101 protein-coding genes (1 of these 101 running past the window's edge) are annotated in these 115343 nt (G+C 45.7%); 46 read left to right on the top strand and 55 right to left on the bottom strand.

Annotation, left to right across the window (positions count from 1 at the left end):
• Positions 1 to 21: 21 nt before the first annotated feature.
• The 4 genes from LX69_RS01080 to sucC all read right to left on the bottom strand — a co-directional run bounded on the left by LX69_RS01080 (position 22) and on the right by sucC (position 3625).
• Complete coding sequence (locus LX69_RS01080; protein ID WP_170124178.1) at positions 22 to 558, bottom strand: 5-formyltetrahydrofolate cyclo-ligase; 537 nt, start codon at positions 556 to 558, stop codon at positions 22 to 24.
• Between the two features lie 2 nt (positions 559 to 560).
• A complete protein-coding gene (locus tag LX69_RS01075) occupies positions 561 to 1352 on the bottom strand; it encodes a nitrilase-related carbon-nitrogen hydrolase (protein ID WP_111443939.1) in 792 nt (263 codons plus the stop codon).
• Position 1353: 1 nt separating this feature from the next.
• Complete coding sequence (locus tag LX69_RS01070) at positions 1354 to 2355, bottom strand: gliding motility protein GldB-related protein (protein ID WP_111443938.1); 1002 nt, start codon at positions 2353 to 2355, stop codon at positions 1354 to 1356.
• Between the two features lie 70 nt (positions 2356 to 2425).
• On the bottom strand, positions 2426 to 3625 hold the full coding sequence (sucC, locus tag LX69_RS01065; protein WP_111443937.1) for an ADP-forming succinate--CoA ligase subunit beta: 1200 nt from the start codon (positions 3623 to 3625) through the stop codon (positions 2426 to 2428).
• 84 nt (positions 3626 to 3709) lie between these two features.
• Between sucC and LX69_RS01060 the strand changes: the two genes are divergently transcribed.
• Positions 3710 to 4237, top strand: coding sequence for an RNA methyltransferase (locus tag LX69_RS01060; RefSeq protein WP_111443936.1), 528 nt, complete (start codon positions 3710 to 3712; stop codon positions 4235 to 4237).
• Positions 4238 to 4330: 93 nt separating this feature from the next.
• Here the strand turns inward: LX69_RS01060 and LX69_RS01055 are convergent, their stop codons facing one another.
• From LX69_RS01055 to LX69_RS01005, 11 genes are all read right to left on the bottom strand, one after another.
• Positions 4331 to 6049 carry a tetratricopeptide repeat protein gene (locus tag LX69_RS01055; protein ID WP_111443935.1) on the bottom strand — a complete coding sequence of 573 codons (1719 nt, stop codon included), beginning with the start codon at positions 6047 to 6049 and terminating at the stop codon, positions 4331 to 4333.
• Positions 6050 to 6375: 326 nt separating this feature from the next.
• Positions 6376 to 8412, bottom strand: a complete 2037-nt coding sequence (locus LX69_RS01050) for a prolyl oligopeptidase family serine peptidase (protein WP_245934907.1) — start codon at positions 8410 to 8412, stop codon at positions 6376 to 6378.
• Positions 8413 to 8523: 111 nt separating this feature from the next.
• Positions 8524 to 9042: a hypothetical protein gene (locus LX69_RS01045; protein WP_111443933.1), complete on the bottom strand. Its 519-nt coding sequence runs from the start codon at positions 9040 to 9042 to the stop codon at positions 8524 to 8526.
• A gap of 120 nt (positions 9043 to 9162) precedes the next feature.
• Positions 9163 to 11289, bottom strand: coding sequence for a polyribonucleotide nucleotidyltransferase (gene pnp, locus LX69_RS01040; protein ID WP_111443932.1), 2127 nt, complete (start codon positions 11287 to 11289; stop codon positions 9163 to 9165).
• A gap of 146 nt (positions 11290 to 11435) precedes the next feature.
• Positions 11436 to 11705 (bottom strand): 30S ribosomal protein S15, encoded by a 270-nt coding sequence (gene rpsO, locus LX69_RS01035; protein WP_111443931.1) that lies wholly within the window; start codon positions 11703 to 11705, stop codon positions 11436 to 11438.
• Positions 11706 to 11780: 75 nt separating this feature from the next.
• Complete coding sequence (locus LX69_RS01030) at positions 11781 to 12365, bottom strand: hypothetical protein (protein ID WP_245934906.1); 585 nt, start codon at positions 12363 to 12365, stop codon at positions 11781 to 11783.
• A 171-nt stretch (positions 12366 to 12536) separates the two neighbouring features.
• Positions 12537 to 13826: a DUF2851 family protein gene (locus LX69_RS01025; protein WP_111443929.1), complete on the bottom strand. Its 1290-nt coding sequence runs from the start codon at positions 13824 to 13826 to the stop codon at positions 12537 to 12539.
• A 69-nt stretch (positions 13827 to 13895) separates the two neighbouring features.
• Entirely contained in the window at positions 13896 to 14591 is a 696-nt protein-coding gene (locus tag LX69_RS01020; RefSeq protein ID WP_111443993.1) for a YjjG family noncanonical pyrimidine nucleotidase, read from the bottom strand.
• Between the two features lie 58 nt (positions 14592 to 14649).
• Positions 14650 to 15519 carry a Cbp1 family collagen-binding glycoprotein adhesin gene (locus LX69_RS01015; RefSeq protein ID WP_111443928.1) on the bottom strand — a complete coding sequence of 290 codons (870 nt, stop codon included), beginning with the start codon at positions 15517 to 15519 and terminating at the stop codon, positions 14650 to 14652.
• Between the two features lie 26 nt (positions 15520 to 15545).
• The gene (rsmI, locus tag LX69_RS01010) at positions 15546 to 16229 is read right to left on the bottom strand and encodes a 16S rRNA (cytidine(1402)-2'-O)-methyltransferase (RefSeq protein ID WP_111443927.1); all 684 of its coding nucleotides are present in this window, start codon (positions 16227 to 16229) and stop codon (positions 15546 to 15548) included.
• Between the two features lie 18 nt (positions 16230 to 16247).
• A complete protein-coding gene (locus LX69_RS01005) occupies positions 16248 to 17090 on the bottom strand; it encodes a hypothetical protein (protein ID WP_111443926.1) in 843 nt (280 codons plus the stop codon).
• Between the two features lie 76 nt (positions 17091 to 17166).
• Here LX69_RS01005 and LX69_RS01000 point away from each other — a divergent pair, with 76 nt between their 5' ends.
• Together LX69_RS01000 and LX69_RS00995 are read left to right on the top strand one after the other, a co-directional pair.
• Positions 17167 to 17757 carry a thymidine kinase gene (locus tag LX69_RS01000; protein ID WP_111443925.1) on the top strand — a complete coding sequence of 197 codons (591 nt, stop codon included), beginning with the start codon at positions 17167 to 17169 and terminating at the stop codon, positions 17755 to 17757.
• A 31-nt stretch (positions 17758 to 17788) separates the two neighbouring features.
• A complete protein-coding gene (locus LX69_RS00995) occupies positions 17789 to 20251 on the top strand; it encodes a bifunctional UDP-N-acetylmuramoyl-tripeptide:D-alanyl-D-alanine ligase/alanine racemase (protein WP_111443924.1) in 2463 nt (820 codons plus the stop codon).
• Here the strand turns inward: LX69_RS00995 and LX69_RS00990 are convergent, their stop codons facing one another.
• The 12 genes from LX69_RS00990 to LX69_RS00935 all read right to left on the bottom strand — a co-directional run bounded on the left by LX69_RS00990 (position 20252) and on the right by LX69_RS00935 (position 31955).
• Positions 20252 to 20956, bottom strand: coding sequence for a Crp/Fnr family transcriptional regulator (locus LX69_RS00990; RefSeq protein WP_111443923.1), 705 nt, complete (start codon positions 20954 to 20956; stop codon positions 20252 to 20254).
• Positions 20957 to 21102: 146 nt separating this feature from the next.
• Complete coding sequence (locus LX69_RS00985) at positions 21103 to 21753, bottom strand: porin family protein (protein WP_111443922.1); 651 nt, start codon at positions 21751 to 21753, stop codon at positions 21103 to 21105.
• Between the two features lie 66 nt (positions 21754 to 21819).
• The gene (gene pyrF, locus LX69_RS00980) at positions 21820 to 22647 is read right to left on the bottom strand and encodes an orotidine-5'-phosphate decarboxylase (RefSeq protein WP_111443921.1); all 828 of its coding nucleotides are present in this window, start codon (positions 22645 to 22647) and stop codon (positions 21820 to 21822) included.
• 34 nt (positions 22648 to 22681) lie between these two features.
• Entirely contained in the window at positions 22682 to 23770 is a 1089-nt protein-coding gene (gene prfA / locus LX69_RS00975) for a peptide chain release factor 1 (RefSeq protein WP_111443920.1), read from the bottom strand.
• A gap of 6 nt (positions 23771 to 23776) precedes the next feature.
• The gene (locus LX69_RS00970; RefSeq protein WP_111443992.1) at positions 23777 to 24946 is read right to left on the bottom strand and encodes an AIR synthase related protein; all 1170 of its coding nucleotides are present in this window, start codon (positions 24944 to 24946) and stop codon (positions 23777 to 23779) included.
• Positions 24947 to 25117: 171 nt separating this feature from the next.
• Positions 25118 to 26908, bottom strand: a complete 1791-nt coding sequence (locus LX69_RS00965) for a methyl-accepting chemotaxis protein (RefSeq protein WP_111443919.1) — start codon at positions 26906 to 26908, stop codon at positions 25118 to 25120.
• Between the two features lie 138 nt (positions 26909 to 27046).
• A complete protein-coding gene (locus tag LX69_RS00960; RefSeq protein WP_111443918.1) occupies positions 27047 to 28111 on the bottom strand; it encodes an RluA family pseudouridine synthase in 1065 nt (354 codons plus the stop codon).
• Positions 28112 to 28130: 19 nt separating this feature from the next.
• Entirely contained in the window at positions 28131 to 28964 is an 834-nt protein-coding gene (locus LX69_RS00955; RefSeq protein WP_170124177.1) for a PASTA domain-containing protein, read from the bottom strand.
• A 321-nt stretch (positions 28965 to 29285) separates the two neighbouring features.
• Entirely contained in the window at positions 29286 to 29444 is a 159-nt protein-coding gene (rpmH, locus tag LX69_RS00950) for a 50S ribosomal protein L34 (protein ID WP_111443916.1), read from the bottom strand.
• A 126-nt stretch (positions 29445 to 29570) separates the two neighbouring features.
• Positions 29571 to 30221, bottom strand: a complete 651-nt coding sequence (gene rsmG, locus LX69_RS00945; protein WP_245934905.1) for a 16S rRNA (guanine(527)-N(7))-methyltransferase RsmG — start codon at positions 30219 to 30221, stop codon at positions 29571 to 29573.
• Positions 30214 to 30822: an RNA polymerase sigma factor gene (locus LX69_RS00940; RefSeq protein ID WP_111443915.1), complete on the bottom strand. Its 609-nt coding sequence runs from the start codon at positions 30820 to 30822 to the stop codon at positions 30214 to 30216. The genes rsmG and LX69_RS00940 overlap by 8 nt, the downstream gene beginning before the upstream one ends.
• Complete coding sequence (locus tag LX69_RS00935; protein ID WP_111443914.1) at positions 30813 to 31955, bottom strand: glycosyltransferase; 1143 nt, start codon at positions 31953 to 31955, stop codon at positions 30813 to 30815. Before LX69_RS00935 ends, LX69_RS00940 begins: the two co-directional genes overlap by 10 nt.
• Before the next feature lie 147 nt (positions 31956 to 32102).
• Between LX69_RS00935 and tgt the strand changes: the two genes are divergently transcribed.
• Positions 32103 to 33233: a tRNA guanosine(34) transglycosylase Tgt gene (gene tgt / locus LX69_RS00930; protein ID WP_111443913.1), complete on the top strand. Its 1131-nt coding sequence runs from the start codon at positions 32103 to 32105 to the stop codon at positions 33231 to 33233.
• A gap of 46 nt (positions 33234 to 33279) precedes the next feature.
• A complete protein-coding gene (locus LX69_RS00925; protein ID WP_317046389.1) occupies positions 33280 to 34389 on the top strand; it encodes an LptF/LptG family permease in 1110 nt (369 codons plus the stop codon).
• 8 nt (positions 34390 to 34397) lie between these two features.
• On the opposite strand, the gene LX69_RS00920 is transcribed toward LX69_RS00925, so the two are convergent.
• From LX69_RS00920 to LX69_RS00905, 4 genes are all read right to left on the bottom strand, one after another.
• Entirely contained in the window at positions 34398 to 35828 is a 1431-nt protein-coding gene (locus LX69_RS00920; RefSeq protein ID WP_111443912.1) for an exopolysaccharide biosynthesis polyprenyl glycosylphosphotransferase, read from the bottom strand.
• A gap of 131 nt (positions 35829 to 35959) precedes the next feature.
• Complete coding sequence (locus LX69_RS00915) at positions 35960 to 36736, bottom strand: TPM domain-containing protein (RefSeq protein ID WP_111443911.1); 777 nt, start codon at positions 36734 to 36736, stop codon at positions 35960 to 35962.
• 39 nt (positions 36737 to 36775) lie between these two features.
• Positions 36776 to 37213, bottom strand: a complete 438-nt coding sequence (locus tag LX69_RS00910; RefSeq protein ID WP_111443910.1) for a TPM domain-containing protein — start codon at positions 37211 to 37213, stop codon at positions 36776 to 36778.
• 26 nt (positions 37214 to 37239) lie between these two features.
• Positions 37240 to 37818: a LemA family protein gene (locus LX69_RS00905; RefSeq protein WP_111443909.1), complete on the bottom strand. Its 579-nt coding sequence runs from the start codon at positions 37816 to 37818 to the stop codon at positions 37240 to 37242.
• 375 nt (positions 37819 to 38193) lie between these two features.
• Here LX69_RS00905 and nfo point away from each other — a divergent pair, with 375 nt between their 5' ends.
• On the top strand, positions 38194 to 39042 hold the full coding sequence (gene nfo, locus LX69_RS00900) for a deoxyribonuclease IV (protein WP_111443908.1): 849 nt from the start codon (positions 38194 to 38196) through the stop codon (positions 39040 to 39042).
• Between the two features lie 54 nt (positions 39043 to 39096).
• On the opposite strand, the gene LX69_RS00895 is transcribed toward nfo, so the two are convergent.
• Positions 39097 to 40071 (bottom strand): M23 family metallopeptidase, encoded by a 975-nt coding sequence (locus LX69_RS00895; protein WP_111443907.1) that lies wholly within the window; start codon positions 40069 to 40071, stop codon positions 39097 to 39099.
• Between the two features lie 275 nt (positions 40072 to 40346).
• Between LX69_RS00895 and alaS the strand changes: the two genes are divergently transcribed.
• The 3 genes from alaS to LX69_RS00880 all read left to right on the top strand — a co-directional run bounded on the left by alaS (position 40347) and on the right by LX69_RS00880 (position 44666).
• Complete coding sequence (gene alaS / locus LX69_RS00890) at positions 40347 to 42974, top strand: alanine--tRNA ligase (RefSeq protein ID WP_111443906.1); 2628 nt, start codon at positions 40347 to 40349, stop codon at positions 42972 to 42974.
• Between the two features lie 156 nt (positions 42975 to 43130).
• Positions 43131 to 43784: a protein-L-isoaspartate(D-aspartate) O-methyltransferase gene (locus LX69_RS00885; RefSeq protein ID WP_111443905.1), complete on the top strand. Its 654-nt coding sequence runs from the start codon at positions 43131 to 43133 to the stop codon at positions 43782 to 43784.
• 243 nt (positions 43785 to 44027) lie between these two features.
• Positions 44028 to 44666 (top strand): MBL fold metallo-hydrolase, encoded by a 639-nt coding sequence (locus tag LX69_RS00880; RefSeq protein WP_111443904.1) that lies wholly within the window; start codon positions 44028 to 44030, stop codon positions 44664 to 44666.
• Between the two features lie 437 nt (positions 44667 to 45103).
• Here LX69_RS00880 and LX69_RS00875 read toward each other — a convergent pair whose 3' ends face one another.
• The gene (locus tag LX69_RS00875; protein WP_146260592.1) at positions 45104 to 45313 is read right to left on the bottom strand and encodes a hypothetical protein; all 210 of its coding nucleotides are present in this window, start codon (positions 45311 to 45313) and stop codon (positions 45104 to 45106) included.
• Positions 45314 to 45526: 213 nt separating this feature from the next.
• On the opposite strand from LX69_RS00875, the gene gpmI reads away from it, so the two are divergent.
• The 4 genes from gpmI (at position 45527) to LX69_RS00855 (ending at position 51472) form a co-directional block, all read left to right on the top strand.
• Positions 45527 to 47053 (top strand): 2,3-bisphosphoglycerate-independent phosphoglycerate mutase, encoded by a 1527-nt coding sequence (gene gpmI, locus LX69_RS00870; RefSeq protein ID WP_111443902.1) that lies wholly within the window; start codon positions 45527 to 45529, stop codon positions 47051 to 47053.
• A gap of 97 nt (positions 47054 to 47150) precedes the next feature.
• Entirely contained in the window at positions 47151 to 47735 is a 585-nt protein-coding gene (locus LX69_RS00865; protein WP_111443901.1) for a DUF3109 family protein, read from the top strand.
• A 407-nt stretch (positions 47736 to 48142) separates the two neighbouring features.
• A complete protein-coding gene (locus LX69_RS00860; RefSeq protein WP_111443900.1) occupies positions 48143 to 50332 on the top strand; it encodes a glutamine synthetase III family protein in 2190 nt (729 codons plus the stop codon).
• A gap of 168 nt (positions 50333 to 50500) precedes the next feature.
• On the top strand, positions 50501 to 51472 hold the full coding sequence (locus tag LX69_RS00855; RefSeq protein WP_111443989.1) for a D-alanine--D-alanine ligase: 972 nt from the start codon (positions 50501 to 50503) through the stop codon (positions 51470 to 51472).
• Positions 51473 to 51604: 132 nt separating this feature from the next.
• Here LX69_RS00855 and LX69_RS00850 read toward each other — a convergent pair whose 3' ends face one another.
• The 3 genes from LX69_RS00850 to dnaB form a co-directional block, all read right to left on the bottom strand.
• Complete coding sequence (locus LX69_RS00850; RefSeq protein ID WP_111443899.1) at positions 51605 to 51889, bottom strand: DUF2442 domain-containing protein; 285 nt, start codon at positions 51887 to 51889, stop codon at positions 51605 to 51607.
• 5 nt (positions 51890 to 51894) lie between these two features.
• Positions 51895 to 52152: a DUF4160 domain-containing protein gene (locus LX69_RS00845; RefSeq protein WP_111443898.1), complete on the bottom strand. Its 258-nt coding sequence runs from the start codon at positions 52150 to 52152 to the stop codon at positions 51895 to 51897.
• Between the two features lie 135 nt (positions 52153 to 52287).
• Positions 52288 to 53823, bottom strand: coding sequence for a replicative DNA helicase (gene dnaB / locus LX69_RS00840; RefSeq protein WP_111443897.1), 1536 nt, complete (start codon positions 53821 to 53823; stop codon positions 52288 to 52290).
• A 152-nt stretch (positions 53824 to 53975) separates the two neighbouring features.
• Here dnaB and ispE point away from each other — a divergent pair, with 152 nt between their 5' ends.
• A complete protein-coding gene (gene ispE / locus LX69_RS00835) occupies positions 53976 to 54794 on the top strand; it encodes a 4-(cytidine 5'-diphospho)-2-C-methyl-D-erythritol kinase (protein WP_111443896.1) in 819 nt (272 codons plus the stop codon).
• Positions 54795 to 54864: 70 nt separating this feature from the next.
• On the opposite strand, the gene LX69_RS00830 is transcribed toward ispE, so the two are convergent.
• The 6 genes from LX69_RS00830 to LX69_RS00805 form a co-directional block, all read right to left on the bottom strand.
• Positions 54865 to 55185, bottom strand: coding sequence for a biotin/lipoyl-containing protein (locus LX69_RS00830; protein WP_111443988.1), 321 nt, complete (start codon positions 55183 to 55185; stop codon positions 54865 to 54867).
• Between the two features lie 11 nt (positions 55186 to 55196).
• Complete coding sequence (locus LX69_RS00825; RefSeq protein WP_111443895.1) at positions 55197 to 56741, bottom strand: acyl-CoA carboxylase subunit beta; 1545 nt, start codon at positions 56739 to 56741, stop codon at positions 55197 to 55199.
• Positions 56742 to 57026: 285 nt separating this feature from the next.
• Positions 57027 to 59789: an alpha-amylase family glycosyl hydrolase gene (locus LX69_RS00820; protein ID WP_170124176.1), complete on the bottom strand. Its 2763-nt coding sequence runs from the start codon at positions 59787 to 59789 to the stop codon at positions 57027 to 57029.
• A gap of 86 nt (positions 59790 to 59875) precedes the next feature.
• Complete coding sequence (locus tag LX69_RS00815; protein ID WP_170124175.1) at positions 59876 to 61651, bottom strand: SusF/SusE family outer membrane protein; 1776 nt, start codon at positions 61649 to 61651, stop codon at positions 59876 to 59878.
• An 18-nt stretch (positions 61652 to 61669) separates the two neighbouring features.
• Positions 61670 to 63298 (bottom strand): RagB/SusD family nutrient uptake outer membrane protein, encoded by a 1629-nt coding sequence (locus tag LX69_RS00810; RefSeq protein ID WP_111443892.1) that lies wholly within the window; start codon positions 63296 to 63298, stop codon positions 61670 to 61672.
• Positions 63299 to 63310: 12 nt separating this feature from the next.
• On the bottom strand, positions 63311 to 66316 hold the full coding sequence (locus LX69_RS00805) for a SusC/RagA family TonB-linked outer membrane protein (RefSeq protein ID WP_111443891.1): 3006 nt from the start codon (positions 66314 to 66316) through the stop codon (positions 63311 to 63313).
• Positions 66317 to 67161: 845 nt separating this feature from the next.
• Here LX69_RS00805 and LX69_RS00800 point away from each other — a divergent pair.
• From LX69_RS00800 to elbB, 11 genes are all read left to right on the top strand, one after another.
• On the top strand, positions 67162 to 68178 hold the full coding sequence (locus tag LX69_RS00800; RefSeq protein ID WP_111443890.1) for a LacI family DNA-binding transcriptional regulator: 1017 nt from the start codon (positions 67162 to 67164) through the stop codon (positions 68176 to 68178).
• Positions 68179 to 68215: 37 nt separating this feature from the next.
• Entirely contained in the window at positions 68216 to 68584 is a 369-nt protein-coding gene (locus tag LX69_RS00795) for a hypothetical protein (protein WP_111443889.1), read from the top strand.
• A gap of 381 nt (positions 68585 to 68965) precedes the next feature.
• On the top strand, positions 68966 to 70297 hold the full coding sequence (locus LX69_RS00790; RefSeq protein ID WP_111443888.1) for an SLC45 family MFS transporter: 1332 nt from the start codon (positions 68966 to 68968) through the stop codon (positions 70295 to 70297).
• Between the two features lie 33 nt (positions 70298 to 70330).
• Positions 70331 to 70993: a beta-phosphoglucomutase gene (pgmB, locus tag LX69_RS00785; protein ID WP_111443887.1), complete on the top strand. Its 663-nt coding sequence runs from the start codon at positions 70331 to 70333 to the stop codon at positions 70991 to 70993.
• Positions 70994 to 71032: 39 nt separating this feature from the next.
• On the top strand, positions 71033 to 73339 hold the full coding sequence (locus LX69_RS00780; RefSeq protein WP_111443886.1) for a family 65 glycosyl hydrolase domain-containing protein: 2307 nt from the start codon (positions 71033 to 71035) through the stop codon (positions 73337 to 73339).
• A 143-nt stretch (positions 73340 to 73482) separates the two neighbouring features.
• The gene (locus LX69_RS00775) at positions 73483 to 75345 is read left to right on the top strand and encodes a glycoside hydrolase family 13 protein (protein ID WP_111443885.1); all 1863 of its coding nucleotides are present in this window, start codon (positions 73483 to 73485) and stop codon (positions 75343 to 75345) included.
• 349 nt (positions 75346 to 75694) lie between these two features.
• A complete protein-coding gene (locus tag LX69_RS00770) occupies positions 75695 to 77074 on the top strand; it encodes an alpha-amylase family glycosyl hydrolase (protein ID WP_111443884.1) in 1380 nt (459 codons plus the stop codon).
• Positions 77075 to 77195: 121 nt separating this feature from the next.
• Positions 77196 to 78122 (top strand): hypothetical protein, encoded by a 927-nt coding sequence (locus tag LX69_RS00765; protein WP_111443883.1) that lies wholly within the window; start codon positions 77196 to 77198, stop codon positions 78120 to 78122.
• Between the two features lie 120 nt (positions 78123 to 78242).
• Positions 78243 to 79265, top strand: a complete 1023-nt coding sequence (locus LX69_RS00760; RefSeq protein WP_111443882.1) for a hypothetical protein — start codon at positions 78243 to 78245, stop codon at positions 79263 to 79265.
• Positions 79266 to 79357: 92 nt separating this feature from the next.
• Complete coding sequence (locus LX69_RS00755; RefSeq protein ID WP_111443881.1) at positions 79358 to 81202, top strand: cyclomaltodextrinase N-terminal domain-containing protein; 1845 nt, start codon at positions 79358 to 79360, stop codon at positions 81200 to 81202.
• Between the two features lie 136 nt (positions 81203 to 81338).
• Entirely contained in the window at positions 81339 to 81998 is a 660-nt protein-coding gene (elbB, locus tag LX69_RS00750) for an isoprenoid biosynthesis glyoxalase ElbB (protein ID WP_111443880.1), read from the top strand.
• 124 nt (positions 81999 to 82122) lie between these two features.
• Here elbB and LX69_RS00745 read toward each other — a convergent pair whose 3' ends face one another.
• From LX69_RS00745 to LX69_RS00730, 4 genes are all read right to left on the bottom strand, one after another.
• Positions 82123 to 83187 (bottom strand): family 43 glycosylhydrolase, encoded by a 1065-nt coding sequence (locus LX69_RS00745; protein ID WP_221621232.1) that lies wholly within the window; start codon positions 83185 to 83187, stop codon positions 82123 to 82125.
• A 108-nt stretch (positions 83188 to 83295) separates the two neighbouring features.
• The gene (locus LX69_RS00740; protein WP_111443879.1) at positions 83296 to 84057 is read right to left on the bottom strand and encodes a zinc ribbon domain-containing protein; all 762 of its coding nucleotides are present in this window, start codon (positions 84055 to 84057) and stop codon (positions 83296 to 83298) included.
• Between the two features lie 3 nt (positions 84058 to 84060).
• Positions 84061 to 85197 (bottom strand): Nif3-like dinuclear metal center hexameric protein, encoded by a 1137-nt coding sequence (locus LX69_RS00735; RefSeq protein ID WP_245934903.1) that lies wholly within the window; start codon positions 85195 to 85197, stop codon positions 84061 to 84063.
• Positions 85197 to 85532: a MerR family transcriptional regulator gene (locus LX69_RS00730; protein WP_111443878.1), complete on the bottom strand. Its 336-nt coding sequence runs from the start codon at positions 85530 to 85532 to the stop codon at positions 85197 to 85199. The genes LX69_RS00735 and LX69_RS00730 overlap by 1 nt, the downstream gene beginning before the upstream one ends.
• A 230-nt stretch (positions 85533 to 85762) precedes the next feature.
• Here LX69_RS00730 and LX69_RS00725 point away from each other — a divergent pair, with 230 nt between their 5' ends.
• Complete coding sequence (locus LX69_RS00725) at positions 85763 to 86356, top strand: DUF4294 domain-containing protein (RefSeq protein ID WP_111443877.1); 594 nt, start codon at positions 85763 to 85765, stop codon at positions 86354 to 86356.
• A gap of 179 nt (positions 86357 to 86535) precedes the next feature.
• Here the strand turns inward: LX69_RS00725 and LX69_RS17470 are convergent, their stop codons facing one another.
• Complete coding sequence (locus LX69_RS17470) at positions 86536 to 89148, bottom strand: DUF5916 domain-containing protein (protein WP_146260590.1); 2613 nt, start codon at positions 89146 to 89148, stop codon at positions 86536 to 86538.
• Positions 89149 to 89285: 137 nt separating this feature from the next.
• A complete protein-coding gene (locus LX69_RS00715) occupies positions 89286 to 89513 on the bottom strand; it encodes an AbrB/MazE/SpoVT family DNA-binding domain-containing protein (RefSeq protein ID WP_146260589.1) in 228 nt (75 codons plus the stop codon).
• A 426-nt stretch (positions 89514 to 89939) separates the two neighbouring features.
• On the opposite strand from LX69_RS00715, the gene LX69_RS00710 reads away from it, so the two are divergent.
• Positions 89940 to 91652: a glycoside hydrolase family 28 protein gene (locus tag LX69_RS00710; protein ID WP_245934902.1), complete on the top strand. Its 1713-nt coding sequence runs from the start codon at positions 89940 to 89942 to the stop codon at positions 91650 to 91652.
• 122 nt (positions 91653 to 91774) lie between these two features.
• Positions 91775 to 92647 (top strand): DUF4861 family protein, encoded by an 873-nt coding sequence (locus LX69_RS00705; protein ID WP_221621231.1) that lies wholly within the window; start codon positions 91775 to 91777, stop codon positions 92645 to 92647.
• A gap of 78 nt (positions 92648 to 92725) precedes the next feature.
• On the opposite strand, the gene LX69_RS00700 is transcribed toward LX69_RS00705, so the two are convergent.
• From LX69_RS00700 to LX69_RS18315, 3 genes are all read right to left on the bottom strand, one after another.
• Positions 92726 to 93070 (bottom strand): hypothetical protein, encoded by a 345-nt coding sequence (locus LX69_RS00700; RefSeq protein WP_111443875.1) that lies wholly within the window; start codon positions 93068 to 93070, stop codon positions 92726 to 92728.
• Positions 93060 to 93362 (bottom strand): FtsB family cell division protein, encoded by a 303-nt coding sequence (locus LX69_RS00695; protein ID WP_111443982.1) that lies wholly within the window; start codon positions 93360 to 93362, stop codon positions 93060 to 93062. Before LX69_RS00695 ends, LX69_RS00700 begins: the two co-directional genes overlap by 11 nt.
• A 303-nt stretch (positions 93363 to 93665) precedes the next feature.
• Positions 93666 to 93734 (bottom strand): hypothetical protein, encoded by a 69-nt coding sequence (locus tag LX69_RS18315; RefSeq protein ID WP_111443981.1) that lies wholly within the window; start codon positions 93732 to 93734, stop codon positions 93666 to 93668.
• 190 nt (positions 93735 to 93924) lie between these two features.
• On the opposite strand from LX69_RS18315, the gene LX69_RS00685 reads away from it, so the two are divergent.
• The 3 genes from LX69_RS00685 (at position 93925) to LX69_RS00675 (ending at position 96874) form a co-directional block, all read left to right on the top strand.
• Positions 93925 to 94599, top strand: a complete 675-nt coding sequence (locus LX69_RS00685) for a response regulator transcription factor (RefSeq protein ID WP_111443874.1) — start codon at positions 93925 to 93927, stop codon at positions 94597 to 94599.
• Between the two features lie 4 nt (positions 94600 to 94603).
• Entirely contained in the window at positions 94604 to 95977 is a 1374-nt protein-coding gene (locus LX69_RS00680; RefSeq protein ID WP_111443873.1) for a sensor histidine kinase, read from the top strand.
• Between the two features lie 93 nt (positions 95978 to 96070).
• On the top strand, positions 96071 to 96874 hold the full coding sequence (locus LX69_RS00675) for a hypothetical protein (RefSeq protein ID WP_146260588.1): 804 nt from the start codon (positions 96071 to 96073) through the stop codon (positions 96872 to 96874).
• Here the strand turns inward: LX69_RS00675 and LX69_RS00670 are convergent, their stop codons facing one another.
• Positions 96875 to 98137, bottom strand: coding sequence for a type IX secretion system plug protein (locus LX69_RS00670; protein WP_170124174.1), 1263 nt, complete (start codon positions 98135 to 98137; stop codon positions 96875 to 96877).
• A 193-nt stretch (positions 98138 to 98330) separates the two neighbouring features.
• Between LX69_RS00670 and LX69_RS00665 the strand changes: the two genes are divergently transcribed.
• The 8 genes from LX69_RS00665 to LX69_RS00630 all read left to right on the top strand — a co-directional run bounded on the left by LX69_RS00665 (position 98331) and on the right by LX69_RS00630 (position 106895).
• Positions 98331 to 99677: a Na(+)-translocating NADH-quinone reductase subunit A gene (locus LX69_RS00665; protein ID WP_111443871.1), complete on the top strand. Its 1347-nt coding sequence runs from the start codon at positions 98331 to 98333 to the stop codon at positions 99675 to 99677.
• Positions 99678 to 99720: 43 nt separating this feature from the next.
• Entirely contained in the window at positions 99721 to 100878 is a 1158-nt protein-coding gene (locus tag LX69_RS00660) for an NADH:ubiquinone reductase (Na(+)-transporting) subunit B (RefSeq protein ID WP_111443870.1), read from the top strand.
• Between the two features lie 12 nt (positions 100879 to 100890).
• Positions 100891 to 101586, top strand: a complete 696-nt coding sequence (nqrC, locus tag LX69_RS00655; protein ID WP_111443869.1) for an NADH:ubiquinone reductase (Na(+)-transporting) subunit C — start codon at positions 100891 to 100893, stop codon at positions 101584 to 101586.
• Positions 101587 to 101599: 13 nt separating this feature from the next.
• Positions 101600 to 102259 carry an NADH:ubiquinone reductase (Na(+)-transporting) subunit D gene (locus LX69_RS00650; protein WP_111443868.1) on the top strand — a complete coding sequence of 220 codons (660 nt, stop codon included), beginning with the start codon at positions 101600 to 101602 and terminating at the stop codon, positions 102257 to 102259.
• Positions 102260 to 102279: 20 nt separating this feature from the next.
• The gene (gene nqrE, locus LX69_RS00645) at positions 102280 to 102894 is read left to right on the top strand and encodes an NADH:ubiquinone reductase (Na(+)-transporting) subunit E (RefSeq protein WP_111443867.1); all 615 of its coding nucleotides are present in this window, start codon (positions 102280 to 102282) and stop codon (positions 102892 to 102894) included.
• A gap of 25 nt (positions 102895 to 102919) precedes the next feature.
• The gene (gene nqrF, locus LX69_RS00640; protein WP_111443866.1) at positions 102920 to 104185 is read left to right on the top strand and encodes an NADH:ubiquinone reductase (Na(+)-transporting) subunit F; all 1266 of its coding nucleotides are present in this window, start codon (positions 102920 to 102922) and stop codon (positions 104183 to 104185) included.
• Positions 104186 to 104482: 297 nt separating this feature from the next.
• The gene (locus LX69_RS00635; RefSeq protein WP_111443865.1) at positions 104483 to 106387 is read left to right on the top strand and encodes a PD40 domain-containing protein; all 1905 of its coding nucleotides are present in this window, start codon (positions 104483 to 104485) and stop codon (positions 106385 to 106387) included.
• Positions 106371 to 106895, top strand: coding sequence for a GNAT family N-acetyltransferase (locus tag LX69_RS00630; protein WP_111443864.1), 525 nt, complete (start codon positions 106371 to 106373; stop codon positions 106893 to 106895). The genes LX69_RS00635 and LX69_RS00630 overlap by 17 nt, the downstream gene beginning before the upstream one ends.
• A gap of 12 nt (positions 106896 to 106907) precedes the next feature.
• Here LX69_RS00630 and LX69_RS00625 read toward each other — a convergent pair whose 3' ends face one another.
• Positions 106908 to 107366: a type I restriction enzyme HsdR N-terminal domain-containing protein gene (locus tag LX69_RS00625; protein WP_111443863.1), complete on the bottom strand. Its 459-nt coding sequence runs from the start codon at positions 107364 to 107366 to the stop codon at positions 106908 to 106910.
• Positions 107367 to 107531: 165 nt separating this feature from the next.
• Between LX69_RS00625 and LX69_RS00620 the strand changes: the two genes are divergently transcribed.
• Genes LX69_RS00620 through LX69_RS00595 form a run of 6 tightly spaced genes read left to right on the top strand, consistent with a single transcriptional unit; the run spans position 107532 to position 111890 of the window.
• Positions 107532 to 108308, top strand: coding sequence for an AMP nucleosidase (locus LX69_RS00620; protein ID WP_111443862.1), 777 nt, complete (start codon positions 107532 to 107534; stop codon positions 108306 to 108308).
• Positions 108309 to 108367: 59 nt separating this feature from the next.
• The gene (holA, locus tag LX69_RS00615) at positions 108368 to 109369 is read left to right on the top strand and encodes a DNA polymerase III subunit delta (RefSeq protein WP_111443861.1); all 1002 of its coding nucleotides are present in this window, start codon (positions 108368 to 108370) and stop codon (positions 109367 to 109369) included.
• A 37-nt stretch (positions 109370 to 109406) separates the two neighbouring features.
• Complete coding sequence (locus tag LX69_RS00610; RefSeq protein WP_111443860.1) at positions 109407 to 110021, top strand: rhomboid family intramembrane serine protease; 615 nt, start codon at positions 109407 to 109409, stop codon at positions 110019 to 110021.
• A gap of 12 nt (positions 110022 to 110033) precedes the next feature.
• Positions 110034 to 110486, top strand: a complete 453-nt coding sequence (locus LX69_RS00605; RefSeq protein ID WP_111443859.1) for a UPF0158 family protein — start codon at positions 110034 to 110036, stop codon at positions 110484 to 110486.
• Positions 110487 to 110532: 46 nt separating this feature from the next.
• Entirely contained in the window at positions 110533 to 111036 is a 504-nt protein-coding gene (locus LX69_RS00600) for a D-glycero-alpha-D-manno-heptose-1,7-bisphosphate 7-phosphatase (RefSeq protein ID WP_111443979.1), read from the top strand.
• Positions 111033 to 111890 (top strand): aminotransferase class IV, encoded by an 858-nt coding sequence (locus tag LX69_RS00595; protein WP_111443858.1) that lies wholly within the window; start codon positions 111033 to 111035, stop codon positions 111888 to 111890. Before LX69_RS00600 ends, LX69_RS00595 begins: the two co-directional genes overlap by 4 nt.
• Here the strand turns inward: LX69_RS00595 and LX69_RS00590 are convergent.
• Together LX69_RS00590 and LX69_RS00585 are read right to left on the bottom strand one after the other, a co-directional pair.
• On the bottom strand, positions 111883 to 112479 hold the full coding sequence (locus LX69_RS00590; RefSeq protein WP_111443857.1) for a YqgE/AlgH family protein: 597 nt from the start codon (positions 112477 to 112479) through the stop codon (positions 111883 to 111885). The genes LX69_RS00595 and LX69_RS00590 overlap by 8 nt on opposite strands.
• A 200-nt stretch (positions 112480 to 112679) precedes the next feature.
• Positions 112680 to 115106 carry an alpha-ketoacid dehydrogenase subunit alpha/beta gene (locus LX69_RS00585; RefSeq protein ID WP_111443856.1) on the bottom strand — a complete coding sequence of 809 codons (2427 nt, stop codon included), beginning with the start codon at positions 115104 to 115106 and terminating at the stop codon, positions 112680 to 112682.
• A 193-nt stretch (positions 115107 to 115299) separates the two neighbouring features.
• Between LX69_RS00585 and LX69_RS00580 the strand changes: the two genes are divergently transcribed.
• Positions 115300 to 115343: the 5' portion of a hypothetical protein gene (locus LX69_RS00580; protein ID WP_185741692.1), read on the top strand. Its footprint extends 205 nt past the window's final position; only the first 44 of its 249 coding nucleotides appear in the window; it begins with the start codon at positions 115300 to 115302; its stop codon lies beyond the right edge, outside the window.

Raw genomic sequence — 115343 nt, 5'->3', positions numbered from 1 at the left:
CCATTGGGGTTGCCTCTTTTTTTACGATGAAATCACCCTATCCATCAGCACATCATGATCGTCAACCGGAATTGAATCATAAAGTTGCTCTTTAAAACATATTCCGATCTTACGGGCATTCACCAAGCGCGCCAATAAACGGTCGTAATACCCCTTCCCCCGCCCCAAACGATTCCCTTTACCATCAAAAGCTCTTCCCGGAACTACCACCAAATCAATCAATTCATCATCTGGAACAAAACCATTTGTGGGCTCTCCCACTCCAAAACGGGCATCAGGTCGCAAATCGTCATCTAAATGATATTGCCTTATTTGCAAGTCATCCCCAACCATAACGGGTAAATATACAGTTTTATACAGCGCCCATTTCTGAACTAACGGATGCGTCATCACTTCGTCGGGCAGTGCCCAATACAACAAAACATGCCTTGCGTTTCTAAAATCATCAGATTGCTCTAACGTCTCAAAAATTGCCTGACTTTTCCTAAGTCGGTCATCCTTAGAAATCAATTGAAGTCTCTCTCGAACCTCTTTACGGACTGAGTATTTATCTGGCATCATCATTCAAAATTACCGTACACATCCGTTCGACGATCATCAAGGGCATGATTTCGAGGCGTTACCTGTTTATCATCTGACAAACTTGGAGATATACCGGCAAATAAAACATGCTCCTGATCAGAACTTCCCGACACCATCACACTGCCTATGGGCGAACAAATAAGTGAACCACCGGTAAACAACAAATCGCGTTCCTTACCAATGCGATTGGCAGTCACCACGTAATAACGGTTTACCAAAGCATACGAGGGAACGACAGACTGACATGATGGCAACACCAAATTGGATGGATGACAAACGACCTGACCACCTTTCAAAGCCATCATGCGCCACACTTCGGGAAACATCCAATCAAAACAAATCAACATCCCCACGCGCCCTACCGGCGTGTCAAACACGTTAACGCCAAGATTACCCGGAGTAAATATGTCTTTCTCATCCCAAAAGAGATGCAATTTACGGTATAGATGAATCACGCCATCGGGCTGAACCAAAATAGACGAATTGAACAAATCATCACCATACCGCTCATTAAAACCACTGACAATGCAACAACCGTTAGTTTCGGCCTGCTGCTTTAGGAATTCGACAAAAGCACTGTCTTGCAATGTTCCAGCACAAGCCATCGCTTCATCGCGACACGAAAAACGGTAACCCGAAGAGGCCAACTCGGGCAATACCACCAAATCACTTTCCCATGCCGATTGAAAACGTTGACTCAGCAACTGAATATTGGCAGCCACATCCCCCAGAATGGGTGCAAACTGAACAATGCAAACTGTTTTATCCATGCTAAGGCCTATAAGCAGAGCGTGATAAAATCAATCGGGCATCCGACTGGCTCATCAATTCACGAAGTGTCAAGTGCTTATGTTGCGACACAAACGATTGAATGAGGCGATACCCTATAAAAATGGCAGCATGACCGGGAGAGTCCTGGCCAAAATGAGCCGTAAAAGGTGCATCACCGGTATATTTTTGGATCAACATGCGGTCAGTACTGAACAAGTGCTTATTCTCCACCATTGTCGACCACATTTGCGATTCATGGTCATTGCACCACTCCAATTCATATTCAGAATAATCAAACAACAATGAATCATGTATTTCAGGCACCATTTGCTGAACAAACCAAGCCACTTTTCCTTGATAAACCATGTGATTCAGCACATCGTCAACAGAATCGTTATAAGGAAATTCAGTCATGGCAATGGCTTTCATCAAATCGGGAACTAACTTTTGAGGAACCATCTTTCGGCGAAGATACACCGGATAAGAAAGCCACTCATAAAACACACAAGATTCTCCTAAGTACTTCTCAATGCTTACCCCCACAAATCCGGAATCAACCACCATTGACTGGTTAAAACCCGACAGATGCAAATAAACATCGGGAATGATTGCATCTTCAAAATAGTAACGATAATGACGAAAAGCATCATGCATCTGTGCCTGCAAAGAGGTCAAATCAGCAAACGCGACCTTGCAGGTATCATACACTTCCTTATTGGGTGGATAGTCCAGAAAACTCTTTAAATTCAATGCAAAGTCGGGCGCATCTACATCCCCGACCCGAATCACGCCCATACAATAAGCATCAAAAAATCGACCATAGGTTTGTCGCAACATGGGCAAACGAGCTTCAATACTATCGAGGGGAGTGCCATGAAGTGATTCGTAGAAAGGAATCAAACGAAAATCGACTGTAACGCTGCTGACATCCGGCCCTTTACGGCAGGAATACCATCCACCGGCAAACGTGACAATTAAAAGAAAAATCTTAATGTGTTTCATCCTTCATCCTTTTTAATGGTGAACCACAAATTTAAAAGGAGTTTGCCAACAACCTGCTTATAGAATGAATTTAATCTGACTGTCCTACCAAATCATTCACCAAATGCGCTGCTTCATCAAGGGTTATGGCCGAAAACACTTTTAGCCCCGATTGATCAATAATCTCTTTGCCTTCGCGTGCATTGGTCCCCTGCAGACGAACAATAATGGGAACAGGAATTGCACCCAATTGCCTGCATGCTTCCACAATTCCAGCTGCCACACGGTCACATCGTACAATGCCCCCAAAAATATTCACCAACACCGCTTTCACACGCTCATCGCTTAAAATAATGCGTAATCCGGCCTGTACAGTGGCAGCACTGGCGCCACCTCCCACATCCAAAAAATTGGCAGGACGACCGCCGGCCAACTGTATCATATCCATCGTGGCCATAGCCAAACCGGCACCATTGACCATACATCCCACATTACCATTTAGCTTTACAAAATTCAAATGATGACGAGATGCTTCCACCTCCGCCGGATCTTCTTCTGTCAAGTCTCGCAAATGATCATAATCAGTATGTCGAAAAAGGGCATTGTCATCAACGGTCATCTTAGCATCGACTGCCAAAATATGGTCATCAACAGTTTTTACAACCGGATTAATTTCGATCAATGACGCATCCGATTGCTCATAGGCAATCACTAATTTTTTTACAAAAACAACCATATTGCTAAAAGCCAAACCGGACAAACCCATGCGGAATGCTATTTTGCGAGCTTGAAAATCGAGCAATCCCATTCCGGGATATATGATTTCACGGAATAACTGGTCGGGCTCACTTACAGCAACAGCCTCAATATCTACCCCCCCGCGAGGCGAATAAACCAACATATTCTGCCCTGTTGTGCGATTTAACAACACACTCATATAAAATTCACGAATAGCAGAAATATTGTCACCATACACATCCGGCGCAATCAAAACCTTCAATACAGTCTTTCCATGAACACCGGTTTGTGGCGTTACTAAATTCATGCCCAGCATTGAACGAACAAGCTCAGCGATATGATGCTCAGAAGTTGCCAATTTCACACCTCCTCCTTTCCCCCTTCCGCCTGCATGAATCTGAGCCTTTACCACCCAACGCTCACATCCGGTCATGCTTTTAACCATACGCGCTGCATCGATGGCCGAATCTTCCGAATCGGCAACAATTCCACCTGGAACCGCTACCCCATATTGCTTAAGAATTTCTTTTGCCTGATATTCGTGTAGGTTCATCTTTCAAATATTTTGCATTCAACAACACAACCAAATTGTAAACTGAACGATTACTTTTGTGTCAACAAACAGAGAGACACCAAAATGAGAAAATTACACCTTACAGAATTAAACAGATTATCGTTAAAAGAGTTTAAAGAATCGGAGAAATTCCCCATTGTGGTCATTCTCGACAACATACGCAGCTTACACAATGTCGGCAGCATCTTTAGAACATGTGATGCACTCAGGCTCGAAAAAGTATTTTTGTGCGGTATCACGGCCACCCCACCACACAACGAAATCCACAAATCAGCTCTGGGTGCCGAAGATGCCATGGACTGGGAATACGTTGAAAAAACCGAAGACGCTGTGACCCGGCTAAGAGAGCAAGGATACATCATTTGCAGCGTCGAACAAGTCGAAAACAGTACCATGCTCACCGATATCAATGCTTTTCCCAATAAAAAATATGCATTTATCATGGGTAACGAAGTCAAAGGCATTCAACAACATGTCATCAACATGAGCGACTACTGCATTGAAATTCCTCAATACGGAACTAAACATTCCTTTAATGTATCGGTAAGTGCAGGAATTGTTTTATGGGAAATTTTTAAACAAATACATTAAAGGCGAATTACATTGCAATCAAAAATATACAAAAGCAAAAAAAAGAGGATGATCAACGACCATCCTCTTTTTTATTTTTAACCTGCTATCTAATTACTGAATCGCAGCTTTAAAGTTGGCATCTTCGAAGAATTTACCAAACTCCATGTCTTTTTTAGCATAGTTTTTCAAAGCAGCATCCAATTCACATGCTTTTTGCAAGTTTTGGAACATCATATCTTTTTGAGCAGTTCTTGCACCTACAATGGCTTTGAGGTAATATTTCAGACCTACTTCAGCAGTATTGGCATTCAATGTTGACAAAGCAGCATCGTATTTTCCAGCCAAAATTTTAGCTAACCCGGCATTGCAGCTGGTGCTGTTACCGAAGTAACGAATGGCACCTTCATAGTCACCTTTCAAAATGGCAATCACACCCAGGTTGTTATCCAAAGCTTCACCGGCACCGGCAGCCTGTCCGAACAATTCTTCGGCTTTAGCGAGGTCACCTTTAGCAAAAGCAATCACACCCAAGTTGTTCAACACTTCAGGAACGTTGGCTTTAACAGCGTTGGCAGCGTTGAACGATGCAGCAGCACCATCAACATCACCTTTCTCAAACAATTCGCAACCTACGTTATTCAAAGTTCTCCAATCGTTAGGATATTGAGTCGCTGCAGCTTTATAAGCTTTCAACTGATCGTCACCTTCAACCAAAGTAGCTACAAACAAAAGTTCTTCAACATTCAAGCTATCAGGATTTGAAGCCAAGAGTGCTTTCATTTCTTCGTCAGTCTTACCTTTCATTTCAGCGTTCACGATCAATTTAGAACGACGCAATTTGGGAAGAATGTCCTGAGCAATTACTTTGAAAGTTTCAGACATGTTCTTGATTTCTTTTTCACGAACCTCAGGATCTGAATACATGCTCAACACACGCAAAATCAATTCTTTATCCTGAACATCTGAAGCTTCCATCAATTTTTTGAAACCTTCCCAGTCTTCAGGAGTGCTGTTCAAGGTAAAGAAACCTTCTGCTTTGCTGTCAACTTTAGCTTTTTTCAATTCTTTGTCCAAATAATCTTTGGCCACTTTTTCTCGTTGACTAGCCAAACGAGTGTTCAAGTCTTGAGCACCATCGGGAGAAGCATAAGCGGATACTTCAATGTTTTTGATGGTTTTGTTAGCAACAGACTGAGATGCAACAATATAATCTTTCAGGTTTTTAATTTCATCTTTCTTCAATTCGCTATCGCGTAACTGAGCTTGTTGAATCAAGAAGAAGATGTCAGCCAATTGTTGCTCAGTAATATCACGACGATACTGATTAGCACCAATTGCAGTGGCAGCACCTTTTTCCTGTACCAAAGCATAAGTAGCGATCACACCATCAGCGATTTTTACAGGATCAAAATCAGCAGTTTGATTGCCTTTAGTTCCTTTAATACGAACCACTAGGTCAGACACTCGCATGTTTGAGTTGTAAGGTACCGATCCGGTATAAGTGAAAGAACCACCATTAAGGTAAGAAATCACTTTTTCGTTACCCTGAATAGACTCACCTTGCAATACATAAGGAGCAAAAGCAGTTTCACCTCCTTCATAAACCAATACGGGAGTTGCTTCAAGAACAACTTTTTTGTCGAAGAATTTTTCGGGAATTTGCACTTTAATGCTTACATCCACTTTGCCGCCATGAGCTTCTAACACCTCTGGTGTTACAGAATACTTCACATTTTTGGCAGCTTCTTTCATTTTGTCGATTCCGGCACAGCTGGCCAAAGCCAAACCAAGTGCCATCGTAGCAAAGAGATTAAATGTTGTTTTTTTCATAATGTTTACTCGATTATTTGTTTTCAACTTGTTTTCAAGAAACTACAAATTTATTAATGATTTCAAGAATTAAAAGTTTTCTTTTCAATTAATTCAAAAATAATGAAACCTCTCAAACCCTTTCATGGCTTAAGAAAGTTATATCCAGATTTTTCACATCAATTAAAATTATCTGAAATGACAATAATTTTAAAAACCAACCTCTGTCATTCCATCAAAGGGCTGTAAAATTTGCATGAATTTACACATTAACTAATATAATCGCAATGATTCCTTTAAAAATAAAGGAAAAAGAGTCATTATTCATCCTTCAAAAACAAAAATCGTCACTTATAGCAAGGTTGAATATTGAACGCTTTAAAAACAAAGGAATAAATATCAGTCCATTCATCAATGGTTTTAGCAACAGGCTTGCCGGCACCATGCCCGGCATTAACATCCACACGAATTAGAATCGGATTCGAACCGATATAATTTGCCTGCAGGGTGGCTACATATTTAAAGGAATGAGCCGGCACCACCCGATCATCGTGATTAGCTGTGGTCACCAATATAGGCGGATAAGCCACCCCTGAGCACACGTTATGAATGGGTGAATAACTCATTAAATAGGTAAACATCTCCTCACTATCTTCACTAATACCGTAATCAACAGCCCAATAACGTCCGATGGTAAACTTATGATACCGCAACATATCAAGCACCCCAACCTGCGGTATCATTGCTCCGAATAAATCGGGTCGCTGATTGGCAACAGCAGCCACCAACAATCCACCATTACTTCCGCCTTGAGCAACAATCCGTCCTGCAGATGTATAATCATTTGAAATTAAATATTCAGCCGCAGCAATATAATCATCAAAAACGTTTTGCTTTTGCAGCAAAGTCCCCGATTGGTGCCACTTTTCACCATATTCACCACCACCTCTGAGATTTGGAACCGCAAGGATTCCCCCATTTTCGAGCCACAACAACCGCTTGACATCGAACCAAGGGGTCAAACTAATATTGAAACCGCCATAACCATACAACCAAACAGGGTGTGTGCCGTTGGGCACTAATCCTTTTTGATGAACCAAAAACATGGGAATGGTGGTTCCGTCAGCACTTTTATAAAACACTTGACGGGTTTCATATTGATCAAACGGGAAATCCAGTGACGTTTGATAAAAAATTGCTGATTGATTCTCTTGCAAATTATATTGACAAATGACTGCCGGATGGGTAAAGGACGAGAAAGAAAAAAAAGGATGGGCATCGTCGGGTTCCCCCACAAAGCCCTCAACCGTACCCGGTCCAGGCAATTGAACAGGAAACAACAATTCACCATTCAAAGCGTACACATCCACACGCGAACACGCATCATGCTCATAACGAGCCACCAAACGCCCCCCAACATAACTCACATCACGCATTACATCAACAGGATGCTGGGATATAATTTCCGTCCAATCAGCCTCCTGACATTGCTTAGGATCGATGGCCACCAAGCGATAACGAGGTGCTTGATAATTGGTTAAAAACATCAATCGTCCCTCAGCATGCCCTACGAAAATAAAATCAGAATCAAACTTATTGATGGCTCTAATCATCAGAGCATCAGAACTCATCAAGTCTTTCCAATAAACCCCATTCCCGGATGTACTTTCAGACACCGAAACCACCAAATATTGTTCGTTGTGAGTCGTTTGCGCAAAAAAACCTCGCGCGGGAGCATCGGCATCTTCAAAAACCAACTCGTCGGCAGCCTGCGCAGTTCCCAAACGATGGTAATACAACCGACAATTTAAATTTTCCCCAGTCAACGCCTGTCCATGAACAGGTTCAGGATAACGGCTGTAATAAAACCCATTTCCCCGCCAGGCAATGTCAGAAAATTTAACCCACAAAAGGTGATCATCCAATTGCTTGCCAGTCTCTATCTCTTTCACGAATATCTCATTCCAATCACTACCACCATGCGAAACAGCATATGCCACATACCGACCATCGCTCGATACTGACAATTGAGTTAAAGCAGTGGTTCCTTCGGAAGACAATTTATTAGGATCAATTAACTCCTTAATAACACCTTGTTTTTCAACAAACCAAACATTTTGATTTTGAAGTCCATTATTACGACTATAAAAACGCATCCCGGCCTTGTGAAACGGAACACCCATACGTGGATAATTCCAGACCTCGGTTAAACGCTGAGAAATCTTAGTTCGATAAGGAAAGGAGGATAAATAATGTTGAGTCACTTTATTTTGAGCGTCCACCCACTCCCGGGTTGCTTCACTGTGATCATCCTCGAGCCAACGGTATGGATCGGGCACCTGCACCCCAAAATAATTATCCACCGTATCAACCTTTGCCGTCATGGGGTAACGTAAGCGCTCCCCATTCTTTGTATCACATCCGCTAACAATCATTACAACCAACAATAAAATACAAACAAATAACCACTTTACACATTGCATTATCCAACCGTTTTAAAACAACCTGTTTTGACGAATCATCTTCATTTCGGTGATGCGTCCGGCAACATAACCACTCATCATTCCACACAACCATCCTGCCAGCAGCAAACCCATTAACGACTTATCATTCATAAACAACCACACAAAGGCTGAAGTTGCCACTCCCAACGCCATGCCCCACAGAACCATTCGCGAAAAAACCTTTCCTTTGGGTTGCATCGAGTGTTCAGTTTTTAAATGCAATAATATCTCCATGGTCAATTGCTCAAACTTCTTTTGCATGGTTTTGTTATCGGGGTTAACCAACTCGGGCAATTGCTCTACACACACCTGCAATTCACGCTCGTAGTGCTTACACTCAGCACATTGCCCCGACATACTGCCAAGGCAAACCAGCAATCGAGGCAACACATCCAATCCCATTAAACGAGCTTCGACACGCGAGGAGCCCGCCAAACGCATGCCCAATTCGTCGCCCAATGCATGTACTTGCCGCCAATAATCTTCAGACTGATAAAGAGGAACTGCCATAACCCTTCGTGATTTATTTGACACCGAAGATACACCATCTGACGGGATGTGCCAGCAAGCCATAAAAAAAAAGAGCCACCCTTGCAGGCAGCCCTTTAATTATTATTGATAGAAAACAAATCAGTTTTTCTCGGGACGAGGCATCAACACTTTACGAGAAAGTTTGAGTTTACCGGACTTCGCATCAACTTCCAAAAGCTTCACTTCCACTTCCTGACCTTCTTGCAATGCATCTTCCACTTTTTCGAGACGTCGCCATTCAATTTCAGAGATGTGCAACAACCCCTCTTTACCGGGCATAATTTCGATGAATGCACCAAATGGCACAATCGACTTCACTTTACCTCGATAAATCTCACCCACTTCGGGTACAGCAACAATGGCTTTGATACGAGCCATGGCACGGTCGATAGAATCTTTGTTATCAGCGGCCACATCCACAATTCCGAAGTTTCCTTCCTCCTGAATCACGATAATAGTGCCTGTTGAAGCCTGAATTTCCTGAATGATTTTACCACCAGGGCCTATAACCGAACCAATCATATCCTTAGGAATACGAATGGTCACGATACGAGGCGCGTGAGGCTTATAATCTTCACGTGGCGCTGGCATGGTTTCGAGAATTTTTCCCAAAATGTGCATACGACCTTCTTTGGCTTGATTCAACGCCTGCTCCAACACTTCGTATGAAAGGCCATCAATTTTGATGTCCATTTGGGTTGCAGTAATCCCTTTTTCGGTACCGGTGACTTTAAAGTCCATGTCACCCAGGTGATCTTCATCTCCCAAGATGTCAGACAACACTGCAAACTTACCTGATTTATCGGTAATCAAGCCCATGGCAATCCCCGAAACAGGACGACGCATTTGCACACCGGCATCCATCAAAGCCAACGTACCGGCACACACAGTAGCCATTGATGATGAACCGTTTGACTCAAGAATATCAGATACAATACGAACCACATAAGGGAAATCGGAAGGAACCATGCGCTTAAGAGCACGTAAAGCCAAATTACCGTGCCCAACCTCACGACGTCCTACTCCACGATAAGGCTTAGCTTCGCCGGTTGAGAACGGAGGAAAGTTGTAATGCAACATAAAACGGTCAGTACCTTGCTGCAACACTTCGTCAATCAAACGCTCTGATTGCTTCGTCGCCAATGTAACAGTGGTTAACGACTGAGTTTCACCACGTGTGAAAATTGAAGAACCGTGAGGTCCCGGCAAATAACCAACTTCACTCCAGATTGGACGAATTTCGTGTGTTTTACGACCATCAAGACGCACTTTATCGTCAAGAATCATGCGGCGCATGGCCTCTTTTTCCACATCGTGGTAATATTTTTTGATAAGGCCTGTTGGAATCTCTGCGGCTTCAACACCTTCGTAGTTTGCAGCAATAAAGTCACTTAGAATCGTGGCGAAATTTTCGATGCGTTTGTGCTTATCAGCAGTGCTCGATTTGGCTGCTTCATAAACCTTTTGATAGGTTTCGTCCCACACTTTCTTACGCAAATCTTCATCGTTCACCTCATGGCAATACTCGCGCTTAGCGGTTTTACCAACCATCTCGGCCAACTCCATTTGAGCTTTACATTGTACCTTAATGGCATCGTGAGCCATTTTCATAGCCTCTAGCAATTCGGCCTCAGATACCTCATCCATCTCGCCTTCCACCATCAAAATATTATCATAGGTAGCACCCACAATAATATCAATATCAGAAGCTTTCACCTCAGAAAGAGGAGGATTCACCTTTAACTGTCCATTTACACGAGCCACACGCACCTCTGAAATAGGTCCGTTAAACGGAATATCAGAAACAGCCAACGCTGCCGAAGCAGCCAAGCCTACCAATGCATCGGGAGTACTTTCTTTGTCAGCCGAAATGAGGTTAATGGTCACAAAAGTATCTGCATGGTAATCGTCGGGAAACAAAGGACGCAAAGCCCTGTCAACCAAACGAGACACCAGAATTTCATAATCAGAGGCACGCGCCTCACGACGAGTAAAACTACCGGGAATACGACCGGCAGATGCAAATTTCTCCTTATACTCAACAGTCAACGGCATAAAATCAACATCAGGCTTTGCCTCCTGAGCCGACACCACGGTTGCCAAAATATAAGTATTTCCTTGCCGTACCACCACAGCCCCATCGGCTTGTTTGGCCAGCTTTCCGGTTTCGATGGTGATGGACCGTCCATCACCCAGGTCGATGACCTTTTCAATTGCTTTAATCATATTTCTTAATCATTTCTATAAAATCGCACCAAAGATAATAGAATATCGAAAGAGAGAACCGTAAAAATCGGATATTTTCATGATGGCGAAGCAAAACAAAAAAGGCAACCCAATGGATTGCCTTTTTTTTGTCTTTCAACATCAAATTACTTACGGATATTCAGTTCTTTGATGATGCTACGGTAACGCTCAATGTCGTTAGCTTTTAAATAATCGAGCAAGCTACGACGCTTACCAACTAATTTTACGAGCGCATGCTCAGTGCTATAATCCTTCTTATTTGACTTGAGGTGCTCAGTCAAATGCGAAATACGATGGGAAAACAAAGCAATCTGGCCCTCGGGAGAACCAGTATCAGTGTTAGACTTTCCGTGTTTCGCGAAGATTTCTTGTTTAACTTCTTTTGTCAAATACATATCTTTCGTATCTAAAAAATTGAGAGTGCAAAGATATGATTTTTTAAATACCCCAAACAGATTTATTGTTTTTTTTTAATAACCACGCTCTTTCGCCATTTTTTCCATCTCCTGATCAAAGATTTCTTCAAATTTCTTCTTGTCATAATCGACCTGAAGCTTCTGATCACGAGTGACACGTCGTTCAATACCATTTAAAACATCCTCGCGACTCACTTCGATGGCTACAAAAGCACGATATTTTTTATCGTCAAGCACACTGGCCTTTTCACAAGTCACCACAATGTTCGAGAGGGTTTCGTCGGCCACCTCGCGGGTCAGGTTTTCAAATTTTTGCTCAAATTCTGACGCTTCGCCAAATTCACGTTCATTCACATAGCGATCGGTCACCGATTTGGTATTGGAATTGATGAGGGTCACCAAACGTTGCTTGGCCAGCAAAAGAGCTTTTTCCTTGGCTAACTGCAAATCGGAACTTGTGGCCAAAGAACTGGCGCGAAAAAATTTCTTATCCGATCGACCGGCACTTTCGCAAGGAACATCATCCAACACTTTTCCGATTTCACTCTTAGCACTGACAGTTTTTTTTGATTTACAACCAACAAATGCTAAAGAAACAAGCATCGTCAGCATCATCAATGAGTAACACATTTTTCTCATAAAGAACAATTTAGGTGGGATTATTTAACGTTATAAAAAACTACAACAATATGTAAATATAACAAACTAACACAAAGCAATCACTGAATTGAGATGATAAAATATGAGTATCACAAGCATTAACAACAAAATAGGTGTGATAATTACAAATATCGAACCAAAAAGGAGCAACTATGACTGAAACGAACAAGCACTTTGCAAATATCCCATTCCCACCCGACATTGCAAACATTTACGGGGCAAACAATAGTGATTATACTGGTAAATTAAAGCTTGAGACTGAGCCGCATTACAGGCAACTATCCCACCACGTGCTTCCCAATCATGCACAATATGATTGCGTTCGGGAGGCAACTGAGCCATCATATCAATGGCCAAATCCATCCCATGCGAATCACCTCGATGACGAGCATAAGCAAACAAGAAAGGAATAATGCCATTAATAAGCAACAAATTTTGAGACGAAACACCCAACGTTTTCTCATGCGGTACATCTCGATCCCCAAAACGATAACGAGTCAACCATGGTTCAGAAGCCACAATTTGAAAACGAGCACGCAAATCATCAACACGTTGAACCCCTAAAATTGCTCCGGTCACTTGCGGATGTCGATGTACCCATTGAGCCAATTGAGCTAACCGTACTGTGGGGAAATTCTTGGGGCGCAGACGAAGAAACTTCCAACGATGACTGCCCATGGTTTTTAATGAATATTTTTCCTTGAAAAAAAGATATTCAGAACTCAACCGATCCTGATAGTCGTCACCAACACGCTCGTCCAAAAAACCTGCCTGTCCCATCAACATCGCCTCCAATTGCTCAATTTGATCGGCGTGCTGCATCAAACGCCTGACAGGCGTCAGGAGTGCCAAGGCCTCAAAAGCATCGGAATTCACCCCAAAGCCAAAAGCTCTGGCAAGCATCACAAAAAAAACCTGATCCCAGTCGCCATGAAAATACGTCAACAATTGTTGAATTTTAGAACAACGATCTTCTAATCGACCAATGAGCAAGGATTCCAACCAAACTGACAATTCAACCTCAGGTAAAGTAAATCGACTGCCAGAGCATAAAAGCCATTGGCTTTGATCCATCATCTCGCGATAACGGTTTTCAAGCTCAGGCATCACCGGCATCACCATTACTGGAACAACACGGCCGTTTTCAGTCACTACGCAGTCATCATGTTCCATCACCACGTGCAAAATCACATTATTATAAGCTTTGTCGAGATGATGGCGATGATCGTTCCACTGAGATGTTTTGTGATGAATTTCAACATTTCCGGCCCACATCGTGTCCCCAATTTTTACCTTGGCATTAAAAAAATCAGGACCGGCATCAAAATTTTGAAAACCCGGATGAATAATCTCCACGGTTTCCCCATCGGAAGTACGCACAACAGGATGTGCAAACAATCTAAACTTCCACAAAAACTGCAACAACATCTCTGTCAACATAGTAGACTGGGTTAAGTTAGGAACGGACAAATTACCTAAATCTGAAACCAACCACAAGAGTCAACAAGACTAAAGCAGAAGTTTCAGATCAAGAAGTGACGAAATTTCATTCATCACCTCATGCGCATGAGAATGACAATGAGGATTATAAAAAACATGGTCAAGATTAAAATTTTTGGCTCCCTGAATGTCGGCATCCAGGTTATCGCCAATCACCAGACTCTCAACTTTGCGTGCATTGGCACTCTTGACGGCGTATTGAAAAAATACCTTGCTGGGTTTTTGAGCTCCAACCACTTCGGAAATAAACACCTTTGTAAAATAAGGAGCTAATCCACTCTTTTCCATTTTTTGATACTGAACTTCCTTAAAACCATTCGTGATGATGTGCATCTGATAAAAAGGCTTCAAATAATCGAGCACATCAATGGCATGTGGCATCAAAGCCGTTTTCAGCGCACACTCGGCAAGAAAATCGGAACCAAAACGCTCTGCCATAGCCCTATCCTCACATCCAAACATTCGAAAAGGAGCCGCAAAACGTTCGACATAAAGAAACGATTTCTTGATTAGCCCCTGGTGGTACTGAGCCCACAAATCGGCATTTACAGGTTGATAAGCCTCAAAAAACTGCTCATAAGAATCGAAGAATCGCTCCAATTGATAACGCACGAATAACTCGCGAAGCGTCAGAGAGGCATTGGTATCAAAATCCCACAGTGTGTGGTCGAGGTCGAAAAAAAGATGCTTATAGCGACGTGACATAGCAAACATGTAAAAAAAAAGCCCGCAACAGCAGGCTTTTTATGAGAAACAAAGATAATTAATTCACCTGAATAACCAGATATTTAGAAACACTCCAAAACTCATTTTTATTGAGGATAACCAGAGTAAGATTTTCATCATCACCAACTTTTAATTCATAACTGCTTTGAGGATGATTGGTGAGCACTTTCACTTTTTTCTTGTACAATACAACTTCATCGGTTTGACGAATGTCAACCTCTGTAAAATATTGGGCATCAAAATCTTTTTTTAACACTGCAGTTTTGGTGTTTAAGAAACCTTCTTTGTTGATGATATTTCTTGAAGCCAACTCCTTAGATGTACCAATCACATAATAAGCAGTATACAATTCATCGGTTGTTTGAGTCAACTTATCAGCGGTTTCGCGACTAACGGTAGACACCGAATCCAAACTGGTTCGAATATTGCCCAAGGTGAGATTCAACGACTCAATTTCAATATTCTTCTCTTTCAACTGATCGTTCAATCGCATGATTTCTTCAGTTTTCTCACGAATTTGCTCATTCAAACTGGCGATGAGCTTTTTCATGTTGGCATTGTCCACATTGGTTGATTTCAGTTGTTTCTCCAATTTGGCAATTTTCTCCTGGTTTTGAACCATTAAATCGTAAATCAACTTTATATCCTTGTTGATTCGCTCTTTGATATCCGGATTAGTTCCGGCTTCAGCCGCATTCAAAGTGATGATGTTCTCCTTTTCTTTAATTTGTGAAAGGTTCTCATCAATTTCGACCAACGAATTCACCAAATCATTTTGAGCGCGATCTTTTGCGGCCATCACTAAAATGAGGGAGTCGTTTTTTTGTTTCAATTCACTAGAACTGGGGCCTGAACATGAGGCCAATACACCCAGCAACACAGTTGCTAATAAGAATAAGTTCTTCATTTTAAAAAAGTGGTTTTATGGATTAATTAATGTTTGCCATCAACAACAATGACAATTTCACCTTTAACGGTTTTTGAATTAAAATATTGCACCAATTCAGCCAAGGTACCTGTTTTATTTTCTTCGTGCAATTTACTGATTTCACGCGACACAGAAGCCTTTCGGTCATCACCACAAACCAAAGCTAACTGCTCAAGTGTCTTGACCAACCGAAAAGGGGATTCATAGAAAATCATGGTTCGAGATTCTTCTCGAAGAAGCTCGAAACGGGTTTGACGACCTTTTTTTTGAGGCAAAAAACCTTCGAAACAAAACCGATCGTTGGGGAGACCCGACGTGACCAAGGCCGGCACAAAAGCAGTGGCACCCGGCAAACACTCCACTTCAAGACCCGCTTCGAGACAGGCACGGACAATTAAGAAACCGGGATCGGAAATCGCGGGCGTTCCGGCATCGGAAATCAAAGCAGCACGCTCACCGGCTTCCAGTCTCCGAATAATGACATTCAAAGATGCGTGCTCATTGAATTTGTGATGAGAAAACATCTTGGTTTCAACTCCAAAATGCTTCAATAACACCCCGCTGGTACGAGTGTCCTCTGCCAAAATAAAATCGACTTCTTTCAGAATCCGAACAGCCCGAAAAGTCATATCCTCAAGGTTTCCAATGGGAGTAGGAACCAAAAACAAGCGCGGTTGCCGTGCTGACATAGAAAAAAAATTAACACATTAAATAAAACGCCGCTTCACGACATTCATAAACGCCATCACTGTACTGTCGCTACTTTGCCAGTTAAAATTGGCAATCAGAAATTGCATGGCCTCATCGTAGGTTTTAAAACCATTGATTTGTAAAATTGTCTGCTCCATCAAACTATTATTGCTACCAAACAACTCGCGGGAGAACAAAAAGCGATCGTTAATCCCAATGGCCTTACGAATGTCATCAACACGGGCTCCCTGTGTGGCTGAACCGGCACTATCACGTCCTGACGCCATTTTATCGATCAACGACGTCTTATCACCACCTAAGGTATCACCCAAAGAAGTGTGTTTGGATTTGACTGAAGGCTCCTGATGATAAGATGGCTTCTCAATTATAGGCTTGGGTGCAGAAGGTTCGACCGTTGGAGTATCATCAACAGGCACCGAAGGTATCGTCGGCGCCATGATTTCGGGCTTATCAATTTCGATATGAATGGAAGGTGCATCAATAATCTTAGTCTCAGCAACTGGTTCTTCAGAAACCACTTCAAGAAGCATTTCGGAACGATGAGGAGTCGATGCTGATACAGTCACATTGGGCACTTCAGCAGTTATTTCGGCTACAGCACCTTCCGATACGACCGGCACAGCTGGAGTATGAACCACATCGGGCATATTTACCGGCTGAGATGATATCGCATTCAGTTGTTCAAAAAGTTCGATTTCCTGACGAATATTATCAAGTTTGGTAAGGGTGACTTTTACGAAAGCGGGAATCACCAACTCCTTCCCTTTAAAGGAATCCACCATCATCTCAACCTCCTTGAGATTGCTTATGATGACAGACAACAACACATCTTTTTCCATAATGACAATTTTCGACCCTCAGTTTTTATACTTTTGCAAAGTTAACGATAGTCATTAAAAAACAATCTGTCAGCCCATGTTTCTCGAAAAGACCTCCCCGCGCGATCGCCGCAAAGGATGGATTGAAGTCATCTGCGGCTCCATGTTTTCGGGCAAAACAGAGGAACTGCTCAGGCGTCTTAAGCGGGCGCGTATTGCCGGTTTGACCGTCGAAATTTTCAAACCCAACATCGACATCCGATACAGCCAAACCCATGTGGTATCGCACGATGCCAACAGCATTGCCTCCACGCCGGTTGACGCATCGGGCAACATTCCCTTGTTGTGTGGAAACATTGACGTAGTGGGCATTGACGAAGCTCAGTTTTTCGACCCCAATCTTCCGGAAGTATGCAACCTGTTGGCACATCAGGGCATTCGCGTCATTGTTGCCGGTCTTGACATGGATTTTAAAGGGCAACCATTTGGCCCCATGCCGGCTTTAATGGCCATGGCTGAATACGTCACCAAGGTTCACGCCATTTGCATGCACTGCGGCGACTTGGCTCATTACTCGCACCGACTCACCAATAACGACCAATTACTACTTTTGGGAGAAACATCTACCTACGAACCCCTTTGCAGGACTTGTTACCACAAAGCCATTCAGTCAAATAAACCATCCTAACGCTTTTGCGTATTTCAACGACAATACATACATGTCATACACCATCTCACAAATAGCCGACTTTGCACACGGTCGCATTGTTGGCACTCCACAATCGGTCATCACGCGCCTTTCCATCGACAGTCGCAAACCCATTACATCACCCGAAACCCTTTTCATTGCCATCAGAGGCGAGCGCCACGATGGACATCAATACATCAACGACCTCATTGCACAAGGGATCACCCATTTTGTCGTCAACAACGACTTCGACACCAACGAATGGGCTGAAAATATCTGCTTCATCAAAGTTAACAACACACTAACGGCCCTGCAAAACATAGCCAAAGCGCATCGTCAGCAAATGCCATACCCCATCATGGCCATCACTGGCAGCAACGGCAAAACCATTGTCAAAGAATGGATTGCACAGCTAATTGGCGACGACATGCCCATCTCGCGTTCGCCACGCAGCTTCAACAGCCAGGTTGGGGTGCCATTGTCGTTATGGTTGCTTGAAAACAGTTCACAACTGGGCATCATTGAAGCAGGGATTTCGTTCCAAAACGAGATGATTCGCCTGCAAAAAATGATACAGCCCGGGTATGGACTCATTACTAACATTGGGCAAGCACATCAGGAAAACTTCCAATCGATTGAAGAAAAGCTGGACGAAAAACTAAAGCTATTTGTCGATTGCAACACCTTATTTTACTGTCGCGATCACGCCCCCATCCACCAAGCCATAGTCAATCATTTTCATGACAAAAAACTAATTAGCTGGGGCACTGCCTCCGAAGCCTGGTTAAGAATTCAATCAAAAAAAATCACACCATCGGGCACCGAAATCAACATAGAAATACCAGAAGGACAAGCAACACTAACCATCCCCTATACCGATGCCGCATCGTATGAAAACGCCATGCATGCGGTTACCTTTGTGCTACATCAGGGCATCGACCTTCAAACGCTTACCAAGCGTGTGGCACGCCTCAAACCCGTAGCCATGCGATTGGAACAAATAGAGGGTCGAAACGGCTGTCTTCTCATTAACGACACCTATAATTCGGACTTCACCTCGCTGGAAATCGCCCTTGACTTCCTCAATCAGCAAGCCAGACAAAAGGAGATGCCGCGAACATTAATCCTGTCGGACATTCGCCAAAGCGGGTTACCACAAACGGAACTCTACAAGCGAGTGGCAGAATTTGTTGCAAAGAAAGGCGTGACCCGATTCATTGGCATCGGTCATGAACTATCAGCCTGCTCGCATCTTTTCACCGGCAATACATCGTTTTTTCATTCTACCGACGATTTTTTAGGCTCAAAACTTTGTGAAAAAATCAATCGGGAAGTGATACTAATTAAAGGATCGCGGGAATTCACGTTCGAACGCATCACCGAGCATCTTGAACAAAGGCTTCATCAGACCGTAATGGAAATCAACCTGGATGCACTTGCATCGAACCTTAATTATTACAGATCGTGCCTCAAACCCGGCACCCGCACACTGGCAATGGTCAAGGCCTTTTCGTACGGGAGCGGCTCGTATGAAATTGCAGGTCTGCTGCAACACCAAAAGGTTGATTACCTGGGCGTGGCTTTTGCCGATGAAGGCATCGAACTGCGCCGTGCAGGCATCACCTTGCCCATCATCGTAATGAATCCAGAGAAACGCAGCTTCCCCATAATGGTGCAATACGACCTGGAGCCGGAAGTATATAGCTTTAAACTACTCTCAGAATTTGCCCAGTGCATCGAAAACGAAGGCATTGACGAATATCCCATTCATTTAAAAATAGATACAGGAATGTATCGATTGGGTTTTTTGCCCACTGAGATACCTCAACTTACGGAACAATTAAAACATCATCCGCGATTAAAAATCAAAACCGCTTTCTCGCACCTGGTCGGAAGCGAAGCCCCCGAACATGATGCATTTACCCAACAACAAATAGAACGATTTGAACAAGCCACCAGCCTTATCGAACAGGCCGTTGGTTACCATTTTTGGCGTCACATCCTCAACTCGTCGGGTATCGAACGATTCCCCCAGGCTCAGTACGACATGGTGCGTTTGGGCATCGGATTGTATGGCATCAGCGCCGTCAACCATCGGGGCATGCGTAATGTGGCCACGCTTAAATCGTACATATCACAAATCAAAGAGGTTAATTCCGACGAAACCATCGGCTACGGGCGACGCGGCAAACTGCCCTCGAAAGGCACCATTGCCGTAGTTCCCATTGGGTATGCCGACGGACTGGATAGACGATTGAGTAACGGCGTAGGAAAGATGATGATTAATGGGCAGGAAGCTCCCATTGTGGGGAATGTTTGCATGGACATTTGCATGTTGGATATCACCAACATCAAAGCAAGGGAGGGTGACGAAGTGATTATATTTGGCGACCAAAACCCGCTTTGGGAGATGTCGCAAGCCATTGGAACCATTCCGTACGAAGTGCTCACCGGCATTAGCCGACGAGTTCCTCGGGTTTATTTCCAGGAATAATTAACCAAGTTTGGAGATGCGTTCCAGTTTTGCCTCATCAAGAATTTTAATGATGCGTCCGTCAACAGCAATCACATTTTCATTGACAAAATTGGATAAAGTCCGGATGGCATTAGATGTGGTCATGTTTGAGAAATTGGCCAAATCTTCACGTGACAAATAGATACTAAGCGTACAATTGTCTTCCTCGTACCCATAGATATCGCGCAAAAACACCAGACTCTCGGCCAATCGACCTCGAATATGCTTTTGTGTGAGGGTCACAATGCGATAACGCGTAAATCCCAACTCCGATGCAAACGATCGGATAATATTCATACAAAGCTTATTATTCGACTCCATAAGCTTATATATCACATCACTGGGGATCAAAAAAATCACACAAGACTCCATGGCTAAAGCCGAAGCGATGTGACTTTCGCCGGCAAAAAAAGCACGATACCCAATGAATCCACCACTGGCCATGCGCACAATTTGATCACGCCCTCCGACTCCCTCTTTAAATATCTTGACTTTACCGTCACTCAAACACATCAAGCCCAAAGGAGGTTCTCCTTCGTGGTAAATAATCTCGTTTTTTTTGAATCGGAGAGTTTGATGATTTTGCAACAAATACGCCTGTTCTTCGGTCGTCAACACATTAAAAACTTGTGGTATGTCCTTAATGGTATGTTCTTTCTCGACTATTTTTTTCTTGTTCCCCATAAATTTTTGTGTTTTAAAACTATGTTCTAAAACATTTCAAAAATACGAAAAGCTCACCATCTGCCAAATAAACGCAGCAAAAATGGGCAGCTTATTTAAAACTGCCCATTCACAAATCATTATCCCATAAAAAAAGGAAGCCAACGTTAAAAAATCAGCCCCATATTGAACACCAATCGGTTCAGGATGGCCTTGTCTCTAAAATCTGGATGTTTGGTAATGTCATTCAATCCATTATGAAACTGCAGCCCAAACAACAAATAAGTAGAGCCCCCTAACGAATATTCGGCACCTCCGCCAAAATGGTAAGCGGTATTCAAATCACGCACGTAATCACTGATTTCATTATCGTTCCCATCGGTACTTTTGATGCCAATTTGGGCACTCATCCCAAACACACCATAATAAGCCAAACGGCCAAAATCGTTGGTGCGCAACTTGAGTGCCACCGGAACTTCAATGTATTTAAGGCGATAGGTCACTTTTTTCAACAATTCGGTCTTATCTCCGATATTCATCAACAATCCTTGGCCATAAGTCAACACACCACCGGTGGTATTGATAGTCAACCCCGTATTAATGGCATAATTGGGCGTAAAAAACCGATCGACAGAAACCCCAAAATTGTACCCAAACAAACCAGAACCATTATCAGCACTGTTGTTATCAGTTTTCAACCATGAAATCTGGGGGGTAAACACCATCCCGATGCGATATTTTTGATCAACCTGTGCACTCAGATTCTCTGCTGCAAGCAACAAGACAACCATCAGCATCATACTAAAATATAAACGCATAAACAGATCATTTAAAAGGATTAAAAATGGCAAAACCGATACAACAACAATGCCAAACCCACTTATTTACAATAAACGATGTGCATCGAGTAACGCCTCCATTTCTATCTGCACCTCTTTTGCAGCCTCACGAGCTTTTGCAGCAAAATCCTCACCATCCGAAGCATAAATAATCTGACGTGACGAATTCACCAACAAACCGCACTGATCATTCATTCCCTTTTCGGTCACTTCGCGCAGGCTTCCGCCTTGAGCACCGACACCCGGCACCAACAGAAAATGATCAGGAACCAATTGACGAATGTCAGCAATCATTTCAGCCTTGGTAGCCCCCACCACGTACATCAGGTTATCGGACGTACCCCAGTACTGAGAGGTTTTCAACACTTTTTCGTAGAGCTTTTCACCATTTTCGGTCATCAACTGAAAATCGAAGGCTCCCTTATTGGAAGTCAAAGCCAACAAAATCACCCATTTCCCCACGTAAGTCAAAAAAGGAGTCACCGAATCTTCCCCCATATAGGGAGCCACCGTAACAGCATCAAAATCCATGGCATCAAAAAACGCTTTGGCATACATACCCGAAGTGTTTCCAATGTCGCCACGCTTGGCATCGGCGATAATAAACAAATCGGGATAATTGTAACGGATGTAATTGACCGTCTTCTCAAGACTGTTCCACCCATTTACCCCCAAGCTCTCATAAAAAGCCAAATTGGGTTTATAGGCCACACACAAATCATGGGTTGCATCAATAATCTGTTGATTAAAGGCAAACACCGGATCACTCGTATCGAGCAAATAACGGGGAATTTTATTGATGTCGGTATCCAGGCCTACGCACAAATAGCTGCGCTTACGGCGTATTTGTTCAAACAATTCACTCCGGGTCATATCATTATCGTTTTAATAAATTCAATAAAAAACATCACAAACTACTTGCTTTCAGACGCTCAGCATTCTCCTCTATAATCAATTTATCAATAATCGACTGTATCTCACCATCCATGGCAGCAGCCAAATTATATAAAGTAAAATTAATGCGATGGTCAGTAATGCGACCTTGAGGATAATTATAAGTACGAATTTTCGCAGAGCGATCACCTGTTGAAACCATCGTTTTACGCTTAGAAGATATCTCGTCCAGATACTTCTGATACTCGAGGTTGTAAATTCGGGTTCGCAACTCCACCAATGCCTTATCAAAGTTTTTCAACTGAGACTTTTGATCCTGACATGTCACCACAATCCCGGTAGGAATGTGCGTTAGTCGGATAGCCGAATAGGTCGTGTTAACACTCTGTCCGCCGGGGCCCGACGAACAGTATGTATCCTTACGGATATCTTCCATTTTAACCACCACATCAAACTCTTCAGCCTCGGGCAGCACAGCCACCGATGCAGCCGACGTATGCACACGTCCCTGCGTCTCCGTTTGAGGCACTCGCTGCACCCGATGCACCCCCGATTCGTATTTCAAAATGCCATAAACTCCGTCACCGGTCACGTTAAAGACGATTTCTTTGTATCCACCGGCCGTTCCCTCCGACACATTGGTGACCTCGATTTTCCAATTTCGACTTTCGCAGAACTTGGTGTACATTCTAAACAAATCGCCGGCAAAAATACTGGCCTCGTCACCGCCTGTACCGGCACGTATCTCCACCACAGCGTTCTTACTATCCTCTGGATCAGCCGGAATGAGTAACAACTTGATGTTTTCTTCCATCTCGGGTAGACGAGCTTCTAATTCATCCAACTCGGCTTTTGCCATCTCCCGAAGCTCCTCGTCTGTTTCGTCTTTCAGAATCTGACGCGCCGACTGAATGTTATCCAGCACATTTCGATATTCATCTTGGGCAGCCACCACTTTTTCAAGTTCGCGATACTCCTTGTTAAGTTTCACAAACCTTTTTTGATCAACAATCACAGATGGATCAGTGATTTGCGTGGCCACTTCTTCAAAACGAAGACGAATGCCCTGCAACTGAATCAACAACGAATTTTCGTTTGCCATGTCAAATCAATACTCAAAAGTTCCAAATTCACTGCGAATGGTGAGCTTTTTCCCAGCAAAGGCTTCACAACGTCCAACAACCTTTGCATCAATTCCAAACGATTGAGATATTTCAATGATGCGGTTCGCATGCTCGGGCGAGGTATAAATTTCAAATCGATGCCCCATATTGAACACCTTGTACATTTCTGCCCAGTCGGTTTTAGACTCCTCGTGAATAATACGGAACAATGGTGGGAGTTCAAACAGATTATCTTTAATCACATGCACATTATCAACAAAATGCATCACTTTGGTTTGTGCTCCTCCCGAACAATGCACCATCCCATGAATGTGAGGACGAAGCTCATCAAGGACTTTTTTCACCACCGGGGCATAAGTACGCGTGGGTGAAAGCACCAAATGACCTGCATCAACAGGACTACCATCAACAGCGTCCGTCAACTGGTAACCACCGGAATAAATTAACGATTTAGGAACCGACGGATCATAGCTTTCGGGATACTTTTGCGCCAAATAGTTAGCAAAGACATCATGTCGGGCCGAAGTCAATCCGTTACTTCCCATCCCGCCATTATAGAACGATTCGTATGTTGCCTGACCACTCGAAGAAAGACCCACAATCACATCACCAGCCTGAATACGGTGATTAGAAATCACATCAGAACGCTTCATGCGACAGGTTACAGTACTGTCGACGATGATGGTACGTACCAAGTCACCCACATCGGCGGTTTCGCCTCCGGTGCTATAAATGGACACACCCAACTCGCGCAGTTGCGCCAATAACTCTTCAGTTCCATTGATCACGGCCGAAATCACCTCACCAGGAATCAAGTTTTTATTGCGTCCGATGGTAGATGAAAGCAAAATATTCTCAGTTGCCCCCACACACAACAAATCATCGAGGTTCATCACAATGGCGTCCTGAGCAATCCCTTGCCAAACTGACAAATCACCGGTTTCCTTCCAATAAAGATAAGCCAATGACGACTTGGTACCTGCACCATCGGCATGCATGATATTACAATACTCCTCATCGCCGCCCAGCATATCGGGAACAATTTTGCAAAACGCTTGCGGGAACAACCCCTTGTCAATATTTTTTATGGCATTGTGCACATCATCTTTCGATGCCGAAACGCCCCGTTGATTATACCTTGATTCAGAACTCACTGTCAATCTTTTATATTTAGGCGCAAAAGTAACACATTCTTTTGGCTTGGCAAACCGCGTCCCGCTACAATTTAAGCCATATCAAAGGCAACAACACGACACCCCACATAAAAAAACCTGCCGGGGCATTGAATCCCGACAGGCATAATAACAATGACAGTCAAACCCTGTTTAAATCGACTCAAATTCGTCTTCATCAAACTTAGAAATCACCTCTCTATTTTTATTTAGTTGCTCCACAGATGAAGCATCTGTCTGAGACTTCACCTCAACTTTAGAACGAAATGACTTCAGCACATTAGAATCTTCATTGCCTTCAAAGGAAACTCCTTCGAGAGTTTCAATAGCCTTAAGCAATTCACTGATTTGTGTTTTAATACCATCAATCCTTCCAGACTTTTCAGTTTTCTCGAGCATAAAGAAATTGACAGCACCTTTCAGATTCATTGCCTGAGCAGCCACCTCTTCGGAACTGGAGGCTAACTCCTCTGAAAGTGCTGAATAGTTTTGAGCCAACTGACTCAACTGCATCACCGACGCATTAATCTGAGTCGCATTGGTGTGCTGCTCATTACTGGCAGAGGTAATTTCCTGCACCAAATCGGCAGTCTTATTCACATCAGGTACAATGTTGGCTAATACTTCTCCCGAGTTTATTGCCTGGCGTGTATTGTCAGACACCAACTTTTCAATTTTATCGGCCGATGAGCGACTAAGTTCAGCCAACTTACGCACCTCAGCAGCCACGGCAGCAAAACCTTTCCCGGCTTCACCCGCACGTGCAGCTTCAACAGTCGCGTTAATAGAGAGCAAATCGGTTTTATAAACAATACTATTGATGATGGTGATATTTTGAGCAATTTCCTGCATGGCATGAATGGTCAAATCCATGGCATCTTTTCCTTTATCGATGGTTTTTGCTGCTCGAACGGCAATTTCTTCGGTCATTTTCGAATTCTCGAGGTTTTGCATGATGCTGGCAAACATCTGTTCCACACTGGCAGAAACCTGCTCAGCCGCTGCGGCTTGCTCGCTGGCACCCGATGAGATATTCCCCGAAGCATTGGCCAACTCACCACTGGCTGCAACCAATTCATTGGCACTTTGACGAATATTCTGAATCGTAGCCCTCAATTTGTCAATCATCTCGTGAAACGACTGCATCATTTGAGACAACTCATCTTTACCAAACACCTCCACATTTTCAGACAAATCACCCTTCGCCACCTGCCCGGATAGATGCCACACTTGCATTAATGGTCGTAATATGCTTTGTGTCACAAAATAAGCCGCTACAATCATCACAATGAGCACAATCACACAAATCAGAATTGAGAGCTTGATGGAACGTGATGAAGCCGCCTCAATACTTTTCTGCTCTGCTTGAGCCGTATTCATCAACTCCTCGGTAAATAAATTAATAATCTCACGAGCATCTTCAAACGTAGTCAGATAACTCTCTTGATATAAAGCCATTGCCTTTTCAATTTGGTTGGCATTTAATGCTTCTTTAATTTGAGTGGCAAACTTTAAAACATCAACACTTTCAATTTGGAAAAGAGAATCATTATCCAAATAAGATTGCTTGGCTCCCAAATCAAACAACAACTTAAACTTTCCATATCGGGTTTGAACTTGTTCCATGTTGGCGAAAACATCATCCCACAATTTATCAACCCCCTCTGTTTTTTGGGCAAGCTGAGCACTAATCACGTGAGAGAGTGCTAAATTAGATTGATAAAAATCCCTATCTGCTTCGAGCAAATAATTCATACTCATCACGTTTTTATTAAAAATGTCGGATGAGGATTGTGAAGAATTATTCATCACCAACAGAAGAAATACCAAGTTGATCAAATACAACACCATGATCAACATAAAAGAAAACGATAGACGTGTTCCGATTTTAAAACGATTAAATCGTTCGATCCACCGGGTTAAGAAATCGATTTTGGATGTCATAGCCGAAATTTTGAGATAATTTACCACGACAATTCGGCAAAGGCAACCCCCCAAACAGGGGGTTTGACTAAAGGCACAAAAAAGGGCGTCAAACTGACACCCTGAATTATGAAACTACAAATAAGTATTCAAACAACATTATTCATCTCCACCACGACCGGCAATATAGGTTCGCCACCGCTCAACAGCCAATACCATGTCATCGGGCAATTCACTATCGAATGACAATCGCTCTCCAGTTGATGGATGAACAAACCCAAGCGTTTTAGCATGCAACGCCTGACGGGGCAAAACACCGAAACAATTTTGCACAAACTGTTTATACTTCGCAAAAGTGGTTCCCTTTAATATTTCATTTCCCCCGTAACGTTCATCATTAAAAAGGGGATGGCCAATATGCTTCATATGAGCACGTATCTGATGAGTTCTGCCTGTTTCGAGACGACACTCAATTAACGAGACATATCCCAAATTTTCGAGCAGTCGAAAATGCGTCACGGCATGTTTTCCATACTCGCCACCGGGAAAAACGGCCATCTGCATCCGATCTTTGAGACTACGACCGATATGCCCCGTAATGGTTCCTTGCGGGGGAGAAGGCACCCCCCATACAATGGCCTGATAAGTACGTGTAGTGGTTTTATCGAAAAACTGACGAGCTAAAAATAGCTTGGCATATTCCGTTTTGGCAATCACCATCAATCCCGAGGTATCTTTATCGATGCGATGAACCAGACCGGGACGCGGATCCGACGCCTGAAAAATGGGGTTGTCACGCAAATGCCAGGCCAAGGCGTTCACCAAAGTACCACTGTAATTCCCATGCCCGGGATGCACCACCAAACCGGGTTGTTTATTAACCACTAACAACTGATCATCTTCATAAACAATATCAAGATCAATTTGCTCGGGTACTATAACCAATTCACGCCGCGGATGAGCCATCACAATCGAAACCACATCCAGGGGTTTCACCTTATAATTTGGTTTTACAGGCTGGTCATTTACCAAAATTCGTCCCGCATCAGCTGCTTCCTGTATTTTGGTACGAGAGGCATGTTCAATTCGGCATACTAAAAATTTATCAATACGGAGCATCCCCTGGCCGGCATCGGCAACAAAGCGGTAATGCTCATACATTTCTCCACCAATGGACAGGTCATCCAACTCATCCTCGAGAACATCCTTCTCTTCACACACCATGCAACACGACAATTAATATTTAAAAAGAAACCTCTTCATCCTCATCAACAGCAGGAGCCGTCATTGCGGCCACACGCGAAGAATCTACAGTCACCCAAACATCTACGGAAGAGCCCACCTGAAGTTTCGTTCCCTGAGAAAAAACGGGACTCTGCTTCCACACAAAGGCATTCATCGAATCAGCCGTTGTGACCACAGAGGCATCATAAGCCACAATTCCCAAATTGAGCGACACACGCTGCAAATAAATGCGAACCTCATCGACCTTCAAATTAGTCAAATCAGGCAAATGAGTTCGTTCATCACTGAGCCCTTTACCGATTAACAAATCCACTTCGGCACCGCGCAAAAGAGGCGTGCCTGGCTCCACCGGTTTACCTTGAAAATGCTGACCTACAACCAAATTGGCATATTCAGAAGGAACGTAAATCAGTTTCCCTATTTTTAGTCCATACGATTCCAACATCACTTGAGCGTTGCGACTTGAATAATCAATCAGACGGGGCATCAACACCTTTTCAGGAGTCATGGCGTTAATGGTAAAAAATATGGTGCGATTACTTTTAACACGGGCACCAGCTTTTGGTGTTTGATCAACCACCACCCCCGGCAACACCCCCTTCACATGCACTGAATCAATCACCAGATAACGCAAATCATTATTGTCGATCACTTGAGCAAATTGATCCTCAGAGAGCCCAGTAAAATCAGGTACTTCACCGGACTGCCCATGACGTGTGTACAAACTGAGCGATAGAAAAGTCAACAATATCAAAACAAATAGCACAACAAGAGACAGTCCAAAGTGCTTCAGAAATTGCTTGCTGATTAAAAATTGAAAAAAATTCTTCATACGGAACAGATTAGCATTCAAGCCACAAAATTGCATTTCAACCCAAAATTATTGAAAATAATGAGATTCACGAAACCAGAGAGAAATTTGCCACATGAAACGAGTCAAGTATCACGTTTCAACACACGATAGCATGATTAACAAAACGCATTGTCTTATATCATGCGCTTTGATTCTCAAATCTTCACACTTCTTTAAACGCAAAACATCCCCCTGACGACCTACAAATGATGATTGCAAGTCAATCAAAACACAACAAACAGAAACATGCAAAAACGACAAAGAACCCTAATGGGTTCTTTGTCGTTAAGCAATATCACATTAAGCTTTATGCTTTGCTTCGCTTGATACAGTGAGTTTTTTACGCCCTTTAGCTCGTCTGGCAGCCAACACGCGGCGACCGTTAGCGGTGCTCATTCTTTCGCGAAAACCGTGCTTATTACGGCGTTTTCTGTTAGATGGTTGAAATGTCCTTTTCATCGTCGTACGTTTTTATCGTCGTTTATGTCTATAACTTCAAAATTGGACTGCAAAATTAGAGTTTTTTTTAAACCAACCCAATTTTTCAATCTTTTTTTTCAAGACATTACCATACTCAGGCAATCATCACAATGGTAAATGAATGAGCTTTTTAGTTTCAAAAAAAGGCTCTGTAAAATATTCTGTCAATGAAACCACAACCGCTCTTCGTCCAAAGGGTTTTAATTCAGCATCAAAATCACCTCCTTTTAAATAGAGAATTCCATTGGGCACCGCATTGTGCTGAACAGTATTGATAACATGACGAGAAAGGGCCACAAAATCAGGAAAAGCAGTCACAGCCCTACTGACCACAAAATCATACTTGCCGGTCAATTGCTCTACGCGCGCCTGCTCAGCAGTCACATTAGAGAGCCCCAGTGCATCGGCCACACCTTGCACCACCTTAATTTTTTTTCCAATGCTATCAACCAGATGAAATTGAACATCGGGAAACATAATCGCCAGCGGAATGCCGGGGAAACCGCCCCCGGTACCCACATCAAGTATCTGTGTTGATGCTGAAAAACGAATAAACTTGGCAATGCCCAACGAATGCAACACGTGATGCACCATCAACTGATCAATATCCTTGCGGGAAATGACGTTAATCTTTGCATTCCAGTCGATATACAATTGTAATAATTCGGCAAATTGATGTTGCTGTGTCGCAGAAAGGCCGGAAAAATAATGGTCAATAATGGTCATATACAAATTAGATACAATGGCATCAGTCAAATTTAACGCCGGTATTTTTAAGACTTTGAAACAACAATTCCCGGGCACGAAACAATTGAGCCTTGACAGTTCCAATAGGCAAATCTAATTCTTCGGCAATCTCTTCGTAACTGTATTCTTTAAAATACCGCAATTCGACCAAAACACGATAACGAGGCTTGAGTTTCTGAACAATGGTTCGCATCAACACTGCCTTCTGATCTTTAATCAAACTCTCTTCCGGATCGGGTGTTTCATCTTTGAGGTGAATGGTAGGTTCATTTTCACGGTCTTCGGAAATCCCTCCATCAATGGAAACGTAATTGGTACGCTTTTTTCGTAAAAAATCGATGCAATTATTGGACGCGATTTTAAACAACCACGTACTAAAGGCATAATTAGGAGAATACTGTTGGATGTTACGAAAGGCTTTTCCAAAAGCCTCGATGGTCAAATCTTCGGCATCGCTTTTATTATTGACCATTTTGAGCAACATAAAAAAAATGGCATCCCGATACCTTCCCATCAGCTCAGCAAATGCCTTTTGATCCCCGTCAACAGCTTTTTGAACGAGATCAAGATCATATTTTGCTTTATCCGAAAGATTAGGATTTATTTCCATTTGATTCGATTGGGGCGAAAATAATTCCGCACATAAATATAACCTAAGATAATGGGAATGATGAAATCAAACAACAAAGAAGACCAGTAAATTTTCCCTTCTTCAAGTTTTTTTGCTCCTTTCCCCAAAACAACAAGCTGGATGAGGAGTTTCACCAATAACAAACCAGCCCCGACAGCCGCAAAAGTATTAAAAATTACAGAGTAAAGCGCAATACCCCATAACAACTCGCGAGAAACCGGCTCACAGCTGAGAAGAAATTTGAATTTAGGCTGATATAAAGGAGCCGTTGACAAATGTCGAGCTTTTTGCATCATCCAATTACCCCAACTTGTCACCGGTTGCGATCGCATTTTACTGCCCGGGGCAACAACAACGGCCACATTGTCGGGCGTTGCTGCATCTCTGACAAATAAATCATCGTCACCTGATGCCAGATAAACATGACGTGAAAAACCACTATTGCGCTGAAACAGAGATTTGGTATAAGCCATGTTTCGGCCAACTCCCATGTATGCTTTCCCCATGAGCGCAAACCCAAGGTACTGCAACCCATTCCAAAACGTTTCGTAACGAACCCAGCAATTCAACATTCCCTTAAGACGTGCATAAGGAGAATAACCAACAACTAACTCTTTGCCTGGTGAGGCAAAGCCACTCATCATCAACCGAATCCAATGATCACTTTCGGGCATGCAATCGGCATCGGTAAACAGCAAATGCTCATATTTAGCAGCTTTAATGCCAATATTAACAGCCAACTTTTTTGAATGCAAAAAGCGTCGATCGACCGGAATTGTTGTGTAATACAAGTTGGGATAACTTATTTTCATTTGCGCCAACACCATGTCGGAATCATCGGTAGATGCATCGTTCACCACCACAACCTCGAACTGAGGATAATCCTGAGTAAGTATAATAGGCAGGAATTTACTGAGATTGGCGGCTTCGTTCTTAGCGCAAACCACCACCGACACAGCCGGCAAACGAGAGGAATGAACAGTAGGAAATGGGCGCGATACTTTCCTCATCACAATAAGGTAAAAAAGCACCTGCACCAGGCAGGCTGCTGCTCCTATAGATGCCAACACCCAACTGACGGAATTTTCAGGGATAAGCGAGATTGTTTCCAAGGGTTACAAATTTTGTCAAAAATGCGATTTTTTTGGAGGATTTAAAGATGATAAAAAGAAAAAAACGAAAACCTAAATTAAAATAATTGCAACCCCGTCTTCCACCACATTTTATATCTTTGTGAGCCATTTTTCAGGACAAAAAACATGACATTCCAATTACTTCACACCGATTCCGGCAGCAAAGCTCGTCACGGCCTCATTACCACCGCCCACGGGCAAATACCCACCCCCATTTTCATGCCTGTGGGAACCTTGGGATCGGTCAAAGGTGTGCATTTTAAAGAATTGCGCGAAGATATCAATGCTAAAATTATCTTGGGCAACACCTACCATTTATACTTGCGCCCCGGAACCGAGATCTTACATAAAGCAGGCGGCTTGCACCAATTCAACGGCTGGGATCGCCCAATTCTCACCGACAGCGGCGGCTATCAGGTATTCTCACTAAGCGAAAACCGCAAATTATCGGAAGAAGGGGCCATGTTTAGAAGTCACATCGATGGTTCAAAGCATTTTTTCACCCCCGAAAACGTGGTGGATATTCAACGCGTGATTGGCTCGGACATCATGATGGCCTTTGACGAATGTGCCCCGGGCGATGCCGATTATCAATACACCAAGAAGTCGATGGAACGCACCCATCGATGGTTAAAGCGCGGCTTAGAACGTTTCGACAGCACCGAAGCGCATTATGGGTACGAACAAACATTTTTCCCCATCGTTCAGGGGGGTGGTTACCGAGATTTGCGTATCCAGTCGGCCGAAACCATTGCTGCGCAAGGACGCCAGGGCAATGCCATTGGAGGATTGGCAGTGGGTGAACCCACCGAAGTAATGTACGAAATGGTGGAAGTGGTCAACAACATTCTGCCAACCGACAAGCCACGCTACCTAATGGGCGTTGGAACACCCGCCAACTTACTTGAAAACATTGCCTTAGGGGTAGATATGTTCGACTGCGTCATGCCCACACGCAACGGTCGCAACGGCATGATGTTCACCTCTGAAGGAATTATTAACATACGCAACGAAAAGTGGAAAGACGATTTTTCGCCCATCGACCCCAATGGAAAATCGTATGTTGACACGGCATATAGCAAAGCCTATCTTCGACATTTATTCATTGCAGGAGAAATGTTGGCTTCGCAAATCGCATCCATCCACAATTTGGCTTTTTATCTTTGGCTGGTTGAAGAAGCACGCAACCACATTGCCGCTGGCACATTTGCAGCCTGGAAAGCAATCATGGTTAAAAAAGTAGCCACTCGTTTGTAAACCATCATTGCATCGAAATTGCAGAAACCGAGATTTTTAGTTTGATTTGCACAGACAACCCATCAACGCCAATACATTGAGAAAATTAGACTTATACATCCTGCGTAAATTTCTGGGCACTTTTTTCTTTTCCCTCTTGCTGATCATGAGCATCGCGGTAGTTTTTGACTTCACCGAAAAAATTGATGATTTCATATCAAAGGGAGCTCCAATCAAGGCCATTGTATTTGACTATTACCTCAACTTCATCCCCTACTTTGCCAACCTGTTTACCCCCCTTTTCATTTTCATCTCCGTCATCTTTTTCACCTCCAAAATGGCCTATCAATCGGAAATTATTGCCATTTTATCCAGCGGTGTAAGCTTTCGACGCATGATGTTCCCCTACTTCCTGGGGGCATTGATCATTGGCTTGTTTTCATTCACATTGGGTGCTTTTGTAATTCCCAACGCCAACGTGACACGCTTGAAATTTGAAACCACCTATGTCAAAAACAAGCGAGAATCGGGATTGAGCAACTTGCACATGCAAATCTCCCCGGGAACTTTCATCTATTTGTACCGTTTTTATTCGCTCACCGAAACAGGCGATTTCTTCACCATCGAATCATTTGACGGCAAACGCCTTAAATCAAAACTCACCGCCCAAAGCATCGTGTACGACACCACCGATGGCAGCTGGATATTGAAGGACTACCTGATTCGCGATTTCAATGCTGACAACTCGATGAAAATCAGCAAGGGTGAAAAAATTGATTCAATGCTCAACCTGAAACCTTCTGACTTTAAAATAGAACGCAACTATTACGAAACCATGACCAATCCGCGCCTCAACGCTTACATTGACGAACAACGAAACCGGGGCGTAGGCAATATTGAAGAATTTGTGATAGAAAAATATAAGCGGATTGCATCACCTTTTTCGGCATTCATCCTCACGCTCATTGGAGTATCCCTGGCTTCACGCAAGACCAGGGGTGGCATGGGACTTCACATCGGAACGGGCATCGGATTGAGCTTTACCTACATCCTGTTCATGACCGTATCGACCACATTTGCCATCAGCGGAAGCATGAATTCGCTATTAGCTGTTTGGCTGCCCAATATCGTCTTCGCTTTTATTGGTTTATATCTCTATAAGAAAGCCCCCAAATAAATCTGACATTATTTTCCTTTGCCTGTCAACAAAATACGAAGGGTGTGAAGGATAATTTTGACATCCACCATCAGGGTCATATTTTCGAGGTAAAGAATGTCATATTCAGCACGTGAGATCATCTGCTCCACATTTTCGGCATAACCGTATTTCACCATCCCCCATGATGTAATGCCTGGCTTCACCCTCGACAGGTGCACAAAGTATGGAGCCTGATGAATGACCTTATCGAAGAAGTAGCGTCGTTCGGGACGAGGCCCCACTACCGACATATGTCCCATGAGCACATTTACAAACTGAGGTAATTCATCGATTCGCCATTTACGCATGATGCGCCCAACGGGAGTGATGCGCGGATCATGATCAGACGACAAAGCCGGTCCATCCTTTTCGGCATCCACATACATAGAACGGAACTTGATGATTTTAAACGGTTTTCGATTCTTCCCCAACCGAGTTTGAAAGTATAACACCGGGCCGGGCGATGTCATCTTAATCCCCAATACAATAATGGGAATCAAAGGCAATGCCAAAAGAATGGCAAGAACCGATATCGAATAATCCATCAGTATCTTCAAAACCATTTGCCATTCGGGCATCAACCGATTGTGGATGGTAATCAATGGGGTTCCGTGCAGATTCGTCATTTTTACAGCGCCTTCCAAAATGGCATTGATGTCGGGCAAAAAACGCAAAACCAGGTTGCGTTGCTTACCCACATTTAGGATATGCTGCACCAAACGAGAATCTTTGAATTCGAGTGCCAACACCACTTCATCGACCGGATAATTGGAAAGCAAACCATCCAATTCATCAACCATCCCCAAGCGAGGCAATTGCATTTCCGATTCACTCAAAGCCTTGCCATTTTCAACATCGACATACCCAACAAAATGATAACGAGCACCATCAATAAATTTGGACAATTCACTTTTAAGATTGAATGCACGTGTACTATTGCCAACGAGTATGGCATGTATGGCCAAATGACTTTTTCGCGTCAGATACTGAACCACAACATAATAAACTACCCTTGGTAAACCATAAAACAGAAACAAAAACGAAACTTGTGCCCATAAGAAATGCGCATAACCATACGAAAACAAATAATCGTTACGCAGGTAACAGAAAAAAATGAAAACGATTTCCCCAACAATCAAGACGCCAAGAAAAGTGGTCATATACAGCCCGATCCCCTTTTGCACAATCTGACGATAAAAGCCGGACAATGCAAAAAGCATCATCCAATAAAGGGTAAAAACGGACATTTCGGCAAAAAACGAGAGATTATTCAACCCCGACATGGATCCGGGAAATACCATATCGAGATAAGGATGCAAATGGCGAAGCATCAACATCATGCCCACACCTCCCATCAGGTCAAATATCAACAACAACAGCATCACCAGACGCCGGTTTATACGCTTGGGTGTTTTCATACTCCAAAAACGTTAGCAGATGTTAATAAGTATGTCACACGCCTAAGATTTTCAAATAAAAAAAGCCTGAAGTCTCCGGGGAGAACAACAGGCATCCTTCATTTCTGTATATCAAACAAATAACAATGACATTACCAACTCCCGCCGGCACCACCACCGCCAAAACCACCGCCGCCAAAACCGCCAAAGCCACCAGAACCGGAAGAAAAACTCCCAAAACTACCGCCCCGACTGCGAGATGAACCGGCAGCCATGCCGCCCAAAAGCATCCACAAAGGCAAATCGGAACCACGACTGCTATAGTGCCGCGTGGATGATTTACTTTTATTACCTAACACGAAAAACAAAACCACCAAAACGATGATCACGATTAATCCAACAGGGAAACTCTTCTTTTTTGCATATTCATCGGCGGTAAACTCGCCACGGGTCAGCTGCATGATGACAGTCACTGCCGATGCAATACCTCCATAATAATCGTTTTGACGAAAATGCGGAATCATTTCCAAATCGACAATTCGGTTGGCAATGGCATCAGGAACAGCCCCCTCCAAGCCATAACCCGTCGCAATAAAAGCGTGCCCCCTGTCTTTGCCATATTTTGGTTTTACCAAAATTAAAACCCCATTATTCTTCCCCTTTTGACCAATGCCCCATTTTTCCCCAAGCTGAAAAGCATAATTGGCAGCATCAGAACCATCGAGCGTTGAAACAGTTACCACAGCTATTTGCGTAGATGTTTCGGTAGAGAACTTCACCAACGCGTTTTCAATTTGTTGCACCTGTTCGGCAGTCATCACTCCGGCAAAATCATTAACCAACCGGGGTGGATTCGGGCGTTCCGGGATATTTTGTCCCATTACACCAACGGACAAGACGCACAGAACGACCAACATGAAATATTTCATACAATTACATTTTCGATTTAAAAACTGCGAATGCCCACGTCATGATTTTCCAAAGGAGATATCATCGGGTAATTCGTTGACATCATCGGACTGATAGGGAAAATGAGCTTTCAATTGCTGACCACTCATACGAATTCCCACAGCCAATCCACCTGCCAAGTCCCCTTTTTGGAAATAATATAAAAGTGTGCATTTAATGTCATCCCAAAAACCGGCAGGCACCTTGGCATTGATACCGGCATCGCCCAAAATGGCAAACTTATGATCGTCAACGGCCACATAAAACAAAACGCCATTGCGAAGCGCTGTTTTGTGCATCTTCAGCTTTTCAAACCAATAAGCTGCACGATCTAAAACATCTTCGGGACATTTTTTATCCAGATGTACACGTATTTCTCCCGAGGTGTCTTTTTCGGCCTCACGAATGGCACCGACAATGGTTTCCCGGTCGATTGTTGATAAATTAATCGCAGACATAAAAGTCAGTTATTTAGCATGATGTTTTAGAACTCAACCTTTGGGGCTTCTTTGGCTGCCTCGTCTGCCTTAAAAAACGGCTTCTTCTCAAATCCGAACCATCCGGAATAAATCACCTGAGGGAAACTCTTGATTTTAGTATTATACATCCGAACAGCTTCATTGAACTTGTTGCGCTCAACAGCAATGCGGTTTTCGGTTCCTTCGAGCTGAGCTTGTAAATCCATAAAGTTCTGGTTCGCTTTTAGGTCAGGATAATTTTCCATCACCACCATCAATCGCGACAAAGCTCCGGAAAGACCTTGTTGAGCCTGTTGAAAATTGGCCATATTCTCCTCAGTGAGATTATCGGCCGAGACATTGACGCTCGTTGCTTTGGCACGCGCCGAAATCACGGCATCAAGGGTCGACTTTTCATGCTCGGCATAGCCCTTCACCGTGTTTACCAAATTCGGAATCAAATCAGCACGACGCTGATACACATTCTCAACCTGCGCCCATTGCGCATCAACCCCTTCGGACAACTCTACCATTTTGTTATAACTGCAACTGGTGAAAAATGGCAGCAACATCAAGGCAAAAGCAATTTTTTTCAATGTTTTCATAGCATTCTGTTTTTTTTTAAGAAGTTCAAATTTATTAAAATAACACGATTATATCGAATATCGTTTAGTTAAGAGAAAAAGATGTCAGACTAAGAGACAGATGATGAGATGAAAACAGATGTTTAGATCCGTTCTCTTCGTCTCTTCAGTCTAATCTATCTGTCTTTAGTCTAGTCATCTTCTTGTCTCTTTTATGAATCGCACTAACTTAACGACATTGCGATTTAATCTCACAAAACCACAGATGATACCCTCAATAGCACTTAACGAGACAAAGGGCTCAACAAAAAAATGTGATTAGCTTTGCAGTAAACAACTCAACCGCAACGGTTGTTGTAACACAAATCATCGACCAACAATCAAAAAACTGACAACATGACAAATAAATACATTGGGGCACACGTGAGCGCCTCTGGCGGAGTTGAAAACGCCCCGCTCAATGCTCAATCCATAGAAGCCAACGCCTTTGCCTTATTCACCAAAAACCAACGGCAATGGGTTGCCAAACCCTTAACCCGCGAAAGCATTGACAGCTTTAAAGCAGGCATTGCCCGCGCCGGTATTCGCCCCGAATTCATCCTCCCCCACGACAGTTACCTCATCAACTTGGGTCATCCCGAACACGAAGGCCTTGAAAAGTCGCGTGCCGCCTTCCTCGATGAAATGCAACGCTGCGAACAACTGGGGCTTACCATGCTCAACTTTCACCCCGGCAGTCATCTCAATGCCATCAGCGAAGATGCATGTCTGGATGTTATCGCCGATTCCATTAACCGCGCCCTTGCAAAAACGGCCGGCGTAACAGCCGTGATTGAAAACACCGCAGGACAAGGCAGTAACGTGGGTTACTCGTTTGAACATTTGGCACGCATCATCGACCGAGTGGAAGATAAAACCCGCGTGGGCATATGCATCGACACCTGCCACGCCTATTCGGCCGGGTACGACATTCTGTCAGATGAGGGATACCAAACCACTTGGCAAAAGTTTGATGAAGTGGTAGGACGAAGTTACCTCAAAGCCATTCACCTCAACGACACGAAAAAAGCCTTGGGCAGTCGTGTCGACAGGCACGAAACCCTGGGTAACGGATTATTGGGCTACGCTTTTTTTGAACGATTTATCAACGATGAAAGGTTCAACAACATCCCCATCATACTTGAAACACCCGACGAATCGCGCTGGGCTGAAGAAATCAAGTGGTTACGACAAGCCATTAAGTAATTAAAAAGCCCCGTCTGCCAATGAGCAAACGGGGCTTTTTTATATCTGTGAACATTAATCGAAGGTCTGATTGGAATTGGACGAAATCTGAATCATCTTCTCATATTCGTCGGCAGTTAAATCTTCCTGGAAATAATAGTGCTGCGGGTTTTGCTTTTGGCCGCGCACATGCACTTCGTAATGCAAGTGAGGAGCCGTTGAGGTGCCGGTATTTCCTACCGCACCAATCACATCACCGCGATTGACTTTTTGCCCTACCTTTACATTAAAATCGTTTAAGTGCGCATAAAGGGTCTTATACCCAAACCCGTGATTAATGACAATGTGCTTGCCATAACCTATATTTGAAGACACCACTTCATCAACCACGCCATCGCCCGTGGCATACACATCAGTTCCCGTACTGGCTGTAAAGTCCATCCCCTCATGAAACTTCTTAATCTTATAAATAGGATGTATTCGCCATCCCCATCCCGAAGCGGTACGTTTTAAATCGGTATTGGAAATGGGCATGATGGACGGCGTGCAGCGCAACATTTCGTCCTTGTTTTTGGCCAAATCAATAATTTCGTCATACGACTTTGACTGCACATACAACTGTTTGAGCACAATATCTAACCGCTGCGCCGTATTGACCAGTAATTCAGAGTTACTCAGATTTTCAAGAGCCGAGTAACGATTTACCCCACCAAACCCGGCCATCCGGATCGAATTGGGAATGCTGTCGGCCATAAAAATTACACGATAAATATTTTCATCGCGCTGCTGCAAATCACCAAGAACCGTTTGCACTTGTTCCAGCTTTTTATCCATCACTTCAATCTGCGCCAACATTTGCATGTTTTCGCGCTGAAGACGCTTTTCTTTAGGACTGTCAAAAAATTCGTTATATCCTAAAAAGATGACAAACCCAATAACATTGCTTGAAAGACCAAAAAGAAATACGCGTTTGAGATAATATTTAAACCCAGTCTTAATGCGGTCGTAGCTCAGCGTCTCGGGATTGTATCGGTACTTTACCTTTGACATAGACTTCTGAATTAAGTAACTATAAAACGTTGTTTTTTATAGCAAGCAGGCCAAAATTAGTTAAATAATCCTACAAACCAACTCTTTTTTTGATAATCATAGCCATCTTACGGAACAAGATAACCCCAAAACAAAGGAATGCAAAGAGAAAAAACCTTTTCAGAAGCAATTCATCCATAATGGAAATGATTGTTTTTTTTGTGATATTTGCGACCAATTTTTTAAAGCGAAATTAATCATGCCCAAGGGCATCGCAATAGTACAATCTATCGACCATGAAAGCAGCAGAGGTTAGACAAAGTTTTCTCGATTTTTTTGCCAGCAAACAGCACCGCATTGTGCCATCGGCGCCCATGGTGGTCAAAAACGACCCCACCCTGATGTTTACCAACGCGGGGATGAATCAGTTTAAGGAAATATTTTTGGGCAACAGCCCCATTGTGGATAAACGCGTGGCCAACTCGCAAAAATGTTTGCGTGTATCGGGCAAACACAACGACCTGGAGGAAGTGGGTCATGACACCTACCACCACACCATGTTTGAGATGTTGGGCAACTGGTCGTTTGGTGACTACTTTAAGCAAGAAGCCATCGACTGGGCGTGGGAATACCTTACCGAAGTGCTCAAAATTGACAAGAGCCGACTGTATGCAACGGTTTTCGAAGGCTATGCCGGTGATGGTTTGGAGCGCGACAACGAAGCCTACAACATTTGGCTCAAACACCTGCCCGCCGACCACATCATCGATGGCAACAAAAAAGATAACTTTTGGGAGATGGGCGAATCGGGCCCATGTGGCCCTTGCTCCGAAATACACATTGACCTGCGCGATGACGATGAAATTGCCCTCAAACCCGGGCGTGAGCTGGTGAACAACGACCACCCTCAGGTCATCGAAATTTGGAACAACGTCTTCATTCAATACAACCGCAAAGCATCGGGCGAACTGGAGCAACTGCCCAGCAAGCACGTCGATACCGGTATGGGATTCGAGCGCCTGGTACGCGTGCTTCAGGGGAAAAAGTCGAACTACGACACCGATATCTTCACCCCCATCATTGCCGAACAAGAACGCCTGACCAATATTAAATACGGCAGCAGCACACAAACCGATGTGGCCATGCGCGTGGTTTCGGATCACATCCGCACCATTGCCTTTGCCATTGCCGATGGTCAATTGCCATCGAACAACAAAGCCGGTTACGTCATACGTCGTATTTTGCGCCGTGCCGTACGTTACGCTTACACGTTTTTGGGTTCACGCGAAAGTTACATGTATCGACTCATCCCCGCCCTGGTGGCCTGCATGGGCGATGCCTATCCCGAATTAAAAGCACAACAAGAGCTTATCACCAAGGTGATGAAAGAAGAAGAAGAGTCGTTTCTGCGCACGCTCGAAACCGGTATTTCACTCCTGAACAAGATCATTACCGAAACCCGTGCTAACGGCGGCAGTGAAGTGAGTGGCAAAGTGGCCTTTGAACTGTACGACACCTTTGGCTTTCCTCTGGATCTCACCGAACTGATTTTGAAAGAGAACGAACTCACCCTCAACCGCGGGGAGTTTGAAACCGAAATGGAAGCTCAAAAACAACGCGCCCGCAATGCCACCGCCATTCAAACCGACGACTGGGTGGTGCTTAAAGAAGACGAACAGGTCAAATTCATTGGCTACGACCATCTGCAGGCCGACATCATCATTACCCGCTACCGCAAAATCACAGCCAAAAACAAAGAACAATATCAACTGGTGTTTAACGTCACCCCATTTTATGCCGAAAGCGGCGGACAGGTGGGTGATACTGGAACCATTGCCAATGCCAACGAGCGCATCGACATCATTGATACAAAAAAAGAAAATAACCTCATTGTACACATTGCCAATGCGCTGCCCGAGAATCCGGCGGCCACATTCGTGGCCAAAGTGGATGCAGACAAACGACTGGCCATTGCCCGTCACCACTCGGTAACCCACCTGCTGCACAAGGCACTGCGCGAAATACTGGGCACGCACGTTGAGCAAAAAGGGTCACTGGTACATGCCGACCACCTGCGCTTCGATTTCAGCCACTTCCAAAAGGTCAACGAGGACGAAATTGTGGCCATCGAAAAACGCGTCAACCAACTCATTCGCGAAAACGCCCCGCTGCACGAAGGACGTGAAACACCCATCGAAAAAGCCCGCGAAATGGGAGCCATGGCACTGTTTGGCGAAAAATACGGCGACGTGGTGCGCACCATTGGCTTTGGCAACAGCGTTGAACTGTGTGGTGGAACCCACGTGCAAGCCACCGGACAAATCGGATACTTTAAAATCACCGGCGAATCGAGCATCTCGGCCGGCGTGCGTCGCATCGAGGCCGTGGCCGGGCACAAGGCCGAGGAGTTTGTGTACGGACAGGAAAACCTGCTGCGCGACCTCCATACCACCCTCAAAAATCCATCGAATCTCAAACGCAGCGTCGAAGTGCTGCAGGAAGAGAACAGCGCCCTGAGTCGCGAACTCGACCAACTGCGCAAACAGATGATTGCCGTTGAAAAACAAACACTCCTGGCCAAAGCGATGAACGTGAACGGCACCCGGGTGGTGGTGGCCAACATCGACCCCATGTATGCCGGCGTGCTGAAGGATTTCGCGTTTCAGCTGCGCGGCGATGCTGCCGATGTGGTAGCCGTGTTGGGCGTGATGGCCGGCGGAAACCCGCAAATCGCCGTCATCATAAGTGAAGAAACTGCACAAAAGCACGACCTCAACGCCTCACTCATCATTCGCGAAGCGGCCAAAGAAATACAGGGCGGTGGCGGCGGACAGCCTTTCTTTGCCACAGCAGGGGGTAAAAACCCGGCCGGACTTGACCAAGCACTGGCCAAAGCCGGGGAACTCATTAAGGCAAAACTGTAAGCACCACAGGATAAACTGATAAAAACGGAGACGCTAAGGCGCAAAGATCTCTCTTGGCAACAAGAAGCTTTGAGCTTTAGCGTCTTTGTTATTTTTTACCCGAAACTTATCAACACCCGCAAGGTGAATGCCGATAACTTATAACTTTGGGGTGCTATGATAGTTCGTGAGGATTCATTCAGACACAAAGGCCTTCGGCAACGGCTGGTGCAAGAGTTGCAAAAGAAAGGCATCACCCACCCGCGGGTGTTAGAGGCCATTGGCCGCGTTCCCCGTCATTTGTTCATCGACCCCAGCTTTAGCGGATTTGCTTATCAGGACAAAGCCTTTCCCATTGGGGCAGGACAAACCATTTCGCAACCCTACACGGTGGCGCTTCAAAGCCAATTGCTCGAAGTGCAGCCGGGCGAAAAGATTTTAGAAGTGGGTACCGGAAGCGGGTACCAGGCTGCCGTACTGGTGGCCATGGGTGCCAAACTGTTCTCCATCGAGCGCCAAAAGGAGTTGTACGACCGCACCGCGTCGCTACTGCCCAAACTGGGGTTTTTGCTCCGCCAATATTGGGGCGATGGTTATCAGGGGTTGCCGGACGTGGCGCCTTTCGACAAAATTATCGTCACGGCAGGCGCCCCCTATGTCCCCAAAGAATTGCTCACACAACTGAAAGTCGGAGGTTTGATGGTGATTCCCGTGGGCGAAAACCGACAGGTGATGACCCGCATCCGCCGCCTCTCCGACATCGACTTTGAAAAAGAAGCGTTTGGCGACTGCGCCTTCGTGCCCATGCTCAATGGAATTGAAAAGAAATAAAGTTTCGGATGGATTCAGATCATTAAAAAACGAATTCTTGATGCAATGTCGTTTAGTTAAGAGAGAAAGACATCAGACGATGAGACAGAGGATGAGATTAGGAAAGATATTTAGATGTGTCTTCTTCGTCTCCTCAGTCTAATCTATCTGTCTTTCGTCTAATCATCTTCTTGTCTCTTTTGTGAATCGCACTAACTTAACGACCTTGACACTTGACACTAAATACTTGATACTAAAACAACCATGATACACATCACACCCTTTGCATTTAGCCCGTTCCAAATCAACACCTACGTCTTGCACGACGACACCAAAGAGTGCATCATTGTAGATCCCGGATGTTTGGAAGTACGTGAGGAGCAACGACTGGAAGCTTTCATCACGCAAAACGGCCTCAAGCCCGTTAAAATTGTCAACACCCACCTGCACCTCGATCATGTGTTTGGCAGCGCCTGGGTGGCCGATCGTTGGAACCTGGAAATATGGGCGCACGAGGGCGACGAGTTCATGCTGCCCCACACCGTTGACCATGCCCTGAGCTACGGCATTCGCATGAACAGCAACCCGCCGGCAGTAAACCATCGTTTGAACGAGGGCGACGAAGTCACCTTTGGCAACAGCCACCTGAAGGTGCTGCACGTACCGGGGCACTCGCCCGGAAGCGTGGTGCTGTACGACCCCGAAGGCCAGCGCCTGTTGGCCGGCGATGTGCTGTTTCGCGACAGCATAGGCCGCACCGACCTGCCCGGCGGTAGTTTCGACCTGCTCAAACAGGGCATCACCGGCAAACTCTTTACCCTGCCCGACGAGGCAATCGTCTATCCCGGACACGGCCCCGAAACCACCATCGGGTGGGAAAAAAAGCACAATCCTTACCTGTGACGCCGACTTTTGGAGGACGCTAATCAAGCCTTCGATCAGGAAGACAGGAAGATTTTTAGACGAAAGACAGACAGATTAGACTGAAGAGACACTGAGTTTTCTGTGAACACAGAAGCACAAAGTCACACCGTTTTTTTGAAGTTGTGTTGTGCGTTTGAGATACGATTAAACCTGTGTTCAAATCCTTCTACTTTATAATTCAAAAGAGTTATATCGTAGAAGGATTGGCGTCTCCCACCCTCCATTTACGATGAGCGGGAAGTGAAAAAAGCCGTCCGGCCGGTCGGAATCCTTGCCGACAACCTGCGGCAGCCATTCCGAGGTGTCGGAATCCTTGTCGCACCTTTGCGGCAAACAATCCGGCCGGTCGGAATCCTTGCCGCACATTTGCGGCAGCCATTCCGACGCATCGGAAACTTTTCCGCAAATACACGACCCTAATCAGGCAGCAGCCAAAACCTTGCCGCCATTTCAGGGGATGCGTCGGCCACGGCCGAATGGCTCCCGCAAACCGGCGACAACCTTTCGGCCGGTGGCGAATCCTTGCCGCCACTTTTGAGGATGCGTCGGCCGGGGGCGATTGTCTGCCGACAAGTTGCGGCAGCCCGTCGGCCGAAAATGGGGGAAACGCCCCACATCATCATCAAAAAAAAACAATTGAAAACATCCCCCCCGATGAACAACCCCCACAAGGGCATTGTTATCCTCACAAGGTGTTAAAGTGCTTTAATTTATAAGGGTAAACGTCGCTATCCACATCAAAAAAACTAATTTTGCGCTCGTTCACTTTCAGTGACACCTCAACAGCGTTGCCTGTGCAACCCATTTACTGCAGAATATAAAAATTAAAATACACAAACATGTCTAAGAAAACCATCTTGATTATCCTCGACGGCTGGGGATACGGAAACAAAAGCAAATCGGACTGCATCGCCACGGGCGAAACCCCTTATTTCCACAGTCTGGAACAAAAATATCCCCACGCTCAACTGCAAGCCTCGGGCGAAAACGTGGGTCTGCCCGACGGGCAAATGGGCAACTCCGAGGTGGGTCACCTCAACATTGGCGCCGGCCGCGTGCTTTATCAGGATTTGGTGAAAATCAACATTGCCGTTCGCGACAACTCGATGTACAAAAACCCCGAACTGGTAAAAGCCATGACCTATGCCAAAGAAAACGGCAAACAGGTGCATTTCCTCGGGTTGGTATCCAAAGGGGGCGTACACAGCTCACAGGAGCATCTTTATAAACTGGTCGAAATTGCCAACAGCTACGGCATTGCCAACATCTTTGTACACGCCTTTATGGATGGTCGCGACACCGACCCCAAGAGCGGCAAAGGCTTCATGAGCGAACTGCTCGACAACATCAAAGAGACCAAAGCCAAAGTGGCCTCTGTCATTGGCCGCTACTACGCCATGGATCGCGACAAACGCTGGGAGCGCGTGAAAGAAGCTTACGACCTGATGGTATTGGGCAAAGGCGCCACCACCACCAATGTGCTCGACGCCATTCAGACTTCGTATGATGCCGATGTGACCGACGAATTCATCAAGCCCATCGTGGCCGTTGACGCTGCCGGCAAACCCGTGGGAACCATCAGCGATGGCGACGTGGTGGTGTTCTTCAACTACCGCAACGACCGCGCCCGCGAAATCACCCAGGTGCTCACCCAGGAGGACATGCCCGAGCACGGCATGAAAACCATTCCCCTGTACTACTGCACCATGACGCCCTACGATGCCAACTTCAAGGGCATGCACATCCTTTACGACAAAGACAACGTGAGCAATACCATTGGCGAAGTGATTGCCGCCAAAGGCCTCAAGCAATTGCGCATTGCCGAAACCGAAAAATATGCCCACGTAACCTTCTTTTTCTCGGGTGGACGCGAAGCCACTTACGAGCACGAAGATCGCATCCTCATCAACTCTCCCAAAGTGGCCACTTACGACCTTCAGCCCGAAATGAGCGCCTACGAAGTGAAAGACGCGGTGGTTGCCGAACTCAACAAACAGAAATACGACTTCATTGCCCTCAACTTTGCCAATGGCGACATGGTGGGTCACACCGGCGTGTACGAGGCCATCATGAAAGCCGTGAAAACGGTTGACATCTGTCTTAAAGAAGTGGTAGAAACGGCTGTGGCCAACGGTTACGAAGCCATCATCATTGCTGACCACGGGAATGCCGACAACGCGGTGAACCCCGATGGCAGCCCCAACACAGCTCACTCGCTCAACCCCGTTCCGTTCATTTGGGTGACCGACCGCAAAGGCACGGTGAAAGATGGTATTTTGGCCGATGTGGCTCCGTCGATCCTCCAACTGATGAACATTGAGCAGCCCGAGGAGATGACCGGCAAATCACTCATCACAATGGCATAATTTTTTAAAAGACAATGGGGCAAGATGTCGATACTCTACCCCATTTGAACTAATTTTGAAGCCACCTTCGGGTGGCTTTTTTCATACATATATATATATGGTACAAATAGACGATACCCTCATCAGCCTCGATGTATTCGAGAAGAAGTTTGTGTGCGACCTGGGTGCCTGCAAGGGCGAGTGTTGCGTAGAAGGCGAATCGGGTGCCCCGCTCGACGATGCCGAAGCGGCGCTGCTCGAAGAGATTTACCCCCTCATCAAACCTTACCTGTTACCCAATGCCATTGCCGAGATCGAAGCCCAAGGCAAATGGGTCATCGACTGGGACGACGACAAGGTAACGCCCATCATCAACGGCCGCGAATGCGTGTACGCCATCTTCGACGCCGACGGAACCTGCAAATGTGCCATCGAGCAGGCCTACAACGACGGGGTGGTGAGCTTTAAAAAACCCATCTCGTGTCACCTCTACCCCATTCGCATCAGCAAGGTCAACAACATGGAGGCGCTCAACTTTCACAAATGGGAAGTGTGCAAAGTCGCCTTCTTGTTAGGACACAAACTGAACATGCCCGTGTATAAGTTCCTCAAAGACCCCATCGTGCGCAAATACGGCATCGAATTTTACGACCAGATGGAAATCATCGAAAAAGAACTGCGCGACGAGGGACACATCAAATAAATCATCCTCCCCCCCATTTTTTTAATCACCACATCACAAAGAGGCTGTCATAAAAAACATGACAGCCTCTTTCTTTTTTCACAAACAATACCGATTTTTGCAAGGCAATTGCAATAAATAACAACACTTACACAAAATCACCCCCGCTTTTTAAACACACAACACCCCAAAAGGGTTAAAAAACCAAACAGACCCCCAAATTGCCCACAAGGCGCATGAAATCTGAAATAGAAAAGAATAAAAAACGACAAAAAAACAGCAAAAAACCGCAATTCAGTTTCAAAACATAGGGCTAAAACACATTTTAATGATATTTTTTCAAAAAAACAGAGCTTAAAATGACAATCTATTTCAAAAAACCCTATTTTTGCAATGTCAATTCATTAAAAATCTAAATATCCTCTTGTATGGCGACTTTAAGATTTCAAGCACTCAAAGAATTTTTAGAAAAAAAACCGGTAGAGGTGAAATTACCTTCTACAAAGGTTTCTGATTACTACGGCAAATTGGTCTTCAACGAAGACGTGATGAAACGTTTCTTGTCGAAAGACATCTATTCAGCCGTGCTGGAAGCCATGAAAAGTGGCGAACCCATTGATCGCAAAATCGCCAACAGCGTCGCTGCCGGCATGAAAGCATGGGCCATGGAAAATGGCGCAACCCACTACACCCACTGGTTTCAACCCCTCACCGACGGAACCGCCGAAAAACATGACGGTTTTATCGACTATGGTCAGGATGGTGAAATCATTGAGGACTTTTCAGGAAAATTATTGGCTCAACAAGAACCCGATGCCTCATCGTTCCCATCAGGAGGAATCCGCCAAACTTTTGAAGCTCGTGGTTATACAGCTTGGGACGTGTCGTCTCCTGCATTTATTGTAGGCACAACCCTTTGCGTACCCACCGTGTTTATTTCATACACCGGCGAAGCACTCGACTACAAAACCCCTCTGCTGCGCGCCATTGCTGCGGTTGACAAAGCTGCTGTTGATGTATGCCAATATTTCGATAAAAACGTATCAAAAGTAACAGCCAATCTTGGCTGGGAACAAGAATATTTCCTGGTTGACCTGAGCCTCTATCATGCCCGTCCCGACCTGATGCTCACCGGACGTACCTTGATGGGACACACATCAGCAAAAAACCAACAACTCGAAGACCACTACTTTGCATCTATCCCTGAGCGTGTGTATCGCTTTATGATGGAATTGGAAGTGGAATCGCACAAATTGGGCATTCCTGTAAAAACCCGTCACAACGAGGTGGCTCCAAACCAATTTGAGCTGGCGCCCATTTACGAAGAAGCCAACCTGGCCAACGACCATAACCAACTGGTGATGGACGTGATGAAACGCTTGGCAACACAACATGGTTTTGCAGTGCTGCTGCACGAAAAACCATTTAAAGGCGTCAACGGTTCGGGTAAACACAACAACTGGTCACTTACCACCGACACAGGCGTCAACCTGTTCTCGCCCGGCAAAAACCCCAAAAGCAACATGCAGTTCCTCACCTTTTTGGTGAACACCATTACTGCTGTTTATAAAAACCAGAACTTGCTTCGCGCTGCCATCCTGAACGCCTCGAACACCCACCGCTTGGGTGCCAACGAAGCACCTCCGGCAATCGTATCGACCTTTTTGGGAACTCAATTGAGCGCGATGCTCGACAACATTGTTGAGAAAGTGAGCGACCAAAAAATGACACCCGAGGAAAAAACCAACCTCAAATTGGGTATCGGCCGTATTCCTGAAATTTTGTTGGACAACACCGATCGCAACCGTACTTCACCCTTCGCATTTACCGGTAACCGTTTCGAATTCCGTGCGGTAGGTTCATCGGCCAACTGTGCCGCAGCCATGACCGTCCTGAACGCTTCGGTAGCCACTCAATTACGCGAGTTCAAAGTTGAAGTTGACGCATTGATCGAAAAAGGTGTGAAGAAAGACGAAGCCATCTTCCAAATTCTTCGCAAACTAATTCTCGAGTCAAAAGCCATTCACTTCGACGGCGACGGTTACTCAGATGCATGGAAAGCAGAAGCTGCCAAACGTGGTCTGTCGAACATCACCAGCGTGCCCGAATCGATCCACAAATACACTGCACCACACTCTAAGAAAGTGTTGGTTGAAGGTGGCATCCTGACCGAAAAAGAACTGGAAGCCCGCGTAGAAGTGGAGTTGGAAAAATATGTGAAGAAAGTACAAATCGAAGCTCGTGTATTGGGCGATTTGGCCATCAACCACATTGTGCCGACCGCTGTCGCTTACCAAAATATCTTGATCGACAACGTAAAAGGCCTCAAAGACATCTTTGGCGACAAAGACTACCAGGAACTGGCTGGTGACCGTTTGAACCTGATTCGTGAAATTTCAGGTCACGTGACTTTCATCAAAAACAAGGTAGAAGAGATGGTAAATGCCCGCAAAGTGGCCAACAAACTCGAAGACATGTCGGAAAAAGCCTTTGCTTACGAGCAAAAGGTATTCCCAATGTTCGACGAAATCCGTTACCACATCGACAAACTTGAATTGATTGTTGACAATGAGATGTGGCCTTTGCCAAAATATCGCGAATTGTTGTTCATGAGATAATCTTAAATGAACAAGCCATACAAAGCCATCCCATCACGGGGTGGCTTTTTTATTGAAAGGATAAGAGACGAACATCCATCGAACCCCGAAAATTCACTATTATTGCAGCCTAACATCAACAAAAAGAAAGACATTTTTCATATCCACATCTCACAACACAACAAACACATGAAGAATATCGCAATCGTATATGGCGGCTACTCATCCGAAGAAGTGGTTTCGCGCAAGAGCGTGGAAGGGCTGCTCACGTTCATCGACACTGCCCGCTACAACTTATATCCGGTGCTGATTACCAAAACCGAATGGTCGGCCGTACTTGAAGGCACGCACTACCCCATCGACAAAAACGATTTTTCGTTTGTTCGCGATGGGCAAAAAGTAACCTTCGACCTGGCGTACATCACCATTCACGGCACTCCTGGCGAAAATGGGTTGCTGCAAGGTTATTTCAACCTCATCGGACTTCCTCACAGCACCTGCGATGTATTGACGGCTGCCATCACCTTCAACAAGTTCACCTGCAACACCTACCTCAAAGGGTTTGGCGTAACGGTGGCCGACTCGGTAATGCTGCGCAAGGGCAACTCGTACGATAAATTCGAGATTGCCGAAAAAACGGGTCTTCCCTGCTTTGTGAAACCCAATGCCGGTGGCTCCAGCTTTGGCGTGTCGAAAGTGACCACGGCATCTGATTTGGATGCCGCCATTCAAAAAGCCTTTACCGAAGGTGACGAAGTGATCATTGAGCAATACATTAAAGGCACCGAACTCACCTGTGGTCTATACAAAACAGGCGGCAAACACCACGTGTTGCCCATCACGGAGGTGGTGAGCAAAAACGACTTTTTTGACTACGAGGCCAAATACACCGCCAACATGGCCGATGAAATCACACCGGCACGCATCCCCGAGGAAGTGGCCGATCGCATCCGCACCATTGTGGCCATTATTTACGACATATTGGGATGCAAGGGCATCGTGCGCATTGACTTTATATTGAGCGAAGGGCGCATCTTTTTGCTGGAAGTCAACACCACACCGGGCATGACAGCCACCAGCTTCATTCCTCAACAAATTCGAGCGGCCGGGCTTGACATCAAGCAGGTGTTTACCGAGGTGATTGAAGAGTGCATGCTGTAAAACATCAATCCCCGGAGATATGATAAATCTTCGGGGATTGATGTTTTTATTCAAAATTGAATCACGCTTAAAACTGAAGATAACCTGACATATAACAACAAAAACTATTTGCAAAAAAAATTAACAAACAGATTAACCACCATGAGAGATTGGTTCATCCATCATCATTGATTGTTGTTGCTTACCCAATTCAAGCAAAAATTCAGGTGCAAAATCAGCTTCATTATCCCACGTAATAGTATTCAACCTCACCTTGAATGATTTAAAATACCTAACATCTCTCAATGGTCTAAAAATCATTCGCTTGTCTTCAAAAATTATCCTTTCCAAATCCACCAACACCGACTCCCCATTATCGAAAGTTAAGAATACCTTGTATCCTTCTTTGTATTCAGCATTTATTACATTCAAAATCATATCAATCACTCTAAAGGTGAAATTTTATTGAATTCTCCAGTTGTCCGAATGAGTTCCCAATCCTGCATCAATTCATCCCGATGAATTTCATACCATTCAAGAACCAAACTTAATGCTCTTTTAGGAAATTTCCCTTCAACAATCCCTGAACTTATCTCAACAATAATTTCAAAATCTCCATATTTAGCATGAAAATGGGGTGGATTATGCTCATTAAAGTTCATAAATATCACGATTCCCAAAAATCTGCTTAATTCCGGCATTACGTCCTTTTTAGCAAAATTAGTTATGGATTCAACGGAATCAAAGTTTTTTTTACAGACCTGACAACATGAAATTGATTCAATATGCAATAATTCTAACGTCTCTACCTTCTATCAATCATTCAAACAAAAAACCTAAAATGCCGCATCCCTCTCAAACCCGGGACGGAACGGAAAATCCTGACTCCCGCTGACAGGTGATTCGTCTAAAGGAGTTAATTTAGGCAAGACAACATCACTATTCATACGAGACCCAAGCGTGATATTCTCAAAGCCAGGGGTGTAATCTTCAAATCGAGCCAACTCAGAACGGAATCGTAGTCGCACATCGCCGGTGGCACCGTTACGGTGCTTGGCGATAATGACCTCACCAACGCCCAAAAGCGAATTCCCATCCTCGTCTTCGGTAATTTTATAATATTCGGGACGGTGAATAAAGCACACCATGTCGGCATCCTGCTCAATGGCACCCGACTCACGAAGGTCACTCAACTGAGGGCGTTTTCCTTCGGCACCGGCACGGTTCTCGACACCCCGGTTGAGCTGCGACAGGGCAATAATGGGCACGTTCAATTCCTTGGCCAACCCCTTGAGCGAACGCGAAATCATACTCACCTCCTGTTCTCGACTGCCGGGGTTCATCCCGCTGGCACTCATGAGCTGAAGGTAGTCAATGATGATGATTTGAATGTCGTGCTGCTTTTTGAGACGACGACATTTGGCACGCAGCTCAAAAACAGAAAGACCGGGGGTGTCATCCACAAAAATAGGGGCGTCAATAAGGCGCTGTATTTTATGATCGAGCTGCTCCCACTCTTGCTTAGAGAGTTTCCCGTTTTTGATTTTCTCACCGGGCAGTTCAGTCTCTGAAACGATAAGACGGTTTACAAGCTGCAGATTCGACATCTCCAATGAAAACACAGCAACAGGCTTGCTATGATCGAGCGCCATTTGACGCGTCATGGAGAGGATAAAGGCCGTTTTTCCCATCGCAGGACGGGCCGCGATGATGACCAAGTCGGAGGCCTGCCAACCGTTGGTCATGCGGTCGAGCTCGGTAAATCCCGAGGGAACACCACTCAATCCATCGGGTCGATTGCCCGATTCCTTGATTTTTTCGATGGCCTCGTGAATCACGGGATTGATTTGCACGGTGTCCTTTTTCATGTTGCCCTGGGCAAGCAGGAAGAAGGAGTTTTCGGCCTCATCTAAAAGGTCATCCACATCAATGGTATCGTCATATGCCTTGGTTTGCAAGCCACTGGACAGACGAATCATCTCACGCTGGAGAAACTTTTGATAGATGATGCGGGCATGATACTCGATGTGAGCCGCAGAAGCCACCCGGCTGGTGAGCTGAGTGATATAAAAAGGGCCACCCACCTCGTCGAGTTTGCCCATGCGGCGCAACTCTTCGGTTACGGTGAGCATGTCCACGGGCTGCTCTTTACTAAAAAGCGACAAAATGGCCTGGTAGATATGTTGGTGCGCCTCTTTGTAAAAACTGTCGGGCTTAATGATTTCCGACACGGCCACAAAGGCATCCTTTTCGAGGAGCAATGCACCCAGCACAGCCTCTTCGAGGTCAAGAGCCTGAGGGGGCATTTTGCCGACTGCCAAATCGACTTCGGGACTCTTTTTTGCGCGTGGACGCTGCTGTTTTTCTGCCATAATGGGTTTGCTTTTCAATTGGGGATTGCAAAGGTAATGATTCGAACCGGGTTTAAATGGAGGCCAACGATCATATTTACCAAAATGAAATCAACAACCTGTGTTAAAAACTTTTTTCTTTGCATGGACAAATAAATTGAGAGGAGCGATATATGATTAGCTTTCCGAATGCCAAAATCAACCTGGGACTAAATATTGTGGAAAAGCGACCGGACGGCTACCACAACTTGGAAACGATATTTTTGCCTGTGGGGTTACACGACGCACTTGAAATTATCCCAGCCCACCAACAAACATCCCCCTACGAATGGCACCAAACAGGCATCGCGGTGGATGCACCTGCAGTGGGAAACATTGTGATAAAGGCATTGATGCTCATGCGAGAACGCCACCCCAAATTGCCTCCTATAAAGGTTCATTTACACAAGGCAATCCCCTTTGGGGCTGGACTGGGTGGCGGCAGTGCCGATGGCGCCTTTATGCTAAAAATGCTTAACGATTATTTTAATTTGGATGAAAGCAGTGCGTCGCTCGAGGAGATGGCTGCACATCTGGGTGCCGATTGTGCATTTTTCATTGAAAATAAACCGGCATTTGGAACAGGGATCGGCAACATCCTTGAACCAACAATGGTGAGTCTAAAAGGCTATTACTTGGCCCTGGTCATCCCCCCCATCCATGTGTCAACACCCGATGCATACCGATATGTGAAGCCGGCCATCCCAAAGATACCTCTAAAAGAAGCCATCCTTTGCCCAATCGAGACATGGAAAGATACAGTGGTGAATGACTTTGAGATGTCAGTATTTCAAAAATTTCCTGAAATCGCTAACGTGAAAGCGTTCCTATACGAACAAGGAGCGGTGTACGCCAGCATGTCGGGAAGCGGTGCCGCCGTATTCGGAATATTTACACAAAAACCGGAAATCAACAAAGAAGGTTGGTTTGTGCATGTGGGGGAAATGACATAAAATGCGACTTCTCAGAATCACACATACAGAACCACAATAAAAAAGGCTGCCCGAGGGCAGCCTTTTTATATTACTCAATCACAATCATTAAATCGCTTTTGCGGATTCGCTGACCTTCAGCAACCAAAATCTCTTTGATGGCTCCATCGCGAGGCATCTTGATCTGGTTCATCATTTTCATAGCTTCCTGAATCATGATGGTTTCGCCGGCCTTCACTTTCTGCCCCACTTTCACCTTGATACTGATCACAGTTCCGGGAATATAGGACTTTATTTCATCGGGATTGGGCGCAACATACACCGTCCGGTTGATGAATTTCTTGGTCAGAGTGGTTTTATATTTGCGCGCAGTCACGACAAAATCAACCAATTCCAATTTTTTCTCTTCCATGATGGTTTGCATTAGAACGGAGGAATCCCGTGTTTTTTAAATGGACGTTGATCGTTTTTATTGGCCGATACTTCAATGGCATGCAACAACATGGAACGAGTTTCAGCAGGTTCAATCACTGAATCGATGTACCCTTTAGCAGCAGCCACGTATGGATTGGCAAATTTATCGATGTATTCCTGCACCTTAACTTGACGCATTGCATCGGGATCTTCAGCTTCGTCAATCTCTTTTTTGAAGATGATATTGGCAGCTCCTTCGGGTCCCATGACAGCGATTTCGGCGGTTGGCCATGCAAACATAAAGTCGGCTCCCAGGTGACGCGAATTCATAGCGATGTAACCACCACCGTAAGCTTTGCGAAGAATCACGGTAATTTTAGGCACTGTAGCTTCAGAATAAGCATACAACACTTTTGCCCCGTGACGAATCACCCCTGCATGCTCCTGATCCACGCCGGGAAGGTAACCTGGCATGTCTTCGAGGGTGACAATGGGAATGCTGAAGGCGTTACAGAAACGAATGAAACGAGCCGCTTTATCAGAGCTGTCGCAATCCAACACACCTGCCAGCACCAAAGGCTGGTTGGCTACAAAACCAACTGTCTGCCCATTCATACGACCGAAACCGATCACGATGTTAGCAGCAAACAGTTCCTGAATTTCAAAGAAATCAGAATCATCAACAATGGCGCGAATCACATCACGAACATCGTATGGTTTTTTGGGATCGGCCGGGATAATGTCCTCAACATGCCCCTTAAACTTAGGTTCTTTGGGAGGAAATGACTTAGCTTTTACCGAGTTATTGGCAGGGATGAACGACATCAATTTCTTGATTTGGTCGAAACATTCCTGTTCGCTCTGAGCAAAGAAGTGTGCGTTACCTGTAATTTCGGCATGAACGCGGGCACCGCCCAAGTCTTCCATCGAAATCTCTTCGCCCAAAACGGTTTTGATCACGTTGGGGCCGGTAATGAACATTTTTGAGATATTCTCGACCACAAACACAAAGTCAGTTAGTGCAGGAGAATACACGGCGCCTCCGGCACAAGGGCCCAGAATCACCGAAATTTGAGGAATCACACCCGATGCCAACGTATTACGGTAGAAAATTTCACCATAACCGGCCAACGAGTTCACCCCTTCCTGAATACGTGCACCCCCGGAGTCGTTAATCCCGATCAGAGGCACACGCATCTTGATGGCGTGATCCATAATTTTGGTGATTTTACGGGCGTGCATTAAGCCCAATGAACCACCGGCAACTGTAAAGTCTTGTGCAAAAATACAAATGGGTGCTCCATAAATGGTACCGGTTCCAATGATAACACCGTCACCATGAAGCTCTTTTTTTTCCATGCCAAAGTCACGCCCTTCATGTGCTGCAAAGAGGTCGTACTCGGTAAAAGAATCTCTGTCCAAAAGTGCTAAAATACGGTCGCGGGCGGTAAGTTTCCCCATGGCCACCTGCTTTTCAATCGCAGCTTCGCCACCACCCATCTGCACTTTCTCTTTCCTTTTACGAAGGTCGAGGATGTGTTTCTTTAATGACATACTTCTGTTTTTAATTTAAATAATTGACAGGCTGCGCATTACATGTATAAAACCTGCCAAAACCGGGTACATAATTACTAAGAATTTTTGTGACCAAAAACATTCATCTAAATTTTTTTCCGCAACGCAAATCAACACGTCCGGTTTATGCTTTTAAAAAACCACGCTTAGCAAGGCTTCAACAGAAAAAATGAACATTACACAAATGTTATAAAAGTATAATTGACATTGTAATTCATCTACACACCCCCCTCAACAGAACAAAAAGTAAATGACTCGCAACATTCAGTACAAAACAATTTTTTGCCTGGCCACATTGCCACCGGCATGTACCGTCACCACGCACACGCCTCCGGATGCAGCATTAAGATTCAAATTGACGGAACGTTCAATGTCCATTTGATGAATCAGTCGCCCGTAACTATTATAAACCCACACTTCTCCGTTCGATTCGAACGGATTGTTAACGGTGTAGTTTCGCGTCAATTCCTCCGGATAAACAAACGAAGAACGATCGGGTTCCACCACAGCAGGCTCAACAAACCGATTGAACCCAGCCAATGGCCTGGATGACAACACACGATATTCGCCGGCTTTTAACGTTACCGGTAAGCTGGTTTGATTCACCACCAGACTATCCCCTTTGAAGTAATTATACCAAGTTCCTTTAACAGATACAGGAAGCTGTACGGTTTGCGATTTGACATCAAAATTGGCCAAAACGACAACTTCATCGCCCCCTTCCATAAAACGCACAGTCTTAACAGCCCCCTTTAATTCGAGTGAAAAATCGGAACTCCGAAACAAAGGCTCTTGCTTCTTCAGGGCAATCATATCCGACCAAGTCTCAAACACTGCAGTTCGCTCGGGTTCCTGCTGATAAGTCCACAACACAGGTTTTTTACCGGTACGCCCGTTTTCATCAATGCTCACGTCGTACCCCAGCTCGCCAAACTGCCACACCATTACCGGGCCGGGAATGGCAAAGAGAATGGCACCAGCCGCTTTGATGCGTTCAAGAGATACCGAAAGTTGTTTCACCTGATAGGAAGCGGTGGAGTTCCCATAAAGCAGGTTCCTCACCATTAAGCGCTCTTCGTCATGACTCTCCATATAGTTAACCACATGAGGTTTGGTAAAGCCCCGATATTGATAATTGGCCCAGGTGATGTCCGATTTGTTGTTTTCGTGAAAACCCATGGTGGCCTCGTTAAAAGCATGATTTTGATTCCCCCACAATAAGATGCCATGATCGGCCAATTCCTTTTCTTCGGCATTGTCGCTCAAATGCTCAAAGATGACAAGGGCATCGGGCTTGCGCTTCCATATTTCATTGGCCATGCGTTTGAGAATGGCAATACGCGACGCATCATAAGCGCTGGCCCAGTCATTGACCCCGTATGGAGTATTGGTAAAGCCTTTGGTGAAGTCGAAACGAAAACCATCAATCTTGTATTCGGTCATCCAATACGCACAAATGCTATCGACCAATGCCTGGGTTTCAGGGCTCTCGTGATTAAAGTCGAAACCCCACTGTGCATCCGGATTCTTCATATTATAATCGCGATTATACCAGGGATTGTTGGCGGCCGGCTTTCCGGCATCAAAATACATTTTCACAAACGGCGATTGCCCAAAAGAGTGGTTGAGAACCATGTCCTGTATGACGGCAATGCCCTGACGGTGACAGGCATCGATAAATTGCTTGTAATCGGTGACGGTTCCGTAAGCTTTGTCGGGGGCAAAATAAAGCGACGGATTGTACCCCCAACTGTCGTTGCCTTCGAACTCGTTGAAAGGCATCAACTCAATAGCATTGACACCCAGTCGTTTGAGATAAGCCAGGGTATCGGTCACAGTTTTGATATCGCCATTGGCCGTAAAATCGCGAATCAACAACTCGTACACCACCAACGTATCCGGTGATGGAGGGACAAAGTCAGAAACAGTCCATTCAAAGGAAGTAGGGTTCGTTTGGAACACCGATACCAAACCATCTGTCTTACCTAAAGGATAAGCCTTTAGGTCGGGATAAACACGCGAAGGGATAAATTTATCGTTAATGGGATCGAGCACCTTAGTAGCATAAGGATCAGCAATTTTCAAATCACCATCCATCCAATATTGATAAGCATATTCGGTGTCGGGCGGAAGATGATTGAGGGTGAGCCAAAAGTAATCCCCATCCTTCATCATTTGGTGTTCAGGGCCGGGCATCCATTCATTAAAATCACCGGCCAGATAAATATAATCTTTGTAAGGCGCGTAAATCAATAAGGTGACCGAATGATCATCGATGCGATTGACACCCCGTCGGAGCCCCGAAGGACGAGGAGCTTGACTGGCAGGCTCCAACACCACAAAAAAGCAGGTATCAGCTGCTTCAGCCCGACCATCCGTGGCCACAGCACGTAACAAATGTTTTCCCTCCGAAGGAACCGTTAATGTGTATTTAAGAGGCGATTGCGTTGCCGTTTGAAGCAGGTCATTACCCATGAACAATGATATTTGTTGATGACCGGCCGCATTTACTTCCACATCCAAGAGATTCCCGGGTGCCATCATTGAGTAATCGAGCGATGGTTTGGAAAATGAGACGTTCACCCCCGACGCATACACCGGCACCACAATGTCCTTTCCCCCGGTATCCTTTCCTTCTTTGGAACCATCGGCGCTGCGAAACACGAAAGCCATCTTGATAATGGTTTCCCCATCGGGCACACCATAAAATTTACGAATATCGGGAGATAGCATCAATTGGTAAGTATTGGCACCGGAACGAGTGAGCTTGGCCTTTGGCAAATTGACCGACCAATTGGCCACTAAATATTTCCAGTCGTTATCCGAAGTACTCTTATTGGTAATGACCCCGGTATGGGCATACACATCGCCAGTAAAATTCATCAATCCGCCACTTCCCAACGCCGCATTAAACGTGACAGACACAACTTGCCCTTCGGTCACCATCGCAGGAGAGGTGATGACCACTTGCGAAAAGGCCGATACAGTGACCACACACAACAACAAAAAGGAAATCAATCGCTTCATACATCCACACATCCAATCGGTTACACTTTCAAAAAAAGGAAAGAAGTGCATGGAGTAACCCGTGCACTTCTTTTAAATCGCAACGCTTACTGAGGGGTCAAAACACCCTTCAGGGTTTTAAAATTCAGGTCAATTTTATAATTATTGGCTTCAATCGCGACGGGATCCTGATCGCCACCATTGCCACGCATCACGATATCACCGCCAATGACGTTGAATTCAGACCGCCACCAGGCACTGAACCAATCGTGCCAGGCATACATGCGCAGATTGCCGGGCGAAAGGGTTTTGGTGAGTGTCACCACATCGTTGGCATTATCGACAGCGAAAAGATTCGCTTCAACTCCGGCATCCCAACTACCAACAGTCTCACCCATCAGATAGACCTTCACAGGTGAAACGGCGATTTTCTGTTTGTTGTAGTCAACCACCACCATATAATAACCGGCAGTTGCAGGCACAGTAATATTTTCGCCACCAAAAGCAAATTCACCTTCACCGGCGCTACCTACGGCAGCGCCAAAGTCACCTTTCCAATCCTTCACGGGAGAGAATTTGAAACCACCGGAACCCTTGAGCCACACTATTTTCCAAAACTGCGATGGAGTACCATTGACAGGAACCATGGCCAAATCAGTTTCATCCCACTTCCAGGTGCCTACACCATCACCAATCATGTAAAGAGCCGATGGATAAGGATCTTTGATGATGATTTTTTTCACATCATCATTCGTGGCATCAATGGTAATGGTAATGTCATAATTACCTTTTGCGGTAACCGAAAGATCACCATTTAATTCAACCACTTTTGAAGAACTGGCAGCTGCATCCAAGGCGCTGTAACCGGCCTCAAAGAAAGCACCATTCACAGGAGGCGCAACACCGTCTTTCGTACGAATTTTAAATCCGGCATCGGCTTCGAGTGCTACATTTTTCCAAGTCCATGTATAAACAGCAGATGCAACCGATGGTTTCCCATCGCTGTCAGCAATCAATTTATATTGATCACCATCGGCAACGACACTGCTATTATCGACACTTACCCCCTGGCCATAAACATCTAACACCACATCTGTCCAATTGGTCATGGACGAAGCTGAATTTTGCTTGATGGAGAATTTCATATTAGCCACATCCAAGGTAATGGTGTAGTTACCACCCAAGGTCTTGACATTGCCGCCATCGGCTTTTAATTCTACATCATTGTCATTTTCATAGACGGCAGATGACCCCTTCAGACCATAATTGGTTTTCCATGGATTATCTTTATCGACTTTGGGTGCACGAAATTTAAACTCACCAGGTTGTAGCTCAAGCGTTAAAACATAAGCCTGCTTCACTTTGTCATAGTTCATATACTTATCGTTGACCACATCCCAACCACCCACAGCGCTACCAATGATACTCCATGGTTCAGCATCGAAATAAGGGGTCACGGTCATTTCAATCACCTCCGAAGCCAAGTAATTAGCTGCTTTGATACGCACTTTAATACGATGGGATATTCCATCTTCAAAACCGGCACCCAAGAGACCTTTGTTAAAGTCGGTGACCTTAATTTCGTATGGCGAGGTGATGTTTTTGGCAATGTACTTATTATTAGAAAAATCGCCATCCACACCATCCACCTCCAAATCGTAAGTGGTCACCACGTTGAGTTTCAGGTCGGCATCATTCCATTTAAAAGTTTGGAACACGTCGCTTTCGTTGACCTTGAGCAGAACGAACTCACCCCCTTCTGTGGGTGCCGTGAGCATCGGTGCAACAGCATCGGCCGGGATTCGGGGATCGGTGTCGTCTTCACAGGCAGTCCACATGGCCGACAAGAGCAGCAATGCGGGAAATATCTTAAGAAATTTCATAATCATCACATTAAAAGATTAATAGTCGGTATTCTGTTTCAGGTTGGTATTGGCCATCACATCGGTTGACGGAATGGGCATCAGGTTGTACTTTTTATCCACAGCCTTTCCATTAAGATCACCGCCTTTCAACGGCCACACATAATCTCTAGAAGTAAATTTCCCAAAACGAATCAAATCGGTGCGACGGTGGCACTCCCAGTAAAGCTCACGGGCACGCTCATCGAGGATGTAATTGAGATCAACAGTGGTCGGGAATGTCACGCCGGCACGATCGGTAATTTTTTTCAAATTGTTGAGGTTGGCCGATGAAACGGTACCCTCCAAACGCAAATCGACCTCGGCAGCCATCAAATAGGCATCGGCTAAACGAAACACCGGTACATCCACATCGGCAAATTCAGAAGTGGCATTGCCACCAGGCTTTCCATCTCGGGTCATGTTCTTAAATTTCACGACCGCATAACCATGTGTAAACTGATCCTGCTTGGTGATTTCGAGACTTTGGCCATTGGTAAACCAGAGAGCACGAATGTCTCCATTATCAAATTTGTTCACCAAAGCCTTAGTCGTTCTGTTTCCACCCCATGAACCACACCCATAATCGGCCTTATTCATCTCGCCGCCCACTGCAGCGTTAATGATGTACGTGGTGGCACCATAAGTTTGTGAATTCAACCCATCACAATTAATGGAGTAGATGATCTCGCTGTTGCAACGATAATTGTCGGCCAAAAAGAGATACTCATACACATTGTACACATCCCCATCAACGGCATCCGTAGCGTCAATAAGGCGATAACCGCCTTCGTTAATCACCTTATTGAGGTAATTGCGAGCCTTGGTATAATAGGCATTATCTACTTTCGCCAAATAAACGCCATGGTTTAGATACAGCTTGGCCAGCAACATCCAGGCAGCGGCTTTATCGGCCTGGCCAACCATTCCTTTTCGGGGATCGAGCAACACATAAGTATCATCATCGGTATCGCCCACAATGGCCAACAATTCCGACTCGATGTAATTGAACAACTCAGGACCGCGTTCGTCCTTACCGGCAGGATTGGGTAAAGTTGAGCCAATGGCATCATTTTCGGTCACAAAGGGAATTCCGTTTCCAAAAAGGTCGAGGGCGTGCCAGTAAGCCAGGGCACGCAAGAAACGCGCTTCGGCCACATATTGGGGCACGGCAGTCCACTCAGCACTGGCATTGCTCTTGGCCTGACGGATAAACTCATTCACCAACGACACCTGATACAATGCACGATAGTAAAACTGGCGAATGTGCTCCTGACTGGACGTCCAGGTCATTTGACTCACTGTAGGCAAGGTCCCGTCACCCCAACCATTGACACACTCGTCGGTAGGCAATTCCTGGCACACAAAGTAACCACGCCAGTACTGGCTGTGCCCTTCGTCAAAGCCACCCAGGTCACCGTTACCACTGGGACCTTTTTGTCCCGACACGGCAAATCCTGCATAAATCTTAGTCAATCCCTGGTATAAAGCTTCCTGCGAATCGTAAACTTTATCGGAAGTATCCATGCTGGGATCGATGGGGAGCACATCCAGGTCATTGACACATGAGCTGAACAACGACACCGAAAGCAGTGCGGCTCCAAAATATTGTATGATTGATTTTTTCATCTGATTAAAATTTTAGAATGAAACACTTACACCCAACAAGAAGGTGCGTGGACGGGGATAGATATTCCGGTCGATGCCATCGGAAACTTCGGGATCGATGCCATCATAATCAGTCAGCACAAACACGTTGTTGACGGTGGCATACACCCGCATGTTCATCTTGCTGCTCATCAAATCCTTAAATCGATAACCCAAAGTCACGTTGTCGAGGCGGAAAAACGAGGCATTCTTCACATAATAATCAGAGAAATACTGAGGTGTGAAGAATCCGGTATTGAACACATCACTATTAAGGTTGCCCAAATACTGTCCACTGGTTTGCATGCGGTTAAAATACCCGGCATTGGAAGCAATGTTATTGTAAACCTTCATGCCCAGGTTGGCACGTCCCGAGAGGCTAAAGTCCCAGTTTTTGTAATTGAGCGAGGTGTTGATGCCCAACATCACCTTGGGAGAAGGATTGCCGGCCACATACATATCAGCAGTGGTGATTTCACCATCTACATCTCGGTCGACATACACACCCTCGATGGGGCGACCATCCTGTCCATACACCTGCTCGTACACAAAGAACGAGCCCACTGGCTGTCCCACCTGGTGAATCTTGATCATATTGCCGGTACCACCCGAAATATCTCCATTGGCAACCCCCACGTAATTGAGGTCATCCACACGGGTCAACTTGGTGATTTCATTCTCATTAAACGTCACGTTGGCGCCCAGCTCCCAGGTCAGGTCGGTTGATTTTATCAGCACGCCATTCACCGAAAATTCCACACCTTTGTTTTCGAGGTTACCCACGTTGGTGGTCAACACGTTTTCAAGGTTAGCTCCGGCAGGCACAGGAATTTCGTTAAGCAAATCGTTGGTTTTGCGCAAATACACATCCAAAGCACCATACAAACGGTCATTAAAGAACCCATAATCAATCCCGGCATTGTAAGTCACCGTTTCTTCCCATTTTAAGTTGGCATCGTAACCTTCAGGACGAAGAGTATTCACCAACACGCGCTGATAAGACCCGTTGACTTCTTTGTAATAAACGTATGCAGCCGTGGTTTCACCGGCGGTGTACACACCAAAGTAGCCGTAATCGTTGCCAATATCTTGCTGACCGGTCACACCGTACCCCAAACGAAGCTTCATGTTTGACACGGTGGAGTTATCTGTCAGGAAATTTTCACCTTTCACGTTCCAGGCCAGAGCCAAAGATGGGAACAAGCCCCAACGGTTTTCATCGGAAAATCGCGAAGATCCATCGTTACGCAAAGTAAATGTCACGTAGTAGCGATCGTCATACACATAGTTGGCACGCCCGAAGAACGACACCAAATAGTTCTCCGATTTGGTCATTTTGTAAGGATCACGCACGTGATCGGCATCTGGATCAAGCGGATCGTTGTAGAACGACTGTGTCTCTTCCTGTTTCCAAAAATGTTGCCATGAGTAACCGCCCATCACATCGAAACGCGATTTGTAATCGGGCAAATCTTTGGTGTATTGCAAATAGAAGTCGAGCAACTCGTTCTTTTTCTTTTGCAAATAAGTGTTGTAAGCGCCGCCACGAGCATAAGCAGGCACATCCCAGGCTGCGCCAAGTGCGTTTTGCACGCCGCCGTCATCTTCGCCGGTCGACACATCAGTACCCACATTCAGGTTGGCACGCAACTCGGGCAGGAAGTGGAATTTATAGTCGGCCTGAAAATTCCCGATAAAGCGGTTCACCGTCGAACGGTTACGTTTTTGGTCAATGCGGGCGCGAGGGTTCATGGGCGCATTGGCGTTGGGATTGCCTTGCGAGTCGGCCCAGGCAAAATAACCGCCAAAAGGCTCATAAGCATCGCCTGTCACAGCCTGCGTGGGATCCATGCTGATGGCATCGCCAATGGCATCGGTGTTTGAGAAGTTATTTTTCAACAACATTCCCTTCATAGATGCATTGATGCGTAAATGATCTTTAAAAAACGAAGGATTCAGGTTCAAAGAGCCGGTGGTGCGCTGCATTTGCGACTGGTCAAGAATCCCGTTTGAATTATTGTAGCCCACTGAGGCGCGGAACGGCATCACCTTTTTCACGTTACCGGCAATGGCAATAGAATGGTCGGTGCTGGTGGTGGTTTTGTAAATCTCCTTTTGCCAATCGGTAGAGGCACTCCCCATTAAACCAGCATTGGCAGGAAACTTTTGCTTCAGAAGCTCACTATATTCACCGGCATCGAGCACATCCACCATTTTGGTGGGCGTATTCACCGACACATTTCCCGTGTAATCGACATGAATATCGGTTCCTTTTCCTTTTTTAGTGGTAATGAGGATAACTCCGTTAGAGGCTCGGCTACCATAAATGGCGGTGGCCGAGGCGTCTTTCAACACGGTAAAGGTTTCAATATCGTTGGGATTCACCACACTCAGTGGGTTCGACATCCCTGACACATCACTGTTATCCATTGGCACGCCGTCAACAATGATGAGCGGGTCGTTGCTGGCCTTAAGCGAAGAACCACCGCGCACACGAATGGTAGACTTACTGCCCGGTGCGCCGCCACCATCGGTAATTTGCACACCGGCAACCTTACCGTTCATCAACTGCTGTGGCGAAGTAATGGCTCCCTGATTAAAGTCCTTGGCCGAAATGGTTTGCACCGAACCGGTGAGATCCTTTTTCTTCGAAACCCCGTAGCCGATGACCACCACTTCTTCCATGCCGATATTATCGGATTTAAGCTGGATATTGATGACCGATTGGCCGGCAACATTCACTTCCTGATTTTTAAAACCTATAAACGAAAACAATAAAACATCTGAATCAGCCACCTGCATGGAATAAGTTCCATCAGGAGTGGTAATAGTTCCATTGGTGGTGCCTTTCACCACCACCGTTACACCGGGCATGGGGTCACCATTGGCGGCATCTGACACCCTGCCGGTCACCGTTTTCACCTGAGCTTGTGCGGTCAACACAACGACTAAACCCAGCATGAGAAACAGCGCTTTCAGCAAATCTGACGATTTTCTCATAAAAAAATGAATTAATAATTTAACAATGCATTATGATTCCTAATTCGGATTGGAACCTTGTCGTGAAATTTAGAAGACTTTCTGTAAAAAGGGCACCTTTCCTTTCACCCTCTTTTATTCAGATGGACATGACAAAGCTATGGCATAAAATTGAGAAAGTAAACAGTTTTTAACAGTGGGAATCAATAATTTACATCTATCTTTCCGCAAACGTTTGCGGTGACGATTGCGGTTTCGTTTGCAGATTAAAAACATGCTGTAAAACATGTTTTGAGAATTTATTTTTTACTGCTTAACGCAACAAAAGTGTCTGAACAAATGATTCAGAGACACGAAACAAGCCACAACATTGAAAAAATAGCCCCATCAAAGAATGAACACATACCATCCAAACCATGAAAAAGACTATTTTTAACAACTCAAACCACTGCATGAGATGCAAGAATAAAAAACCAAAAATTCCATTAAATGATCCACCATTATGGACTGAAAGGGTCAAATCACAATTTATATCTGTTAGTTAAGATAAAAAGACGTGAAACGATGAGACTGAGGATGAGATGAAGAAAGATATTTAGATCTATTCTTTTTGGCTTTTCAGTCTAATTTATCTGTCTCAAGTCTAACTATCTTCTTGTCTTTTATTCGATTAAGACTAAGCTAAATAACATTGTAACATGATTATCAAAGTTCATTGTCTTGCGTCCTGATACTCACATCTTAATTTTTACAAAACACATGAAACGAGCCATGAGTAACCTTTACTCACACACGAGAATCGCAGATCGGCGAAGCCAATGATTAGGCGAGTTCCACATGGCCATTGAAAAATAAAATATAGACATATGAAAACCCACCAAATCACCATAAAAGACATTGCTCGCATTCTCGAAATATCGCCATCGACCGTCAGTCGGGCGCTCAAGAACCATCCCGACATCAGCCCCGAGACCAAAAAACTGGTTCAGACCTTTGCCGAAAAGGTAAAATACCGCCCCAATGCCCTGGCATTGAGCCTGCGAAGCTCCAAAACCTTTACCATTGGGGTGATTATTCCCGAAATCGTGCACCACTTTTTTTCATCGGTCATCAGTGGCATTGAAGATGTAGCCTATGCTGCAGGGTACAAAGTAATGATGTGCCAAAGCAACGAAAACGACGCCCGCGAAGCCATTAACATACAGGCGTTACTCGACAGCCAGGTCGATGGCATCCTGATATCGGTAAGCAAAACCACCCGCAACTCCGAACCATTTCAGCGCATTGTTGAAAACAACACACCCATCGTTTTTTTCGACCGGGTGTGCGAAGAAATTGAATCGGATCGAGTGATTGTAGATGACCGGGAAGGAGCGCGAATCGCCACCCAACACCTCATTAGCCTGGGATGCAAACAAATTCTCATGCTGGGAGCTCCACTGCACATGCTCATTGGCAAACAGCGTCTTGATGGGTACAAATTGGCCCACGAGCAAAACGAACTCGCCATCAACCCATCACTTTTCATGCGCTGCGACACACGGGATGATGTGACAAAACAAGCCGACGCCATACTGTCGTTGGCTCCGCACATCGATGGCATTTTTGCCGTGAACGATTCAACAGCCATCGCAGCCATGCAGCTACTCATGAAAAACGGGTACAAGATTCCCACACAAATTAAAGTCATTGGCTTTGGTGACGGCCCCAATGCCACCATTTCCTCCCCCTCCCTCTCAACCGTGGGTCAAAAAGGGTATGAAATCGGACAGGAATCCACGCGCATGCTCCTCACGCGCATCAGCAACCCCGACCTGGCCGAAGCCTTTCACACCCGGGTGCTGACACCCGAACTCATTGTGCGCGAATCAACCACCATATAATCTCGTCTATCATTCCTTAATCTTATTACCCAACAACATGAAAAAATTCTTATTCCTCCTCAGCCTCATGATCGTTTTGACCATTGCCGGAACCATTTATTGGCGCTACTATTTTGTATTTGGACAGGGCGTGAAGGCCGGCAATCTCAACTTTTTGGTTTACAAAGGCTATGTATTTAAAACATGGGAAGGCCGCCTCATTCAATCGGGCTTCAAAACCAAAAACCCGGGAGCCATTCAAAGCAACGAATTTGACTTTAGCGTGGCCAACGACAGCATTGCCCGCATCCTGGAGCTCAACAGCGGTAAAGAGATTGAAGTGCGTTACAACGAATACCTACACCCGCTTCCCTGGCGCGGTATGAGCAATTATGTGGTGACCGAAATCATCAGCATCGCTGAATAAAAAACCTTTCCGAAAACGTTTGCACCAGGATGATGTAAAAAAACATCACCTCCCATTCACATTTTTTCACACCCTCTGCAAACGTTTGAAATGGCACTTCCAAGCATTAATGCCCCTGTTTTTCAACCATTCGCAAATCACAACACTGGCATTTCTAATGCAAATGGCATAATTTTGAATCGGATTTAGACCTTTTCGGATTTTTATTAGACTTTCGGGCACCTTTCCAGCTCACCTCTCTTCTGTTCACACATGGATGGTTGGTTGTTGTGTTCATTGGCAACCACCGGCACATTTTTGCATCCACGCCACCGGCTCCGGCCAATGGTCGATCGCATCGAAATGGCCACTCGAATACATCGTTAATACATTATTAAACACATGAGACAGTTACCCAAACTTTCGTTTTGGCAAATCTGGAACATCAGCTTCGGATTCCTGGGGGTTCAATTTGGCTTTGCCCTTCAAAACGCCAACGCCAGCCGCATCCTTTCCAATCTGGGAGCCGACTTGCACCACCTGCCACTGTTTTGGCTGGCCGCCCCCATCATGGGGCTCATCGTGCAACCCATCGTGGGTCACGTGAGCGACCGTACCTGGAACCGCTTGGGCAGACGTTTGCCTTACATTCTGGGTGGGGCATTGGTATCGATGCTGGCCATGTTCATGATGCCCAACGCCTCAATGGTGGTGGCATGGATGGCTCCGGTGCTTTTTGGCGCCATCATCTTCGCCCTCATGGACGGCTCGTTCAACGTCACCTTTCAACCCTTTAGGGCATTGGTGGCCGACATGCTGCCCGATGAGCAACGCAACGTGGGATATTCCATCCAAAGCTTTCTGATCAATGCCGGTGCCGTCATCGGGTCGATATTGCCGTATGTGCTCACCAACATGATGGGCGTGAGTAACGAAGCCCCTGACGGACAAGTGCCGCAGTCGGTCATCTGGTCGTTTTACATTGGCGGTGCAATCCTAATTATCAGCGTATTGGTAACCGTATTCAAAACCAAAGAATACCCCCCTGCCGAGTTCAACGAGTACAAAAACATCAGTGAAGCCGAACAACAAGAAAAGCAAAGCTTTTGGGTCACCCTTCGATCCATGCCCAAAACCATGGTACAACTGGCCGTGGTGCAATTCTTTGCATGGTTTGCCCTGTACCTGATGTGGGTGTACACCACGCCGGCCGTGGCTCAGCATTTTTGGCACACCCCCGTGGGCGATGCCGGCTCGGCCCAATACAACGAAGCGGGCAACTGGGTGGGCATCATCTTTGGCGCATATAGCCTGTTCGCAGCGCTCTTTTCCATCGCCATGCCCTGGCTGGCCAAACAATGGGGACGCAAAACGGTTTATGCGTTGGCGTTATTGGCCGGATGCTTAGGATTTGTGTCGATGTATTTTTTGACGAACCCCAATCATCTCATCGTGTCAATGATTGGCATCGGCATTGCTTGGGCGGCCATCCTCTCCATGCCGTTTGCCATCCTGTCGAGCGCTCTGCCTGCAAAAAAAATGGGCATCTACATGGGGATCTTCAACTTCACCATCGCCGGCCCGCAAATCATCAGTGGATTGCTGGGCGGCACCATTCTGAAAACTTTTTTTGACGGCCAAGCCATCTACATCCTGATAGTGGCCGGCGTGTCGATGTTGCTGGGCGCCATCGCAGTTTACTTTGTCGATGACATTCATGCAAAGTCACACTAATTGATTATTCACAGACTGCTTAAAAGGAAACCAATGACCATTCAAGCTTGCTTATTCGACCTCGACGGAGTCATTGTCGACACAGCTAAATATCACTATATTGCCTGGAAAGAACTGGCCAACGAGCTGGGATTCGACTTTACCGAAACCGATAACGAACGCCTCAAAGGGGTGAGCCGCATGGCCTCGCTCGACATCCTGCTCGAAATTGGCGGACTGACCTTTGATGACGAGAAAAAACAACAACTGGCCACCCGCAAAAACGACCGATATGTGGAATACATCACCCGCATGCAGGCCGACGAAGTGCTGCCGGGAGCCAAAGACTTTCTGACCGAATTGCGGGCTGCAGGCATTCAAACCGCACTGGGCTCGGCCAGTAAAAACGCCCCTACCATATTGGAACGGGTGGGTCTGACGCCATATTTCGATGCCATCATCGACGGCAACAGTACCTCCAAAGCCAAACCCGATCCCGAAGTGTTCCTCAAAGGAGCCGAGGCATTGGGCGTGAAACCGGCCAACTGCGTGGTGTTTGAAGATGCCGAAGCCGGCGTGGAAGCTGCTTTGGCCGGCGGCATGAAATGCGTGGGCATTGGCTCACCCCTGGTGTTGGCAAAAGCCAACCTGGTGGTGGATGGCCTTCACCAAATGAACGTTGCGCTTCTGCGCAAATCATTCAGCCAAACAACCTGAACCGAAATCGTTTACTGACATATCAAAAAGCAACAACCCATGAAAAAATATTTAATCCCCGACGAATGGTGCATCATCGAAGAAGGATTCAACCCAGACATGCACCGTTCATCTGAAAGCATCTTCAGCCTGGGCAACGGTAAAATGGGGCAGCGCGCCAACTTTGAAGAGCAATACAGCGGCAAAACCCTGCAAGGCAACTACGTGGCCGGCATCTATTACCCCGACAAAACACGCGTGGGATGGTGGAAAAACGGGTATCCCGAGTACTTCGCCAAAGTGCTCAATTCGCCCAACTGGATTGGTTTGGATGTGCTGGCCGACGGTGAGATGCTCGATCTGGCCACAGCCACCACCACACACTTCAAACGGGTGCTCAACATGAAGGAGGGAACCCTCTCCCGATCCTTTGATGCCACGCTGCCTTCGGGCAAACAACTGCGCGTAAATGCCATCCGCTTTCTGAGCATGGCCGACACCGAAAACGGCGTCATCCGCTACTCGGTGACCCCTCTCAACTTCTCAGGGAAAATCACCTTTGTGCCCTATTTGGATGGCGATGTGGAAAACGAAGACTCCAATTACGACGAAAAATTCTGGAACATCCTATGGAGCAACGCCAAAGCCGGCGAAGCCACCCTGCTGTCGCAAACAAAAAAGCTCGATTTCAGAGTGGGATATGCCATGCGTTACGCCCTGCAAATTGACTCAGCGAACGTCACTGCCAAAGCCGACATGATACAAACAGCTACCAAGGCCGGCAACAGCGTTACCATTCCCGTAAACAAGGCACAAGTAGCCACCATCGTTAAGTACGTGGCCGTAAGCAGCAGTCTGAACCATGCGCCCGACCACTTGGTGGACGCTGCCACACAAAGCGCTCAGGCGGCCATGCACAAAGGCTTCGACACGATGCTGGCCGAACACAAAGCCAAATGGGCCGATAAATGGACCCACAGCGACATCCGAATTAAAGGAGACGTGGAAGCCCAGCAAGGCATCCGCTTTAACATCTTTCAACTCAACCAAACATACACCGGCGAAGATGCCCGCCTAAATGTGGGGCCCAAAGGGTTTACCGGCGAAAAATATGGTGGCACCACCTACTGGGACACCGAAGCCTATTGCATTCCCTTTTTCATCTCCACCGCACCGGCCGAGGTAACCCGTAATTTATTGGTGTATCGATACAAACATCTTCAAAAAGCCATTGAGAATGCCCAAAAACTGGGATTCACCAACGGAGCGGCTCTCTACCCCATGGTGACCATCAATGGCGAAGAGTGCCACAACGAGTGGGAGATTACCTTCGAAGAGATTCACCGAAACGGTGCCATCGCCTTTGCCATTCACAACTACCTGCGCCACACCGGCGACAATGGCTATTTGGCCGAATACGGCGCCGAAGTGCTCATGGGCATTGCCCGCTTTTGGAGCCAGCGCATCACCTGGAGTCACGAACGCAATAAATACGTGATGTTGGGCGTGACCGGCCCTAACGAATACGAAAACAACATTAATAACAACTGGTACACCAACAAAATGGCGGTGTGGTGCCTCAAATACGCACAAGAGGCACTCTCCATCGTCAAAAAAGATGCCCCTGCCCGCTATGCTGACATCGTGGCCAAAACTTCGTTCGATGAAAAAGAAACCGAACGATGGAACCACATCATCGCCAACATGCACTTCCCGTTCAACGAACAACTGAACGTGTTTATGCAACAGGATGGCTACATGGACAAAGAACAGATTTTGGCCGCCGACCTCGACCCGGCACAACGCCCCATCAACCAGCACTGGTCGTGGGATCGCATTCTGCGCTCGTGCTTCATCAAGCAGGCCGACACACTGCAAGGCATCTACGTCTTCGAAGAAGAGTTCGACACGGAGACCATTCGCCGCAACTTCAACTTTTACGAACCACGTACCGTGCATGAGTCGTCGCTGTCGCCATGCGTGCATGCCATTTTAGCGGCCAAAATCGGCAACATCGACAAGGCTTACGAAATGTACCTGCGCACCTCGCGCCTCGACCTGGACGACTACAACCACGAAGCCCACGAGGGATTGCACATCACCAGCATGGCCGGAACCTGGATGTCGGTGGTGGAAGGGTTTGGCGGCAAACGCGTGTACAACCAACAGCTGCACCTCAACCCCATCATCCCCCAGCAATGGCAGGAATATGCCTTCCGCATCACCTTTATGGGCAACGACATTGAGATACGCGTGTCGCACACCCAGGTGGAAATCATCGCGCACGGCTCGGGCGATGTGTCCCTTTACCTGTATGGAAAACCGGTAACGGCCAAAGCAGGCGAGTCGACCACCATCACACGTTAAAACATTCATTCATCAACAGGGAGGATACCCCCATTCAGACTCACGGGCAGCACGGTAACACAAAAATCAGGCTGCCCGTCATGGCTGATGGTGCGGTTTTCGATTGACTTCTGCAGGGTTCCTCCCGATATTTACCACACCTCATGAAAAGATCACTCATCATTATCAGCACCATCATGATGCTTTTTACAGGATTTTGGTCATCGGCACAAAAAAATGCCATCACCCGCGTTGAACCCCTCAATTGGTGGGTGGGCATGGCCAATCCCAACCTGCAAATCATGGTGTATGGTCCTAACATTGCGGCCTGCAATGTCAGCATCAATTATCCGGGTGTAGAACTCAAGCACACGCTCAAAACCGGCAACCCCAACTACTTGTTTTTAGATGTGGTGATTGCCCCGTCGGCACAACCCGGGCAAATGCCCATCCGGTTCACCTCGGGCAAGAAAACCGTGGCCACGCGTCTTTACGACCTGTTGCCCCGCCAGGAAGGCTCGGCCATGCGCCAGGGCTTTAGCAGCAGCGACGCCATTTACCTGATAATGCCCGACCGTTTTGCCAACGGCAATCCGGCCAACGACAACATGCCCGGCATGATTGAACAAATGAACCGCAAGGAACCTTACGGACGCCATGGCGGTGACCTCAAAGGCATCAGCGACCATCTGGACTACATACGCGATTTGGGCATGACAGCCATTTGGATCAACCCCGTGCAGGAGAACAACATGCCACAGTCGTCGTACCACGGCTATGCCATCACCGACTTTTACCGCATCGATGCCCGACTGGGAACCAACGACGATTTCAAACAATTGGTAGATGCCGCCCGCCAAAAAGGCATCAAAGTCATCATGGACATGGTGTTTAACCATTGCGGCACCGGCCACTGGTGGATGAATGACCTACCGGCAGCCGACTGGATCAACCAATGGAACGGCTTTACCCGTTCGAACTATCGCCTCTCCACGGTCTCCGATCCGCACGTGTCGCAGCACGATCTGGCCGTGGCCACCCGGGGATGGTTCGATAACTCGATGCCCGACCTCAACTTGCAAAACCCGCTGTTGGCCAATTACATGATTCAGAACAGCATTTGGTGGGTCGAATATGCCGGACTGCAGGGCATTCGTCAGGACACGTATCCCTACCCCGACAAAGAAGCCATGCGCGAGTGGAACCTGCGTGTGCGCCGTGAGTATCCCAACTTTAACATTGTGGGCGAATCGTGGATCTCATCGCCCTCAAAACTGGCTTATTGGCAAAAAGATTTCCCCAACCGCGACGGCTACAACTCGGAATTGCCCAGCATCTTCGACTTCCCGCTGATGGAAGCCATGCGCCGAGCCTTCAACGAGAAGGAAACCTGGGACGATGGATTGGTGCGCCTGTACGACATTCTGGCCGACGACCATCTTTACCCCAACCCCGACAATCTGGTCACCTTTGCCGAAAACCACGACATTGGCCGCATGATGTATTTCCTGAAGAACGATGTGCGGAAGTTTAAAATGGCCATGGCCTTTTTAGCTACCACGCGGGGCACGCCGCAGCTCTATTACGGATCGGAGATTTTGATGACCGGCAACGGCTTTGATGGTCACAGCTTTTTGCGCGAAGACTTTCCCGGCGGATGGCCCGGCGACACCCTCAATGCCTTCACCCCCAAAGGACGCAACCACAAACAGAACGAAGCCTGGGATTACATGGCCAAAGTGTTCAACTACCGAAAAGGCAACCCCGTGCTGCACAAGGGAAAGCTCACCCATTTCATCCCGGCCGACGAAGTGTACGTGTACTTCAGAACGCTGGGTCATCAGGCCGTGATGGTGATTCTCAACAATGCCGAGGAAGATGCCAAAACCATTGACACCAGTCGTTTTGTCGAAATCCTCAAGGACTTTAAAACCGGCAAGGATGTCATTTCGGGCAAGGCCGTCAGCGACCTGAAAACCATTCGGGTACCTGCCAAAAGTGCCACCATCATTGAGTTGATGCCATAAACATCATTCCCCCATCATCAAACACAGTGGCACGACACCCCATCGTGCCACTGTGACTTTTACAATGCCCATGACATCATCCGTTACAGCACATTCAGCACCATCGGCCAGGGTTGGGTTCGACCTCATCCATCACCTTTAATCATGACGAAGAATGCCAAAGGCAAAAGCTGTATCGGTAAATAAAAAAAGGTGAGCAGCTTTTTAAAAAAGCTGTATCAGCAAATTTTAAAAGCTGCTCACCTTTTTAGTAAAAGCTGCTCACCTTTTGGGTAAAAGCTGCCCGCCTTTTCATACAAAGCTACCCGGCTTTTAGGGTAACGCCCATCTCACTCAAACACATGAACCTATGAACACACGCCAACTCATCACGATAAGCCTTTTGGTGGCAACCTTCCTGGGTGCTTGCCGGCACAAAACACCCGACACCCCGCTCATCCCGAAGGTGGCAACCCCCGACTGGGCTCGCAACAGCGTCATTTACGAAGTGAACCTTCGCCAATACACGCCCCAAGGAACACTGGCCGCCTTTGAACCCCATCTGCCCCGCCTGCGCAACATGGGCGTGGACATTTTGTGGCTGATGCCGGTGCATCCCATTGGCATCGAAAACCGTAAAGAAGGACTGGGCAGTTACTACTCGGTGAAAGACTACAAAGGCGTGAACCCCGAACTGGGCACCCTCGACGACCTTAAACGGGTGGTGAACCGGGCACACGACCTGGGCATGAAAGTAATTCTCGACTGGGTGGCCAACCACACGGCCTGGGACAACCCCTGGGTGGTGGAACATCCCCAATGGTATCTGAAAAACAGCCAAGGCAACATCGAAGCCTATGTGTTTGACAACGGCACCACCATTGATCATTGGACAGATGTGGTGGGACTCGATTACACACAACCGGCCGTGCACCGTGCCATGACCGATGCCATGCTGTTTTGGGTGAAAGAAGCCAACGTGGACGGATTTCGTTGCGACGTGGCCGGACTGGTGCCCGCCTCCTTTTGGAACCATGCCCGACGAGAACTGCAAGCCGTGAAGCCCATCTTTATGCTGGCCGAGAACGAAGACCAGCGCTTTTTGCTCGACAGTGCCTTCAATGCCAATTACGCATGGTCGCTCAAAGACCTTTTCAACGGATTGACCAACGGCAAAAGCACCGCGACGGCTTTTGAACGATGGTTGTTGAAAACTGACTCACTGCACGCGACCGGAAGCATGCCCATGTTATTTACCACCAACCACGATGAAAATTCGTGGCACGGCTCGGAATACGAACGACTGGGGGATGCCGTGAAAGCAGCCACCCTGTTGACCTTCACCGCCCCGGGATTGCCACTCATTTATAGCGGCCAGGAAGCCGGGCTGAGTAAACGACTTCGTTTTTTTGAAAAAGACACCATCCACTGGGACAATCTGGCCATGGCCGACTTTTTTAAGCAACTCACCCGTTTGAAGAAAGAAAATCCGGCACTGGCCAATGCTGCCTTTGGCGGCAAAACCACCCTTGTTGCCACGTCTCATCCCGAAGCCATATTGGCATTCACCCGTCAAAAGGGAACCAACACCGTGGTCAGCATCATCAATCTCAGCGATAAAGCGGTACAGTTTAAACTTCAACACCCGCTCAAAGGTGAATTTGAAGAATACTTTAGCGGTCAAACCTGTCGCCTTGGCAATGATGCCATCACGTTGCCGGCATGGGGGTACCATGTTTATCGCCGATAAATGCACCCCATTTAAACAACCCCATACACCACCCACCGATGTCCAACCCATCGGGGTGGTGTTTTGTTTTTTGAAGCAAGTGGTTGTTTTTCGTATCTTTAGGCGGTAAAAAAAGCCCGCCATGAAGATTGCCAATCCCCTTTACGACACCGCCTTCAAATACCTGATGGAAAACAACAAGTTGGCCATCAAAATCATCAGCCTCATCATTGAAGAAGAGATTGAAGAGCTGCACATGGAAAACCAGAAGCATGTGTTTGTTGATGAGAGTCGGATGCTGCGCTTGTTTCGGGTCGATTTCAAAGCGGTGATTCGCCTGGCCGACGGCACCCGGCAAAAAGTGCTCATCGAACTGCAAAAGTCCAAGTCCGAAGCCGAAGTACGACGTTTCCGCCGTTACCTGGGAGCCAACTACATGAAGTCCGACACCGAAAAGAACAGTCAGGGCATCGATGTGAAGGTCGCGTACCCCATCATCACCATCTACCTGTTGGGTTACCCGCTCGAGGACGTGCCCCATGTGGCGGTGACCATCAACAACACAGCCGTCGACGCGGTGACCGGTGAGCCGGTGGCCATGCAAAGCCTCTTCATGAGGCTGCTCACCCATCGCTCGCACATTCTTCAGGTGGCTCGTCTGGGGCAGGAACGCCGCAGCCGCTTGGAGCAGTTTCTGAGCCTCTTTAGCCAACAATGGAAAACGGCCGACGGTTACGTGCTCGACATCAAAGAGGTGCCCCAGGAATTCCGCGACATTGCCGATTACCTCTCCATTCCGCTCCGGGACGAAAACTTTTTGGAACAAGCCCTGGCCGAAGAAGAAATTGAACAACGCTTTGCCGAGAAAGAAAAGAAGCTGGAACAGGCACTCAAGGAAAAAGAGGAGGCCTTGAAGGAGAAAGAAAAAGAAAGGGAAGAGAAAGAAAAAGCCCTCTCGGCCATCGCACACCTGGCAAAACGCCTGGCGGCTAAAGGAATCACACCCGATGAAATTGCCAATGACACCGGACTCACGACCGAAGAAGTCAATAAAATACTTGACAAGTAATATCACTAAAGAAGCGTCTGTCAATTCTTCGCCCCAACTTCTCTTAATACCAAAACTTCCCCCTCGCTTCTTTTACTAATTTTGGCGATAAAATAATCATCTCTCAACGATCATAAAAACATGAAGCAACTACTCACCATCCTGATTCTTACCACAGCCATACAATTCATCACAGCGCAACCACAAGAAACATACATCTCGACCAATGCATCCATCAACATCATTTCCCCCTCGATGGCAGAGGCTCGCATCCAACTAAACCAATTCCTGACATCCAATAACATCAACCTCGAATTTCAAAAAGAATATACCGGGCAGACCAATTACCACTTTCCGCTATCGGAGAACCAATGGAAACAGCTCGAACAGATGCTGCCACAACTGGGACACGTCGCCTCGCTGGAACTCACCAAAGAGAACCAGCAAGATGCCGTTGACCGCATTCACCTCGAACTCAATTATCTCAACGAAAAAAAGGATTCATACGCCGCTTTGCTTAAGGAAATTGACAACAAGTCGGATCAATACATGGAACTGTGGCGAGAGATGAAAAACATTGAAGAAAAAATCTTCAACCTCAAAAGAAACCTCATCACTTACCAAAACACAGATAATCTTTACAACGTCAAAATATTTGTCACCGACGAGACCACCACGCCCGATAAAACCCGGGTCTCATTCATCAACATGCCCGGGGCTGAATACTCCTACCTGACCATCAACACCCCCACCCAAGGGTTATCGGCCGCTCACTATGATGGATATTTCCTGAAATACATGTTCACCCGTGGAAAAAGCTTCATCACCCTGGGCGCTTACAACAGCACAGCCCCCCAGCAAAACGATTCAACACTGACGGAATTGTTCGTCTTCGGTTTTGGACAGGATTTCTACTCCCGGTATTTGGGACGCGGTCATCGCCGCTTCTTCAACCTTTACTCGGGATATACCATCGGCTACATGCTGGGGACCGGAGAAGTAACTACCGAAGATATCTTTTTTGTCACCCCATCAGTCGGTTTGGAACTGTTCAAAAACCGATACCTGCTCATCGACACCAAAGCCGGTTATTTTATCCCGTTCAACTACAACAAACAAATGCGCGGCTGGAACATCAATGCTTCGCTCAACTTTGTTTTTTAACAACGAACCAACTTCCGCTCATTGTTTTAGCATCGCATTTGTCGTTTTTTTGTCATAGCTTTATTCTTCCCTGAATTTTAAAGCAAGTAAAAATGGCACGCGCAATGGTCATCATCGGCATACTGGGAGTCCTAAGTAGCACCTTATGGGCTGCTGTGCCGACCGTGAAAAGCATCCAACCCTCCACTTGGTGGGTTGGATTAAACAACCCCAAACTCACGCTGCTCATAAGCGGTAAAAATCTATCGAACAATCAGGTACACACCTCATCCGGCGACGTACGCGTGCTGACAACCCGCGCAGCCGACCATGACAACTACCTGTTTGTCGACCTCGAAATACTCCCTTCGGCCAAACCCGGGTCAGTAAAACTCATCTTTACCAACAACAAAAAAGAAACCACATCCGCCTCTCTTCAACTGCTGGCCAAACCCACTCACCACGCAGCACCCATCGACAACAGCGACATCATATATCAGATTTTCCCGGATCGTATTTACAACGCCAATCCCAAAAATGATAACCCGTCGGAAATCTTAGAGAGAGCTGATCCACTCAACCCTTCGGGCATACATGGTGGTGACTTCGCCGGCCTCATTCGCCTTACCGATTACTTTGATACCCTGGGCATCACCACCATCGAACTCACCTCTATTTTGGCAACCAACCAGTTTGTCAATTCCTACGAGCGAATGGGGGTTACCAATTTTTATGCCCCCGACAACCGATTGGGCTCCATGGATGAACTCAAAAAATGGATTCAAAAACTACATGAACGCCAGATTAAAACCATCCTGACCTTTCCGCTTAACCAAATGGGCAAACAAAACCCTCTGGCACTGTCGCCTCCGGTCAAGCAATGGCTCATGCCCGATCAATATGCTTATATCGAGCCAAAGCCACAACCCGTGCATTTCGACCCCTATGCCACGGCCGAAGACTCACTCTCGGCCTTTGCCACATGGCCCGAACTGGACATCATTGCCCTCAACACCAACCACCCCGATTTAAAGAGTTATCTGACGCAATGCTGCTTATGGTGGATGATCACAACAGATGCCGATGCCCTAAAAATTGACAATTCATTTACCATCGCAGCCGATCTCACTCAAAGTCTGCATGCAACGCTATCAAGCGAAATACCGGGTTTCACCCTGATTTTAGACACCCCATCCCCCTCTCCACTCATACAAACACATGAAATAAACCGACTCACCCTGGCCCGATCAGCACGCCTGAGCGATTACCCTTTGCAACACACCCTCGCCCATTGCTTTTCAAACCATACACCCCCGCTCGAAGGCCTCATGCGTCTGTACGAAACCATGTCATGGGATTTGGGGTATCATCGCCCCGTTCACAACATCGTTTTTGCCGACAATCATAAAACGAATCGCGCTTACACCAATGCCGATCTACACTTAAATGAATTTTTGATGATGACCGACCTGGTGTTCACAACCCGGGGAATCCCCATGTTACTATACGGCAGCGAATACCTCACAGATGGCAACCTGATGAAAGGTAAAGCCGACGGACGTAAAGATTTTCCGGCGTTTACAGCTCTCGACTCTCTTAGTCATTCAATTGGTCATGGACTGACTCCTGAACAATGGCATGCTTGGCGTCACATCAAAAAAACCATCGACATTCGCCGTCAATGTCCGGCTCTCCAAACAGGAAAATTCATCCATTTCATTCCTCAAAATGACCTTTATGTCTATTTCAGAACGCACCCCAAACAAACCATTATGGTGGTGGTCAACAACCACCCGACCGAAAAAAAACGACTCGCCCCAACCCTCTATTCATCACAACTATCAACAATAGAAGCCGCAACAGATCTGATGACAGGTCAAAAATACGTTCCACTCGACAACATCATTATCGCCCCAAAATCGGTCATGATTCTAGAATTGAATGCAACCCAAATTTGAAAGATGCGAAAACCCAATCGCTATTTTTTATAACTTAAACGATAAAAAAATCAGATGGACATCTCAGACAACAATGATCAATCAACTTTATCAACGGGCATTTTAAAGCCTCACACACCATAAAAATTATTGTACTATGCCAACACGCAAACAAATTGCCGTCATTCTTTCGGGCTGCGGCGTTTACGATGGAGCCGAAATCCACGAAGCCGTCTTCACCATGTGGGCCATTGAAAAAGCCGGTGCTGCCTACCAATTATTTGCACCCGACAAAGCGCAGGCTCAGGTGGTCAACCACCTATCGGGTGAGACCTCCGATGAATCGCGTAATGTTCTTACCGAATCGGCTCGCATAGCCCGAGGGCACATCACCCCTCTCCACTTATTGAACCCCACACTTTTTGATGCGGTCATTCTGCCGGGTGGGTACGGTGTAGCAAAAAACCTTTGCTCATTTGCTTTTGATGGAGATCAATGCTCCATTGATGAAGATGTAAAAAAAGCCATCCTGGGTTTTCACAAACACCATAAACCCATTGGCGCCTTGTGCATTAGCCCGGTGCTCATTGCCGCAATATTGGGCAAAGGGCAACTGACCATCGGTAACGATGCCGAAACGGCCAATGCCATCAAAGCCTTCGGCGCCACGCACACCAACACGTCACATGCTGAAACTGTGGTGGACAAAGAAAACAAAATCGTGTCTTCGCCCTGCTACATGCTCGACGCCTCCATCACGCAAGTCGCCGCCGGAGCTGAAAACACAGTCAACGCGGTGATGAAACTTATTGAATAACACCACTCCGATGACATCACACAATTAAAAAAGAATCTGGTGCAATGAAAGTTACACCAGATTCTTTTTTATAACTAAATGCAAACGCAGTGGTCATTGCCATCAACAATGACAAACAAAAATGTTACTGAACCACCGGCCATCCCTTTTTCCACACCATCTCCTTGATGCGCAAAATACTGCGCCCTCGCAATTCAGCATCATAGCCATGAAAAACCAAATAAGTTCGTCGATTGTCCATTACCACGGCATTATGACCAACCCCCTGCCACTTCGTGTCGCCTTGCATCAATAACGTACCACCACCCCATCGCAACGATTTACCGTGCTTATCGACATAAGGCCCTTGCAATTTTTTACTGCGCCCCACAATCATTTTGTATGTACTTTCAACGCCTTTACAGCAATAATCAATCGATGCAAACAAATAATAATATCCGCCACGACGAATAATAAATGGTGCTTCAATAGCATTTCCACCGGCATCCACCGGATTACCCTCGATGGACGGAAGATTTTCTTTAATTGAGGGGTCTTGTTTACGCGAAGCAATCGTGACACACTCACCATCAACCTGTAATAAATCAGGCTTCATACGTACCAACTGCAATCCATCCCAAAAAGAACCAAAAGCCATATAAGGCTTCCCATCAACATCAAAAATCAAATTAGGATCAATGGCATTCCAATTGGTAACACCCGGATAGGACTGAATCACCCGTCCATGATCGATCCATTTGAAATCGGGATCTTGAGGATTTAAGGTTCGATTGGTGGCCACCCCAATGGCCGAAGTATTTTTCCCAAAGGCCGATACCGAGTAATAGAGATAATATTGTCCTTCATAAAAGGAAATATCGGGTGCCCAAATATGCCCTTTAAAGCCGGGAATGGTATCAACGGCCCACTGAGGAGCTTGCGCAAAAACAGCCTTTTCACGCGTCCACACCTTCAAATCACGCGAAGAATAAACGTCAATTCCCCAACCGGTAGCAAATAAATACCAGGTGCTATCGTGCCGAATCATTACCGGATCGTGCACCATCGTCGAATCGATTAGAAATTCTTGACCGATGCGCCATTCACGTTGATGACCATTTTGAGCTGAAGATAAAGTAACGTTGACCAATGCCATGATGACGAACATTGATATACCTAAAAGCATCTGCTTGAGTTGAGCGATTTTCATATTTGCCTATTATTTGAAGTGCTAAGATATGCTTATCCTGAACCCAGATGCAATAAAAAAGGCTGATGGAACCATCCATCAGCCTTTTTTATCATTTTGTACACCACCTTACTTTGTAGCAATATCATCGTCTACCAAAATACGGCCACAATACTCACACACAATCACTTTTTTGCGTGAGCGGATATCCATTTGACGCTGAGGCGGAATTTTATTAAAACAACCACCACACGCATCACGCTGTACCGACACCACTGCCAAGCCATTGCGAGCATTTTTGCGAATACGTTTGAAAGCCGTCAACAGGCGCTCTTCTATTTGGCCTTCGATTTCGTTTGCCTTGGCTTCGAGACGTTGCTCTTCAGCCTGTGTCTCGTTGATGATCTCATCAAGCTCATGTTTTTTAGCTTCCAAGTCAGCTTTACGTTCTTCAAGCTGCGCTGTAGAACTATCAACTTGATCCTTTTTGGCCTTCAGTTCAACTGTAAACTCGCGAATGCGTTTTTCGCAAAGCTCGATTTCAAGACGCTGAAATTCGATTTCTTTATTCAAAGAATCAAATTCACGATTGTTGCGAACATTGCCTTGCTGAGCCTCATATTTTTTAATCAGCACTCCAGCCTCTTTGATCTCGTTTTTCTTGGCTGTGATTTGGTCATTCAACCGCTTCATATCAGCTTCCAGATTGCCAAATCGGGTTTCAAGGCCTGCAATCTCATCTTCCAGGTCCTGCACTTCAAGGGGCAGTTCTCCGCGTAAGGTCTGGATTTTGTCAATTTCCGAAACCACAATTTGTAAATCATAAATTGCGCGCAAACGCTCTTCTACCGACATTTCGTTGGCGGTTGCTTTACCGTCGATTGTTGACATTGGCTATAAATAATTTATGGGATTGCTATTGATATTTGATAAATGGATTGCAAAATTAGGCAATTTTTCTGTAAGTAATTCAAAAAAAAGTTCTTTAGTGAATTGCTCACTCTCAAAATGCCCAATATCAGCAATGACCATCCGTCCATCGGCCTCAAAAAATTGATGATACTTGATATCCCCGGTAATAAATACATCAGCTTTGGCAGCCATTGCGGCCTTTATCAAATCACTCCCGGATCCACCACACAAGGCAACACGAGAAAAATCCCCTGTTGTTAAAGGGGAGTAACGAACACTCTGACACCCAAACACTGCCTTTACGCGATTTAAAAACTCGAGTGGTGCTTCAGGTCTTGATAACTGCCCGATAATTCCAAAACCACGTTCCGACCACTGATTGGCCAGGGGATACAAATCGTAAGCCACTTCTTCGTATGGATGAGCCGAAAAAAGCGCATCCACCACCCGGGAACTCAGGTAATCGGGCATCACGGTTTCGATGCGGACTTCGGGTTCGGTATGCAAAGTTCCCGGACAACCCACATAAGGTTGACTTTGAGCGTCACCGCGAAAAGTTCCATGACCATGCACCTGAAAACTACACGAATCGTAATGACCAATATGCCCGGCACCTGCTTCGAAAATTGCATCTCGCACCTGCGACAAATGGTCAACCGGGACAAATGTGATCAATTTCATCAATCGTCCCGACAGAGGGGATAAAACCCGACACTTTTCAAGACCGAGCTTCATAGCCATTCGACCACTCACGCCATTGCCCACAGCATCGGCATTGGTATGAGCGGCATACAACGCAATCCCGTGTCGAATAGCCTTTATCACCATTCGCTCCACTGCAGTGTGGCCATTGAGACGCTTTAATCCACCAAATATCAATGGATGATGCGACACAATCATATTACAATCAAGGGCGATGGCCTCATCAATCACCTCATCAGTCACGTCTAAACAGACCAAAATTCCGGTGACGACATCTAACTGCGAACCAACCTGCAGACCACAATTGTCATAACCCTCCTGAAGAGCCAGAGGAGCAAAGGTCTCCATAATTCCGGCCACATCGCCTGCCGTTACAATAGAGGGATTGACCATATCCTGTTTGGGAGATTCAATCATTATAAATTCTCCTTCAAATCGAGCAACATGGCTCGAATGGACTCAAGATTCTTGACAATCTCGAAGTTATCAACGGTTTCGGTTTTATTATCCTTCATCTTCTTTGCAGCCCCTTTTAGGGTCATGCCCTTCTCCTTCACCAGATGATATATGACATGAAAATTATCCACATCCTGTTGTGTAAACAATCGGTTGCCTTTCTTGTTTTTATGAGGCTTTATCACATCGAATTCCTTTTCCCAAAAACGAATCAATGATGTATTGACATCAAACATCTTGGCCACTTCGCCAATGGTATAATAGAGTTTTTCGACTTTGGTCTCTTTGTATGGCATAAACCGTGAATTTACATGAACGATTGAAAACCAAAATTAATGATTTTCGGTATAAGGAAATCAATATGAACAAAAAACCCAAGCTTCCAGGCACAATTATTCATACACCAAGGCTTATTCACGCTGAAAACCGAAACAACCATTCGTTTTTATCTTTAATAATTATCTCTACGGAATAAAAACTGCACTAAATTTGCATCAGACCAACTGTCATCAAACATCCATGAACCATGCGACGCACCCTTATCACACTGACAGTCATATTTTTTAGCCAAACAACCATTGCCCAACAACCGGAACAGGACAATCGCCCACATTTGGTAATGGGCAAAGTGGTTGATGGCGACACCATTCCACACGTTTACCTGCCCGATGTAAATGTCTTGGCCAAGTTTCATTTCAAAAATAAACGACAACATGCGCGATACACTCGTTTGGTTCACAACGTCAAAAAAGCTCTTCCCTATGCGCGCATTGCCAGCCAAAAACTATTGGCAATCAACAATCACATGGCCTCACTCAAAACCGACCGAGAAAGAGAAGCCTACTTAAAGATTGCAGAAAAACAACTATTTAAAGAATTTGAAACGCCCCTAAAAAAACTCACCTATACACAGGGTCGCATCCTAATAAAACTCATCGACCGCGAAACGGGTGATACCAGCTTCGACTTGATTAAAGAATACAAAGGCGGGTTTTCGGCATTTTTTTGGCAATCCATCGCACGAGTTTTTGGCTCCAACCTCAAATCGGAATACGATGCCGAAGGCGACGACAAAACCATCGAATTCATCATCACACAAATAGACAACGGCTTATTATAAATCTTGCTATTCCCCTATTTTGTGATGAGTTAAAAGGATTTTCCACGAATTACACTAATTCCACGAATTTCCATGACTTGCTTTTCAATTAGTGTAATTCGTGGGTTCATTCATTGTCAGGGATTTCATTTAATGTGCTTCATCATAACATTCGGGTATAGCGTGTTATAAATAGGCTCTCAAATGGGAAACCAATAACTCAACTTGAGCATAAACACATTGTGAGCCGACACATCAAACAATCGACTCCAGGCATTAGACATCAATGGATTTGGCAAATTGTGATAAGCCGAACGATTGTGCGTCCAAACCGCATAAAAGGTCGATCCGGGCTTAAACTCCCATCGAAACGCAAAATTGGAACGAAACTCCTGATACTCAAAGTCGGGTAAATCAAAAACAAATTCATGCCCTCTATAACTCATGTGCATTTTCCCATCATCTCCCATCGCGACATCCTCCGACGGAATTCGGTCGAACAACCCGTCATAACGATCTGACAAAGGGTTTGTCATGATTTTGTAATTCGAAAAAGTACCCGACGACACATACGGATTACCGTAATACTGAAGCGACACATCGGGCGTAAGCGCCCACGATGCACGAATGGTCACCCCCATGGTTTGTCGATTTTGCTGCCCCATAAGATAATGCTCACCAGACACATTATCATCTAAAACATCGACATAAAACAGTTGATCCCGTGATTTTGAAAACGCGATGCCCGAAGAGAGATTCAGCGTTTGACCAATCTTAAACGAAAGCGTTGGCGAAAAACTGTGACTAAACGACACACCATCGTCACTCAACGTTCCGTTGTACCCCATGTTCATCGTTATTGTTTTTGAGCCATCGGTCGAAAAATTGACAATGGGCGTCCAATAATTGGGAACATTCACGGCAGGGCCACCGCGCAGCAAATGCGGATCGACATGCGACAAAACCCTCCCCAACTGAAGATTTACGGACCACTTATTTTTAAAACCCATCCATCCACCACCGTAAAAACCCGACCACAAGTGTTCGCCACCTGTAGTCCAGCTCTCGCCCTCATAAAGCCAGGCTCCCCAATCGCGAAAAAAAGCATGAGGCTCAGTGACCACATATTCAAGATTGCTTTCCCAAGTAATACGATCGGCCTGGGTGAGATACCCAAGATCATTGAGTTCAAGGCCTGGCGTACGCCAATCATAACCGGTACTGTAGCGCCAACGCCCTCGTGCTGTTTTCCCGATTGAAAAAGTAGATCCCATCCCCGACAAGCGGGTTAAGGCAGAATCAATCTCCAAATGCGCTGCACCCGTTCGCTGATAATAACGCGATGAGCTCTCCTGTAAAGCCAAAACAGAAGCGGCATTACCATTCACCCGACTCCCGATCAGGCTCCCCTTAGCGAAATAGTTTTTGTCGGCCCAATGATGAAAAAAATCAATTCCTCCGGTGGTGGCACTGCGCGCGAGGTCGTGCTCAACCTGAATGGAACGTTGAGTTGACGAAATAATCCCGCCAACCATTGAATTCCCTTTGTTCATATCCTTTTGTACACGAGCAACCAGATAATTCGTCAGGGGTTCGGCCATTAACGTTTGCGTTTGTCCGTTTTTAAAAACCTTCGCTTCTTCCTTACGGGTGAGGCTTTCGACAACACCCACCGACCAGCCATTGGGCGTTTTACCCGACAACTTCAATGCGCCTAAAATAGTGGTGTATTGAGGAACATCAGCATACTCGCCATTGTCATTATTCACATCGGGAACAATCTGCGGAGAATGTCCGACTCGACGGCTATAGAAAACATTGAAACCCGTAAAATCGAAAATATTACGCCCTTCCAAGAAAAAAGGACGTTTCTCGTCAAAGTACGATTCAAAAACAGTGAGATTCAATTCAGCCGGATCCGCCTCCACCTGACCAAAGTCGGGATTAACCGTGAATGTACCTGTAAAATTACTCGACAAGGCCATTTTCCCATCAAGCCCTAAATGGTAATCCATCATATTAGGACGCACAAAGGGATTGTCATCGGCCACTTTTCGATGGTTGGAAATAACCGCAGCATAAGGATTGACCTCAAAGATATTTCCACGCTTCAGTTGATTAATGCCGTGCAATTCTCCAATATGATACAAAGCACCGGCATTGTTACGCGGTATCAGGTTCCATTGTGACTCCTCCCCCAATCGATTGATCCAACGCCACACATGCAGCCCCCAAACCTGTTCTGCTTGATTTCCAAACCGAAGTTGCCCCAGAGGAATGCGCATCTCAGCCGTCCACATACTGTCAAGAAGAGCTGTCTTTCCGTCCCACACCGCATTCCAGCTAAAATCAATGCCATTATTAAGCAGTATCAAATCGACCTTTGCACCTGCAGCCGTGATATCGAATTCAAAACCGGTTCGATAATCCAAATAACTATCAAAACAAATCCCCACCACATCGCCAAATAGTTCATCGCGCCGCCCCCGACGTGCATCAATGCTATCCTTTGCATCGTAAGCTCTGATACCCACATAAATATATTTGTCATCATAAAGCACCTTCACATCAGTCGGTTTTGACGGCAATGCCCCCTCAAAAGGAAATTGCTGGGTAAAATCACCGCTCCAGTCGCCCTGCAACCACACTTCATCCAACAAATGACCATCAATAACAGGTGGAACACCTTCGATACGCTGCGTCACATAAATCCGTTTATCACGGTCAACGGACTTGTATTTTCCATTTTGAAACCCACAAAAAATCATCCACACACCCACAAAGACAACCAAAACAGGACACAACTTCAACATCGGGGATTGCTTTTACGATTGACAAAAAACGCTCAAAACATTACTAGGACATTCGTTGAGACTAAAACCCTTATAATAAAAGCAACTTTTCTGCTGATCGTACAAATCAAAAGATGACTCACACGCTCAAAATATGGCTATCCTTCGAGGGACTGTAATTCATTGCTCAAATCAGTCAAAATATCTTCTGAGACATCATCAGTCAGTAACCGGCATCGATTTTTCAACACCGGAGCATGTTCTATCACCAATGATGTTCCTACAAGAGTCACACTCACGGACTCCCCTTCATTAAACAAATGATGAACAGAACGAGGCAACACAATGGCCTTGTTTTTCCCAACTTTTACAATTTGTGCTTTCATAATAATTTGGCTTAGCTCCCTCATTATCCCAGCGGAAAATATGAGGTGTTTTCAAATTTTTATACCGTAAGAAAAATGAGCTTTTCCTATTCAGCAATTGACGGAGGCATTTCACATATTTCCCACTGTACTCCCCTAAAAACATACAAGTTACAACCGAACACAAAGAAAATGCAATAGCCCAAACACAATTTGTGAACACAGACCTTCCACAAAGGGCGATTGAGGTAAAACATTCGTAAAAGAAAGCCCTTTCAACATGGGAAAATTTAGGCAAAAAAAACCACAGGTGTTTTAATTGATTTGTTTGGTGTGAGAAATTGGTTTGAATCCCTGTCAACCTTGTCCATCAAAACACAACATTGTAAATTGCACAAAAGGTTAATAAACCTGTTGAGTCACAAAACTGAAACAACTACTATAACAATGAATTTAAAAAAGACCAATTCGACCATGAAGCATTTTAGTCTTGCATTGGCCTTCATGACAGGCTTGCTGTCACTATCATGCCAGCAACCAAGAGAGAGTTCGGCAACTACGGATGCCCAATTTGATTACCTGTATGAAAATCTCCCCTTTGAGATGAACAAAGTGGCTTATCCTGTTTTTCCGAAAAATGAAGTAATGATTTCTGATTTTGGCGGTAAGGGGGATGGCACCACCAACAACACCAAAGCTTTTGCCGAAGCATTTGAAGCCTTGTCCCAAAAAGGAGGCGGAAAACTGATCGTTCCTGCAGGCGTATGGTACACCGGCCCAATCGTATTTAAGAGCAACATCAATCTGTATCTCGACAAAAGCGCCATCATCCTGTTCAGTAGCAACTTTGACGACTACCCGCTAGTAACCACTGTATTTGAAGGATTGGACACCAAACGATGCCAGTCGCCCATTTCGGGCACCAACCTCGAAAACATTGCCATCACCGGGCAGGGAACCATCGACGGATCGGGACATGCCTGGCGTCCTCTAAAACGCGGCAAGGTTACGGAATCGCACTGGAATAAAGTATTGGCTTCGGGCGGAGTATTAAAAAGAGACGACTACTGGTTTCCCTCCGAAAAATCACTTTTAGGAGACAAACAAGCCGATATGAACGTGCCCCGAAACATGAACACCGACGAAGATTGGTTAAGTGTGAAAGATTTTCTGAGACCGGTAATGGTGAGCTTCATTGAATGTAAGAACCTACTACTGGAAGGAGTTCTGTTCCAAAACTCTCCCAGCTGGAATCTTCATCCCCTGATGTGCGAAAATGTCATCATCAACAACGTTCAGGTTCGCAATCCATCGTACGCCCAAAACGGTGACGGACTGGATTTAGAATCTTGCAAAAACGCATTAATCATCAACAGCACCTTCGACGTGGGCGACGACGGCATTTGCATCAAATCGGGAAAAGACGCCGATGGACGCCGCAGAGCACGTCCAACCGAAAACGTGATTGTTGATAACTGTACGGTATTCAAAGGCCATGGTGGATTTGTCGTTGGAAGTGAAATGTCGGGGGGCGCACGCAACATTGTTGTCCGCAATTGTCAGTTTCTGGGAACAGACGTGGGTCTACGATTCAAAAGCCGACGCGGACGCGGTGGTGTGGTCGAAAACATCTACGTCTCCAACGTGACAATGGTGGATATTGTGACCGACTCGTTCCTGTTTGATCTTTATTACGGCGGAAAATCGGCATCTGAAGTATTGGCCGATGGTGATGAAACACCAATAGAAACCTCTATCCCCGAAGTCAATGAAGAAACACCGGCTTTTCGTAACATCTACTTCAAAAACGTAACATCGCGCAATGCCCGCCGCGCCATGTTCTTCAACGGCCTGCCAGAGATGAATATATCGAACATCAACATCGAAGACGTGACCGTTACGGCTCAATACGGTGCTGAATTTTCCGAATCGACCGACATTCACTTGAAAAACGTGAGCATTCATCCGAAATCAGGAGCGCCATTAGTCCTCAAAAACGTTAAAAATTTCGACGTCAACAACTTCACCTACACCACAAATGAAGCCAAAGCCATTCAAATTGAAGGCCAACGCACCAGCAATGTCAAACTTTCTTCAGAAATCAAAAAAGAACAAGTGACCATTTCACCACAAGTCAACACCGACATGGTGACATGGTAACGAACAGGCATCAACAAAGGGCATCCAACGGAAGCGTGAAATGTCCTTTGGCCTACTTTACTTTTATGACACATAAATAGATTGTATCTTTGAAACACAAGAACGATTTAAAACAACCGCTCATGAACAAGTTCACATTCATCACCGCTGTAATGCTCATGCTATCAGGCATCGCGATATCGCAAAACAAGACGGACATCAGCCTGCTTTGGAAAGACTCGCTCAAGCAAGTACCATCCGTGGGATCGGTCGATGGCAATTTATACAAAATGCTTATGCATCACGGCCCGGCCATTGAGAACGAATGGGTGGGCTATCGCCTATATTTCGATTTCAAAACTGCCATCGATGTTTACAACAAACAGAAACCCCAGCTCGAATTGGGCAAAGCCTTATGGTATCCTACCCCCGAACAACAGAAAAAAGGGTGGGGCTCAGATCAGTACAAAGTAGGTCAAACCGTTGGATTGGGAGGTATCCGCTTATGGGACGGCGAAAAAGTGGTATTCCTCAACCCGGTATCCAGGCGTTCGGCTCGCGTGGTTAAAGAAGGCACTATATCTTACATGGAGATGCTTTCGGAAGGAATTCCCTACCAGAATCGCAAAGTGGACATCCTGGTGCGCGTGACCGTTTATTCGGGCATTCGCGAAGCCAAAGTGGAGGCCTTTGCCCTCACCGATGAGCCGGTCATGTTCATGACAGGCATCAACCACCATAAGGGCATGCAAACCTGGCAGGCCGAAAACACCATCGCAACCTGGGGTATTCACCCCGAAGACGTGGCCGCCTTTCCAATGAACATTGGCTCAGCCATCCGGTTCAATCCGAATGATTACACCAAAATAGAAAAAGGCGACAAGGAATACCAACTCATTTCAAAACCTGGCAAATACATCTCATTGTGGATCACGTCGGCATGTGAAAATGAGAAAAAAATGACCACTGCCGATGCATTCATCCAGTACGTCAACCAGTGGGGTGCCACTAAATAGAAGCCGCTGATGCCCATCATAAAAAGAGCCGAGCTTTGGATCAATTAATCCAAGGCTCGGCTCTTTTATCATAGTATGTCACGCGACTAATTTTGACAATCGAAAACTGATATAAAACTCTAACATAGAAGCCACCATCACGGGCAACATCCAATAAGGTTTATTCAAATATCCGGCCACCACAGCCACCAACAAAAGCATGGCACTATAAACCATAACGGTACGAATACGAGCGTGATCCTTGGGAGCACGCCACCTGATAAACAACCGGAGAACAAAAAAAGGAATTGCTCCGGCGGCCATCACATACAACCCACCGCCGATGGCACCAATTTGCATCAACACGCCTGCAAGCACCAACCCCATGGCCATATACGATACGAGCGAAACCACACGCTCACGGCCTTCATCTTTACTCTTCATTGACGACAAATATGACTTCATTTTTACGTTTCATCAAATACTCCTCACGGGCAAACTTTTCGAGATTCTCAGAATTACTGCGAAGCTCCTCGTACTTGCGATTATTTTGGTCGATTTCGTCCTGATAGTGTTTTTTTTGCTGTTCCAGAAAGCGTATCTGACGGCTCATCCTGAAACGCTCCCAAAGGTTACTTTGGTCAAACACTCCGATCCAAATCAGAAAAACCAAAGCCGTGACAAAATATTTATTGCGAAACAAGGGTTTAACGACAGGCCAAATTCTTTTCCACATAAGCATTGATTTGAATGCAAAAGTAATTTTTTAAAAGTCAAAAACCCGCATCCCCCGATGAATAGTTGACACACTTAAGGCCATAAAAAAAGGGCACGCTGCTAAGTGCCCTTTTTTAAACCATAAATAAGCAGACCTTGCTGCCAATACTGTTAAAATGCTGTTTTTGCTGTACTAACCAAACCAATTGGGCTGCTATTCCAAACGGCTCGTATGTTCATTTAATAATTTCAGGTAGTGTAAAAGTATTTTCAGACTATTAAAATGAGATTAAATTGGTGTTATAAAGCAATTAAAACTAATTTAACTCACTCGCAACAACCACAAACACAGGAAAAAATAATCAAACTTTCTCGCATTCGGGTGAAAGATGTATTTTTAGAGGCATTTTACACGACCCAAACGTCATCGCTAATGCAATGCACAATTTACACACAAACGCTCATTAAGAAGAGATGTCAAATAATTGAATCATAAAACGAGCTATATCTAACGTATACACACACAGAATCTTGCTCATTGGAGAGTTCAATGTGACCATTGAAAAACAAATTATAAACACATGAAAATACTACTGGTTGAAGACGAACCCAAACTCTTAGCCTTTTTAAAAGAAGGATTTGAAGTGGAAGGATTTGAGGTCGATTTTGCCTACGATGGCCAAATTGGGGAGATGAAAATCAATCGCAACCAGTATGACATTATCATTCTCGACATCATTGTCCCGTACCTCAATGGGCTGGAACTGTGCGCACGCATTCGCGAAAAGGACGCCAACGTGCCCGTCATCATGCTCACCGCCATGTCATCAACCGATGATAAACTGGCCGGCTTTGATGCCGGCGCCGACGACTATCTATCCAAACCATTCGAATTCAGGGAATTACTCGCCAGAGTCAATGTACTCATCAAACGGACATCAGGGATGGTGCGCCGCACCAATAATCTTAAAGTGGCCGACCTGGAACTCGATTTAGATAAAAAAGTGGCCATCCGAGCCGGCAAAACCATTGAACTCACCTCTAAAGAATACCAATTGCTCGAATACCTGATGCGTAACAAAGGCAAGGTTCTTTCGCGCGTTGACATTGCTGAAAAAGTATGGGAGGTTGACTTCGATACCAACACCAATGTCATTGATGTATACATCACCATCCTTCGCAAGAAAATTGACCGCGACTTTGAGCCAAAACTCATCCACACAAAAATAGGACTGGGTTACTACCTCGATAATTGATGCCATGCAACTACGCCGCAAACTCACCCTTTTGTATCTGACACTTTTCGTGTCCATTTTGCTCATCTCTTCTACAGCCATTTACTTTTGGTTTGCCGAATATCGCAAGACAGAATTCTATGACCGAATGTATAAAAAAGCCATGTCCATCACCGAACTGCTTATCGACGTAGAAGAGGTGGATAACGATCTGCTCAAAAAAATTGACGATACCCGCCCGGCATCACTACCCGAAGAAAAGATTGTAATTTACAACCATCGGAACGAAAAAATATATAGCAACCCAGTTGATGATTTAGTAATTTCACACGATGTATTTAAAAAAATTCGACTCGAGCGTCGTGTCGAATACATCGAGGCTGACTACGAAGTTTTGGGGTTTTATTACACCGGAAAATACGACCGGGTGGTCGTGGCCATTGCCGCTAAAGATGTTTATGGGTTCAGCAAACTCTACCGATTGCGCGTTATTCTTATCGCGGTATCACTTATCACGGTGATACTTGTATTTTTCTCGGGTCAATACTTCATTGGCAAAGCGCTCGACCCCATTTCGTCCCTCATCGAACAGATTGACAAAATCACCATCAACAACCTCAACGAACGACTTAGTGAGGGCAATGGAAAAGATGAACTGGCACATCTGGCACGCACCTTTAATAAGGTAATGAAGCGTCTGGACACCTCCATCCAAATGCAACGAATTTTCATAGCCAATGCTTCACATGAATTGAGAACCCCACTCACAGTCATCACCGGACAGCTGGAGGTTGCACTCATGAAAGAGCGCGCACCCGAGGCTTACAAAGCAGTGATACAGTCGGTCGCCGATGACATTATTGCCGTTAACCAAATGGCCAATCGACTGCTACTGATTGCACAGGCCACCTCCAACTTTGCCAGCATTGAAATGTCGAAAATCCGCATCGATGACGTGATTTGGGAAGGAGCTCGCGAAATCAAACGATTCCACGCCAATTACCAAATCAACCTCACATTGGCCGAGACCATTGATGACGACACCCAATTATTGATACGTGGAAATCTGCAACTATTGAAAGCCGCCGTTACTAACTTACTCGAAAACGGCTGCAAATACGCAGACAACCATCGGGTTGACGCCCACATCCGCCATGAAAATAAAAAGGCGGTGATTGAATTTAAAAACAACGGTAAAGGGATTCAGCCCCAAGAACTTACTTATGTTTTTGAACCATTCTACAGGGGTAAAAATGCCCAAGGACAAAGGGGACAGGGCATCGGATTATCTTTAGTTAAAAACATCATCGAATTACACAAGGGAAACATAGAGGTGACTTCCGAACCTGGAACATCAACCTGCTTCACCATTTTTTTACCTTGCGAATGTGAAGCTTGATGGTTATTTCATTTTTTAATATTACTTTAATCTAACATTTAATGCATCTTAATTACCTTGCTATAGCATCACAACCTGATTAAACCCGTGCCGATGAACCGATTCATCTCTACCCTCCTCATCATTACAATTATTGCACTCACAGGAACATGCATCCACTTTTATCTCTCTAGTAAAAAGATGCAACTTGAGATTGCTGACAACATTATTGAAACGCAAAACGCCGAAGCTGAAGCCCTGCAACTTCATAAAAAAATTGGCTTTCTGCGCACCGACATCTTGGTGATACAATCAGAAAAAGAACAGCTGACCATGGTTAATGAAGAACTGAATCAACAACTCAGACACTTCAAAGCTAAACTAACAGAAGCCAACCAATGGAAAATATCACGTGAAGAACATGAAAAACAACTTGATGAACTCACCCAAAAACTCATCGAAAACGGTGAAACATCACAAGAAACAGAAAATCGGCTTCGATTCGAAAACGCGGAACTCCTGGCTCAAAACCATCAACTAATTGAACAATCCCATCAATTGCAAAACCAACTTAGCGATTACAAACTTCGTAACATCTACAACATCCGCGTTGAAGCCGTCAGGGGCAGCGACATGCAACCAGTTACCCGTGCATCTGCCACACAAAGCCTGATCATGCAGTTTGACATTTCAAACAGCCCCGATGAAACACTGAAATTTATCATCGTGACCCCGACTGGTCAACACATCACAAGTCAAGAAAACCCGAACTTCAAAGTCAATAAAACATCAACCCTTCACGATCGAACATCTATTGAAATGAGCTACCAAGATGACCGATTTGAGAAGGGGATTTACGGCATATGGATCTATCGCGACACCTTGCTCACCGCACAGGCTCAAGTAAAACTGAGATAATCACTTACGAGAATTAACAACCGTATATCCAACCAAACGCTCGTAATAATCGTTAGCAGCCTTGTAGTAAACAAAGATTTGGTAATCATTTTCTGCTTCCACAAACGCCCCCTCAATAGGCGCAAGCAATCCCGTGGTTTTCCGGTAAGGGACTAAAGCATATTGATAATTATAAAATCCCTGTTTGAGTAACAGGGTTTGCTCATAAGCCATCTTTTCGGCTTGATACTCCATCCTCGTAGCCTGCGAAAACGCATTTTGCCCCAAAGCACCCAGCAGATAAACATGACCATCTAAGTAAGGCTGCGCCATGGGTAATGAAAAATGGACAAACAAATAATCGGCCTCAATGGCTGCATCGTCATATTCACGTACCGAAACCACATATTGTCCATTTGCATCCTCACGAAAAAAGAAAGGTGTCCCTGAACGTAACACATCGGGCTGCAATTCCACATGATAATACGGCGCAGAATATACCACCCTTGCCACATGCTCCGACAAAAAACGGGTGCTGCGGATATCTAACCAACGATACTGCTGCCCGGCTTCGAACAACAACGGCCTCGGATGATCATAAACCAACTCGCCCGCTCTGATGAAATCAGGCTTTTGAAGCACCACCAAATTATCCGTGCGCCCATTTTGAACCACCACCAACCGAACTTCATGCAATGGATTATTGATGCTCAGGCGTGGATGGAGCACTCGAACATCCACCTGTTGATGCGTCTTCCGTAACTGTGGATCCACTGGATATTTCACAGCAGCATCGATATTCACCAACGACTCAACCACACTAAAACGCTTCACAACCACAGGATGAAGGTCATCAAATTCTTCATAAACCTTCACAATATAATTGCCCGACAACATGAGCCGAACATCGTCATTGGGAAAAACAGCCTGATAATGCACATACGGAACGGTGGTATTGAGCGAAAATCGATAATCCTCCAATGGCTGATGCACAAAGCCTTGCAGATACTCATTAGGATGTAAATTCGAAACCTCCCACGACGAATTGCAATGCACCAGCGTGTAATGATAAGTTTTAGCATTGTCACCCAATTCATCAAAAGCCAGCATCAATTGATCATCACTGCCCAAAAGAATAACCGGAAAGGAGAGCTCCCACCCTTTTTTAAATAGTTGTACCGTTTTAATTGAAGACACAGCAACCGATTCCTCAACAAACTGTGAGGTGCCGGTACAAACACACCCAAAAAACAACATCCACACAGATAACCAACGTCGTATCATCAACAAGAAAGGGATAAAGATGAAAAACAAAGAATAGAGACAACAAAATAAGCAAAAAAACACCCCCTCTGTAAACAAGGGATGAAATTCACACGAATTAACGAAAAATGTCTTTAAATAGCGGGGATTTATGAGGTCAGCAAATCTAAATTTATGTATTTTTGCCGCAAAATATTTAAACCGGGTTTTAAAGATGTCAGAGGTAATTAACATTAAAAAGGGCCTAGATATTCGCTTGCAGGGTAAAGCCGAGAATATTATTGGCCATGCCGAATTACCGGAACTCTTTGCCATAAAGCCTACCGATTTTCATGGGGTAACACCCAAGTTGATGGTGAGGGAAGGAGATCAGGTAAAAGCGGGTTCGGTGTTGTTTTTCGACAAGTACCGCCCAGAAATCAAATTTGTTTCGCCTGTCAGTGGAACCGTGTCGGCCATCATTCGTGGCGAGAGACGCAAAGTACTTGAAGTAGTGGTGAAACGCGACGATGCCAACGCATTCGTTGAATTTCCAACGGCCGATCCCGGTTCGCTGTCGCGACAAGAGGTAATCGGTCGTTTGCTTGAAGCCGGTGCATGGCCATTGATTCGCCAGCGCCCTTATGATGTGATTGCCAACGCCAATGACAATCCAAAAGCCATTTTCATCTCTGCCTTCGAGAGCGCTCCGCTGGCTCCCGATTGCGACTTTGTCGTCAACGGTCAGGAAAAATACCTGCAAGCCGGTATCGAAGTGATGAAAAAACTTTGCAACAACGTTCACGTGGGCATCAATGCCGACGCGGCCTCAAAACCGTATCTGGCGCTCAAAGGGGTTCAAATGCACAAGTTTGACGGGCCACACCCCGCCGGTAACGTGGGCGTACAAATCAGTAAAATCAGCCCCATCAACAAAGGCGAAACTGTTTGGGTTACCCAACCGCAAGACCTGATCATCATGGGACGCTTGTTTCTCGACGGGGTATACGATTCAACCAAAAACATCCTGCTGGCCGGCTCTGAGGTGGTAAAACCCGCCTATTACAGAACACGCATTGGGGCATGCATCACTCCTCTGGTCGCAAGCAATGTGAAGGAAGGTACCATCCGCTACATCAGCGGAAACGTCCTCACCGGCAAACAAATTACCGCTGACGGTTACCTGGGTTACTACCACAACCAAATTACCGTGATTCCCGAAGGCGACTACTTCGAATTCATGGGTTGGGCAGCCCCAGGACTTGGAAAATACAGCGTTTCACGCTCTTTCTTCTCGTGGTTGTGCTCAAAAACCAACTATCGCATGGATGCCAACCTGCACGGTGGTCACCGCGCCATCGTGGTGTCGGGTCAATACGATAAGGTTTTGCCCATGGACATTCTGCCCGAATACCTCATCAAAGCCATCATGGCCGAGGACATCGACAAAATGGAACAATTGGGTATTTACGAAGTGGTGGAAGAAGACCTCGCCCTTTGCGAATTTGTTTGCACCTCTAAAATCAACATTCAGGAGATTGTCCGCAACGGCATCAACCTGATGATGAAAGAGATGAACTAATCAGAGTTCGGCAATTGTAATTGATTACTAAAATATTGACACATTGAAAGCGTTAAGAAAACTATTGGATAACATCAAACCCCACGTGCAAAAAGGTGGGAAATATGAGATGTTTCATTCGACGTTTGATGCCTTTGAAACGCTGTTGTTCGTTCCTAACCACACCACAAAAAATGGTGCCCATGTGCGCGATGCCATGGACTTGAAACGAACCATGGCCGTAGTGGTTTTGGCACTGATGCCGGCCTTTTTCTTTGGCATGTACAACGTGGGATATCAGCACTTTTTGTCGCTCGGACAAGCAGCTTCTGCCACTTTTGGCGAGATGATGCTCGAAGGGTTAATTAAAGTATTGCCCATCGTCATTGTATCGTACATGACCGGCTTGGGTATTGAATTCATTTTTGCTCAAATCCGCAAACACGAAGTCAACGAAGGCTTCCTGGTTTCGGGTTTCCTCATCCCGTTGGTATTACCCGTTGACATCCCGTTGTGGATGGTAGTGGTGGCCACAACATTTGCCGTAATCATTGGCAAAGAGGTGTTTGGCGGAACCGGCATGAACATTTGGAATCCGGCCTTGGTGGCTCGTGCATTCCTGTTCTTTGCTTATCCGTCTAAAATGTCGGGCGACACGATCTGGATTTCTGGGTTAACCGAAAAAGCGGTTGATGGCTTCTCGGGCGCAACGCCTCTGGCAGCTGCTGCATCTGGTAACATCAGCCAATTTTCAATGCTCGACAGCTTCCTCGGTTTTATTCCCGGTTCTATAGGCGAAACATCTACACTGGCCATCCTCATCGGTGCATTCATTTTGATTTACACAGGAATCGGCAGTTGGAAAATCATGTTCTCTACTTTTGCCGGAGGATTTCTAATGGCTTGGGTGTTTAACATGGTTGGCGCCAATGCCTCGATGCAGGTTCCCGCGTTGCACCATCTATGCCTTGGCGGTTTCGCCTTTGGCGCCGTGTTTATGGCTACTGACCCCGTTTCAGGTGCCCGCACCGAAACCGGTAAGTGGATTTACGGCTTCCTCATTGGCGTATTCTCAATTCTCATCCGCGTGTTTAACCCTGCTTACCCCGAAGGGGTGATGTTGGCCATTCTGCTGATGAACACCTTTGCGCCACTTATCGACCACTTTGTGGTTCAGAGCAACATTAACCGCCGACTCAAAAGGGCTACCGTAAAAGCTTAAACGAAGACGATCATGGATAAACAAGGAAATAGCTATACATTCATCTACGCGACCGTGATGGTGGTTGTGGTAGCTGCTTTGCTGGCGTTCGTGTCGCAGGTTTTAAAACCCACGCAGAACAAAAACGAAGAAGTGGCCAAGAAAATCGAAATCCTGCGCTCGGTGAACATCGAAAGCACAGCCAAAGACGCCGAAGCCAAATATGAGCAATACATTGGCGCCAACGCGTACATATTGAACTACGAAGGACAGAAACAAGAAGGCAACGCCTTTGCGGTAGATCTGTCCAAGGAACTTAAAAAAGAAGCGTCACAACGCGCCTACCCCATTTACGAGTGTACGCTCGACGGGGGTGTGAAAAAATTCATCATCCCGGTTCGCGGCAAGGGTCTTTGGGGGCCAATCTGGGGCTTTGTGGCATTGAACGACGACAAAGCAACCATCTTTGGAGCCACATTTGGTCACAAAGGCGAAACACCCGGTTTGGGAGCTGAAATTGACAAGGAGAAATTCCAGGCGCCATTCCGCGGTAAATCAATCTTCAACAAAGACAACGCACTGGTTTCTATTCAGGTGATTAAAACCGGAGCAAGTGTGAATCCCGACCACGAAGTGGATGCCATCTCAGGTGGAACCATCACCAGCAAAGGGGTTGAAAGCATGTTGAAAGACTGTTTTGCCGGTTACGAAAAGTTCTTGAAAAACTAAAAAACTGATAACAATGAGTGAAAAGAAAGAGCCGTTGTTTTCGGCAAAAAATCTTAAACTGATCACCAACCCACTGGGAGCACAAAACCCCATTACCGTGCAGGTACTGGGCATTTGTTCGGCACTGGCGGTAACTGCCAAAATGGAACCTGCCATTGTCATGGGGCTTTCGGTATTGGCCGTGGTGGTTTTCTCGAACCTGATTATTTCGTTGTTGCGCAACACCATCCCGTCTCGCATCCGCATCATCGTGCAATTGGTGGTGGTGGCCGCGTTGGTAATTTTGGTCGACCAGGTATTAAAAGCTTTTGCCTACGAAGTGAGCAAACAGTTGTCGGTTTTCGTGGGTCTAATCATCACCAACTGTATTTTGATGGGTCGCCTTGAAGCCTTTGCACTGGGCAACAAGCCCTGGCAGAGCGCACTGGATGGTGTGGGTAACGGTGCCGGTTATGCCATGATTCTGATCATTGTGGCATTTTTCCGTGAATTGTTTGGCGTGGGTACACTCACTTTTCCCGGTTTAGGCAGCATCCAAATCATTCCTCAATCGTTTTACGACATGGGATACATGAACAATGGGTTGATGATTCTCCCTCCCATGGCATTGATTGTAGTGGGCATCGTGATTTGGGTACAACGTTACCGCAACAAAAGCCTTCAGGAATCCTAACCAATAAATTGATTTGAAAAATGGAATTATTTAACCTGTTTATAAAGTCGATTTTTATTGAGAACATGATATTTGCCTACTTTTTAGGGATGTGTTCCTATCTGGCAGTATCAAAAACAGTAAAAACGTCGTTCGGTCTTGGGGTTGCGGTCGTGTTTGTTCAAATCATCACCGTCCCTGTCAACTTCCTTCTAAACAAATATGTATTGAGTGAAGGATCATTATCATGGATCAGCCCTGAGTATGCAGGTGTTGACCTGAGCTTTTTAAGTTTCATCATTTTCATTGCCACCATTGCGGCAATGGTTCAATTGGTGGAGATGATTGTTGAAAAATACGCACCTGCACTTTACTCTCAATTGGGTATTTTTCTTCCTCTGATTGCTGTAAACTGCGCCATTCTGGGTGGTTCATTATTCATGCAGGAACGCGGATACGAAACATTGGCCGAAGCGTCAGTCTTTGGTTTAGGTTCGGGCATTGGATGGATGTTAGCCATCGTTGGTTTAGCTTCCATCCGTGAGAAAATGAAATACTCCAACGTTCCGGCTCCCCTTCGCGGTTTGGGCATCACGTTTATCGTGACCGGCCTGATGGGTATCGCCTTCATGAGTTTTATGGGAATTCAATTGTAACCTGTACGTTTAAAATACTATCATCATGATTTTATTAGCAACTTTAGGTACAGGCGCAATCGTGGCCATCAGCGTAGCGGTGTTCGTATTAATCATCCTGCTGCTGGTATCGATTCTGCTTTATGCCAAAAAGAAACTCACCCCCTCGGGAACCGTTCAAATCAAAATTAACGAGGGCGAACGTGAGTTGACTGTCGATCCGGGTCAAAGCCTCTTGTCGGCCTTGGGAAGCAACAAAATTTTTCTCCCCTCTGCTTGTGGCGGGGGTGGAACCTGCGGGATGTGCCGTTGTCAGGTACCCGATGGTGCCGGATCTATCCTGCCCACCGAAACCGGGTTCTTCACCCGCAAAGAGCAAAATGCAAACTGGCGTTTGGCTTGCCAGGTGAAAGTTAAAGAAGACATCAGCATGGAGATCCCCCACGAAGTGTTGGGTATCAAAAAATGGGAATGCGAAGTGGTGTCGAACAACAACGTGGCCACCTTTATTAAGGAGTTTGTGGTGAAATTGCCCGAGGGTGAAACTCTCGACTTTAAATCAGGTGGATACATCCAAATAGACGTTCCTAAAATTGATGTTGACTTTAAAAACATCGAAGTGGGTGAGAAATTCCACGAAGAATGGGAAAAATTTGGCATGTTTGATTTGAAAATGAAGAACCCCGAAGCCACTTACCGTGCCTATTCAATGGCCAACCACCCGGCAGAGGGCAACATCGTGATGCTCAACATCCGTATTGCCACGCCACCATGGGATCGAGTGGCTGGAAAATTTGCCAATGTCAACCCCGGTATCTGCTCGTCGTTCATTTTCTCGCGCAAGCCGGGTGACAAGGTGACCGTTTCGGGTCCTTATGGAGAATTTTTCATCAAAAATACCGAACGCGAAATCATGTTCATTGGTGGTGGTGCCGGTATGGCGCCCATGCGTTCACACATCTTCCACCTGTTTCATACTGCTAAAACAGGCCGTAAGGTAACATTCTGGTACGGAGCTCGCTCTCGCAAAGAGATTTTCTACGAAGATCAATTCCGCGCTATCGAGAAGGCGTTCCCCAACTTCACCTTCACCATTGCCCTGAGCGAACCGCTGCCGGGTGACAATTGGGACGGGCCGGTTGGATTCATCCACCAGGTGATACACGACAATTACCTGAGCAAACACGAGGAGCCCGAAGACATCGAGTACTACTTGTGCGGACCTCCGATGATGAACTCGGCCGTGACCAAGATGCTTTACAACCTTGGCGTGCCCGACGAAATGGTGGCATTCGACGACTTTGGTTCATAAAACCACATCATACTCAACTAAAAAGCCTCTTGCAAAAGGGGCTTTTTTAGTTTCAAAACTTTGGAATACGATTGCCAATTACGAAACAGAAACATTGACATTCTCAATCCCTTTTCTCATTTTGCTGATTTGGTTCACAAACAGTCGTATTGGCTTCTGTTGACACACAGGAGAATGATTATTGATAAAGTACAAGAGTTCATCAGTACCTTCATTTCATTATGCTGCACTTAAATATAACTCCAAAAATACTCCAAAGTCTCCCTTTGGGGATTCAGGGGGCTAAATTATAAACAGATGAAAACGCTCTTCCTCATCGTGTTGTGCTGGATAGGCATTAGCGCATCGGCTCAGAAACAACAACCAACCAATCGCACCTTTCAACAAGCAGTAAGTAAAGCTGAACATGGCGACTTTAAAACGGCCATCCAGCTCATGAAACGGGTGCTAAAATCGACACCCAAACAACCCGAAGCGCTCTTCGCCTTGGGCGATTTTTATCTCAACACCACTGATGGTCGCGACTCGGCACTCACGTACCTGGAAAAGGCATACTTCCATCTTCACGAAAACGACCGAAACAGCATTTTTGGCGTTGATCTGCAAATGGCGTTGGCCAACACATATCACTTGCTCAATCAACCGCAAAAAGCCATCGACACATACCAACGTCTCATCCCCGTGCTTCCCGAAAGAGCAACCCCACAAATAGCCGAAGCCAACAGGGAAATCGAAATGTGTCAAAACTTGATTGAAGCACGTAAAAATCCGGTCAAAATGGAGGTTATCAACCTGGGTAACACCGTCAACTCAAAACACGACGACCATAGCCCTCTAATCACCACAGATGGACAATCGTTGTTTTTCACGTCGCGACGCCCCTCTTCGTACAGCTCCATGATGCCGGATGGACAGTTTGCCGAGAAAATTTATTTTTCAACACGCGACTCAGCTACCGGACGCTGGTCAAAACCCATTATCACCAATCGCCTATTCAAAACACAAGGGCACGAGGCCTGCGTTGCCATTTCATCCGACGGACAAGAACTATTTCTTTTCCGTAATGACCAACGAGGGAAAAAAATTTATTCGAGCCGACGAGAAGGGAAAACCTGGTCAGAACCTTTACCTCTTCCTAAACCCATCAACAGCGATGCCAACGAAACCCACCTCACCCTGTCGCCCGACCAATCCACACTTTATTTTACCAGCGATAGATCCGGAGGTATTGGTGGACTGGACATTTACCGGGTTAGAAATATGCCGGACGGAACGTGGTCAAAAGCTCAAAACCTGGGTCCGGAAATAAACACCCCTTACGACGAAGAAACACCTGTGTTACACTCCGATGGCAAACGGCTTTACTTTGCCTCCAAAGGGCACAATAGCATGGGCGGATTTGACATTTTTGTATCGCAACTCAACAATGACAGCACCTGGACCCAACCGGTCAACATGGGTTATCCCATCAATACCGCCGATGATGACTTTTTCTTTTACCCTTCCATGATTCGCAATCAGGCCTATTACGCATCGGCAAAATTTACGCAAGGCTCCGGAGGAATGGATCTTTATCGCATTGAATACGACAACCCGATAGAAAATCGACTGGCCGTATATTCAGGCATCATCAATGCCAACGAAAACATGCCACTTGAAAATGTAAAAATCATCATCTCTGACAAAAAAACCGGAGCCGTGGAAGGGCAATACAAACCCCATCCCGGAACCGGAAAATATGTGTTAATTTTGGAAGCAGGAAAAAGCTACGACATGGTTTTTGGAGGAGAAGGCATCACTCCCATGGAAATGCAATTGGACATCCCTTCCGATAACTCCTATTCATTGGCAAATCAAGTATTATCTATCACTCAACTAACGCTCAACGCGAGTGAAATCAACCGTGATACAAAGACCAGCGAAACAAATAAAGGCCAATATACAGTACAGGTACTGGCACTTTACAAGCCATGCAAATCATGGGATAAAGCGTTTAAAGGCCTTAATATTCAACTGATAAAAGAAAACAAATGCGATGATGGAATCTATCGCTACATTTACGGAGGCTACACCAGTTATCGAGAAGCCATGAAGGTGCGTGACCAACTGCAGGCCATGCCTGCTTTTTTCGATGCCTTTGTGAGAAGCCAAAACGAGCTGGAGCGTCTCATGCAAAACCAACAAAATGATCGTAACAAATGACATTTCCCTACGTGCGGTTGAACCCTCTGATGTTCAGACCATGTACCAATGGGAAAACCAAATGGAACTATGGACAGTGGGAAACACTCTGACGCCATTTTCAAAAGCTGTACTTGAAAAATATGTCAAACATGCAACACTGGACATCTACCAAACCAAGCAGTTGCGCCTCATGATTGATGCCCGCGAAAATGAATCAATGGTGACCATCGGCATGATTGACCTTTTCGATTTTGATCCCTATCACTCCCGCGCAGGCGTGGGCATACTAATTAACCAGAAACATCGCAACAAGGGATACGCCGGCATAGCGCTGACGCTTTTTATTGACTATTGTTTTTCTCACCTTGGCTTGCACCAACTCTACTGCCACATTAATGCTGACAATGAACCGAGCCAACGTCTGTTTGAGTCACATGGATTTGTACAAACCGGAATTCGCAAAGATTGGAGAAAAATCAAAAATGGTTACATCGATGAGCTTGTGTATCAGCGCATCAACCAGTGACACAACACATGATTAACGCCGACACAGCTGCTCATAATCAGGAACATCCGAAAGCCAATCGTAGCAACACGCCTCGTGATGAAGCCTGGCACCAAGATGCTGTATTCCATTCGTAACCATCAAGAAAGGGACTTTGTGAATTAAATTGTACCGGGCTGCCTGATCAAACACCTGATTGGTCAACGGCACCGATGTGGCCTTGCACTCAACAATCATCACAGGTTGCCCTTGCCGGTCATAAACAATGACATCGGCACGTTGCTTTAAGCCATTAACTATTACCATCACCTCAATCCCAATCAAGGCGCAAGGGTATTGACGATGCTCCACCAAAAACCGAACAAAGTTCTGTCTCACCCACTCCTCGGGCGTCAAGGTCACCCATTTCTTCCGAAATACATCAAAAATCATGCGTTTGAGACCATCCTTGCGAAGACGAAAAGAATATGGCGGTAAATTGAGCTTTTCCATGGTGCGCCAAATAAAACTAAAATCACAGAATTAACGAACTTTAAAAGGATAAAAAAAAATTTCAAGCCAAAAGTCATTAGATTTGTTTGCGACTGTCGATTTTAAAAAAACGTTCACATCACATAGATGTGAATAAGAATCACCATTTTACAGATCAAGAAACACATGAAAACCAAAGAGGAAATTGTCAAAAACTGGCTTCCCCGTTACACCGGAAGACCGCTCAAAGAATTTAGCAAATACATCATTCTGACGAACTTCACCTACTACATTGAACTATTTTCAAAATGGTTCAACGTCCCCATTCTGGGAATGGATCGCAATATGCCCAATGCCACGGCCAAAGGAATCACCATCATCAACTTTGGCATGGGTAGCCCCAATGCGGCAACCATTATGGATCTTCTCAGTGCTGTCTCGCCCAACGCCGTGCTCTTTTTAGGAAAATGCGGTGGCCTCAAGCCAAAAAACAAACTGGGCGATCTCATCCTGCCCATTGCCGCCATTCGCAGTGACGGAACGTCCAACGATTATCTTCCGGCCGAAGTACCTGCCCTACCGGCGTTTAGCTTACAACGCGCCGTTTCAACCTCCATCCGCGATTTTGGACGCGATTACTGGACCGGAACCGTGTTCACCACCAACAAACGCGTGTGGGAATATGACGAACGATTTAAAAAGTACCTCATCAAAACCCGGGCCATGGCCATCGACATGGAAACAGCCACCATCTTTAGCGTGGGCTTTGCCAACCACATTCCCGCGGGCGCCCTTCTGCTTGTCTCGGATCAACCCATGATTTCAACGGGTATCAAAACCGAAGCCAGTGACAAAACCGTGACGGAAAATTTTGTGGAATCGCACCTGAAAATTGGCATCAACTCCATGAAAGAACTTATCTCCAACGGCCAATCAGTTCGGCATTTGCACTTTGACTACTAACACAGGAAATTGGCCATACGAGGCGAAAAATGTAAATTTGCCACAAACGACTCCGGCACATGACATTTGAACAGATTCTCACATCCCTCAAACAAAAACAATACAAGCCCATTTATTTTCTGGCGGGCGAAGAACCATGGTACATCGATCAGATAACCGACTACATTGCCGACAATGTGCTTTCGGAGTCAGAAAAAGCTTTTAACCTCACCATATTGTACGGTAAGGACATCACCATCAACGACATCGTCTTGTCGGCGCGCCGTTTCCCCATGATGTCTCCCTACCAGGTGGTCATTGTGAAGGAAGCTCAAAACATCGACAACATCGAGGCATTAGAGGTATATGCACAAAACCCGCTCAATTCAACCATCCTGGTCATTGCCTATAAGTACAAGCCCCTCAACAAACGTTACAAACTGGCCAAACTCATCGAAAGCAAAGGCATTCTGTTTGAAACAAAAAAACTGTACGACAACCAATTACCAACCTGGATAACCGGCTATGCCAAAGGGAAGGGTAAAAACATTGACCCCAAAGCCAGCCTGCTCCTAAGCGAAAGCGTGGGCAGCGACCTCTCGAAAATCGCCAATGCCATCGACAAGCTCGTCATTGCGCTGGGACCCGAAACGCCCATGATTACGGTCGAACACGTTGAAAAAAACATTGGCATCAGCAAGGAATTCAACAACTTTGAACTGCAAAAGGCCATCCTGACCAAAAATCAGTTTAAGGCCAATCAAATCATCTTCGCTTTTGGTAAAAACCCAAAGGATTACCCCATTCAGGTGACCATCGCGACGCTGTTCGGCTTTTTCACTAAACTACTGATGTATCACTACCTGCCCGATAAATCGCCCGGATCGGTGGCATCTTCCCTAAAAATCAACCCTTACTTTGTACAGGACTATGTGTCGGCAGCCCGCAACTACAACGGCCGCAAAGTAGTGGAAAACATCAGCATCCTGCGCGAATACGACATGAAAAGCAAAGGATTCAACTCTGCGACCACCGACACAGCCGAACTATTAAAGGAACTGATTTTTAAACTCATGAATTAAGTCGTCGGCACATCCCGAGCGACATTACACAACACAAATGCAAATACTCATCCTCATCATTGCTGCCATTGGCATCGTAAGCGTTTATGGCTTCTCGAATGCAGATATTGTTTACAAACTGCAATTCAATGCCTGGCAAATCATCAAAAAAAAGGAATACCACCGCCTGATAAGCCATGCCTTGGTTCACGGTGGATGGATGCACCTGCTGCTGAATATGTTTGTCCTTTATTCATTCGGACAAGGAATCATTATGCTTTTCAACATGTACTTCCCAGGCTTTGGCACAGCCCTGTTTGTGGTCTTATTCATAAGCGCCATCCCCATTTCGTCACTCTATTCACTTCAAAAGGAAAAAAACAACTACCACTACAACGCCATCGGTGCTTCAGGAGGGGTGATGGCAGTGGTTTTCACGTCCGTATTTCTGGAACCGTACCATCTCATTTACGTCTATTTTATTCCGGTGCCGGCCATTTTATTCGGCATCATTTACCTGATTTACACCAAAATTATGGCCAACCGCAATCAGGACAACATTGGACATGATGCCCATTTTTGGGGAGCTCTTTATGGGTTTGTGTTCCCTCTCATTATTGAACCAAAACTTGGATTGGTATTTTTAGCGAAATTATTGTCGTTCAAATTCTAAACCTGTTTTTTAGTGATACTATCAGATAGCACAATCTATGAAATAGCCGAAAATCTCGATGCCGGGATGCGGTGTTTCGTTCATCAGAAAACCAACGACATCAAAATCATACCAGACTCTTTAAATCCTCAATGGTTTGACATCGATAACGATATATGGAAAGAGGATTGTGATGAAATTGAAAATAACAGAACTGATTATCTAGAGATAAAACCATTTGACTCCCATGAAGCTTTTAAAATCATGGCAGATTTTTCAGAAATAATTGACAACAAAAAACTACAAAACAGACTGATTCGAGCGCTTAATCAACAAAAGCCTTTCAAACATTTCAAAGATGAAATCAATGATACGGACGATTATCGACAACAATGGTTCGAGTATAAAAAAAATCGCCTCATAGAATTCATCTATAAACAATTGGCAAATCACAGCGCCTTCGAAAATAATGATAAAAACTGCTAAAAAGATAGATGCAGCCGCATACTCTCAATTGTGCAACCAACACACCATGAAACATAAAGCCGTATTTATTGATCGTGATGGCGTCATCAACAGTGACGAAGGCCATTATTACATATACCGGGTTAACGATTTTGTCATCAATCCCGGCATTCGCGAAGGACTCAAGATGCTGTCTGATGCCGGATTCATGCTGGTGGTGGTCACCAACCAGGGAGGAGTGGCAAAAGGCATTTACACGCTCGATGATGTAAATGCTGTGCACACCCACCTGCAAAACGAACTGAGCCAATGTGGCATCCAATTATCGGCCATCAAGGTATGCCCCCACCACGAATCGGTAGCCCCCTGCAGCTGCCGCAAACCTTCACCACAAATGATTCTTGAGGCCATCAACGAGTTGGAGATCGATCCCAACCAAAGCTATCTCATCGGGGACTCAAAACGCGACATTGAGGCCGGTGAGGCAGCCGGATTGAAAAGATGTTTTAAAATTGATGCCAACGCTTCCATTATGGATGCCTGCCAACAGATTGTCAACGACCGCCCATGACCGCTTCAAACACCAACTACTGCTGCTTCGATGGGCACTTAATCCCTGTCGATTCGGTAAAAATCACCACTGCCAATCGCGCCTTTCGCTATGGCGATTCCGTTTTTGAAACCATCCGATGTTTTGGGAATCGCCCCTTTGCGTTGGGTGAACATTACAGCCGTATCAAACGCGCCATGCAGGCAACCGGAATGGAACCGGACAGCTTGCCTACGTGTGATGTTTTAGAGAAAAAAATTGAAAGTCTCATCAACCGTAACCGGTACTTCATCTCCTCGCGTGTACGATTGATGGTGTTCCGAAAAGATGGCGGCCTATACACACCGGCAACCGACCAAAGCTCATACCTGCTTGAGGCGACCCCCATCGACCAGAGCACCTTTGAAATGAACGAGAAAGGATTGGTCGCAGGCATTTTTCGCGACATGGGCAAAAGCCCCGATGTGCTATCTCCCTACAAAACCGGAAGCGCATTACTGTACGTGATGGCAGCCAAATACAAACAGCGCAACAACCTCACCGAATGCTTCATCGTCAACACCAATGGAATGATCATCGAATCCATTTCATCGAACCTTTTCTGGTTTAAGAACGACAAACTATACACGCCCACCATCGCATCTGGTTGTGTTGATGGCATCATGCGACGTCAAGTCATTGCACTGGCGCGGAATCTAAATATTGAAGTTTTCGAAATGCCCGGCGTGTCGGAAGAAAATATTAGAAAGGCCGATGAAATATTTGTAACCAATGCCATACAAGGCATTCAATGGGTGGTAGGAATTGATGACCTGCGATACTTCAACATCAAAACCAAACAACTGTATCTGGAATTTATCAAATCAATTAATTAAAGGCCGGATTATGGGGGAAATTGGCCCACGACCGATAAACATCTCCCCCCAATTCCTCAAGCATTTTCTGCCAATAATTATCTACATTATTATTCATGACCAAATCGTCAGCCACATCGGCAACCACCCAACTTTTCTCCATAATTTCATGCTCAAGCTGGCCGGTTGCCCAACCGGAGTAACCGGCAAAAAACTTCACATTGTTTTCGTTAGCCATCCCAATGTTGATGAGGCTTTTTATTTTTTCAAAATCACCTCCCCAATATAGGTTGTCAGATATTTTTATAGATCCGGTCACCATCGCCCCCAACGTATGAATATAATGCAGACTGTCAGACTCTACCGGACCTCCGATAAATAAACGCCCCCGAAAGTTGAACAAATCTTCAATCATCTCATCCGGATACAGTTCCGATGACTTATTCAGCAAAAACCCCACCGCACCTTCGTGATTATACTCCGCTAAATAAACGATAGATCGCTTGAAAAACGGTTCCTCCATAAACGGCTCTGCAATGAGCACACGGCCTTTGGCCGGTGCCAGCTGAGGTTCGGTGGCTTCAAAAATATTTAGCTTCAAACTTTTCATGTTACCGGAGATTGTGACACCCGACTGAAACACGCCCGAGTTGTCTGTTCATCCTGACTTTCCCCCTCTCAATTCTTCATCTTTGGGATGATATTGTGAATCACTTCTAATTTTCAAATTAGTCCATTTTCGATAGAATGAGAAATGAAATTGTTTTTTTTTGATGCATTATCATTTTTTTAACACTCCGTTCGGCTTTTTCAATCGTAAATGGGTGGAAAACGCTTGGGATCCGACTCTGCCATTAAGGCATAGACAGCTTCATACACATCTTCGGCGCTCGGATTGCTGAAATAATCTCCATCAGTACCGTAAGCCGGGCGATGTTGCCGTGCGGTAACGGTGACGGGTTTGGCATCGAGGTGATAAAATCCGCCTTGCTCTTCAACCACTTGCTGCATCATATATGCCGTGGCTCCTCCGGGCACATCTTCATCAAAAAATACCACTCGGCCGGTTTTACGAACTGACTCGACAATCCGCTTATCTATATCGAAAGGAAGCAACGTCTGAACATCAATCAGCTCGACAGACACCCCTACCTGCGCCAATGCCTGCACAGCCTCGTGAGCGATGCGCACACACGCGCCATAAGTCACAACTGTGACATCATTTCCCTCACATATCACTTCGGGATACCCCAACGGAATGCAAAAATCACCCATATTGACAGGCCGCCGCTCACGAAGACGATACCCATTCAGGGGCTCAATGACCAATCCCGGATCATTGCCCTTAAGCAAGGTATTATAAAACCCGGCTGCTCGAGTCATGTCGCGCGGAACGCATACATACATCCCTCTCACTGAGTTAATGACCATGCTCATGGGTGAACCCGAATGCCAAATCCCCTCGAGTCGGTGCCCACGTGTACTGATGATAAGCGGTGCTTGCTGCCCATTTTTGGTGCGATAACGCAAAGTCGCCAAATCGTCACTCATCGTTTGAAGGGCATATAACAGATAATCAAAATACTGAATCTCAGCAATCGGCCGCAAACCACGAAGCGCCAATCCGATGCCCTTTCCCACAATGGATGTCTCTCGAATGCCGGTATCGAACACACGTATCTCGCCATGCTTTTGCTGCAACCCTTCGAGGGTTTGATTGACGCCACCCAGCTGTCCCACATCTTCTCCAAAAACCAACACACGTGAATCGCGAGCCAATAGCACATCAAAATTATCGCGAATGATTTCCCGCCCCGGAACCAGGGGGGCATCCTCGTCAAATACAGGTGCAACCGGAGTAACTTTGAGTGCCGATGAATCAGATTCACTGTAAAGCCAGGCACTAAACATCTGATGACCACGCTGGCGATACTCTTTGACCCATAACTTAAGATCGCTTTTCAAACCACCCGGTCGATCACAATCGGCACAAATGTGACGTAAAATCCGGCGGGCAGTTGCCAAAATTTCTTTGCGATTGAGCGTCAATACTGTTTTAAGTTTATTAATCTCATTGTCAATCAAATGTTGCTTGTGCCCCTCACAGCTACAACTGCTACAACGAATAATTTCGAGCAATTGCGTGCGTTCATTTTCGATGGGCGATATGTACTCGGCATAGGCCTCTTTCATGGCGCGACGAACCTCGTGCATGGCCTCATCTTCAATAGACTCTAACAACGCTTCATCGGCCAACCCGCTATCGAGCATCCATGAGCGCATGCGGGCAATGCAATCGCGTTCTTTCTCCCAAGCCATTCGCTCAGTCGTCTTATAACGCTCGTGCGATCCCGATGATGAATGCCCCAATGGCTGCGTCAATTCATCAACATGAAACAACACGGGCACATGCTCACGACGACAACGACGAATGCCCTGTTCATACATCTGGCATAAAGCAGGATAGTCCCAACCCTTGGCCGTGAGAATCACGATTCCAGAAGTATCCCTGCCATTTTTCTCAAAACCCTTTAACGCCTTGGAAATATTTGCATGAACGGTTTGCCGGTGTGTAGGTACAGAGATGCCGTAACCATCGTCCCACACCGACACAGCCATGGGGATTTGTAAAACACCGGCCGCATTCATCGTTTCCCAAAAATGACCTTCGGAAGTACTGGCATCACCAATGGTGCCCCAGGCAACTTCATTGCCCCTATCACTAAAGCCGTCACCAGATAATTGAGGATGATGACGATAGATTTTAGATGCCAGAGCCAAACCCAACAAACGAGGCATTTGGCCGGCCGTGGGCGAAATATCGGATGAGCTATTGCGCTGCGATAAATGATTGCGCATATGATCGTTATCATCAATCAAACGACTTCCAAAATGATTATTAAAAGATCGGCCGCCGTTATCGGGGTTACGTTCGGCATCTGTCTCACCATACAATTGGGCGAAAAAGATCTTGGGAGTCAACATTCCCGTGGCAAGCATAAATGTTTGGTCGCGATAGTACCCCGAACGCCAATCACCCGGCAAAAAATGCTTGGCCATGGCCAACTGAGGTACTTCTTTACCATCACCAAAAATGCCAAACTTGGCGCGGCCATTAAGCACCTCTTTGCGCGCCATCACACTCATTTGACGGCTCACACAAGCTGTTTTATAATCAATCAGAACTTCACTCCTAAACTGCTCAAAATTAAGCCCCTCTACATTATCTAAATTCATTTTATATCAATCTTTTCGGGTCGTTGTCTACAAAAATAGATGAAAAAAGCTTTTTCAGACACCGCGAATTCTGTATCCCGCATCTGAAAAGACATAAGAACCGAGTGATTGTTTTTTTCTTCAACAATCAAACAGTTTCAATCTCGGTTTGTTTAATGAATAACACTAATTTTGCACCATTAAAAGCACAACCATGTTCTGGAAACTATTTATCCCCACCTTATTGTTAATGGGATT

Origin of the sequence: Breznakibacter xylanolyticus (genome assembly GCF_003254275.1) — a bacterium.
GTDB classification, from domain to species: Bacteria; Bacteroidota; Bacteroidia; order Bacteroidales; family Marinilabiliaceae; genus Breznakibacter; species Breznakibacter xylanolyticus.
Note: the sequence above shows the minus strand (reverse complement) of the source record. Positions and strands in the feature narration are given on the sequence as shown.

Coding starts and splice junctions, on each gene's coding strand:
- LX69_RS01080 (WP_170124178.1), bottom strand. CDS start 558: ATGCCAGATAAATACTCAGTCCGTAAAGAGGTTCGAGAGAGACTTCAA.
- LX69_RS01075 (WP_111443939.1), bottom strand. CDS start 1,352: ATGGATAAAACAGTTTGCATTGTTCAGTTTGCACCCATTCTGGGGGAT.
- LX69_RS01070 (WP_111443938.1), bottom strand. CDS start 2,355: ATGAAACACATTAAGATTTTTCTTTTAATTGTCACGTTTGCCGGTGGA.
- sucC (WP_111443937.1), bottom strand. CDS start 3,625: ATGAACCTACACGAATATCAGGCAAAAGAAATTCTTAAGCAATATGGG.
- LX69_RS01060 (WP_111443936.1), top strand. CDS start 3,710: ATGAGAAAATTACACCTTACAGAATTAAACAGATTATCGTTAAAAGAG.
- LX69_RS01055 (WP_111443935.1), bottom strand. CDS start 6,049: ATGAAAAAAACAACATTTAATCTCTTTGCTACGATGGCACTTGGTTTG.
- LX69_RS01050 (WP_245934907.1), bottom strand. CDS start 8,412: ATGACGGCAAAGGTTGATACGGTGGATAATTATTTTGGGGTGCAGGTG.
- LX69_RS01045 (WP_111443933.1), bottom strand. CDS start 9,042: ATGGCAGTTCCTCTTTATCAGTCTGAAGATTATTGGCGGCAAGTACAT.
- pnp (WP_111443932.1), bottom strand. CDS start 11,289: ATGATTAAAGCAATTGAAAAGGTCATCGACCTGGGTGATGGACGGTCC.
- rpsO (WP_111443931.1), bottom strand. CDS start 11,705: ATGTATTTGACAAAAGAAGTTAAACAAGAAATCTTCGCGAAACACGGA.
- LX69_RS01030 (WP_245934906.1), bottom strand. CDS start 12,365: ATGAGAAAAATGTGTTACTCATTGATGATGCTGACGATGCTTGTTTCT.
- LX69_RS01025 (WP_111443929.1), bottom strand. CDS start 13,826: ATGTTGACAGAGATGTTGTTGCAGTTTTTGTGGAAGTTTAGATTGTTT.
- LX69_RS01020 (WP_111443993.1), bottom strand. CDS start 14,591: ATGTCACGTCGCTATAAGCATCTTTTTTTCGACCTCGACCACACACTG.
- LX69_RS01015 (WP_111443928.1), bottom strand. CDS start 15,519: ATGAAGAACTTATTCTTATTAGCAACTGTGTTGCTGGGTGTATTGGCC.
- rsmI (WP_111443927.1), bottom strand. CDS start 16,229: ATGTCAGCACGGCAACCGCGCTTGTTTTTGGTTCCTACTCCCATTGGA.
- LX69_RS01005 (WP_111443926.1), bottom strand. CDS start 17,090: ATGGAAAAAGATGTGTTGTTGTCTGTCATCATAAGCAATCTCAAGGAG.
- LX69_RS01000 (WP_111443925.1), top strand. CDS start 17,167: ATGTTTCTCGAAAAGACCTCCCCGCGCGATCGCCGCAAAGGATGGATT.
- LX69_RS00995 (WP_111443924.1), top strand. CDS start 17,789: ATGTCATACACCATCTCACAAATAGCCGACTTTGCACACGGTCGCATT.
- LX69_RS00990 (WP_111443923.1), bottom strand. CDS start 20,956: ATGGGGAACAAGAAAAAAATAGTCGAGAAAGAACATACCATTAAGGAC.
- LX69_RS00985 (WP_111443922.1), bottom strand. CDS start 21,753: ATGCGTTTATATTTTAGTATGATGCTGATGGTTGTCTTGTTGCTTGCA.
- pyrF (WP_111443921.1), bottom strand. CDS start 22,647: ATGACCCGGAGTGAATTGTTTGAACAAATACGCCGTAAGCGCAGCTAT.
- prfA (WP_111443920.1), bottom strand. CDS start 23,770: ATGGCAAACGAAAATTCGTTGTTGATTCAGTTGCAGGGCATTCGTCTT.
- LX69_RS00965 (WP_111443919.1), bottom strand. CDS start 26,908: ATGACATCCAAAATCGATTTCTTAACCCGGTGGATCGAACGATTTAAT.
- LX69_RS00960 (WP_111443918.1), bottom strand. CDS start 28,111: ATGGTGTGTGAAGAGAAGGATGTTCTCGAGGATGAGTTGGATGACCTG.
- LX69_RS00955 (WP_170124177.1), bottom strand. CDS start 28,964: ATGAAGAATTTTTTTCAATTTTTAATCAGCAAGCAATTTCTGAAGCAC.
- rpmH (WP_111443916.1), bottom strand. CDS start 29,444: ATGAAAAGGACATTTCAACCATCTAACAGAAAACGCCGTAATAAGCAC.
- LX69_RS00940 (WP_111443915.1), bottom strand. CDS start 30,822: ATGGAAATAAATCCTAATCTTTCGGATAAAGCAAAATATGATCTTGAT.
- tgt (WP_111443913.1), top strand. CDS start 32,103: ATGACATTCCAATTACTTCACACCGATTCCGGCAGCAAAGCTCGTCAC.
- LX69_RS00920 (WP_111443912.1), bottom strand. CDS start 35,828: ATGAAAACACCCAAGCGTATAAACCGGCGTCTGGTGATGCTGTTGTTG.
- LX69_RS00915 (WP_111443911.1), bottom strand. CDS start 36,736: ATGAAATATTTCATGTTGGTCGTTCTGTGCGTCTTGTCCGTTGGTGTA.
- LX69_RS00910 (WP_111443910.1), bottom strand. CDS start 37,213: ATGTCTGCGATTAATTTATCAACAATCGACCGGGAAACCATTGTCGGT.
- LX69_RS00905 (WP_111443909.1), bottom strand. CDS start 37,818: ATGAAAACATTGAAAAAAATTGCTTTTGCCTTGATGTTGCTGCCATTT.
- nfo (WP_111443908.1), top strand. CDS start 38,194: ATGACAAATAAATACATTGGGGCACACGTGAGCGCCTCTGGCGGAGTT.
- LX69_RS00895 (WP_111443907.1), bottom strand. CDS start 40,071: ATGTCAAAGGTAAAGTACCGATACAATCCCGAGACGCTGAGCTACGAC.
- alaS (WP_111443906.1), top strand. CDS start 40,347: ATGAAAGCAGCAGAGGTTAGACAAAGTTTTCTCGATTTTTTTGCCAGC.
- LX69_RS00885 (WP_111443905.1), top strand. CDS start 43,131: ATGATAGTTCGTGAGGATTCATTCAGACACAAAGGCCTTCGGCAACGG.
- LX69_RS00880 (WP_111443904.1), top strand. CDS start 44,028: ATGATACACATCACACCCTTTGCATTTAGCCCGTTCCAAATCAACACC.
- gpmI (WP_111443902.1), top strand. CDS start 45,527: ATGTCTAAGAAAACCATCTTGATTATCCTCGACGGCTGGGGATACGGA.
- LX69_RS00865 (WP_111443901.1), top strand. CDS start 47,151: ATGGTACAAATAGACGATACCCTCATCAGCCTCGATGTATTCGAGAAG.
- LX69_RS00860 (WP_111443900.1), top strand. CDS start 48,143: ATGGCGACTTTAAGATTTCAAGCACTCAAAGAATTTTTAGAAAAAAAA.
- LX69_RS00855 (WP_111443989.1), top strand. CDS start 50,501: ATGAAGAATATCGCAATCGTATATGGCGGCTACTCATCCGAAGAAGTG.
- LX69_RS00850 (WP_111443899.1), bottom strand. CDS start 51,889: ATGATTTTGAATGTAATAAATGCTGAATACAAAGAAGGATACAAGGTA.
- LX69_RS00845 (WP_111443898.1), bottom strand. CDS start 52,152: ATGCCGGAATTAAGCAGATTTTTGGGAATCGTGATATTTATGAACTTT.
- dnaB (WP_111443897.1), bottom strand. CDS start 53,823: ATGGCAGAAAAACAGCAGCGTCCACGCGCAAAAAAGAGTCCCGAAGTC.
- ispE (WP_111443896.1), top strand. CDS start 53,976: ATGATTAGCTTTCCGAATGCCAAAATCAACCTGGGACTAAATATTGTG.
- LX69_RS00830 (WP_111443988.1), bottom strand. CDS start 55,185: ATGGAAGAGAAAAAATTGGAATTGGTTGATTTTGTCGTGACTGCGCGC.
- LX69_RS00825 (WP_111443895.1), bottom strand. CDS start 56,741: ATGTCATTAAAGAAACACATCCTCGACCTTCGTAAAAGGAAAGAGAAA.
- LX69_RS00820 (WP_170124176.1), bottom strand. CDS start 59,789: ATGAAGCGATTGATTTCCTTTTTGTTGTTGTGTGTGGTCACTGTATCG.
- LX69_RS00815 (WP_170124175.1), bottom strand. CDS start 61,651: ATGAAATTTCTTAAGATATTTCCCGCATTGCTGCTCTTGTCGGCCATG.
- LX69_RS00810 (WP_111443892.1), bottom strand. CDS start 63,298: ATGAAAAAATCAATCATACAATATTTTGGAGCCGCACTGCTTTCGGTG.
- LX69_RS00805 (WP_111443891.1), bottom strand. CDS start 66,316: ATGAGAAAATCGTCAGATTTGCTGAAAGCGCTGTTTCTCATGCTGGGT.
- LX69_RS00800 (WP_111443890.1), top strand. CDS start 67,162: ATGAAAACCCACCAAATCACCATAAAAGACATTGCTCGCATTCTCGAA.
- LX69_RS00795 (WP_111443889.1), top strand. CDS start 68,216: ATGAAAAAATTCTTATTCCTCCTCAGCCTCATGATCGTTTTGACCATT.
- LX69_RS00790 (WP_111443888.1), top strand. CDS start 68,966: ATGAGACAGTTACCCAAACTTTCGTTTTGGCAAATCTGGAACATCAGC.
- pgmB (WP_111443887.1), top strand. CDS start 70,331: ATGACCATTCAAGCTTGCTTATTCGACCTCGACGGAGTCATTGTCGAC.
- LX69_RS00780 (WP_111443886.1), top strand. CDS start 71,033: ATGAAAAAATATTTAATCCCCGACGAATGGTGCATCATCGAAGAAGGA.
- LX69_RS00775 (WP_111443885.1), top strand. CDS start 73,483: ATGAAAAGATCACTCATCATTATCAGCACCATCATGATGCTTTTTACA.
- LX69_RS00770 (WP_111443884.1), top strand. CDS start 75,695: ATGAACACACGCCAACTCATCACGATAAGCCTTTTGGTGGCAACCTTC.
- LX69_RS00765 (WP_111443883.1), top strand. CDS start 77,196: ATGAAGATTGCCAATCCCCTTTACGACACCGCCTTCAAATACCTGATG.
- LX69_RS00760 (WP_111443882.1), top strand. CDS start 78,243: ATGAAGCAACTACTCACCATCCTGATTCTTACCACAGCCATACAATTC.
- LX69_RS00755 (WP_111443881.1), top strand. CDS start 79,358: ATGGCACGCGCAATGGTCATCATCGGCATACTGGGAGTCCTAAGTAGC.
- elbB (WP_111443880.1), top strand. CDS start 81,339: ATGCCAACACGCAAACAAATTGCCGTCATTCTTTCGGGCTGCGGCGTT.
- LX69_RS00745 (WP_221621232.1), bottom strand. CDS start 83,187: ATGAAAATCGCTCAACTCAAGCAGATGCTTTTAGGTATATCAATGTTC.
- LX69_RS00740 (WP_111443879.1), bottom strand. CDS start 84,057: ATGTCAACAATCGACGGTAAAGCAACCGCCAACGAAATGTCGGTAGAA.
- LX69_RS00735 (WP_245934903.1), bottom strand. CDS start 85,197: ATGATTGAATCTCCCAAACAGGATATGGTCAATCCCTCTATTGTAACG.
- LX69_RS00730 (WP_111443878.1), bottom strand. CDS start 85,532: ATGCCATACAAAGAGACCAAAGTCGAAAAACTCTATTATACCATTGGC.
- LX69_RS00725 (WP_111443877.1), top strand. CDS start 85,763: ATGCGACGCACCCTTATCACACTGACAGTCATATTTTTTAGCCAAACA.
- LX69_RS17470 (WP_146260590.1), bottom strand. CDS start 89,148: ATGTTGAAGTTGTGTCCTGTTTTGGTTGTCTTTGTGGGTGTGTGGATG.
- LX69_RS00715 (WP_146260589.1), bottom strand. CDS start 89,513: ATGAAAGCACAAATTGTAAAAGTTGGGAAAAACAAGGCCATTGTGTTG.
- LX69_RS00710 (WP_245934902.1), top strand. CDS start 89,940: ATGAATTTAAAAAAGACCAATTCGACCATGAAGCATTTTAGTCTTGCA.
- LX69_RS00705 (WP_221621231.1), top strand. CDS start 91,775: ATGAACAAGTTCACATTCATCACCGCTGTAATGCTCATGCTATCAGGC.
- LX69_RS00700 (WP_111443875.1), bottom strand. CDS start 93,070: ATGAAGAGTAAAGATGAAGGCCGTGAGCGTGTGGTTTCGCTCGTATCG.
- LX69_RS00695 (WP_111443982.1), bottom strand. CDS start 93,362: ATGTGGAAAAGAATTTGGCCTGTCGTTAAACCCTTGTTTCGCAATAAA.
- LX69_RS00685 (WP_111443874.1), top strand. CDS start 93,925: ATGAAAATACTACTGGTTGAAGACGAACCCAAACTCTTAGCCTTTTTA.
- LX69_RS00680 (WP_111443873.1), top strand. CDS start 94,604: ATGCAACTACGCCGCAAACTCACCCTTTTGTATCTGACACTTTTCGTG.
- LX69_RS00675 (WP_146260588.1), top strand. CDS start 96,071: ATGAACCGATTCATCTCTACCCTCCTCATCATTACAATTATTGCACTC.
- LX69_RS00670 (WP_170124174.1), bottom strand. CDS start 98,137: ATGATACGACGTTGGTTATCTGTGTGGATGTTGTTTTTTGGGTGTGTT.
- LX69_RS00665 (WP_111443871.1), top strand. CDS start 98,331: ATGTCAGAGGTAATTAACATTAAAAAGGGCCTAGATATTCGCTTGCAG.
- nqrC (WP_111443869.1), top strand. CDS start 100,891: ATGGATAAACAAGGAAATAGCTATACATTCATCTACGCGACCGTGATG.
- LX69_RS00650 (WP_111443868.1), top strand. CDS start 101,600: ATGAGTGAAAAGAAAGAGCCGTTGTTTTCGGCAAAAAATCTTAAACTG.
- nqrE (WP_111443867.1), top strand. CDS start 102,280: ATGGAATTATTTAACCTGTTTATAAAGTCGATTTTTATTGAGAACATG.
- nqrF (WP_111443866.1), top strand. CDS start 102,920: ATGATTTTATTAGCAACTTTAGGTACAGGCGCAATCGTGGCCATCAGC.
- LX69_RS00635 (WP_111443865.1), top strand. CDS start 104,483: ATGAAAACGCTCTTCCTCATCGTGTTGTGCTGGATAGGCATTAGCGCA.
- LX69_RS00630 (WP_111443864.1), top strand. CDS start 106,371: ATGATCGTAACAAATGACATTTCCCTACGTGCGGTTGAACCCTCTGAT.
- LX69_RS00625 (WP_111443863.1), bottom strand. CDS start 107,366: ATGGAAAAGCTCAATTTACCGCCATATTCTTTTCGTCTTCGCAAGGAT.
- LX69_RS00620 (WP_111443862.1), top strand. CDS start 107,532: ATGAAAACCAAAGAGGAAATTGTCAAAAACTGGCTTCCCCGTTACACC.
- holA (WP_111443861.1), top strand. CDS start 108,368: ATGACATTTGAACAGATTCTCACATCCCTCAAACAAAAACAATACAAG.
- LX69_RS00610 (WP_111443860.1), top strand. CDS start 109,407: ATGCAAATACTCATCCTCATCATTGCTGCCATTGGCATCGTAAGCGTT.
- LX69_RS00600 (WP_111443979.1), top strand. CDS start 110,533: ATGAAACATAAAGCCGTATTTATTGATCGTGATGGCGTCATCAACAGT.
- LX69_RS00595 (WP_111443858.1), top strand. CDS start 111,033: ATGACCGCTTCAAACACCAACTACTGCTGCTTCGATGGGCACTTAATC.
- LX69_RS00590 (WP_111443857.1), bottom strand. CDS start 112,479: ATGAAAAGTTTGAAGCTAAATATTTTTGAAGCCACCGAACCTCAGCTG.
- LX69_RS00585 (WP_111443856.1), bottom strand. CDS start 115,106: ATGAATTTAGATAATGTAGAGGGGCTTAATTTTGAGCAGTTTAGGAGT.